General features: G+C 50.9%; 108 protein-coding genes and 27 tRNA genes (2 of these 135 only partly in view). 62 read left to right on the top strand and 73 right to left on the bottom strand.

Translation table 11 applies throughout. The features are described from left to right. Together QU595_RS14005 and QU595_RS14000 are read left to right on the top strand one after the other, a co-directional pair. A protein-coding gene (locus tag QU595_RS14005) for a hypothetical protein (protein ID WP_315922928.1) crosses the window boundary here: on the top strand, window positions 1-624 show its 3' portion. Its footprint begins 21 nt before the window's first position; only the last 624 of its 645 coding nucleotides appear in the window; its start codon lies beyond the left edge, outside the window; its stop codon occupies window positions 622-624. 160 nt (window positions 625-784) lie between these two features. After that, on the top strand, window positions 785-2,038 hold the full coding sequence (locus tag QU595_RS14000) for a transposase (protein WP_315922926.1): 1,254 nt from the start codon (window positions 785-787) through the stop codon (window positions 2,036-2,038). Between the two features lie 11 nt (window positions 2,039-2,049). Here the strand turns inward: QU595_RS14000 and QU595_RS13995 are convergent, their stop codons facing one another. Next, window positions 2,050-2,688 (bottom strand): hypothetical protein, encoded by a 639-nt coding sequence (locus tag QU595_RS13995; protein ID WP_315922924.1) that lies wholly within the window; start codon window positions 2,686-2,688, stop codon window positions 2,050-2,052. Window positions 2,689-2,748: 60 nt separating this feature from the next. Beyond that, the gene (locus QU595_RS13990; protein ID WP_315922922.1) at window positions 2,749-3,210 is read right to left on the bottom strand and encodes a hypothetical protein; all 462 of its coding nucleotides are present in this window, start codon (window positions 3,208-3,210) and stop codon (window positions 2,749-2,751) included. Between the two features lie 67 nt (window positions 3,211-3,277). Here QU595_RS13990 and QU595_RS13985 point away from each other — a divergent pair, with 67 nt between their 5' ends. After that, complete coding sequence (locus QU595_RS13985) at window positions 3,278-4,756, top strand: DNA (cytosine-5-)-methyltransferase (protein ID WP_315922920.1); 1,479 nt, start codon at window positions 3,278-3,280, stop codon at window positions 4,754-4,756. A gap of 38 nt (window positions 4,757-4,794) precedes the next feature. Here the strand turns inward: QU595_RS13985 and trxA are convergent, their stop codons facing one another. The 8 genes from trxA to QU595_RS13945 form a co-directional block, all read right to left on the bottom strand. After that, on the bottom strand, window positions 4,795-5,100 hold the full coding sequence (trxA, locus tag QU595_RS13980) for a thioredoxin (RefSeq protein ID WP_315922918.1): 306 nt from the start codon (window positions 5,098-5,100) through the stop codon (window positions 4,795-4,797). 77 nt (window positions 5,101-5,177) lie between these two features. Continuing rightward, window positions 5,178-6,878, bottom strand: a complete 1,701-nt coding sequence (locus QU595_RS13975) for a pentapeptide repeat-containing protein (RefSeq protein ID WP_315922916.1) — start codon at window positions 6,876-6,878, stop codon at window positions 5,178-5,180. A 51-nt stretch (window positions 6,879-6,929) separates the two neighbouring features. Continuing rightward, window positions 6,930-7,571, bottom strand: coding sequence for a GIY-YIG nuclease family protein (locus tag QU595_RS13970; RefSeq protein ID WP_315922914.1), 642 nt, complete (start codon window positions 7,569-7,571; stop codon window positions 6,930-6,932). A gap of 98 nt (window positions 7,572-7,669) precedes the next feature. Then, window positions 7,670-8,692 carry a class 1b ribonucleoside-diphosphate reductase subunit beta gene (gene nrdF / locus QU595_RS13965; RefSeq protein ID WP_315922912.1) on the bottom strand — a complete coding sequence of 341 codons (1,023 nt, stop codon included), beginning with the start codon at window positions 8,690-8,692 and terminating at the stop codon, window positions 7,670-7,672. A gap of 19 nt (window positions 8,693-8,711) precedes the next feature. Then, window positions 8,712-10,835, bottom strand: coding sequence for a class 1b ribonucleoside-diphosphate reductase subunit alpha (gene nrdE / locus QU595_RS13960; RefSeq protein ID WP_315922910.1), 2,124 nt, complete (start codon window positions 10,833-10,835; stop codon window positions 8,712-8,714). Between the two features lie 15 nt (window positions 10,836-10,850). Beyond that, window positions 10,851-11,246 carry a class Ib ribonucleoside-diphosphate reductase assembly flavoprotein NrdI gene (gene nrdI / locus QU595_RS13955; protein WP_315922908.1) on the bottom strand — a complete coding sequence of 132 codons (396 nt, stop codon included), beginning with the start codon at window positions 11,244-11,246 and terminating at the stop codon, window positions 10,851-10,853. Window positions 11,247-11,257: 11 nt separating this feature from the next. Then, window positions 11,258-11,482: a glutaredoxin-like protein NrdH gene (gene nrdH / locus QU595_RS13950; RefSeq protein WP_315922906.1), complete on the bottom strand. Its 225-nt coding sequence runs from the start codon at window positions 11,480-11,482 to the stop codon at window positions 11,258-11,260. A gap of 458 nt (window positions 11,483-11,940) precedes the next feature. Further along, window positions 11,941-13,386, bottom strand: coding sequence for an RtcB family protein (locus tag QU595_RS13945; protein WP_315922904.1), 1,446 nt, complete (start codon window positions 13,384-13,386; stop codon window positions 11,941-11,943). A gap of 145 nt (window positions 13,387-13,531) precedes the next feature. On the opposite strand from QU595_RS13945, the gene QU595_RS13940 reads away from it, so the two are divergent. Then, window positions 13,532-14,683, top strand: coding sequence for an ADP-ribosylglycohydrolase family protein (locus tag QU595_RS13940; protein WP_315922902.1), 1,152 nt, complete (start codon window positions 13,532-13,534; stop codon window positions 14,681-14,683). Window positions 14,684-14,912: 229 nt separating this feature from the next. On the opposite strand, the gene QU595_RS13935 is transcribed toward QU595_RS13940, so the two are convergent. From QU595_RS13935 to QU595_RS13910, 6 genes are all read right to left on the bottom strand, one after another. Next, complete coding sequence (locus QU595_RS13935; protein ID WP_315922900.1) at window positions 14,913-15,698, bottom strand: hypothetical protein; 786 nt, start codon at window positions 15,696-15,698, stop codon at window positions 14,913-14,915. 193 nt (window positions 15,699-15,891) lie between these two features. Continuing rightward, a tRNA-Arg gene (locus tag QU595_RS13930) sits at window positions 15,892-15,966 on the bottom strand. A 30-nt stretch (window positions 15,967-15,996) separates the two neighbouring features. Next, window positions 15,997-16,070 (bottom strand) — tRNA-Cys (locus tag QU595_RS13925). Between the two features lie 158 nt (window positions 16,071-16,228). Continuing rightward, window positions 16,229-16,304, bottom strand: a tRNA-Thr gene (locus QU595_RS13920). A gap of 119 nt (window positions 16,305-16,423) precedes the next feature. After that, a tRNA-Thr gene (locus QU595_RS13915) sits at window positions 16,424-16,498 on the bottom strand. A gap of 192 nt (window positions 16,499-16,690) precedes the next feature. Beyond that, a tRNA-Trp gene (locus QU595_RS13910) sits at window positions 16,691-16,765 on the bottom strand. Between the two features lie 350 nt (window positions 16,766-17,115). On the opposite strand from QU595_RS13910, the gene gyrB reads away from it, so the two are divergent. From gyrB to QU595_RS13885, 5 genes are all read left to right on the top strand, one after another. Next, entirely contained in the window at window positions 17,116-19,587 is a 2,472-nt protein-coding gene (gyrB, locus tag QU595_RS13905; protein ID WP_315922898.1) for a DNA topoisomerase (ATP-hydrolyzing) subunit B, read from the top strand. Window positions 19,588-19,745: 158 nt separating this feature from the next. Then, on the top strand, window positions 19,746-20,093 hold the full coding sequence (locus QU595_RS13900; protein ID WP_315922896.1) for a hypothetical protein: 348 nt from the start codon (window positions 19,746-19,748) through the stop codon (window positions 20,091-20,093). A gap of 189 nt (window positions 20,094-20,282) precedes the next feature. Then, window positions 20,283-20,936, top strand: a complete 654-nt coding sequence (locus QU595_RS13895) for a hypothetical protein (protein ID WP_315922894.1) — start codon at window positions 20,283-20,285, stop codon at window positions 20,934-20,936. A gap of 43 nt (window positions 20,937-20,979) precedes the next feature. Then, a complete protein-coding gene (gyrA, locus tag QU595_RS13890) occupies window positions 20,980-23,727 on the top strand; it encodes a DNA gyrase subunit A (protein WP_315922892.1) in 2,748 nt (915 codons plus the stop codon). Window positions 23,728-23,809: 82 nt separating this feature from the next. Then, window positions 23,810-25,207 (top strand): hypothetical protein, encoded by a 1,398-nt coding sequence (locus QU595_RS13885; protein WP_315922890.1) that lies wholly within the window; start codon window positions 23,810-23,812, stop codon window positions 25,205-25,207. A 169-nt stretch (window positions 25,208-25,376) separates the two neighbouring features. Here the strand turns inward: QU595_RS13885 and QU595_RS13880 are convergent, their stop codons facing one another. From QU595_RS13880 to QU595_RS13870, 3 genes are read right to left on the bottom strand one after another with little or no spacing between them, the layout of a single operon-like run. Next, window positions 25,377-25,979: a hypothetical protein gene (locus QU595_RS13880; protein WP_315922888.1), complete on the bottom strand. Its 603-nt coding sequence runs from the start codon at window positions 25,977-25,979 to the stop codon at window positions 25,377-25,379. Then, window positions 25,976-27,415, bottom strand: coding sequence for an extensin family protein (locus QU595_RS13875; protein ID WP_315922886.1), 1,440 nt, complete (start codon window positions 27,413-27,415; stop codon window positions 25,976-25,978). Before QU595_RS13875 ends, QU595_RS13880 begins: the two co-directional genes overlap by 4 nt. Window positions 27,416-27,426: 11 nt before the next feature. Continuing rightward, entirely contained in the window at window positions 27,427-27,840 is a 414-nt protein-coding gene (locus tag QU595_RS13870) for a hypothetical protein (protein ID WP_315922884.1), read from the bottom strand. 246 nt (window positions 27,841-28,086) lie between these two features. Between QU595_RS13870 and QU595_RS13865 the strand changes: the two genes are divergently transcribed. Then, window positions 28,087-28,794: a hypothetical protein gene (locus QU595_RS13865; RefSeq protein ID WP_315922882.1), complete on the top strand. Its 708-nt coding sequence runs from the start codon at window positions 28,087-28,089 to the stop codon at window positions 28,792-28,794. Here the strand turns inward: QU595_RS13865 and QU595_RS13860 are convergent. The 4 genes from QU595_RS13860 to QU595_RS13845 are packed head-to-tail and all read right to left on the bottom strand — an operon-like array spanning window position 28,772 to window position 31,730. After that, the gene (locus tag QU595_RS13860) at window positions 28,772-29,473 is read right to left on the bottom strand and encodes an endonuclease/exonuclease/phosphatase family protein (RefSeq protein ID WP_315922880.1); all 702 of its coding nucleotides are present in this window, start codon (window positions 29,471-29,473) and stop codon (window positions 28,772-28,774) included. The genes QU595_RS13865 and QU595_RS13860 overlap by 23 nt on opposite strands. Continuing rightward, entirely contained in the window at window positions 29,470-30,489 is a 1,020-nt protein-coding gene (locus tag QU595_RS13855) for a transglycosylase SLT domain-containing protein (RefSeq protein WP_315922878.1), read from the bottom strand. The genes QU595_RS13860 and QU595_RS13855 overlap by 4 nt, the downstream gene beginning before the upstream one ends. A gap of 3 nt (window positions 30,490-30,492) precedes the next feature. Continuing rightward, window positions 30,493-30,774, bottom strand: a complete 282-nt coding sequence (locus QU595_RS13850; protein ID WP_315922876.1) for a hypothetical protein — start codon at window positions 30,772-30,774, stop codon at window positions 30,493-30,495. Then, entirely contained in the window at window positions 30,756-31,730 is a 975-nt protein-coding gene (locus QU595_RS13845; protein WP_315922874.1) for a hypothetical protein, read from the bottom strand. The genes QU595_RS13850 and QU595_RS13845 overlap by 19 nt, the downstream gene beginning before the upstream one ends. A gap of 550 nt (window positions 31,731-32,280) precedes the next feature. Here QU595_RS13845 and QU595_RS13840 point away from each other — a divergent pair. Both QU595_RS13840 and QU595_RS13835 read left to right on the top strand, forming a co-directional pair. Next, window positions 32,281-32,586, top strand: a complete 306-nt coding sequence (locus QU595_RS13840) for a DUF1476 domain-containing protein (protein ID WP_315922873.1) — start codon at window positions 32,281-32,283, stop codon at window positions 32,584-32,586. Between the two features lie 59 nt (window positions 32,587-32,645). Next, on the top strand, window positions 32,646-33,008 hold the full coding sequence (locus tag QU595_RS13835; protein WP_315922871.1) for a hypothetical protein: 363 nt from the start codon (window positions 32,646-32,648) through the stop codon (window positions 33,006-33,008). A 183-nt stretch (window positions 33,009-33,191) separates the two neighbouring features. Here QU595_RS13835 and QU595_RS13830 read toward each other — a convergent pair whose 3' ends face one another. Both QU595_RS13830 and QU595_RS13825 read right to left on the bottom strand, forming a co-directional pair. Continuing rightward, window positions 33,192-33,626: a hypothetical protein gene (locus QU595_RS13830; protein WP_315922869.1), complete on the bottom strand. Its 435-nt coding sequence runs from the start codon at window positions 33,624-33,626 to the stop codon at window positions 33,192-33,194. 67 nt (window positions 33,627-33,693) lie between these two features. Then, on the bottom strand, window positions 33,694-34,863 hold the full coding sequence (locus QU595_RS13825; RefSeq protein WP_315922867.1) for an SdrD B-like domain-containing protein: 1,170 nt from the start codon (window positions 34,861-34,863) through the stop codon (window positions 33,694-33,696). Window positions 34,864-35,015: 152 nt separating this feature from the next. Between QU595_RS13825 and QU595_RS13820 the strand changes: the two genes are divergently transcribed. Together QU595_RS13820 and QU595_RS13815 are read left to right on the top strand one after the other, a co-directional pair. Next, entirely contained in the window at window positions 35,016-36,077 is a 1,062-nt protein-coding gene (locus tag QU595_RS13820) for a site-specific integrase (RefSeq protein WP_315922865.1), read from the top strand. Between the two features lie 30 nt (window positions 36,078-36,107). Continuing rightward, the gene (locus tag QU595_RS13815; RefSeq protein ID WP_315922863.1) at window positions 36,108-36,488 is read left to right on the top strand and encodes a hypothetical protein; all 381 of its coding nucleotides are present in this window, start codon (window positions 36,108-36,110) and stop codon (window positions 36,486-36,488) included. Here the strand turns inward: QU595_RS13815 and QU595_RS13810 are convergent. The 5 genes from QU595_RS13810 to QU595_RS13790 all read right to left on the bottom strand — a co-directional run bounded on the left by QU595_RS13810 (window position 36,478) and on the right by QU595_RS13790 (window position 41,751). Then, the gene (locus QU595_RS13810; protein ID WP_315922861.1) at window positions 36,478-37,353 is read right to left on the bottom strand and encodes a hypothetical protein; all 876 of its coding nucleotides are present in this window, start codon (window positions 37,351-37,353) and stop codon (window positions 36,478-36,480) included. The genes QU595_RS13815 and QU595_RS13810 overlap by 11 nt on opposite strands. 72 nt (window positions 37,354-37,425) lie before the next feature. Next, entirely contained in the window at window positions 37,426-37,989 is a 564-nt protein-coding gene (locus tag QU595_RS13805; RefSeq protein ID WP_315922859.1) for a hypothetical protein, read from the bottom strand. A 445-nt stretch (window positions 37,990-38,434) separates the two neighbouring features. Further along, window positions 38,435-38,794 carry a hypothetical protein gene (locus tag QU595_RS13800; protein ID WP_315922857.1) on the bottom strand — a complete coding sequence of 120 codons (360 nt, stop codon included), beginning with the start codon at window positions 38,792-38,794 and terminating at the stop codon, window positions 38,435-38,437. A gap of 21 nt (window positions 38,795-38,815) precedes the next feature. Next, a complete protein-coding gene (locus QU595_RS13795) occupies window positions 38,816-39,460 on the bottom strand; it encodes a hypothetical protein (RefSeq protein ID WP_315922855.1) in 645 nt (214 codons plus the stop codon). A gap of 2 nt (window positions 39,461-39,462) precedes the next feature. Continuing rightward, entirely contained in the window at window positions 39,463-41,751 is a 2,289-nt protein-coding gene (locus tag QU595_RS13790; protein ID WP_315922852.1) for an ATP-binding protein, read from the bottom strand. A gap of 164 nt (window positions 41,752-41,915) precedes the next feature. Here QU595_RS13790 and QU595_RS13785 point away from each other — a divergent pair, with 164 nt between their 5' ends. Continuing rightward, entirely contained in the window at window positions 41,916-42,524 is a 609-nt protein-coding gene (locus tag QU595_RS13785; protein WP_315922850.1) for a hypothetical protein, read from the top strand. Between the two features lie 39 nt (window positions 42,525-42,563). Here QU595_RS13785 and trpS read toward each other — a convergent pair whose 3' ends face one another. From trpS to rpsU, 5 genes are all read right to left on the bottom strand, one after another. Next, window positions 42,564-43,571, bottom strand: coding sequence for a tryptophan--tRNA ligase (gene trpS / locus QU595_RS13780; protein ID WP_315922848.1), 1,008 nt, complete (start codon window positions 43,569-43,571; stop codon window positions 42,564-42,566). Between the two features lie 241 nt (window positions 43,572-43,812). Then, the gene (locus QU595_RS13775; RefSeq protein ID WP_315922846.1) at window positions 43,813-44,277 is read right to left on the bottom strand and encodes a MarR family transcriptional regulator; all 465 of its coding nucleotides are present in this window, start codon (window positions 44,275-44,277) and stop codon (window positions 43,813-43,815) included. A 394-nt stretch (window positions 44,278-44,671) separates the two neighbouring features. Then, window positions 44,672-45,316 (bottom strand): hypothetical protein, encoded by a 645-nt coding sequence (locus QU595_RS13770; protein ID WP_315922844.1) that lies wholly within the window; start codon window positions 45,314-45,316, stop codon window positions 44,672-44,674. Further along, the gene (locus tag QU595_RS13765; RefSeq protein WP_315922842.1) at window positions 45,309-45,560 is read right to left on the bottom strand and encodes a hypothetical protein; all 252 of its coding nucleotides are present in this window, start codon (window positions 45,558-45,560) and stop codon (window positions 45,309-45,311) included. The genes QU595_RS13770 and QU595_RS13765 overlap by 8 nt, the downstream gene beginning before the upstream one ends. Before the next feature lie 14 nt (window positions 45,561-45,574). Next, the gene (gene rpsU / locus QU595_RS13760) at window positions 45,575-45,781 is read right to left on the bottom strand and encodes a 30S ribosomal protein S21 (RefSeq protein ID WP_315923275.1); all 207 of its coding nucleotides are present in this window, start codon (window positions 45,779-45,781) and stop codon (window positions 45,575-45,577) included. Window positions 45,782-46,005: 224 nt separating this feature from the next. Here rpsU and QU595_RS13755 point away from each other — a divergent pair, with 224 nt between their 5' ends. Together QU595_RS13755 and QU595_RS13750 are read left to right on the top strand one after the other, a co-directional pair. Further along, entirely contained in the window at window positions 46,006-47,166 is a 1,161-nt protein-coding gene (locus QU595_RS13755) for a DNA cytosine methyltransferase (RefSeq protein WP_315922840.1), read from the top strand. A gap of 8 nt (window positions 47,167-47,174) precedes the next feature. After that, window positions 47,175-48,290 (top strand): DNA cytosine methyltransferase, encoded by a 1,116-nt coding sequence (locus tag QU595_RS13750; protein WP_315922838.1) that lies wholly within the window; start codon window positions 47,175-47,177, stop codon window positions 48,288-48,290. 1 nt (window position 48,291) lies between these two features. On the opposite strand, the gene QU595_RS13745 is transcribed toward QU595_RS13750, so the two are convergent. The 3 genes from QU595_RS13745 to QU595_RS13735 form a co-directional block, all read right to left on the bottom strand. Then, window positions 48,292-48,825 carry a hypothetical protein gene (locus tag QU595_RS13745; protein ID WP_315922836.1) on the bottom strand — a complete coding sequence of 178 codons (534 nt, stop codon included), beginning with the start codon at window positions 48,823-48,825 and terminating at the stop codon, window positions 48,292-48,294. Between the two features lie 66 nt (window positions 48,826-48,891). Then, entirely contained in the window at window positions 48,892-49,500 is a 609-nt protein-coding gene (locus QU595_RS13740; protein WP_315922834.1) for an outer membrane lipoprotein carrier protein LolA, read from the bottom strand. After that, on the bottom strand, window positions 49,500-50,102 hold the full coding sequence (locus QU595_RS13735) for a YcbK family protein (protein ID WP_315922832.1): 603 nt from the start codon (window positions 50,100-50,102) through the stop codon (window positions 49,500-49,502). Before QU595_RS13735 ends, QU595_RS13740 begins: the two co-directional genes overlap by 1 nt. An 87-nt stretch (window positions 50,103-50,189) precedes the next feature. Between QU595_RS13735 and QU595_RS13730 the strand changes: the two genes are divergently transcribed. From QU595_RS13730 to QU595_RS30210, 4 genes are all read left to right on the top strand, one after another. Then, on the top strand, window positions 50,190-50,771 hold the full coding sequence (locus tag QU595_RS13730) for a hypothetical protein (RefSeq protein WP_315922830.1): 582 nt from the start codon (window positions 50,190-50,192) through the stop codon (window positions 50,769-50,771). Continuing rightward, window positions 50,764-51,801: an alpha/beta hydrolase family protein gene (locus QU595_RS13725; protein ID WP_315922828.1), complete on the top strand. Its 1,038-nt coding sequence runs from the start codon at window positions 50,764-50,766 to the stop codon at window positions 51,799-51,801. Before QU595_RS13730 ends, QU595_RS13725 begins: the two co-directional genes overlap by 8 nt. Before the next feature lie 65 nt (window positions 51,802-51,866). Further along, window positions 51,867-52,472, top strand: a complete 606-nt coding sequence (locus QU595_RS13720; RefSeq protein WP_315922826.1) for a hypothetical protein — start codon at window positions 51,867-51,869, stop codon at window positions 52,470-52,472. 174 nt (window positions 52,473-52,646) lie between these two features. Continuing rightward, complete coding sequence (locus QU595_RS30210) at window positions 52,647-52,922, top strand: helix-turn-helix transcriptional regulator (protein WP_410000502.1); 276 nt, start codon at window positions 52,647-52,649, stop codon at window positions 52,920-52,922. A 27-nt stretch (window positions 52,923-52,949) separates the two neighbouring features. Here QU595_RS30210 and QU595_RS13715 read toward each other — a convergent pair. The 10 genes from QU595_RS13715 to QU595_RS13670 all read right to left on the bottom strand — a co-directional run bounded on the left by QU595_RS13715 (window position 52,950) and on the right by QU595_RS13670 (window position 54,803). After that, window positions 52,950-53,024, bottom strand: a tRNA-Gln gene (locus QU595_RS13715). Between the two features lie 36 nt (window positions 53,025-53,060). Beyond that, complete coding sequence (locus QU595_RS13710) at window positions 53,061-53,297, bottom strand: hypothetical protein (RefSeq protein ID WP_315922824.1); 237 nt, start codon at window positions 53,295-53,297, stop codon at window positions 53,061-53,063. Between the two features lie 22 nt (window positions 53,298-53,319). Beyond that, window positions 53,320-53,407: transfer RNA gene (locus QU595_RS13705), tRNA-Ser, on the bottom strand. 24 nt (window positions 53,408-53,431) lie between these two features. Further along, window positions 53,432-53,506 (bottom strand) — tRNA-Gln (locus QU595_RS13700). Window positions 53,507-53,523: 17 nt separating this feature from the next. Further along, a tRNA-Gln gene (locus QU595_RS13695) sits at window positions 53,524-53,597 on the bottom strand. Between the two features lie 6 nt (window positions 53,598-53,603). Continuing rightward, window positions 53,604-53,693 (bottom strand) — tRNA-Ser (locus tag QU595_RS13690). A gap of 35 nt (window positions 53,694-53,728) precedes the next feature. Continuing rightward, complete coding sequence (locus QU595_RS13685) at window positions 53,729-53,932, bottom strand: hypothetical protein (RefSeq protein WP_315922822.1); 204 nt, start codon at window positions 53,930-53,932, stop codon at window positions 53,729-53,731. 34 nt (window positions 53,933-53,966) lie between these two features. Beyond that, window positions 53,967-54,054: transfer RNA gene (locus QU595_RS13680), tRNA-Ser, on the bottom strand. Between the two features lie 41 nt (window positions 54,055-54,095). Continuing rightward, window positions 54,096-54,187 (bottom strand) — tRNA-Ser (locus tag QU595_RS13675). Between the two features lie 223 nt (window positions 54,188-54,410). After that, window positions 54,411-54,803: a hypothetical protein gene (locus QU595_RS13670; RefSeq protein ID WP_315922821.1), complete on the bottom strand. Its 393-nt coding sequence runs from the start codon at window positions 54,801-54,803 to the stop codon at window positions 54,411-54,413. Between the two features lie 112 nt (window positions 54,804-54,915). Between QU595_RS13670 and QU595_RS13665 the strand changes: the two genes are divergently transcribed. Continuing rightward, on the top strand, window positions 54,916-55,221 hold the full coding sequence (locus QU595_RS13665; protein ID WP_315922819.1) for a hypothetical protein: 306 nt from the start codon (window positions 54,916-54,918) through the stop codon (window positions 55,219-55,221). Here QU595_RS13665 and QU595_RS13660 read toward each other — a convergent pair. After that, window positions 55,210-56,235, bottom strand: a complete 1,026-nt coding sequence (locus QU595_RS13660) for a hypothetical protein (protein WP_315922816.1) — start codon at window positions 56,233-56,235, stop codon at window positions 55,210-55,212. The genes QU595_RS13665 and QU595_RS13660 overlap by 12 nt on opposite strands. Window positions 56,236-56,759: 524 nt before the next feature. Here QU595_RS13660 and QU595_RS13655 point away from each other — a divergent pair. The 12 genes from QU595_RS13655 to QU595_RS13600 all read left to right on the top strand — a co-directional run bounded on the left by QU595_RS13655 (window position 56,760) and on the right by QU595_RS13600 (window position 59,109). After that, window positions 56,760-56,843 (top strand) — tRNA-Tyr (locus QU595_RS13655). Window positions 56,844-56,849: 6 nt separating this feature from the next. Then, window positions 56,850-56,932, top strand: a tRNA-Leu gene (locus QU595_RS13650). An 88-nt stretch (window positions 56,933-57,020) separates the two neighbouring features. Then, window positions 57,021-57,097: transfer RNA gene (locus tag QU595_RS13645), tRNA-Pro, on the top strand. A gap of 31 nt (window positions 57,098-57,128) precedes the next feature. Beyond that, window positions 57,129-57,211, top strand: a tRNA-Leu gene (locus QU595_RS13640). Between the two features lie 221 nt (window positions 57,212-57,432). Continuing rightward, a tRNA-Pro gene (locus QU595_RS13635) sits at window positions 57,433-57,509 on the top strand. 221 nt (window positions 57,510-57,730) lie between these two features. Continuing rightward, a tRNA-Tyr gene (locus QU595_RS13630) sits at window positions 57,731-57,822 on the top strand. Between the two features lie 65 nt (window positions 57,823-57,887). Next, window positions 57,888-57,965, top strand: a tRNA-Pro gene (locus QU595_RS13625). Window positions 57,966-58,264: 299 nt separating this feature from the next. Further along, window positions 58,265-58,339 (top strand) — tRNA-His (locus QU595_RS13620). A gap of 39 nt (window positions 58,340-58,378) precedes the next feature. Then, window positions 58,379-58,462, top strand: a tRNA-Leu gene (locus QU595_RS13615). Between the two features lie 29 nt (window positions 58,463-58,491). Further along, a tRNA-Leu gene (locus tag QU595_RS13610) sits at window positions 58,492-58,575 on the top strand. Window positions 58,576-58,593: 18 nt separating this feature from the next. Then, a tRNA-Leu gene (locus tag QU595_RS13605) sits at window positions 58,594-58,687 on the top strand. A gap of 134 nt (window positions 58,688-58,821) precedes the next feature. Next, window positions 58,822-59,109 carry a hypothetical protein gene (locus QU595_RS13600; protein WP_315922814.1) on the top strand — a complete coding sequence of 96 codons (288 nt, stop codon included), beginning with the start codon at window positions 58,822-58,824 and terminating at the stop codon, window positions 59,107-59,109. 72 nt (window positions 59,110-59,181) lie between these two features. On the opposite strand, the gene QU595_RS13595 is transcribed toward QU595_RS13600, so the two are convergent. Beyond that, window positions 59,182-60,468, bottom strand: a complete 1,287-nt coding sequence (locus QU595_RS13595) for a sodium:proton antiporter (protein WP_315922811.1) — start codon at window positions 60,466-60,468, stop codon at window positions 59,182-59,184. A gap of 73 nt (window positions 60,469-60,541) precedes the next feature. After that, window positions 60,542-61,432 (bottom strand): hypothetical protein, encoded by an 891-nt coding sequence (locus QU595_RS13590; RefSeq protein WP_315922809.1) that lies wholly within the window; start codon window positions 61,430-61,432, stop codon window positions 60,542-60,544. Between the two features lie 66 nt (window positions 61,433-61,498). Here QU595_RS13590 and QU595_RS13585 point away from each other — a divergent pair, with 66 nt between their 5' ends. Beyond that, on the top strand, window positions 61,499-62,341 hold the full coding sequence (locus QU595_RS13585; protein WP_315922807.1) for a hypothetical protein: 843 nt from the start codon (window positions 61,499-61,501) through the stop codon (window positions 62,339-62,341). A gap of 25 nt (window positions 62,342-62,366) precedes the next feature. Here the strand turns inward: QU595_RS13585 and QU595_RS13580 are convergent, their stop codons facing one another. The 4 genes from QU595_RS13580 to QU595_RS13565 form a co-directional block, all read right to left on the bottom strand. Further along, a complete protein-coding gene (locus QU595_RS13580; RefSeq protein ID WP_315922805.1) occupies window positions 62,367-63,050 on the bottom strand; it encodes a hypothetical protein in 684 nt (227 codons plus the stop codon). Between the two features lie 11 nt (window positions 63,051-63,061). Next, on the bottom strand, window positions 63,062-65,332 hold the full coding sequence (locus QU595_RS13575; protein ID WP_315922803.1) for an ATP-dependent Clp protease ATP-binding subunit: 2,271 nt from the start codon (window positions 65,330-65,332) through the stop codon (window positions 63,062-63,064). A 71-nt stretch (window positions 65,333-65,403) separates the two neighbouring features. After that, window positions 65,404-65,703, bottom strand: a complete 300-nt coding sequence (locus tag QU595_RS13570) for a hypothetical protein (RefSeq protein WP_315922801.1) — start codon at window positions 65,701-65,703, stop codon at window positions 65,404-65,406. Further along, window positions 65,688-66,881 carry a hypothetical protein gene (locus QU595_RS13565; RefSeq protein ID WP_315922799.1) on the bottom strand — a complete coding sequence of 398 codons (1,194 nt, stop codon included), beginning with the start codon at window positions 66,879-66,881 and terminating at the stop codon, window positions 65,688-65,690. Before QU595_RS13565 ends, QU595_RS13570 begins: the two co-directional genes overlap by 16 nt. 33 nt (window positions 66,882-66,914) lie before the next feature. Between QU595_RS13565 and QU595_RS13560 the strand changes: the two genes are divergently transcribed. The 4 genes from QU595_RS13560 (at window position 66,915) to QU595_RS13545 (ending at window position 74,933) form a co-directional block, all read left to right on the top strand. Beyond that, entirely contained in the window at window positions 66,915-67,652 is a 738-nt protein-coding gene (locus QU595_RS13560; protein WP_315922797.1) for a hypothetical protein, read from the top strand. Further along, window positions 67,642-68,445 carry a hypothetical protein gene (locus tag QU595_RS13555; protein ID WP_315922795.1) on the top strand — a complete coding sequence of 268 codons (804 nt, stop codon included), beginning with the start codon at window positions 67,642-67,644 and terminating at the stop codon, window positions 68,443-68,445. The genes QU595_RS13560 and QU595_RS13555 overlap by 11 nt, the downstream gene beginning before the upstream one ends. A gap of 78 nt (window positions 68,446-68,523) precedes the next feature. Beyond that, window positions 68,524-73,170 (top strand): strawberry notch C-terminal domain-containing protein, encoded by a 4,647-nt coding sequence (locus QU595_RS13550; protein WP_315922793.1) that lies wholly within the window; start codon window positions 68,524-68,526, stop codon window positions 73,168-73,170. Beyond that, window positions 73,167-74,933, top strand: coding sequence for a PcfJ domain-containing protein (locus tag QU595_RS13545; RefSeq protein WP_315922791.1), 1,767 nt, complete (start codon window positions 73,167-73,169; stop codon window positions 74,931-74,933). The genes QU595_RS13550 and QU595_RS13545 overlap by 4 nt, the downstream gene beginning before the upstream one ends. Window positions 74,934-74,959: 26 nt before the next feature. On the opposite strand, the gene QU595_RS13540 is transcribed toward QU595_RS13545, so the two are convergent. Beyond that, on the bottom strand, window positions 74,960-75,736 hold the full coding sequence (locus tag QU595_RS13540; RefSeq protein ID WP_315922789.1) for a hypothetical protein: 777 nt from the start codon (window positions 75,734-75,736) through the stop codon (window positions 74,960-74,962). Continuing rightward, on the bottom strand, window positions 75,737-75,955 hold the full coding sequence (locus QU595_RS13535) for a TraR/DksA C4-type zinc finger protein (protein ID WP_315922787.1): 219 nt from the start codon (window positions 75,953-75,955) through the stop codon (window positions 75,737-75,739). It lies immediately after the preceding gene. Window positions 75,956-76,570: 615 nt separating this feature from the next. Here QU595_RS13535 and QU595_RS13530 point away from each other — a divergent pair. From QU595_RS13530 to QU595_RS13505, 6 genes are all read left to right on the top strand, one after another. After that, a complete protein-coding gene (locus QU595_RS13530) occupies window positions 76,571-77,185 on the top strand; it encodes a hypothetical protein (protein WP_315922785.1) in 615 nt (204 codons plus the stop codon). Between the two features lie 444 nt (window positions 77,186-77,629). Next, window positions 77,630-77,705 (top strand) — tRNA-Phe (locus QU595_RS13525). Between the two features lie 55 nt (window positions 77,706-77,760). Further along, window positions 77,761-77,838, top strand: a tRNA-Arg gene (locus QU595_RS13520). 54 nt (window positions 77,839-77,892) lie between these two features. Further along, window positions 77,893-77,968, top strand: a tRNA-Arg gene (locus QU595_RS13515). A gap of 8 nt (window positions 77,969-77,976) precedes the next feature. Beyond that, window positions 77,977-78,052 (top strand) — tRNA-Arg (locus tag QU595_RS13510). A gap of 974 nt (window positions 78,053-79,026) precedes the next feature. Further along, complete coding sequence (locus QU595_RS13505) at window positions 79,027-79,164, top strand: DUF1127 domain-containing protein (RefSeq protein WP_315922783.1); 138 nt, start codon at window positions 79,027-79,029, stop codon at window positions 79,162-79,164. A gap of 64 nt (window positions 79,165-79,228) precedes the next feature. Here QU595_RS13505 and QU595_RS13500 read toward each other — a convergent pair whose 3' ends face one another. Continuing rightward, on the bottom strand, window positions 79,229-79,375 hold the full coding sequence (locus QU595_RS13500; RefSeq protein WP_315922782.1) for a DUF1127 domain-containing protein: 147 nt from the start codon (window positions 79,373-79,375) through the stop codon (window positions 79,229-79,231). A gap of 538 nt (window positions 79,376-79,913) precedes the next feature. On the opposite strand from QU595_RS13500, the gene QU595_RS13495 reads away from it, so the two are divergent. After that, entirely contained in the window at window positions 79,914-80,594 is a 681-nt protein-coding gene (locus QU595_RS13495; protein WP_315922780.1) for a hypothetical protein, read from the top strand. A 66-nt stretch (window positions 80,595-80,660) separates the two neighbouring features. Beyond that, on the top strand, window positions 80,661-81,590 hold the full coding sequence (locus tag QU595_RS13490; protein WP_315922778.1) for a nucleotidyl transferase AbiEii/AbiGii toxin family protein: 930 nt from the start codon (window positions 80,661-80,663) through the stop codon (window positions 81,588-81,590). Here the strand turns inward: QU595_RS13490 and QU595_RS13485 are convergent. The 3 genes from QU595_RS13485 to QU595_RS13475 all read right to left on the bottom strand — a co-directional run bounded on the left by QU595_RS13485 (window position 81,573) and on the right by QU595_RS13475 (window position 86,919). Beyond that, complete coding sequence (locus QU595_RS13485) at window positions 81,573-82,721, bottom strand: hypothetical protein (protein ID WP_315922776.1); 1,149 nt, start codon at window positions 82,719-82,721, stop codon at window positions 81,573-81,575. The genes QU595_RS13490 and QU595_RS13485 overlap by 18 nt on opposite strands. Before the next feature lie 2,324 nt (window positions 82,722-85,045). Next, window positions 85,046-86,050, bottom strand: a complete 1,005-nt coding sequence (locus QU595_RS13480; protein WP_315922774.1) for a hypothetical protein — start codon at window positions 86,048-86,050, stop codon at window positions 85,046-85,048. A 14-nt stretch (window positions 86,051-86,064) separates the two neighbouring features. Continuing rightward, the gene (locus QU595_RS13475; RefSeq protein ID WP_315922772.1) at window positions 86,065-86,919 is read right to left on the bottom strand and encodes a hypothetical protein; all 855 of its coding nucleotides are present in this window, start codon (window positions 86,917-86,919) and stop codon (window positions 86,065-86,067) included. Window positions 86,920-87,199: 280 nt separating this feature from the next. Here QU595_RS13475 and QU595_RS13470 point away from each other — a divergent pair, with 280 nt between their 5' ends. Together QU595_RS13470 and QU595_RS13465 are read left to right on the top strand one after the other, a co-directional pair. Then, window positions 87,200-88,531: a hypothetical protein gene (locus QU595_RS13470; RefSeq protein ID WP_315922770.1), complete on the top strand. Its 1,332-nt coding sequence runs from the start codon at window positions 87,200-87,202 to the stop codon at window positions 88,529-88,531. 86 nt (window positions 88,532-88,617) lie between these two features. Then, window positions 88,618-89,202, top strand: coding sequence for a hypothetical protein (locus tag QU595_RS13465; protein ID WP_315922768.1), 585 nt, complete (start codon window positions 88,618-88,620; stop codon window positions 89,200-89,202). Here the strand turns inward: QU595_RS13465 and QU595_RS13460 are convergent. After that, window positions 89,193-89,930 (bottom strand): hypothetical protein, encoded by a 738-nt coding sequence (locus tag QU595_RS13460; RefSeq protein WP_315922766.1) that lies wholly within the window; start codon window positions 89,928-89,930, stop codon window positions 89,193-89,195. The genes QU595_RS13465 and QU595_RS13460 overlap by 10 nt on opposite strands. 87 nt (window positions 89,931-90,017) lie before the next feature. Between QU595_RS13460 and QU595_RS13455 the strand changes: the two genes are divergently transcribed. The 4 genes from QU595_RS13455 (at window position 90,018) to QU595_RS13440 (ending at window position 95,082) form a co-directional block, all read left to right on the top strand. Continuing rightward, window positions 90,018-90,593, top strand: a complete 576-nt coding sequence (locus QU595_RS13455) for a hypothetical protein (protein ID WP_315922764.1) — start codon at window positions 90,018-90,020, stop codon at window positions 90,591-90,593. A gap of 557 nt (window positions 90,594-91,150) precedes the next feature. Then, complete coding sequence (locus QU595_RS13450) at window positions 91,151-93,784, top strand: TraM recognition domain-containing protein (RefSeq protein WP_315922762.1); 2,634 nt, start codon at window positions 91,151-91,153, stop codon at window positions 93,782-93,784. A gap of 2 nt (window positions 93,785-93,786) precedes the next feature. Next, complete coding sequence (locus QU595_RS13445) at window positions 93,787-94,392, top strand: hypothetical protein (protein ID WP_315922760.1); 606 nt, start codon at window positions 93,787-93,789, stop codon at window positions 94,390-94,392. A 51-nt stretch (window positions 94,393-94,443) separates the two neighbouring features. Continuing rightward, entirely contained in the window at window positions 94,444-95,082 is a 639-nt protein-coding gene (locus QU595_RS13440) for a hypothetical protein (protein WP_315922758.1), read from the top strand. On the opposite strand, the gene QU595_RS13435 is transcribed toward QU595_RS13440, so the two are convergent. The 3 genes from QU595_RS13435 to QU595_RS13425 all read right to left on the bottom strand — a co-directional run bounded on the left by QU595_RS13435 (window position 95,070) and on the right by QU595_RS13425 (window position 96,926). Continuing rightward, window positions 95,070-95,669, bottom strand: a complete 600-nt coding sequence (locus QU595_RS13435; RefSeq protein ID WP_315922756.1) for a hypothetical protein — start codon at window positions 95,667-95,669, stop codon at window positions 95,070-95,072. The genes QU595_RS13440 and QU595_RS13435 overlap by 13 nt on opposite strands. 63 nt (window positions 95,670-95,732) lie before the next feature. Continuing rightward, window positions 95,733-96,242, bottom strand: a complete 510-nt coding sequence (locus QU595_RS13430; protein WP_315922754.1) for a macro domain-containing protein — start codon at window positions 96,240-96,242, stop codon at window positions 95,733-95,735. A gap of 6 nt (window positions 96,243-96,248) precedes the next feature. After that, complete coding sequence (locus QU595_RS13425) at window positions 96,249-96,926, bottom strand: hypothetical protein (protein WP_315922752.1); 678 nt, start codon at window positions 96,924-96,926, stop codon at window positions 96,249-96,251. A gap of 154 nt (window positions 96,927-97,080) precedes the next feature. Here QU595_RS13425 and QU595_RS13420 point away from each other — a divergent pair, with 154 nt between their 5' ends. Further along, a complete protein-coding gene (locus QU595_RS13420; RefSeq protein WP_315922750.1) occupies window positions 97,081-97,656 on the top strand; it encodes a hypothetical protein in 576 nt (191 codons plus the stop codon). Between the two features lie 6 nt (window positions 97,657-97,662). Here QU595_RS13420 and QU595_RS13415 read toward each other — a convergent pair whose 3' ends face one another. Continuing rightward, entirely contained in the window at window positions 97,663-98,241 is a 579-nt protein-coding gene (locus tag QU595_RS13415) for a hypothetical protein (RefSeq protein ID WP_315922748.1), read from the bottom strand. Between the two features lie 27 nt (window positions 98,242-98,268). After that, window positions 98,269-99,060 (bottom strand): hypothetical protein, encoded by a 792-nt coding sequence (locus tag QU595_RS13410; RefSeq protein ID WP_315922746.1) that lies wholly within the window; start codon window positions 99,058-99,060, stop codon window positions 98,269-98,271. A gap of 158 nt (window positions 99,061-99,218) precedes the next feature. Between QU595_RS13410 and QU595_RS13405 the strand changes: the two genes are divergently transcribed. Further along, entirely contained in the window at window positions 99,219-100,073 is an 855-nt protein-coding gene (locus QU595_RS13405) for a hypothetical protein (RefSeq protein WP_315922744.1), read from the top strand. Between the two features lie 53 nt (window positions 100,074-100,126). Here QU595_RS13405 and QU595_RS13400 read toward each other — a convergent pair whose 3' ends face one another. Next, a complete protein-coding gene (locus QU595_RS13400; protein WP_315922742.1) occupies window positions 100,127-104,407 on the bottom strand; it encodes a hypothetical protein in 4,281 nt (1,426 codons plus the stop codon). Window positions 104,408-104,541: 134 nt separating this feature from the next. Here QU595_RS13400 and QU595_RS13395 point away from each other — a divergent pair, with 134 nt between their 5' ends. The 3 genes from QU595_RS13395 (at window position 104,542) to QU595_RS13385 (ending at window position 106,569) form a co-directional block, all read left to right on the top strand. Beyond that, a complete protein-coding gene (locus QU595_RS13395) occupies window positions 104,542-105,135 on the top strand; it encodes a hypothetical protein (RefSeq protein WP_315922740.1) in 594 nt (197 codons plus the stop codon). Between the two features lie 662 nt (window positions 105,136-105,797). Continuing rightward, window positions 105,798-106,175, top strand: a complete 378-nt coding sequence (locus QU595_RS13390; protein WP_315922738.1) for a hypothetical protein — start codon at window positions 105,798-105,800, stop codon at window positions 106,173-106,175. Between the two features lie 31 nt (window positions 106,176-106,206). Further along, window positions 106,207-106,569 carry a hypothetical protein gene (locus tag QU595_RS13385; RefSeq protein WP_315922736.1) on the top strand — a complete coding sequence of 121 codons (363 nt, stop codon included), beginning with the start codon at window positions 106,207-106,209 and terminating at the stop codon, window positions 106,567-106,569. Window positions 106,570-106,609: 40 nt separating this feature from the next. Here the strand turns inward: QU595_RS13385 and recJ are convergent, their stop codons facing one another. The 3 genes from recJ to QU595_RS13370 are packed head-to-tail and all read right to left on the bottom strand — an operon-like array spanning window position 106,610 to window position 110,609. Next, window positions 106,610-108,361, bottom strand: coding sequence for a single-stranded-DNA-specific exonuclease RecJ (recJ, locus tag QU595_RS13380; protein WP_315922734.1), 1,752 nt, complete (start codon window positions 108,359-108,361; stop codon window positions 106,610-106,612). 36 nt (window positions 108,362-108,397) lie between these two features. Continuing rightward, window positions 108,398-108,760: a ProQ/FinO family protein gene (locus QU595_RS13375; protein ID WP_315922732.1), complete on the bottom strand. Its 363-nt coding sequence runs from the start codon at window positions 108,758-108,760 to the stop codon at window positions 108,398-108,400. A 1-nt stretch (window position 108,761) separates the two neighbouring features. Further along, on the bottom strand, window positions 108,762-110,609 hold the full coding sequence (locus QU595_RS13370; protein ID WP_315922730.1) for an ATP-dependent helicase: 1,848 nt from the start codon (window positions 110,607-110,609) through the stop codon (window positions 108,762-108,764). A gap of 185 nt (window positions 110,610-110,794) precedes the next feature. Here QU595_RS13370 and QU595_RS13365 point away from each other — a divergent pair, with 185 nt between their 5' ends. Together QU595_RS13365 and QU595_RS13360 are read left to right on the top strand one after the other, a co-directional pair. Further along, a complete protein-coding gene (locus QU595_RS13365; protein WP_315922728.1) occupies window positions 110,795-111,595 on the top strand; it encodes an ADP-ribosylglycohydrolase family protein in 801 nt (266 codons plus the stop codon). Between the two features lie 120 nt (window positions 111,596-111,715). Continuing rightward, window positions 111,716-112,447 (top strand): hypothetical protein, encoded by a 732-nt coding sequence (locus tag QU595_RS13360; RefSeq protein WP_315922726.1) that lies wholly within the window; start codon window positions 111,716-111,718, stop codon window positions 112,445-112,447. Here the strand turns inward: QU595_RS13360 and QU595_RS13355 are convergent. Then, complete coding sequence (locus QU595_RS13355; RefSeq protein WP_315922723.1) at window positions 112,444-112,851, bottom strand: hypothetical protein; 408 nt, start codon at window positions 112,849-112,851, stop codon at window positions 112,444-112,446. The two genes, QU595_RS13360 and QU595_RS13355, sit on opposite strands and share 4 nt — an antisense overlap. Window positions 112,852-112,961: 110 nt before the next feature. Here QU595_RS13355 and QU595_RS13350 point away from each other — a divergent pair, with 110 nt between their 5' ends. Continuing rightward, a complete protein-coding gene (locus tag QU595_RS13350; protein ID WP_315922722.1) occupies window positions 112,962-113,672 on the top strand; it encodes a hypothetical protein in 711 nt (236 codons plus the stop codon). 5 nt (window positions 113,673-113,677) lie between these two features. After that, the gene (locus QU595_RS13345) at window positions 113,678-114,253 is read left to right on the top strand and encodes a hypothetical protein (RefSeq protein WP_315922720.1); all 576 of its coding nucleotides are present in this window, start codon (window positions 113,678-113,680) and stop codon (window positions 114,251-114,253) included. Here the strand turns inward: QU595_RS13345 and scpB are convergent. After that, on the bottom strand, window positions 114,240-114,671 hold the 3' portion of the coding sequence (gene scpB, locus QU595_RS13340; protein WP_315922718.1) for an SMC-Scp complex subunit ScpB. The gene runs 150 nt beyond the window's last position; only the last 432 of its 582 coding nucleotides appear in the window; the start codon falls outside the window, past its right edge — the gene reads right to left on this strand; its stop codon occupies window positions 114,240-114,242. The genes QU595_RS13345 and scpB overlap by 14 nt on opposite strands.

Raw genomic sequence — 114,671 nt, 5'->3', positions numbered from 1 at the left:
CTCCTTCTATGTCCATTTTTGTTCCCTTCTGTTTCGGCAGCGGCCGCATGCGATCCAATTGCACCTAGGATCAAGGTGGATCAGCTATATCGCGGCTACCAGATTGATCGGTCGGTCGACGGTAGGAATCTTGAGCGAATTGGCAATAAATCCGTTGGCTCGAACAAAGAAATGATGGGGCTGACTGTGAGCGGCCTCAGCTACTCGATGCAGTTATCAACATCTGTTGCCCAATCTGGAGGCCGTTTTTGCGGCTCTGTCAGCGACATTAATGTTCAATTTGGAGCTAAAGACCCTATCAAGGTTTATATAGCTTCCGGTGTCGCTCAAGGCTCCTGTGACGACCGTGTTACGGTCAAGCATGAGCTGCAGCATGTTTCATTCATTGAGCACGCCATCGTTACTGGAAGCTCTCGCATAAAGTCGGCTGTATCGAATTCATTGGCAGGTAAGACTTTTGTCGGGTCTAGCCAGAATGATGTCGTTGCCCAGGCAAAGCAAATGATTGCTGGCGTTATTGACCGTGAATTGGATAAGGTCGCATCGGAAATGAATGCAAGGCATGCTTCAATTGACACCGATGAGGCCTACTCGAAGACTTCTGCTATTTGTCGAGGCAGATAGGCCTTTCAGAGGGAAGACCGTGGATAGCAAAGTGCCGCTCGCGGCCTCCTTTAAATTAAGCGGCTATATGACATCTGAGGTTGACGTGACATTTTAAATCTATTGACAGAACTGACCAATGAGTTCAGCTCTAAATTAGAACAACCAGAGAACATTGGCATTGGCATTAATCCAGAAAGCATACAGACTGAAGCTGCATCCGACTTTAGAACAGGCGGATGCATTTTCTCGTTTTGCTGGATCATGCCGATGGTTGTGGAATTACCTGCTCGACCTGCAGCAGAAGAAATATGCGGCAGAAAAGAAATTCATTTTCCGCGCTGAGATGCAGGAATTGTTGCCTGGACTTAAACGGGAATATCCGTGGTTGGCTGAAGCACCATCCAATTCATTGCAACGGGTCTGCAGGAATCTCGATCAGGCCTTGAAGAAATGTTTCAAGGAAGGCGCGGGGTTCCCGCGCTTCAAGAAACGTGGCGTTTCGCGAGAAGCGTTTTATGTCGTAAATCAAGGTTTGCGTATCGAGAATAATCGCGTCTTTTTGCCGAAACTGAAGCAGGGCGTTAAGTTCCGTGCAGGACGCCTGCCTGAAGGCCGCATTTTATCCGCGACTGTATCGCAACGAGCTGGAACATGGTGGTGTGTCGTTCAGTGCGAAATGGAACAAGATGTTGACCCAATAGACGCATCATCTGTCTCGGCCGATGCAGTCATCGGCGTTGATGTTGGGCTTAAATCGCTGATGGTCTGTTCGGATGGCGTTGTTGTCGCCAATCCACGCAAGTTAAGCGAGGCACAGAAGCGCCTGCGCCGTGCGCAACGCATCCTGGCGCGGCGGAAGAAGGGCAGCGCCAACAGACGCCGCCAAGCAGCACGTGTGGCGGCTATCCACGCCAAGGTAGCCGATTATCGCGCTGATGCGCTGCATCAGGCGACAACGGCGCTTGTGCGCCGGGCCAGTGTCGTCGTGACAGAAGATCTCAACATCAAGGGCATGGTACGAAACAAGCGCCTTGCCCGCTCCATCTCCGATGCGGGATGGGGTGAAGCTATTCGCCAGATCAGCTACAAGGCTGAATGGGCGGGCAAACAACACCTCAAGGTCGGACGGTTTGAACCATCGACCCAGAAATGTTCATCCTGCGGAAACATCAGAAGCGGAGAAGACCGTCTCCGCCTTCACGAGCGCACCTATCGGTGCGGCTCGTGTGGAAATGTCGCGGATCGCGACTTTAACGCAGCGCTTAATCTGCGCAATTATGGATTAAACTACGTAGGGCAGGCTATGCCCGAACGGACAGGATTTATTCCTGTCAACGCCTGTGGAGCTTTCTCTGCTGGGCCGGATGCAATTGCATCCGGCAGGTACGGAGCATTGAATCAGGACCCTGCATCAACCTCAGATGTCGGATAGCCAATTAAGCATTAGAAGGATGGCTTCGACGTCTGATCGTTCACTTTAGCTTCCAGTTCAGCGAGCTTTTCTGCCGCACCCTCGGACTTTTCCATTGAACTCGGATCATTGACGGTTGAATGGTATTCCGGTCCTGAAAGGCTGTAGTGGTCAGGAAGTGTGTTTATCAGAGCTTCTCGCGCCGTTGTATATGGGCCTAGGTCCTCTGATGGGTCTCCGTCCTTCTTGATCATGTATCCGTCGTCGGTCCAGTATAGACCGTCTCCTGCTGAGTTGCGCAATCCTTCGTTTTCGGAGGCATCCTCGCGCGTGGCGGCCACTGCATGAGGCTCTTTGTTTTCTACGGCCTCTAGGAACTCGCGCCAGCCTTCATTGATGCGTCCCAGAATGTGCTGCACGATTTGAGGTTCAAGGTCGCCAAGGGCTAGATCCACTTCCTGACCATCTTCCACTTTTTCTGCCAAACCGCTGACGTCTATTCCTTCGCCGGATTGCGAAACGCCTACAGGGCTAGATGGGTAGCTGGACAAAGCGAAATAATCGCCATCGCTGAAAACGACCGTATAGCGGTCAGCGGAAGCTCCGCCGTTGTCTGTGATACGGAAAAGGTACTCGCCCAAGTCCTCTGGTTTTTCAAAGAGCTTTGTCATCTCATACTCCAGTGTTCATCGAAATAAGGATGAGCATCTGGATAGCAATTGACAACCAGCTTATCCCGAAGCCTGATCGATCATCAAATGGATGCCCTGCTCTATCAGGCGCTCGATATTGATGCCCATCTCGCTCTTGAATCGAGCCACTCTTTCGACATCGCGTTTCTCAAACCAGCCAGCCAGTCTGATTTTGCCATTCCGTGAGTTTGCAAGGCTTGCGGATTCACTTGCTTTAGCGACAGATCTTTTCCGATTGATGATCCGGACTCTCGAAACTTTCAGTAAGGGCGGTCGTCCATGAGCAGCCGCAGCAGAGTTTACAGCCTCTGCGATGAATTCTTGAAGGGTAATGTTTTTGTGCTTTCTCAGGCGATGGGCATCCGCCGCCAACTCTTCCTCAAGATAGGCAACAATTTGCTTCTTATTTATTCGGCTTGGCGGCCGTGTCATTGGAGCTAGCATCGATATGTCCTTTTTTATAAGAATAATTTGCCACATAAAAATCGTCAAATGCGGCATATTTATTCGAAAAATGATGGACAAATATGCGGATTAATGACCTCCTAGATCTAATTACGGAGGCATTATGCGTTTTTCTGATTTTTACGCGGGTGGTGGCGGTTGGTCGCTTGGTTTGGCTCTTGCGGGTATGCAGCAGGTTATGTCTGCTGAAATTTGGCCCGTAGCCAATCGGACGAGAGAGTGGAATTTCGGGACCTCAGAAACTGAAATTGATATTCGAAAGATGGACCCTACATCCGTGCCTGACTGCGATTTGATCGTAGGAAGCCCGCCCTGCACACAGTTTTCCTATGCCAATAAGGGTGGCAACGGGGATCTTCATGACGGTATGCAGGATGTTCGTTCGTTCCTTCGTGTTATTCGGGAAAAGAAGCCTCGATACTGGGTCATGGAGAACGTTCCTCGGCTTGCAGACATCCTCCGGTCTGAACTGAGAGAGGACGGCTCTCTTGCCGAATTCGCGGACTTGTTTGCGTCAATCGATGTCTTTGACATGTCGGATTGGGGTGTTCCACAGCGCCGCCGTCGATGCATCGCGGGGCGCTACCCTCGTGAAGCTCTTCTCGCGCTGCGCGGCCGTCGTGCTCCGACGCTAGCAGAGATCGTTGAAGGCTGCGCCAGTGGCGTAGATCCAGTCTGGGGCTATTTGTGCTCCAACGTTACGGACAACGATCCAGGCGCGTCACTCACATGGGAGGAGGAGCGCATTAATAGGGAGAAGAAGCAAAACCATCCTATCTACAACGATATGGCTTTCCCTGACGTTCCAGATGCTACCGCACGCACCGTCACGGCAACCTGCACCAAAGTCTCTCGCGAGAGCATTGTCGTTCCAGATGGCAAAGGCGGATATCGTCTACTGACGGCGAGAGAGATGGCCGCCGCGCAGTCTTTCCCATTGAGTTACCAATTTCCAGCAAAGAGCCAGACGGATCGCGTGAAGATGGCTGGAAATGCGATTCCGCCACTCTTCACCTACCTGGTTGGCTTGGCGGTCAAAGGTGAAGCCATCCCTGACACTCTACCCTCCTTTTCCCCTGTCGGCGGTGCCGTCGCATTTGCGGCTCAGACGCGCGCTCGCGGCAACAGCAAGAAGGCTGATCGCTCCTTCCGAGCTGCTGTCTCCAAATTGCGGTTCAAGAGCGGGATGTCGTTTGAGGTGAACAATGCCAACGGGCGTTGGAAGATGGTCTTCAATCTCGGCGGACAAGGTCGGGTGGAGACGCTGTCACCTGCAGATATCTCTGGAATTGTCGGGACGCTGTCGGATGACGTTCTAAAAGCCATTCCGGAAATCAATGCAAATGACGTTCAGGACGCGTGGGTTAATTCCACGCGAGCGGAGCATCATCCGTTCATGATCGTTGATATGATCGAAGGTCTCATTCCTGCGGTTGAGCTTGATTGGGGCGCAGCAGATAAGCTCCTCGAACGCGCCTATGCGATTGCTGGCAGTGATGTGCCTAACAAGGCGTCACATAATCAGGAGTTGATTACTATAGGACTGGTTTTGGCTGATGCGTTCAACCGCAAAATCGGGTGAACAAAAGCGCTGGGAATGACCTCGGCGCTTCGAATGTCCTATGGTCTAGATTCAATCCAGTTCCGTAAGGAATTTACGCTTTGGGTGCCGACTTTGACGTCGATTATGTCTCCGTCCTTAGCCAGTAATAATGTAGGAATGGATTTAATACCGAACCGGACAGCAAGCTCTGGATTTTGGTCGATATCGACCTTGATGACTTCGGCCGTGGCTTCGCTATCAATTTGCTGGAGTGCGGGTTCCATCTGTTTGCATGGCCCGCACCAATCGGCGTAAAAATCTATTATGGCCACGTCGGCATTTGCGATAGCCTCATCAAAGGCAGCGACATCGACTTTCTTCATGGTAACTCCAGTCAACCAGACATAAGTTGCGTATTATTGCTCCAGAGACTGGTTGAATGCAATATGTTCTACATTGATTACATGCGCATTACGGTCGGGGAATTATCTTCTAACTCTTCTTCGCATGGATTGTTGTCGTTATCATTTACCTCATCAAAGGATTCGTCATCATCTTTCCTGCGGGCGGATTCGGCAACCTGCGTCAAATCGATGTGCTTCGGTTTTGGATAAATTGCTTCATCTTGTGGGGTCAGGATTACAGGGCCATAAGGATTGCTCAGCCGTCCGTCCGATCTCCTTAAAACTACGGCCGATCCATCCCTACCAGCTCTGACTGTGTGCGTTTCAGAGTTGAAGTCGAATTCCGGAACATCGTTATCGAGAATAATCATGCGCATGAAGAAATCCATGGCCTTGTTTCTCTCGGCCTCGCTGCATGCCAAGCGTGGATTGACATCTCCAGTTAGTCTTTCGCCATTTTTGTCCCATTTGACGTACGCTTCACCGTGTTCTGAATGAGACCAAAATGCTTCGGTAGTTCCATCCGTATTGAGGACGAAAATCTTTGGTCCGTTATCATCTTTGTCTTCGACGCGCGTGATGACAATTTTTCTGTCTGGCGGGGCACGATTTACCATAGCATCGCACATCTTTGCCAAGGCCTCAGCCATAGACTTTCGGTCGCATATCATCACCTCAAGCTCGCCTTGTATCGTCGCTTTGATTTTGTTGAAGATGGTGTCTTCCGCATTCTTCATGTAGCTGGCTATCAGCTTGCTAGTTGAGCGGCTTGCTATCACAGCTACTAAGCTTTCGAGGTTCTTTCCGCGATTATATGCTTCTGCAAATGCCTTTCTGATTTGCAAGTTGCACTTGGCATGAATTCCAGAATAGGTGTCTTTAAGGAAGTCTTCCAGTTTGGATTTCAACAGCATACTCGCGCCGACTACGAGTGCGCCACCACCAATCTTTGACATTAGTGAGCTTCCAGCCCATCCGACCGCTGTCGCTGCCATCGACAGGCCTGTAGCTCCTCCAGATGTGGCAGCATCCAGTGCGATGCCGCCGAGAATAGTGGCTGCGGCCCAGATTTGATAAGTTGATGCTTTGCCCCAAAACCTATCGTTTTTGAACTGGGCATTGCCTTCGCCGATCTCTGTGTCCCTGAAGAAATTGCCGTATACGGTCGCACGCAAGGTGCGATCAGGCAGGTGTTTCCCCGCAATCGACATTGTTGGCGTCATATCAGCCCTAGAGAAATTATTTGAGATGATGCTGCTTTCGACCCAATCGACGTTATGAAGGACGGACGAAAAGAAATCTGTTTTACGCACGGTAGCGCCTACGAATGAGGCGGACGACATGGTGGAACCATTAAATTCAACGTATTCCACACTGGCCCCGTCCCACTTAGAGGATGTTAGGGTTGCATGATGAAACGTAGTTGGCTGGTTGCCACGTTTCTCATATTTCCCGAGTTTGGCTTCGGTGAAATCAGCCTGGACAGCCGAAATACCAGAGGCATATACGCCTCGCATGCTGGCTCCGCGAAAGACACATTTGTCCGCGATGCTACCTCTGAGGTCGGCATAATCAAGGTTTGCTCCAGCGAAATCAATTCCAGACAAATCCGTGCGTGAGAGGTCGAAGCCAGACAGATTTGCATTGGCAAAGGAAGCACCCTTTTTGATTAGCGTGCGGACAAATATCTTTCTCGTAGGCGTCTTACCCTGATAAAGAATATTGCCATCGTTGTCGTAAATGATCTGCGTTTTCACGGCTTCCCTCCAAATTCGTTTTTACATTACCCTGCACATCTGCAAGGGACATCAGATGCGCGAGCCGATGAAAATCATCCTTTGATATTCATTTTGCAGAGATTGCCGCGTAAATTTTGAGGCGTCGATTTGTCCTGTTACTGGTGGGTATAGAGCCAGCAAGAGAAATGCGGTAGCTGAGTACCTTCCAAAAATTGACGGCAAGGTGAGGAACTCCCATAGAGTTCGCGGGGTTCCCGTTGCCATAGCCCAAGTGCACATGATGGCTCCGACGATTGATAATGCTGGGCTAAACATCGCAGTCCAGGTGAATATCGCGAAACTGGCTATCGATTGGGCGATGTGTACTGACTTTTTCACTTTTCGCTGTCGACCGGAATAGACTCGGCTGTGTGTTCTTTTGGCAGCTTGTGTTGCTACTCTGGTCGCATCTTTGACCGACACCTCAAAGAATTCTCGGCGCTGGTTAATACGTCGGGAAGATAGATGCTCGTGAATGATCCGTTCGGTCAGAGATGGGTTTTTTGTTTCAACAACAGTTTCCAGCTTAAATGGCATGGCTACACCAGTGGCAGAATTCAGCTCTTTCAGGCGCGCTTCTGGTGTGCGTACGGTTTTTCCGATCTTGACGATCCCAGGCATCGTTGGATTTGAAAGGATATAAACATATCCCTCTTTCTTAGGGGACTTCATGGTCCAACTCAGATTGTGCTTATATCGAAATTATTCTCCAATAAATGTATGAGGACAATTTAAAAGAAAATGGCCCCGAAATTCGAGGCCATTTGATATTAGGCGGATGCCTTGCTCTGATGCCTTGGCATGCAGCGTGGGTCTTCAGGGAAGTCCCAATCTTCATCCAATGTGGCAACTGCCTTGCCGATGACATAGGACGAACCTGAGCCGGAGAAGAAGTCATGGTTTTCGTCTGAGTTTGGCGACAAAGATGCCATGATGGCCGGATTCACACGACAAGCTTCTGGCGGCATCAGCGCGTCATATCCGAGGTTCATCATTGCCTTGTTGGCATTGTAGTTCAGGAATACCTTGACCTCTTCGGTCAAGCCAACTCCGTCATAGAGGTCTTCCGTGTACTTGATCTCGTTATCATAAAGCTCAAGTAGCAGGTCCATGGCAAAATCCTGAAGATCCTGCTTTTCGATTTCGGAAAGGTTCTCAATGCCCTTCTGGTACTTGTAGCCGATATAATAGCCATGAATTGCTTCGTCACGAATGATGAGGCGGATCAAGTCGGCCGTATTCGTAAGCTTGCCACGGCTGGACCAGTAGATCGGGAGATAGAAGCCCGAATAGAAGAGGAAGCTCTCCAGGAACACGCTCGCGATCTTGCGCTTATGCGGGCATTCGCCGTCGTAGTTCGCCAGGATGATAGCAGCCTTCTTTTGCAGGTATTCGTTTTCTTCGGACCAGCGATAGGCGTCATCGACGTCAGGCGTCTGACAGAGAGTCGAGAAGATTGAGGAGTACGAGCGAGCGTGGACAGCTTCCATAAACGAGATGTTGGACAGAACAGCCTCTTCATGAGGCGTCTGGGCATCTGGAATAAGGCTGGTTGCACCAACGGCGTTCTGGATGGTGTCGAGCAGCGTCAGACCCGTGAAAACACGGATCGTCAGCTTCTTTTCCTCTGGTCGCAGGGTGGACCATGCCTGAATGTCATTCGACAGCGGCACCTTTTCTGGCAGCCAGAAGTTCGACGTTAGACGGTTCCAGATATCGAGATCCTTGTCGTCTTCGATGCGGTTCCAGTTGATCGCCTTCACGCGGCTCAAAAGCTTGGTTTCTTCAGTCATTTAATTTCCTTTCGAACTCTTAGAGGGCGCAAGAGACGCAGCCTTCAATCTGCGTGCCTTCCAACGCGGCTTGGCGCATGCGGATGTAGTAAATGGTTTTGATGCCCTTCTTCCACGCGTAGATCTGAGCGCGATTGATGTCGCGGGTCGTGGCGGTGTCACGGAAGAACAGTGTCAGAGACAAGCCCTGGTCGACATGCTGCGTTGCGGCAGCATAGGTGTCTATGATCTTTTCCGGCCCAATCTCATAGGCATCCTCGTAGTATTCGAGGTTGTCATCGGAGATGTATGGAGCTGGGTAATAGACGCGGCCGATCTTACCTTCCTTGCGAATTTCGATCTTTGAGACAATCGGATGGATCGAAGAGGTCGAATGGTTGATGTAGGAGATCGAACCAGTCGGCGGCACAGCCTGAAGGTTTTGGTTGTAAATGCCGTGCTCCATGATGAGCTTCTTCAGCGCAAGCCAATCTTCCTGCGTTGGAATGGCGATGCCAGCCTTTTCGAAGAGACCCTTGACCTTCTCCGTTGCCGGAACCCAAGCCTTCTCGGTGTACTTATCGAAATATTCGCCAGTGGCGTATTTCGATTTCTCGAAGCCCTTGAAGGTTACGCCGCGTTCGCGGGCGATGGCATTTGAAGCCCTCAGGGCGTGATAGGTCACCGTGTAGAAGTACATGTTCGTGAAATCGACGCCTTCTTCAGAGCCGTAGAAGATGCGTTCACGAGCGAGATAGCCGTGCAGGTTCATCTGGCCAAGACCGATGGCATGGCTCTCGTTGTTGCCGCGTTCGACGGTTGGGACTGAAGAAATGTCGCTCATGTCCGAAACGGCAGTCAGGGCACGAATGGACGTCTCGATGGTCTGACCGAAATCAGGGGAGTCCATTGTCGTGGCGATGTTGAGCGAGCCGAGGTTGCAGGAAATGTCCTTGCCGAGCTTGGAATAGGAGAGATCGCTGTTGAATTCGCTGGCTTCACTGACCTGCAGGATTTCCGAGCATAGATTGCTCATCGATACCTTGCCGTGGATCGGGTTGGCTGCGTTCACATGATCTTCGAACATGATGTACGGATAGCCGGATTCAAACTGAATCTCGGCAATAGCCTGGAACAGCTTACGAGCGTTGATCTTCGACTTCTTGATGTTCGGATTATTGACCATCTCATAATATTTATCGGTGACCGAAATATCGGAGAATGGCATCCCGTAAATGCGTTCTACATCATACGGAGAGAAGAGGTACATGTCCTCATCGCGGGACGCGAGGTGGAACGTGATGTCAGGAATAATCACGCCAATCGAAAGCGTCTTGATGCGGATTTTTTCGTCAGCATTCTCGCGCTTGGTATCGAGCAGCTTCATGATGTCCGGATGGTGGACATTCAGATAAACCGCACCAGCGCCCTGACGTGATCCGAGCTGGTTTGCGTAAGAGAAGGCATCTTCCAGAAGCTTCATGACAGGGACGATGCCAGAGGATTGCCCTTCGATCTGCTTGATCGGGGCCATGTGCTCACGCAGGTTCGTTAGGTTTAGAGCAACGCCGCCACCGCGCTTTGAGAGCTGCAGAGCGGAATTCACGGCGCGGCCGATAGCTTCCATGTTGTCTTCAACACGAAGCAGGAAGCACGAGACCAGTTCGCCGCGCTGCTTCTTGCCAGCATTCGCAAAAGTCGGCGTAGCAGGCTGATAACGACGGGTGATGATTTCCTGAACGAGGTTCTTGGCCAGCTTTTCATCGCCGCGAGCGAGTGCCAGAGCGTTCATTGCAACGCGATCTTCAAAGCGTTCAAGGAAGCGCTTGCCGTCGAAAGTCTTCAATGCATAAGAGGTGAAGAATTTATACGCGCCAACGAAATTCGTAAAACGATATTTAAAAGAATATGCGTAATCAAAAAGCTCATGGACGAACTCGTCCGAGTACAACTCGAAGACTTCCTTTTCGTAGTATCCGTTGTCAACGAGATAGGCTAGCTTTTCCGTGAGATTGTGGAAGAAGACAGTGTTCCTATTCACATTCTCAAGGAAATATTGACGGACAGCCTGCTTATCTTTATCGAGCTGAAGTTTGCCGTTCTCATCAAAGAGATTCAGCATCGCATTCAGGCCAAAATAATCGATTTCATTTTCACTAGCCATTACATTCTCCTAAACTTAACGCTTCCAGAAGCTTTCGAGGCCGTTCTGGACATTGGCCACATCCTCAGTCGTGCCCATCAATTCAAAACGATAAAGGAACGGGACACCATAATCCCTCTTAATCACGTTTCCTGCAATTGCATATTGAGCACCGAAATTCGTATTTCCCGCAGCAATTACGCCACGTATATTCCTGCGATTCTCTTCATGGTCCAGAAAATTCAAAACCTGTTGTGGGACGGCCCCTTTACCTGCGGTATCGCAGTATGTGGGGACGACCAGCACAAAAGGTTTTTCAGCGATCAGGAATTCTTTCGCATTGATCGGTATGCGGGAATTTTCGATACCGAGCTTCTGAATAAAGCGATGGGTATATTCGGATTTCGTTGAAAAATAAACGAGCATACTCATCGCGTAGCCCCTTAAGCGGCCAGCGAGCTGATCATGTCAGGGCGGAAACCAGCCCAATGGGTTTCACCAGCGATGACGACTGGAGCCTGGCGGTAGCCGAGACCAGTTACCAGTGCATAGGCGTCCTGGTCCTTCGAAACGTCGATGACAGCATATTCAACGCCCTTCTTGTCGAGAGCGCGGGTGGTTGCGGAGCACTGAGGGCAGGCTGGCTTGCTATAAACGGTAATTTGCATTTCATTCTTCCTTCTATCTGGTCTTAGTTTTTTTACCCTGAGGCGCTCGCAGACAAAGGCTTTGCAAACAAGGGTTTGCACCCAAGTTTTTCATGCCCCATGTCTTTGGGAAATTTATGATCTCGGAAAGATCACGTATTCTCTATATCTTGTTGAGAATATACGGGGTGATTCCGAAAGGAAAGTCATTATTGGACGCAAAATTTGTTGCCCACAATGAATTATTCCTACATAAATTCCTTCGACAATTTATCCTTTCTCTGCGAAGGCCTCACATACTATCTATGGTATACCTGCCGACGCATGTCACAAAGGAAAGTGTCCGCAAGCGTGGAAAGCTACATTGGTGGACTCGCTCGATATAAATCAGGCTTTGTGTATATTTTTGGCTCGATTTTTTCTCGATGCGAATCCGAAAACCCAATGATTTCAAGGTTGAGAAAGGGTGCGTCAAGTTGTCATCCTTTGACGGTGATGACTGGACGCACTTTGGCAACCTTGTTGACCATTCCAGTGTCTTCCATTGGAGCGACAACATTTTCAATTGGCCGATAAGCATCAGGAGATTCTTCCTTCAATCGGCCGACGATTTCACGAACGATATCCGATCTGCAGCGCACCTCAGGAGCATTGAGATCGATGGGTGTAATCACCCGGAGGTCAGCAGGATGATTGGCCTCGGCTCGTGCTTCTTGGCGCGATAGGCGTCGTCCCGCTCCATGAGCTGCAGACTGTAGCGTCTCCTCATTGCCAAGTCCTCTGAGCAGCCATGTTCCGTCTCCCATGGAGCCTGGCAGGATGACGGGTTCCCCGAGCCACTCGTAAGGCGAACCATGCTGGAAGCCTTGACCTCGTGCTGGGCAGGACCCCTTACGATGCATGTAAGTGTTGCCATCCGACCAGATGACGTTGTGGGGAGCGTCATAGACCAATTTTGCGTCCACCTGCTTCCCCAGTGACTTCTCGACGGCATGGATGGTCGCAAGGCCGATCAGAAAGCGGTTTGTAAAAGCGATGTTGACAGCGTTCGCTTGGCCGTTGAGGAAGCGCTGTAGTTCGCCTGCATGGTGCTCTGCAGAAAGAATGCGATGGTCGCCGTGTCTAGCCAGCCCTCGCATTCTCTCCTTCGTCGTGGAGCCAACGTATTGGCCAAAATCCAGAGAACCAGAATGAACGACCATGACAACGGCACCAGCTTTTACGCCAGCAGTCATGGCGAACGTGCTGTCTGCGATCTTGTCGATGACACCGAGTTCGACGAAGTGATTTCCTCCACCGATTGAGCCTAGGATGGCATCGTAACGGTAGCCGTCAGTGAGGTTCCCGTAGTCGAGAAACCCACTATCAATGCCTGAGGACGGGAAGAAGCCATCATCACAGGTCCTGCTGACGTCATTCCATGCGGACGTTAGCTCTAGGTTGTCCAGAAGCCCCTTGGCGTCCACAGCCAGCGCTTCCAGCAGCCCTGGGATGCCTTCCCTGAGGATTGCGTGGCGCTGTCTTCCAGAGAGCGCAATGTTTCTACCGCCTTGGAAATGGACATGACGTAAATGGCCGTCCAGAGCGCTAGCGGCCAGATCGTCCTCGGTGACGTCGTTAAGTACGACCATTCGCATGCCGCATCCAATGTCATTGCCGATGACATGTGGCATCGCAGCGCCTTCAATGGACATGGCTACGCCGACTGGAACTGGCTTGCCAGCGTGAAAGTCCGGTGTGGTCACGATCCTTTTGACTGCCGCTGCGGCTTGTTCAAACGCATCATGCGTCGGAATGGCGTTCGACAGATCATCAAGCGCCAGCCTCTTGTGCCGTTCAGGCTCGTTATACGAGGTGATAGTGTGAACGTCGTAACCGGAAACACGGGCGCGACTATTCGCAGGCAAAATGCCAGTGATTTTCATGATAGTTCTCCAGAATTGATGGGTTCAGCAGCCGCAGCAATACGGAGACCTCATTTCTTTCTCATATTTTTTCAGTTAGTTCAATGAGCAATTTGATCCCTCTGGGATAATCTGTAAAATTGAATGCACTAATCGGAGGCATCACGTGATTGAAAAACTGAAATCAATCTTCTTGTCCAAGAAAAAAGACAGCATTGAAGTTGCTCCGAACGATGAGACCTCACTGCCTCCTCCTCTTTCATTGACCGACCGTATCTACGGCTGCCTTTATGCGGGGGCGGTTGGTGATGCGCTGGGTTATGCTATAGAGTTTGATTCCATTTCTACCATTCGGGAAAAATTTGGACCGAGTGGTGTTTCCATGCGTGCGATCTCACTCGTATTCCCAACTTGGGAGCGTTGTCTGGTTAGTGACGACACGCAAATGACCATGTTTACTGCGGAGGGTCTTTTGATGGCCCATCAACGATGGGGAGATCGCCTCACAGCAGAGCGCTCATTGAATTGTATTCGTGACGCCTATCTTGATTGGTATATAACCCAGCAATCTAACCCTTCGCAGGTGCCTGTTGGGCAGTTAGGGCATTCCCATTTGATGAGGGCCAACAGAGCACCTGGAATGACCTGCCTGTCGGCCTGCAAGGCTGGTGCTATTGGCACCATTGAGCGCCCGCTAAACGACTCCATGGGGTGCGGAGGCGTCATGCGGGTTGCCCCCATAGGTTTCCTGAATCTTTCAGATCCTTCACACTGCTTCATGCTCGGAGCTAAGGCGGCCGCTATGACTCATGGGCACCCAATGGGGTATATTCCTGCTGGGTCGCTAAGTTGGCTGATAAACAGGCTCGTTCAAGGTGAAAGCCTGAAGGCAGCTGTCTTTGGCCTTGAGGAACACCTTAGGGGCGTAGAAAACGCTGGCCTGATGAGAACGCTCATTCTTTCGGCAATGAAGATCGCCCCGATCTGCGACATTGCTCCTGAACACGTTGAGGTGCTTGGTGGCGGGTGGGTAGGACATGAATGTCTTGCCATCGCTATTTTGGCCGCCCTTGCAGACGTGCCCTTGGAGCGAAAGTTCGAGATTGCCGTCAACCATTCGGGAGATAGCGACTCGACTGCAGCGGTGCTTGGCAACCTGATCGGTGCAGAAGTTGGCCATCGTGCGCTGCTGGAGGTTCCTGCATACAAATCGATGGTCTCGAAAATGGACGTCGCGCCGCTTTTGGAGCCATTGGTCAAAGATTTTTCCGACTGGATAGAAGGGACTTCACCCGCAGGAATCACTGCGGATAAATGACGAGGTCATCAGGGCGGCTTTGCTTCGTCAGTTTGCAAAGAAGCATGAAAATTCGGACACGTGATCGTGAACGAGCTTAAGGTGTCCAGAGGCTCCGCACCCATCGATCTTGATGCACTCCATGATCGCGTCAATGGTTTCGAGATAAAGAGCTATCACGACACGCTTGCTCGCCTCGTCTGCAGCCATGGCGCTTCAATTCCCTGAAACTTCTTAAGTTTCTGACGTTTCAAAACTTGAAGCCTAGCTCAGACGTCAAAATAGGCTCCAGCTTTTCAACATATTCTTCTCCAAGCATTTCTTTCATCCGCCCAAAATGCTCATCGGATGTGAAAATCACAGTTGGACGATAAGCCGATTTTACGTCGATCACCAAAGTTTCAAACCACAGTTTGGGCGACGGCTTGGAAGCCTCATCAACAGGAAAATCTGCTATCCACATGTCGAATTGTTTTTTGTCGATCCATTCTCCATTGAAAAGACACTCGGTGTTTTTGATAACAGACACCGCTTCGGAAAGTCCGATTTCACATGCGGCCTTCAGGGGATCAACTTCATTATCGGCTGTAAGCGTTGTAATGCGTAGAATAGCTGGTTTGGTGATTATGCAATCTTTGTGACGTGGAGCCACGTAGGCGTTCCTATCGACATAAAGTCCGCCCATTCTGTTGGTGGCGTGTGCCTTAATGTTGATCAAACTGTCATTCAGTTTGCAAATGTGAACGGACACTGGCTCTCTAATGCTCTTCGTGGCCTTGCAGCGCTTCTGAACTTCAAATGTGGCACTAACGAGAGGCTTCATAAGTTCGGTGGCACGCTCTTGAAATCCGTCGAGGTGATATCCTCTATGTTCGTCATCCTGTGGCAACGCAGTCGGTTCATCACGGCCTATGAAATTGTACGCATTGTCGACCTCAGGAAACTCTTCCAAGAGCTGCATCATCACAGGTGCGTAGAGGCGGATATGCTCATCCAGCAATTCGACAATATTGATGTTTTGATTCTTTGAGGCCATGTGTCCGCTCCTTTTTCAAAAGGACAACGGAGTTGCCGCCGATAAATAGAGTGAGGTAACCGATTACCTCACTCTAAATGGTTTAGACTCTTCCGGCGTCCAGGTCATTTCCGGCTTCGCTTCATCGAAATGTCGCCGCCGACCGAGTGTTTTGATGGTTGGGCAACCGAAAGAATAAGTCAAATCGAAAAGATGGCGACCACGGCAGGGTTCGAACCTGCGACCTTGAGCTTAGAAGGCTCCTGCTCTTCCACTGAGCTACGTGGCCAAAGTGCATGGGATGCACTAGAGATATATTTGGAGGCCTGACCGAGAATCGAACTCGGGTAAGCGGATTTGCAGTCCGCCGCGTAACCACTCCGCCACCAGGCCGTACTGGCATTGCTGCCAGTTTTATTTCTACTGGCGGGGAAAGGCTTTTAATCCTTTAACGACCGCACGCCAGATTTTGGTGGACTGAAGGAGAATTGAACTCCTGCCAGGCAGGATCTCTGCCCCTGTTATCCTTTACAACAGTCTCAGCCCAAAAATGGAGCCGTTGACAGGGGTCGAACCTGCGACATCCTGATTACAAATCAGGCGCTCTACCAACTGAGCTACAACGGCACATGACGTCTCACGACGTTATAATTTCGCGGGGCAGTTGATTATCCGGCTCAACCGCCCGAAAAGCCATGGCGCAACTAATTAGGGTTGCGCGGAATCCGCATTTTATAGCGGACCTCTGGTGCCGAATGAGGGACTCGAACCCCCGGCCATCGCTTTACGAAAGCGCCGCTCGACCACTGAGCTAATTCGGCATTATTACTGTATTAATCCAAGTCAAAGTCAACAGTGAGAGGTTCTCCATTCTGTATTCTCTGACCAATTTCTTCTAGTGCAAGCCTCTTTTGCTCCTGCATTTTATTCCACGCATCCTGAAGAATACTGCTATCGGTTTCTCCTTCAAGCATCAACTCCAAAAGTCTATTTACCATCATCTTATCTTTCGGTGGCAGGGGTGGAGGGACTCGAACCCCCGATGGCGGTTTTGGAGACCGCTGCCTTAACCACTTGGCTACACCCCTAAACTGAATTCCAGACAAAATAAAAGCCCCGAATTTTCATTCGAGGCTTCTTTGGTTGCGGTAACTGCGCTCAACGAGTCAACAGACGTCTCCGCCTCCAGGGAAGCCCCTGTAGGTTCTCCAACATGTCCATGTCGTTCTCGTGTTGCGCATTGTACTCTCTCAAAGTTGAATGGACGGGCATCCGCCCAATCGCTTGTCCCCTTTATGAATGGTCGGCTAGCACTTGTCAAACGATATTTTTTCGATTTCATTTAAATAAATCGCTGCCGCATTTTTTCTGCAATATTGTTGACGCCTCGTATTATTGTCGTCACAATATCTGGGATATTTAAAGAGAAGGAATAAAAATGTCGGATATTGACGCAATTCAGGCTGATCAGATCGACCCACAGCTTGTAGCTGATAATGGTGAATATGGTGCCGATCAGATCAAGGTCCTGAAGGGTCTAGATGCAGTTCGCAAGCGCCCAGGTATGTATATCGGTGATACGGGTGATGGTTCGGGTTTGCATCACATGATCTGGGAAGTCGTCGATAACGGTATCGACGAGGCTCTAGCTGGGCATGCAACTCTCGTCACTGTCGCACTGAATGCCGATGGCTCGGTTACGGTCACGGACGATGGTCGCGGTATTCCGGTCGAAATGCATAAAGAAGAAAATATGCCGACCGTTGAACTCGTCATGACCAATCTGCACGCTGGCGGTAAATTCGATCAGAATTCCTATAAGGTCTCCGGTGGCCTTCACGGCGTTGGCGTTTCGGTCGTTAATGCTCTTTCGACGCGTATGGAAGTTGTTGTCTATCGTGACGACAAGGAACACGTCATCGTTTTCGAACATGGCGTGACGGTTGAACCGCTGCGCGTCGTTGGCGATGCACCAGGCAAGCTAGGCACCAAGGTTACCTTTACTCCGTCTCCGGAAACCTTCGATTCCGTCGAGTTCGACATTTCTCGTATCGAGCGCCGTCTGCGCGAGCTGGCATTCCTGAATTCAGGTCTTCGCATCCATCTCTTTGATAATCGTGAAGCTGGTAAGGAGCCAATCGAACTCTTCTACGAAGGTGGTGTGTCGGCATTCGTTTCCCACCTTGATCGACATCGTGAATCTATGCTGTCGCGTCCAATCGTTTGCCGTGGTGAGCGTGAAGTGCCCGTTGGTGGACGTAATGTTACCGTCACCGTCGACGTGGCCCTGCAGTGGAACGCAGGCTATATCGAAAATGTGTTCGGTTTTACCAACAACATCCCGCAGAAGGATGGCGGTACACATATTCAGGGGTTCCGCTCTGCTCTGACCCGTAGCGTTCAGTCGTATGCTGAAGCCAATCTTTCGCAGAAGAAGAAGACGGAACTGTCCGGCGATGACATCCGTGAAGGCTTGACGGCCGTTGTGTCGGTCAAGGTTCCCGATCCGAAATTCTCGTCTCAGACCAAGGAAAAGCTGGTTTCGAGCGAAGTGACCTCCGCTGTCCAGTCGGTTGTTTCTGATGTCTTGTCCACGTGGTTCGATGAAAACCCAGCCGAAGCCAAGGGCATCATTGAAAAGGCTGCGACGGCTGCAGTTGCCCGTGAAGCTGCTCGTCGCGCTCGCGAACAGACCAGAAAGAGCACGCTTAGTGTTGCTTCCCTTCCTGGTAAGCTTGCTGACTGTCAGGAAAAAGATCCTGCGAAGTCAGAAATCTTCATCGTCGAAGGGGACTCGGCAGGTGGCACGGCCAAGACTGGTCGCGATAAAAAGACTCAGGCTATCCTTCCTCTTCGCGGCAAGGTCTTGAACGTCGAGCGCGTTCGTCTTGATCGTATTATGCAATCTGAACAGATCGGCACGCTCATCACCGCGCTCGGTTGCGGGCTTGGTACTGAACACTTCAAGCCTGAAAAAGTGCGTTACCACAAGATCGTCATCATGACCGACGCTGACGTCGACGGCGAACACATTAGAACTCTCTTACTGACGTTCTTCTATCGCTACATGCGTGACCTTCTCGACCTCGGTTACATCTATGTCGCACAGCCTCCGCTGTTCATGGTCACGAAGGGCAAGAAGTCGATCTACCTTGCAGATAAGGCCGCGTTGGATAAGCACATCCTGTCGTCTGGTCTGGAAGGCGCTAAGCTCGTTCTTGCTGACGGCAAGGAGATCGACGGCGAAGCTCTCGTGAAGCTGGCTCTTTCTTCCGCTGACGAGGCTGCTCAAATTGCATCGTTGGAAAACTTCACCGGAAATACCGATGTCGCCAACGCGCTTGCAGTTTGCGGTTTCCTTGATCCCGCTGCCTATGAGGAAGAGGATGATCGCGCGAATATCAGTGGCTGGCTTGCGCAGGTTCTCGAAGCGAACACAGAGCGTACTCGCTGGGCTGGTGAAGCTACGGAAACGGGCATCAAGATCAGCCGGACACAGCGCGGCGTGACCAACTATTTCACGATCAACAGCTCTATCACTGAAACGTCAGTCGGCACCGCTCTTCACCGTCGCCGCGACAAGCTGGTGAGTGTCTATGGTCCTGGTGCAACCCTGATCGACGGCAGTGGCAAAGAAACGCGTATTCTTGGCCCTGCAGACCTCTACAAGAAGGCCGAAGCTCTTGGTCAGAAGGACATTAAGATTCAGCGTTATAAGGGCCTTGGTGAAATGAACGCAGAACAGCTGTGGGATACGACCTTGAACCCTGAAAATCGCGTTCTATTGCGAGTCACTGTTGAGGACGCAGCTCGGGCGGACGAAATCGTCTCAACGTTGATGGGCGATGACGTCGCTGAGCGCAAGGCCTTTGTAGTGTCCAATTCAGAGCTGGCTGAAATCGACACGTAATCTCGAATATCGAGTTTTATGAAAATGGCCTCTCGATGAAAACCGAGGGGCCATTTTACTGAATAACATCCATTTTCCTGACATTTTGTTATAGGCCTGCTTGCCAGATGTGGAAAATCCTTCATCATCAATATGTGCAATAAAATAAGGATAAATCCATGTCTGATAACGCTATCCATAACGTCGAGCATGAAGACGTCGGAGTCGCTGCGGAAATTGTCGTTCCGGTGGAAGCTGATGACTCGGAAATTCAGGTTCGATTTGAGGTCGGGGGAACGAAGCTTGATCTATCTCAGGTCAATCGGGTAGCCCGCCGCCTCCTTGAAGGCCAGGCCAAGAAGTATCGGGCCAAGTATGCGGATATGGTGGGACCGAATAACGAGCGGCCGACCATTGTAGTTCGATCTCCCCGAATGATGGATAAGAAGGTCGAGATCGTTCTGGAATACCCCGAGAGCATGAAGGGCGCTGTTAAGAACCACGACAAGGCGACTCGTATCGCCTGATAAACTTTGCGCATAGCCTCTGTAGCGCCCTCAGGGGCTATGCAGCCCTCTTATTTGCGTCTGGGGTTCATCTCGTTTTAGATGCGCGCCCATTGCGCTGACTCATATTTTTCTAAATCCAACCGCCTCTCTAATTATTTTTCTTTTAAATAACGTTTATTTCCTTCAACATTGTTGACACAAATAGACGTGACAAATACAATTTATGCAGATTTTTGTCGCCTTTTTATGGGGATTTTTATGAGTCGAGAAAAAATGATCCGTGATCATGATAAACAGATCAGCCTGAAGGAAGACTTCTCTGGCTCGATTGTTTGCAAGAAACTCTTGGTGCCGCTTGGCATTAAATTCGATGGCCATGTCATTGCTGAGGAAATCTACGTAAAGGGCCAATTCGACGGCTACGCGCAGGCAACGACGTTCTATGCGGATGAATCGGCCGTTTTGGACGGTGTAATCATTGCTGACAAGGTGAACAATAAGTCCCTGAGTCAGAACGCCCGCATCAACACCCGACTGTTCAAGATGGTTGACCCTCTTTTCTCGACGGAAGCTCAGATTGAGGCACTCGTTGAAGCCGCTGTTCAGGCGGCTCTGGCTGAGGCATCTGTTGTAACGTCCCCAGAATTGGGAATTGAAGAAACCGATTTTCCAGAATTCGGCGCAGAACAGCATGAGGTTGTAGAATCTGTGAATTCTGCAGCTGAAAGGTTGCGGGCTGAGCGCGTTCAGTTTGTTGAGCAGACGCCAGTCAAGCCTGCTGTCGACCTTGAGGTAGAACGAGTTGCGATCTCTGCCCCCGCATCTGCGGATCGCTCTGGCCCCATGCCTTCTCTCTTTTAACTGAGAGAAGGTGCCAGACACGAATTAAATAGAAGGAATGGATATGGAAATCGAACAAAATAACGAAAAGACTGGCATTCTCGATGTGACTATCGAGAACATGATGAATAGTTCTTATCTGAACTATGCAATGAGCGTTATCGTGAGTCGTGCAGTTCCTGACGTTCGTGATGGTATGAAGCCAGTCCATCGCCGTATCGTTCATGCCATGAACGAAGGGGGTTACCATGCAAGTCGGGCGTATAATAAGTCCGCAAAGATCGTCGGTGATGTCATGGGTAATTACCACCCGCATGGCGATGCTGCAATTTATGAGACGATGGTCAGACTGGCGCAGCCTTGGTCGCAACGTCATCCGTTGATCGACGGTCAGGGCAACTTTGGTTCTCGTGACGGCGATGGCGCGGCGGCAATGCGTTATACGGAGTCGCGTATGACGCGCTTGGCCCATTATGCCGTTGCCGACATTGATAAGGATACGGTCGATTGGCAGCCGAACTACGATGGCCGCCAGCAGGAGCCGAAGGTCCTCCCCGTCCGTTTTCCTAACCTTCTAGTCAACGGTCAGCAGGGCATTGCTGTTGCCATGGCGACGAATATTCCGCCACACAACCTCGGCGAGACGCTCGACGCCTGTCTGATGGTTCTCGACAATCCAAATGCCACACTTGACGAAGTCATGACTGTGCTTCCTGGACCTGACTTCCCAACGGCTGGCACCATTCAGGGTACTGGTGGCATCCGTGAAGCCTATCGCACGGGTCGAGGTTCCATCCGCATCGCGGGCAAGGCAGAGATCGTTGAACTGAAGAATGGCAAGACGCAGATCATCGTGACTGAACTGCCGTATGGCTATAGTTCGAAGGCCTTCCAGGAGCGTGTCGCCGAGTTGGCTAATAAGAAAGAGATCGAAGGTATCACCGAAATTCGTGACGAAGCCGACCGAGTTTCTCCGCTTCGGGTTGCCATCGATCTTCGCCGCGACGTCGATCCGAATATCATTCTGAACACGCTCAAGAAGAAGACGAGCCTCGTATCGTCGTTCGCTTACAACGCAACTGTTCTAAATAGCCGTGGCAAACCGCTTGAAATGCCGCTTCTCGATATTCTGAACGAATTTGTCGCATTCCGCCGTGTCGTAGTTCGACGCCGCACTGAATTCGAACTTAATCAGGCTCGTGATGCTCTTCACAAGCAACTCGGATTGTACGCGGCCGTTTCGAAGATTGATGAGATCGTGAACACGATTAAGACGTCTCCAGACGTCGAAACTGCTCGTGCACGGTTGATGGCAATGGAATTCCCGACTTCTGGTGATTTCGCTCAGCTGCTCCTTGAAGCTGATCCCGATAATCCGGTCGGTGAAGTTTTCACGCTGTCTGTTATCCAAGCTGATACTATTCTCGAAATGCGTCTGTCGCGTTTGACGGGTATTGCGCGTGATGAAGTTGCGACGAAGGTCCGTGAACTTTCGCAACAAATTCAGGGTTTTATTCTGATCCTTAACGACATTTCCGTAATGAACGACGTAATTCGCAATGAGTTCGAGGAAGTTCGTGCGAAATTCTCATCGGAGCGTATTACTGCAATCAGCCCGTATGATGCTGAAGACATCGACGATGAAGACCTCATCGAGCGCCGTGACATTGTCATCACGATCAGCAGGTCTGGCTATGTGAAGGCGACTGAGCTTTCGGCTTATCGCGAGCAGAAGCGTGGTGGCAAGGGCCGCAACGGTATGGAAACGAAGGACGACGACTTTGTTCAGTCGACCATCATTTGCACGACCAAGACCCCACTTGTTTTCTTCACTAGCCGTGGCATCGCCCATTCTTTGAAGGCTTACAAGCTGCCTGAAGGGGCACCGTCCTCGAAGGGCCGCCCTCTGGTCAACTTCGTGCCGCTCCGTGAAGGCGAAACTATTTCGGCTGTTATCGCGATGCCGGAAGAGGAAGCGGCGTTGGAAAACAAGAGCCTTGTGTTCGTCACTGACTTTGGCTCGATCCGTCGTAATGATGCGAAGGCGTTCTGGGGTATCAACAAGGCTGGCAAGATTGCCATCAAGCTAGAGGATGAGCATGGCAACCCTGAAGGCCGTCTGGTTGAAGTTCTGCTTTGCTCGAACGAAGATGACGTGATCGTTGTTACTCGCGACAAGGAATGCGTTCGCTTCCCAGTTGATGACGTTCGTGAAGTCAAGAGCCGTAATGGTACGGGTGTGAAGGCCATCACGCTGGCAAACGGAAACGAAGTCATTGCAGCATCCGTCCTGAAGCATGTCCCAGCTTCGGCCGACGAGCGGAAGGCATATCTTGCGGGCGGCCGTACGACGGTCGATCTTCAGGAGACTGGTGAAAGCTATACGGTCGATCTGTCTGATGAACGCATGGCTGAAATGCGGGCAAACGAAGAGTTCCTGCTCACGATCTCGGCAAAGGGTTTCGGTAAGCGCTCGTCTGCTTACGGGTACCGCACGACCGCTCGTGGTGCCAAGGGCTTCGCCGCTGCGAACGTTAGCGCCGCAACTGGTCCGCTCGTTGCATGTTTCCCTGTGGTTGATGACGATGGTCTCGTCATGATTACAGACGGCGGCCAGGCAATTCGTACCCGCGTCAAGGATGTCCGCAAGACGGGACGTGCGACACGTGGCGTCAAGATGTTCCATCTACCTGAAGGTCAGCGCATCGTGAGTGTTGCCAAGGTCGGCGCGGATGACATCGACGACTCCGAAGTGGTGACACCACTCGCTGATGCTGACATCGAAATCGATGCCTCAGAAAATGCGGAATAAATAATGTTTTTGGGTGACGAATGCGAATTTGTCACCCAAAATAGTTGTCAGAATAATTCGAAAAATTCAGGAGCAATTAAAGATGACCGATCTTCGAAATCTGATTATTGGTAAGGGTAGTGAAGCCGCTCTTGCTGTTGATAAGGCAAAGGCTGGTGTCGAAGAAGCCAGGGCTGGCATCGAAGAGGCAAAGCAGCGCCTTGAAGAGGCAAAATCGCATCTTTCCGATATGAATGCTGCGTTTGATGCTGTTCTGGTTGAGATGGAAGAAGCAGGCCTCTCCAAGGCTAAGGCTCGTAAGGCCATCGAAGAGATCAATCAGACCCTTTTTGCGATTGGCGCGATTGCTGGCGAAGACACCGTGACGGCGACCGCACCAGCAGCCGAGAAACCTGTCCGCCGCAAGCGCAAGGAGAAGTCCGAAGAAGCGTCTGAAACCGAGGAGCTGTCTGGCGAAACGAAGCCGGAAACGCCTGTTACTGTTGAGCCTGCAGTCGTTGAAGAGGCTCTTGGTGATGCGGCTACGGAGACGGTAGCTGAAGTTGCGCCTGCCGCCGTGGAGGTTGTTGTCCCATCTGAACCAGAAGCTGGTGAAGCGGAAGTGCAGGATCAGACTTCTGTTGCTGGAAATGACGCTGACATCTCCGAGATCGTGGATCTCATTGACGAGGCGACCGCAGATTTTGACGTGGCCCGTGTTGAGGCTGTTAAGGCCATTTTGAATGACGCGCTCTCTATTGCTTCGAGCGTAGCAGCCAAGGAAGGTGCACATCTAGACCTCGAATATTTCCGCGCATTTTTGTCGGATATCGCTCGCGATCCAGAGCAGGATGCATTCAACGCGAGCGTCTATGACGCGTTCGGTAATGTGATCACGGCTGTTGAAGACCAGGCCGCCGAAATTAAGTTCGTTCTTCCAGCTGAGGAAGTTCTGATTGAAGAGGCAGTTGTGGCTGTCGTTGAGGAAGCCGCTCCTGAAGTCTCTGGCAATGAAGATGTTGTGGACCCAATCGAAGAGCCAGTTGCCGTAGTGGCTACCATCAAGTCCGCTGAAGCACCTGCAGCCGAAGAGATCTTCATTGAGGAAGCTGCAGAAAACCCTTCTGAGGAAGAGGCTATCGTTGAGGATGTCGTTGACGACCTCGACCAATATACTGGCAATGACGACGAAATGGTCGATGATTATGAGGAATATCAGAGCGACGATTACGTTGGCATTTCTGATGATGAAACATTCCCGATCAGCGGCGAGGAAGAAGTCACCTCTGCTGATGTGTCGGTTGTCGACAATATCGACGATATGAACTTCCTGGAGGATGCTCCGGCCGCCGAGACTCCGGCTGTTGCGGCAGAAGAAGCACCTAAGGGTGAGGCAACGGTCATTGAACCTGTTAAGGTTGAAGAAGAGCCGAAAAAGGAAGCGGCCGAGGCACCAAAACCTCGTAAGCCTTTTGCCCCTCCGCCGTTCCTGAAGAGGTAATCTTCAATTGCATGCGAAAGCCCTCGGCGAGGTAATCTCCGAGGGCTTTTTGTTGAGCATTTTAGTTGGTGAGCCGCTGCCAATTACTGCGTAAACAACACTCACATAATTAAAAAGCCTGCCACAATCATTATGGCAGGTCTTTTATCGTAATGAGGTTCTGGTTCTGCTATTTATTTGAGCCGTACTCGACGAATTTCTCTCCGTCCCAAGTGAAGATTTTGCTTTTTCCCGATGCCTCGGCAATCGCTGCTACGAGTGTCACGTCCTCCACTTTCCCATCCTTAAATGCGATGTCATAAGCATGAAATTCGAGCTGTTTGAACCATTGTTGTCCAATCAAGCTGTAAATCTGGAATAGACAACCATCTGGACTGCAATCACCTGGCATTCTGGAGGCGACTATTAGGTCATAGAAGCCGCGTTTAGTGATATAGGCTTGAGCGATTTCAATGCCAAAACCGAGAGGATTCGGCTTTCCATTCCTCTGTTCGTAATCGGGTGCAGCTAATTCTTCGTAGACTTTATCTACCAGTGAGCCGCTATTGATCCAGTTCGGTAGCTTATATCCTCGTTCAAGAAATTTGTCGGTGTGGGTTTCGATCTCGGGATCGTCCTCAATTTGGCCAACGACGTTGGTCGCATCGGCGGCGTCTTTGATGACTATCTCACCTTCGGCATCAGGTAACTTCAGCACCACGGATTCCGCGAAAGCATACGAGCTAACGAACGAAAATACCGAAGCAAGCAACAACTTTTTCAGCGCGGTCAATTGCAACTCCTGTATTTGCCCCACTCGACATGGAAGTGCGCATACGTGCCCGCATATTCGCTCCAGAGCGGCGAGAGGACTTGACGGAAAGTGGCACAAGCCATTTGCCTCGCCTGTACGACGATTGCGCCTTCTGGAGTGGCTGGCTTATGGATCATACCAAAGCTGATGCGACGTCCTCCGACGATGAGGCCTGGGATGTCGACTGCTCGGCCGTAGCCGTGTTCTGACATGTTCTTCTTAACCCCATTCTTGGTGCGCATCTGGCGGCAGCTTAGGGACTGCACGTCCGAATAGCCCGTGACCCCAAGACCCTTCAGTTTTTGGCCCCACTGTTCCAGTGCAACAGCCATGTCACAGGTCATAGTCACCCACTTACCGAATGGAACCGCAGCACCGTTAACCGATACGGCGTTCTCGACGACACAGCTTTGGCCGCCAGTGCTGTAGTTATACTGACCAAGAACGCGCGGCTGAACACCCATGCCCTTAAGTTTTTCAACACAAGCTGGGTCAGACATCGGGCCGTCAGGATTCTGCTGGCCGTCTTGGTCAGCAACGAACTCACCACCAAATGAGCAGGCAAGAACGAATGACCAACTGCCCGTGCCAGGTCCGAAAGAAAGGTTTTCGCACTGTTCCTTGTTAGGGCCTTTCTCTGCCTTTTCCGCCATGCTTTCTGCGTCCGAGCACTCAGAGCGCGTCATGAGATATGGCTTGTAGGTGTTGCAGAAGCTTTGCAAACCTGCAGGCATTTTTTCGCATGAGATCGCTTCGATCATCGGCATCACGACCTCGCAGGTTTTTTTGTTCATGTCCTTTGAGATGGTTTCGCAACCTGATCCTGCGCACATGTACTTTCCAGCGCAGGTGTTATTTCCGTCGATGGTGTTGTATCGAAGACGATGGCCGCTTGGTGAAACCTGACCCGCTTTGCCGCAGAAACCGCCAGATTTGAGATATTCGCTGGCACCGCCAGGGCCGACAAGGTGAGCGCCCATGAGCATTCCCGACTGCGTCAGCGGCTTGCCGCAGCTGAGATTTGAGCCGAGAAACGAATTTGAACCAGACATTCTCTGGCCCAGCAAGCTCTTCCAGGATTCTTGGGCTTTTTCTTGGACAGCTGGACTGTTTTTGAAGTCAGCTTTCGAATAGATGCCATCCTTGCCTGTCCAGCTTCCATTTTTCATGTAGCCAAGATCGGTCAAAGCTGACTTGCCCATCTGATATTTACCAAGGTAGCCATATCGGTTTTCAGCTTGGTATCCGCCTGCTCCTTTTGATTCGAAGCCAGCCAAAATATCATTGAAGTCGCACTTATTTTCAGACACCACCTCTCCGCCGCCTGGAGTGCCGCCAGCGGTATTGGCTGTCGCTGGATAGAGTGAGCTGGCGGATATTAACATGGCCAGCGCGCTGACAAAGGCTATTCTCATCCCCTAGCTCCTTATTTTAGATCAAGAGGGATAATTGCATCGCAAGCCATCAAAGCTTCGTGGTCATCGGAAAGCTCATGATATTCATAGGCGTCGCACGCCATGCCCTCGCTAATTACCAGTCCCTCTTGCATAATTTTGATCGGGCATTCGATCCCGCCACAGTGCATCGATGAAAAGAGCTGACTGACGACAAGGTCCTTCTTCCCTGGCACCTTCACCTTGGCGATCATCGCCCACGGTTTTTCTTCTCCGAGAGGAGTGGCGTCATTGGATTCTGCTGCCCAGATTTGTTGAGCCTCAGGACTGGTAAGAGGGAATTTTTCGTATTTGATCTCGACATCAGAAGCCATCGACTGCATTGGAATGACGGCAATTGCTGCGGCTATTGCGTGATACGCCAATAATTTTGTTTTAAAATTCATGATTTTCTCCTTCACGCGCAATTTGCCGCATTATTATTTCAATGATTCTACCTGCCTATGCTCAAGTCAAGGTAATTTGGGGTTGAACCATTGGCTCATCGTGAATAATATATGTGAGAATAATGCCACACGGGATTGAAAATGCGTAGCATGAAATTCATTCAGTCATGTCTAGCGACTGCCGCGTTGGTGGCTGTGGCAGGCTGTTCGTCTGCGACACAGAAGGCTACTTCGGCATCGTCACACGTGAAGACGTTTAGCGGTATCTACAAGGCCCCGAAATCCGTTGCCGTTCAGAACGATATCAAGGGAATTCTGGTTGCGGGCGGCCTCAACACTCGTAATCCATCTGCTCCAACACAAACTACCAAGGTTGCGGAGATTATGAACTCCACCAAGCCAAGTCAGGCTGTTACTCAATTGGTGGCAAAACTTGAAGGTTCGTCTGTGGGGCCGAGAGGTCTTGTGCCATCTTCGAATGTCGGTGGAAATCGAGTGACTCCTGCTGCGGAACCCACAACCCTCATTGCCAGCATTCAGCAACATCAGCGTTCGCCGCAACCGAAATCAAAAACCTTGGATCGCGAGAAGCGAACAGTTCAGCCTTCGCAGCCCGCCGATCCTGTGATGCTGGCCTTGAGTACGGTGGCCCCTACCCCAACTGCGCGCCCGCGTGAAATCACTGAAGAAAAATTTGATGTGACGCCAGTCGCTATCGCTTCAGAGGCTCAAGCTCCGTCGAGGATTTATACCGCTCAGACGGATGAGCTGACCACGCGTTATCCAGATATCGGTGTAGAAGTCGCATATGCAGCGCCTGCTGCAAGTCCAAAACCGAAGGCAGCTCCAAAGCGCGCACGTCCGGTTCGGGCAGTGCCGTCTCCTGTTGTTGAGGCTCCAGGGCCTGTTATCCAGCAGGCTAGTGTTCAGTTTACGAAACCTCGTCGATTCTAATTTCGGTGAGCAATGGCAGGTGATCTGAGGCGGTGACGTTTCTGATCACCTGTTGGTCTTCAATATGCGCCCCTCGGCCCGCAAGAGTTCTGTCTAAAGCGAAAATCGGCTTTTTTGCAGGGAACGTTTTGAGCTTAATAGCTTGGCTTCCCAAAACATTTTCGAGAACTGAAAACTCCATACTTTTTCCCCACCAATCATTTGAATCACCTGCAACTATCGTTGGGATTGGTGCTTTCATTGCAATGACTGATGCGATTGCACCTACCTGTCTTCGCCTGTTGATGCCGAGAAGTCCGAGGTGCATGCCGACAGCATCAAAAGATAGTCCATCCTTTTCCAGTTCCCAGATTACAGCGCCGCGAGGCTCTAAAGATGGCAGGGAAATGTTGGTTTGCTTTAGACAAACGATGCCAGGTTTCACCAAAAGCAGATTTCCACGCCACCCGATAGAACGGTTAGGGCAGGCTTCCGATAATATGGCTCGCATTCCAGAAAGCTGTTCCAGGTCATTTATGGGCAAAGTCGCTCGTTTGCGACCAACCTTTCGGTCGACCTCCTGAAGGATTGCGATATCTGGTGATATTTCCTTGATCGTTGAAAGAATGCGGGTTGAACACCGTTTTTGGTCACTTCCAACACATTTGTGGATGTTCCAGCTCAGTGCCCTAACAATCATTTTCCCCTGCTCTCCAAGGCTAAATAGGTGACGTAGGAGCCAATCACCTTCTGGACGTAATCGCGTGTTTCACGGAATGGAATGCTTTCAGCCCAATCAACAGGATCTACCGATCCTCCTCTTGGGTCTCCGAAACGTCCAAGCCATTCATCGGGCCTGGCAGGACCTGCATTGTAGGCTGCAGCGGCAAGCATTGCGTTGTTGTATTTCGACATCTGGTCAGCAAGATACCTAGAGCCGACGACGATGTTGTAGTCGGCATTGTTTCTCATCATATTTGTGTCGATATTTACGCCAGCATTTTTGCCAACCCCACGGGCCGTCCCGTCGAGAACCTGCATCATACCTCTGGCTGCCTTGTTGCTGAGAGCGTTTTGGTTGAAGCGAGATTCCTCTCGGATAATCGCGTGAACAAATTCTTTTCTCACGCGGGTGTCATACCAATATAGCTGCCTTATGGGGTATGACGACGCTAGATGCTTAACTTGGTCGTATCCAATTTTATAGCCGATTTCGGAGGCAGATAGCTGTCCGTAGAAGGTGTTTGGATAAGCTACAGATGCTTTGAACAGGCGCTTTGCTTCTTCCGACCTTCCATTCTGCTTAAGTGCGCGTCCAAGCCAATATCCAGCCTTTGCCTTTGCGGCCGCATTCTTCTCCGCTCCTTTAATAGTGACCGTTGACATGGCCATTTTTGAGAAGTGAGTAGTAGCGACGTCTGGGCGGTTCAGTTTCCTCAAGGCGATCCATCCAGCCACGAATTCTTTATCGAATAGGTTCTCACCTGACGCCCTAGTACCTACGACGACAGAATATGCCTGCTGTGCCCTGCCCTGCTCTGCGAGTTTCATCGCGGAATCGCGAACGGTGTACCAGTTCTGGGCCGTTGCAATTGAAGCCGATAAGAAAAGAAAAATGGCTGTCAAAGACAGGCTGATAAACCTTGGCAGCATTGGTATTAGCGCTCTTTTCGTGTGTGAATAATCAATATTGTGCGGATATATGTCCGTTTTCAAGTTTTAAGCGTTTTCGGCGTCTTCAATGGACCGGGTAATGATCCCAGTGGCAATTTGAATGCATATAAATGAAACAGCACTCGAAATGGCATCCGAAGGGAATGTTGCAAAGGGAACCTCAGGCGAATTTGCGTTGAAAACTTGAATCCCACTTTCGAAATCTACGATATAATCCCTGACGATTACGCAGTTCTCTTCTTCGACGATATCGAGATTAATGTTCACCGCCTGAAGGCCAATGGACGTCAGTTGCATGAATTTCTTGATTACAGCACTCTGCGACATGTGAATTTCCTATTTCTTGCTCCTGCATCGACTTCAATGACATTGGTTTCGAGAAGTCGGTCCAGCACCACCTTGGCCCCGCGAGGGGTGATGTCGAGACGGCTAGCAAACAGCTTTGCTGTAAAGGTTGGGAATTCGAACACAAAATTGATCGCTGGTTCGATGCTCGATGAAGTTCTCGTTGGCGGGCATAGAGCTAATAAGGCCGCGCGCTCTGCGTGTACGTCCTTGAGCTTCTGTCGCTCCTTAGCGAACCCGGCTCTCAAGGCGCTGGTCAGCTCACTGCTCCAATGATGACTGATCTGAGCTGCATCTCGGAAACGGTCGAGATTGGATTTCACTTCATCGGAGAGGCCATAGGTTGGCCAGCGACACTGGAAGCCCTTGGCTATCACCCACGATGCGATCAGAAGCGCCATTCTTCTCGATGTACCTAGGAAGCGTCCAGAAGCCCAAACCGTTCGGATGGTTTCCACTGCAGTCCATGGGTCACAGCTTTCGTTGAGGACCTTTATCTGCTCCACGATCCACATCGAGTCTTCCTCGATGCTCCACTGGATGTCTGGGCGCATCAGGCGTCCGGTCGACGCATCTGCCGTTGAGAAGAGTTCGACCACGTCAGAAGTTGTTGGACCTTCCTCTGGCCATGCTTCAACCAGGCGGAGGGCAGCGTAGATATCTGCAGCCACGCGAGAACCTCGCTCGACGTTTGTGATCTCCGGATCGCCAATCACTCGACAGAGGGATTCCATTCGAGCGATTGCGCCATCAACAGCCGCAATCGCCATCGCTTCTCGGCGTCTGGCTCCAGGGGCGTAAATCAAATCGCTGGACTGTAAGTGGCGTTGAGCTTCATCAAGACGTGTGATCGCCATCGCAGCTTCAATGAAACCACGTCGATCATCCGCAGGGATCAGGTCTTTGTCTAATTCTTCCATCTGAAAATTGTGATTCAAATGCGTATCCACGTCCAGTCAGTTGTCTGAAAGACATTCAGTTTGATCACTCATTCAATAAATCGACCTCACTGTTGGTTGGCGCTCGATTTGTAAACAAAACAAACAAGAGCATAGGGGCGGTAATGAAGTTAAATGTCCTTAACTACACAAGTGTCATATGAATTGAATAATCAGGCAACCTGTATATTGACGTCGCTGCCGTATAGCACCATATCCGTGATACGCAGCACCCCTTTTCTAGCTTCCGATAACCTTCCTTATCGGTAGTTGGTAAGTTATTATGGTTACTATGGTTTTCGGCCCGAAAATTGCTCGAAATCGCAGTGAAGCAGCACCGAATTCGACGTCGCATTTAATGATTGGCATCATAGGGTTTTGAACTTAATTCCAGTTAAGTTCATCGATTCAATGTTTCCCCACAATTTTCAAGGGCTTGTCCATAATTTGTATAAATGAATCGGTTGTCACCGCAGATTGCACGAATTATCATTTAAATGTGCCTGCAACTTCCTTGTTTGCACGACGTCAAATTAACGATGAGGGACCAATGAGCGGTTTGGACGAACGACGTAATTCTTTTGAAAACAAATTTGCCCACGACGAGGGCCTGCGTTTCCGTATCACGGCACGCCGTAACAAGTTGCTGGGTCTGTGGGCGGCTGAGAAGCTGGGTAAGTCAGGTGAAGCCGCTTCCGCGTATGCTGGCGAAGTGGTTGCTGCTGACGTCGAAGCTCCAGGCGGAGCAGGCGTTCTTCGCAAGGTTGTCGCCGATCTCGGCGTCTCGGAGGCCGATGTGCGTGCTCAGATGGAAAATCTGCTGAAAGTGGCAGAAGCGCAAGTCACTTCGGAATAAGAAAAGGGGCCGCGAGGCCCCGAACTTTAACTAATTCGCAGTCTTTGGAGTCAATGTCGATGAATAATAAAGACGTTCGAAAAATCACTTATGTGCCTGCAAATGAAGAAGTTTATATTTTATGGGTCGGAGAGGAAAACCGTGCCGCATTTGCCAAAGTGATTGCTTCAGATAATTTGAATGATCTTAGTATCCATGTTCCTCATGATCGAGTTGTCTCGTGGCGAATTGAGGAGATTCTTCCAGATGAACTGGATCATGCGGGTACCCTTTACGCAACTCCGGTTAGTGTTAGCGGAACTCCAGAAGCGGACTATCTAATATATTGGAAGGCTTCTGGATATTTCGAGGTGCCTCAATGGTCATCAGGATTTGGTATGTCTTTTCTTAAATCATATTTAGAGCGGGTTACTTCGGAATAAGAAAAGGGGCCGCGAGGCCCTTTCAATTTGTCACGTTCGGAAAGCTGGCTTCGTGAGCGTTAAGGCCTCAGGCCCTGACCTGCGGTGATTGCCTCTCTGAGGCGGACTGAGACCTCCTCGCCGGGGAAGACCTGAAGCTCGGCCGATGTGTCTATGTGGGTGAAACAGCTTCGCGTTTAATAATCAGATACTGAACGGTCTGCTAATCTCAACACCAAGGTCTTCAAGCGTTTTTCCGATGAAGGCCTTGCCCTCGTGCTTCTGGTAGGAGCTGAAGTTGTAGTTCGTGAACGGCAACCGAACACCTGCTTCCTGCAGCTCTTTGCAGAATGCGAAGTCGCACGCTTCTCCGTAAAGGCGCTTATCAGGCATGATGGTCGCCAGAGGAAGCGAGTTGTCGCTCACCTGGTTGATGACCTCATTGTGAAAATTGTAGACGACGAGATGAATCTGCCAGCCGTCCTGATAGACGTGGTGGGTGTTGCGATCTGAGGTGTAGCCGTAGAGCAGCGTCTTCGAGTCATCGCTGATAGCTTCAACGAACGCTGGGCCACCGCCAGACGGCTTGGTTGGGTCCTGTGCTGCGATTTTCAGTACACTGAATTCATCTGGAGACATATCGACATCCTCGGCTTTGTTTCACTATTGAGGCCGAGGATGAATGGGACAAGCGGGCGGCTTGTTGTCAGGGAAGCCTGAATTGCAGGTCGTCCGCAATCCCCTGCCAGTAGTGCTGCGTGGAAAACTCAAGCTTCGTAATGCCTCGGTAATCGGCCATGAAGTGGACGGGGCCGAAACGGGATAGTTCGACCACATCATGGTAGACCAGCTGATCGCCGCGATAGGCTTTGACGTCGAAGCCTTCACCTTCAGCGCTGTCGAAGGAAACCGAGAAATAGCCGCCGACGAAGTCGAATGGCTCAGTTCGCGAGATGGATGCTGGGTGCCCAGAGCTAATGTAGGCGACATAATCTCCTGAGACGGCACCGTTCTTGTAGCCTGCGCCTTTGTAGAAGTGCTTGTGCGTGATGACCCAGTTATTCCAATCTAGGTGTGCGTAGCCGTTTGGAATCTTGAGCACCCCTTCATCGCGGATCATGTCGTCGAAGGTGACTATTGTAATCGGATCGCTTGGGGTCGTCGCCTCGGTTCCGAATGTCTTCGCCAACTGGACGGGTGTGTCTGCGACGTCGGCGGTGATCATTCGATCTTTGGACTTGATCGTCCAATTTCCCTTCGTGACGGGTAGTTCAAATCGTCCGCCAGCATCGATCTTCGCCATTTGTTTGCTGCCATCTGGTGATGTCGTTTCTACCGATAGGTCGTCGATGGCAGTGGCTCGACCAACAAGGGTGAGTTTACGCTTGAACCCCGATATTCTCGGCACATGATTGGCAATCAGACCACCAATCGAGCCTTCTAAAGGAGCCACTTCCACGGTTTGCATCAGCGTGTCGGTGGTCAGGTCGAACTGATCAGGAACGAGAACACGCAACGAGTATCGGCCGGGTTTGCTGATGGTTTCATTCATGCCCTCAAAGCTCGACCCGTAAAAATTCACATAGCCGTCAACGTTGGTTTTCTTCACCTCAATTAGGTTCCCACTCTCATCGAGCAGCGCTACTGGGATGTCAGCCAGTGGCTTGTCTCCTAACTCGTAGACGCCGTTGCCATTCATGTCCTGATAGGCAAAGGACGAAAGTCCGAATTTGCCAGCTTCTGGCACTCCCCAATCTCTTTTCCCGTTGTATTGCTTGGAAAGGGCATCGAAATCTATGCGATCCTCGGCCCCAGCTTGGGTGGCAATAGTGAGTGCGACTACAGCGCCAATGAATGTGCTTAGTAATATTTTCAAGGCAATTTTCTCCAGTTCAGATTTCTCATTATTGAGCTTGATGGACGACGTGGCAATAAATCGTCCTTCAGTTTAAATTCCTTCGGCGTTTTGGCCCTTGCTAAAACTGAATTTATAATTGCCCTCACAATTATTTATTCGGACATCTTCGCATGGCCAATTATGGTTCAACAGGGAAAGAAATTACGACGGCGCATCCTGATCAGTCGCGCTCGTTGGGTTTCGTGTTGGATCAGGGTACGCGCGAGCGTCTGCGTCGCGTTATAGATGACGGCACTCCGCCAAACACGCGCCGAGCTTATGAATCGGATCTTCGATATTTTTGGTCGTGGTGCTCGGCCATCGGTTGGACCGATGAACCTATCTATCCGGTGCCGCCTGAGGTCGTCGCACGTTTCGTTGTCGACCACCTGGAAGGGTTGGACGAGGACGTCGATCAGGATTTGATTGATCGTGGCGTCAAGACGAAGCCTGGCAAGCATGCGATGAATACGATTGATCGCCGTGTGTCCGCTCTGTCTGCGCTGCACAAGACGAAAGGCCTGCCTAGCCCGATTATGGACCCGATTGTCTCTCAAGTTCTGTCTAAGGCCCGAAAGGCAGCAGCTCGGCGCGGAGAGCGGCCGAACAAAAAGAAGGCTGTCATCAAAAAGACGCTCGATCTGATGCTGGAGACTTGTGAAGCAGGAAGCATGCTGGATTTGCGTGACGCCGCATTGCTGCTCTTTGGGTGGTCAAGCGGTGGACGCCGTCGTTCCGAGATCGTTGGAGCAGAGATGCTTAACCTCGAAGAAGTCGGCGACTCCTACATCTATCATCTCGGGATCACCAAGACAGAGCAGGAAGGCGATGGCGGTACCGTGCCGATTACGGGCCGAGCTGCTGAGGCTCTTCGTGCTTGGCTGAAGGCGGCCAATATCACTAAAGGGCCGATCTTCCGGTCTGTGAGCCGCTATGGCTACGTTTCAAAGAAGCCTTTGTCGGATCGCGCAGTAGCTCTGATCGTGAAAGCTCGTATTAAGGCGGCCGATCTCAATCCGGAAATTTACGCTGGCCATAGTCTGCGCTCAGGGTTCTTGACTGAAGTAGGCCTTCAGGGAAAGAGCTTGCTCGAAGCTATGGCATTGTCACGACATAAAACGGTTCAGGTCGCAGCTGGCTACCATCAATCGGGCGCAGCGCTTCACAACGAAACGGCGTCGCTTGCTGGGTAGGTAGCAATGGGGGGAACAATGGGGGGAACAATGAAAATTTGCGTGCCTTTTGATCGTCGCACTGGTGAGGTCTACCTCAATGCCATCGGCTCCAACGAGGATGAGGCTATGAAGCCGTTTGTGGACGGTTGCTTCGAAAGCATTCGGATCGATGATTTGGATTTTATCGGTTGCGTCGAAGCGGAACTCATCACTGGATGCGATATCCATGATGGCCTGTTCCCCGTATCACTTCCTTTCTCAAAGGCGACAGGAAAGCCTGAGTTGAGTGCCATCGGCTCAAACGCAGACGAGGCAAGAGTGAACCTCGGCTATGTCGGTCTCGATGAAGAGGACTACCTCTTTGAAGCGGCAGGAATTCGAATGCCGCTACTGCAAATCGAGCACCTGCACTCGCCTATCAAGGCCTGAAGCTAGACGTCATAATTTCGCGCATGATCTCTGTTGAGGCTTCTTCCGATTGCATGAACTGGTTTCGGGTAACTGGGTGCGTGCTTGGAAACACCAATCCTCGTTCATTGCGCTTCTTCACGAACTCGACAAACTCTTCTTGCTCGTATTGAGAGACAAGGCCGTGTCGCTGCAGTTCTTTTTCGAGCTTATGATATTCGTCCCATTCGTCAGTTGATATCGAGTCTGCGAGTTTGAGATCACGAAAGCGATCCATCTTTTCATTGATGCCGAGAGCCATCTCTGACATCAGGCCGACAGGTTCATCACCAAAGCCCCATGTGCATCGGCGGAGTAATGCGCTTATTGCGTTCCCGCGCATGTGTTCTTTAAAACCAGCTGTTCCCCAGTCAGGTTTCACTTCAATGCCTATTCGCCCTTCGATGACCTGAACCAATCCATTGGATTGGAATTGGAAGACATTGTCTTCATCGATCTCATCGTCAGGGGAGAATGCCGTCAGTCCAACAAAAGCCATAACTACCAGACCAGGTTGTGACGGTTCAACGTTCGTACGACGGAAGAATCTCTGAAGTGAGCCGCGAGTGGCTGGCACATTCCAGATGGATTGCCTTACCAGATCTCCAATGCCGTACGCTTGATAGTTCTCGCTATGGCCCCAACTGTCGACGACTTCCAAGGGCAGCGAAGCAGTAGCAATCAATTCTGGATTGGCCGAATTCCTTTCGAAGCCCGTTAAAGAGATGATTTTCTTTTCATCTGGCAACTCGGCATCCAAAGGAAACTCTGCGAACCCAGCGGTGATGACCGTTTTGAATCCGTTCTGAATATGTCCTGTATCGCGATAAACAAGCTGGGTTTTCATTTCACTATTCCGCTACCGTTGGTGTTAGCATGAATGTGTTGAATGCAAGACGCCAGCGAATGCGCATGCGGATTATGATTTTGATCGCCCCGAAAGAGCTATTAGCATCGCCAGATATTTTTCATGTCTACCGTAGTACAGGTTGATCATCGCATCGAAAAATTCGATGACGGCATCGTGCGAAGTCAGGATTTTCTTAGGAATATGGTATGTCCATTCTCCATTGTAATCGAACTCAATCCTTGCTCCACAGGCCTTATTCAATAAAAGGCGTGCGAGAACTGTGCGAGTTTTGTCGACGCAGCACGCATGGCCCTCAAATTTCGTGAAGAGCTGTTCCAAGTGATGATACACGAAATCGTATTGCTTGATTAGGAAGGAAATATCAGAATTTTCTCGCGCTTCGCCGAAAACATGCTCCACAATTCCTTCGATGAGGTCTTCGGATTTCCTGACGATTTTCTCATGGAATTCCTCAAAGCGATTTTTTTCGAGGTCCTCTATCGATGCCGCAATATAGGAGTTTTCGATAATAATCGAAATCAACTTAGCACGATTCTGCCAACCCTCAGTTGTAATCCGTTCAATAAGTTCTGATAACACTGCCTTGAGGCTGTTGTGGTTGGTATCAGTCATTTTGACATCCTTCTAGCTTATAGAAGGTTCTGATTATTTTCCTCGACCGTCAACGTGAATTTATTGACATTTCTCCGTAACTTCGGCTAAATGCAGCGCATGAACCATCCATTTCGCACGATTTTCACTGACCCAGATTTTCGTCGCTCTCCGAAAACAGACGTTTATTGCTGTGTCTGCCAGAAGGACATCAAGGGGAAGCCAAGGTTTTATGCTCGTTGGGTTGACGGATGTTGTTTTGTGCATCCTGAAGATGAGCACTTGATCCCAGAGAATTATCCTGAGGACTACGGAACACTTCCGGTAGGCTCCGATTGCGCGAAGAGGATCGGATTGGAGTGGGTAAAGAAGGCTTCTGACCTGCCTTAATGGATCGAATCTGTAGCTTGTTTCGGGACCCTGAGCATACGATTGACATTGGGAAGGGGCCTCGTAAAACTGCTCCTTAGGGCTTCATACTCAGGGCCTCTTCGTAAAATCCGTCTGTGATAGCAAAATATTCTGGAAAGCTTCTGCTGCCCTTTCGCATGTGAAGCGTCACCTCTTTTCCGACAGGGAAATTTGCGGCATCCTGCGCTCGCATATGTTGCGAAATCCAGAATCCTGTTCCGTTTGGTTCCGTTGAAAATTCTACAAGCACGAGCCTGTCACCATCGTTCTGCACGGCAGCTGCATACGCGATGGTTCGTCCATCCAGATCGACATCACTTTCAATGTGGTTTTTGCAAACGAACATATGAGAGCGCGAGATATCTTCACCTTCATGAAGTTCAGGACTGTCGTCTGATAAATAAAGCTTAGCCATCATTATTCCTTTTCTTGTTTTTCACATTACGAATGAAGGCGATTCATCTTTTTGCCAATGCTGTCCCGTCGAAAGTAACTTCCGTATTTCATAGGCATCGTCATCGTCAGAAAATGAATTAACCATCACAGGGGCGTCCGTTTTCATGCGAATTTCCGCTTCTTGATCGCCTGTCATGTAGTCCATTCGGGCAAGTATGGTCCCACGCCAATCTACGTCATTTCGATTAACTGTGACTTCCAATCTAATTTCGTTGGGCTTTTCCTGATCAAGCCAGAAGCCGCCGTCCACGTATGGATCATCACTAAAGTAAATGCCCGTGGTGACTTCTCCTGTTTTCAGGTCGTCGATCCAATCATCATCGACACGCATAACACGATAAAGTTTTAGCTGCTCGCCTTTCGGCAGATTTTCGATGACTTCGGCATATCGTTTCTCAAGCCATTGCCAAATGACCGCACGCATTTCTGGATCGTCGCCAGCTTCAATCACATCAACATTCTTCAGGTGATCTGGGCAGGCTGGAAGCCATGCTGCCCCGTCTTGGATATCGGCAATCAGCTCGCCAATATCCGATCCATGACCAGGAACGAAGTTTCCGTTTTCCATTCCTTGGTTGAACCATTCTTCGGTAATGAGTTCGTCAAATGTCGGGATACTGGACATGTTTATCTTCCGTATCCGAACTGTACTTCGTTCGCGTCGTCGGGGGCATAGTCGTAGCCTTGGACGTGATCCTGCAGACGCTCGGTGTCGACTTGATACGTGCCGTCCTCGTTGTAGGTAATCGCTTCCCCTGCTGCTTCTGGATCGTTCGCCGTAGCGAGAGCCATCAGGCGTTCCGCTGGTCGCGGACCTGGCTCCTTGTCCATTGGCTGGACGACTGCTCTGCCGCTTTCGTAAGCAGAGAGAACCGCCTTCACTGACTCCTTCATGCGCTTGTTGGCTTCGCTGAAGTCGTAGTTGATCATCAGGTCGGTCAGAACGCCCGCATAAGACTCATTGTGGTAGTGTTCCAGAACGTGGGCGACTTCATGCATGGCAAGTGCCTGCAAGTGCTGACGATCCTTGGCATCCGTCACTGAGTAACGAAGAACACCGTCTTCCTTGATCGGATTGAGAAGGAACTTGTACTCGCTGTCTTTCAGAGAGCACATGGCCTCAATCGATACGGATCTGGATCTGTCGCCTTGGAAGGTTTCTTCTGGCACCGAATATACCCACCCAGTCGTCCATCGAAAGTCGCTCGTCGACGGTCTGGCTCTCATTAGGGTCTCAACAGCTACCGAGCATGCAGCAGTCCAAGAAGATAGCAGAGCGCGAGGCACTCGGCCCTTTCCAGTTGCAATATCCCATTTCCTCGGATCGTTTCGACGAATGGCTGCGCGCGTCTTCTCGTTGGTGGACACAACAGAGATGAAAACGTCATTCATGTCCTTCAGGCGCTGTTCGTTCTCGGCCTTGGACTGTTCAAGCGCTTTTTCATTGCGGTTGCCAAGCGTCTGGATGACCCATTCCTTGAGCGGAGCGGAAGCGTACTTCAGGAAGATGTCGGCCTTGGCATCGCCTTCATATATTCTGTCCTGAACGGAGTTTATGAACTGTTCGACGTCGTTCTTTAGCGGGAAATCATAAGACCACCGCATCTTTGAAACGATGCTCTCGCCCCAATGAGTTTTCTTGACCAGTTCCTCAATTGCATCCTGCGAGATCCCTCGTTCCTTAAGGTCTTCAAGAGTGTTCACCGAGGATGATTTTACGCGTGTCGATATTTCCACTGCTGCGTGTTCTTCCTCGAACGACAGATTATCAGAGGTGATGTTGGACAGGCTTGGCAGGGTAGCAATCAGCATCCCCTTATCGCCCTTGATCTTGTAGTTGTCCTTACTAACCTTATCTGCCAGAGCCGACGTGTTGTCGATGTTCAGCTCGGTGATGAACTTATGGAGGGCATCGCTGAAGCCTTCCTTCATGCCATCTCGATTGGAGGTGAGTGCTAGACGCGAGAGCTTAGGGTTGATCTCGATGATCACCTGGACCTCTGGGTCAAGCGAAACAGTGTACATTGACGCGCCGTCGACGCGGATAATCGCCTTTCCCTTGTGGATGGCCTTATCGCTTTCGCTGATGTGGACGGTGGCGAATTCCGTCATTTGACCGTCGACTTCGGTTGCGAGTGTGCGCTTGGTTTGCCCACGACGAGCCTGAATCTTGTTCTCGGTCTCGTAGTATTCTTCCGGCGTCTTACCATTGATGGTGACGTTAGGCTTGATCTGGCTTTCAGACAGATATGTCCTGAGCCGCTCATTCATCGTTTCCGTCGTCGGTTTGTTTCTGTAATTGCCAGTGGATTGGTCCAGGTCGACCTCAACACGACAACCGTTGAAGCCGCCGAGCGCCTTTGCCTCTTGCACCATCCGTAGATCCCGACGAAGGCCAGCACGGCTTACTTCATGATTGATCCGGCTTTCGTCGTCGTCTCCAGCTGGCTCAGGCAGTTCGTCGAGTGCTTTCAGGAGTTCGGCTTCCGCCTCGTCGAGGCTGAAGTTCACATAGTCTGGGCCATTGCCCATAACGAATCGATCTTTGGTAAGGATCGAATAACGGTCTTGGGAGAAGCAGGTCATCAGTCGAGCGCGGCCGTAGCCACCAACGCTTGAACCATCATTTTTCGTGGTCTGACCAATAGCGAAGTAGACCTTGTTGAGGACCTCCTCAGTCATTCCGCAACCGTCGTCAGTGAACACGACGCGCGTTATTTGCTTGTTGGCATCGCCGATCTTATCGAACTCGCCTCGGCCTTTTTCCGCGCTTATCTCGATGCTTATGTTCTTGGAACCCGCGTCCACCGAGTTTTGGAAGAACTCTCTCCAGAACGAAAGCGTCCACAGGGAATAGAAGGAGTCGCGTTCCTTGACGAAGAACTCTTTGGGCGTCGTGACGCGGCTGATTTCCATGCTCGTCTCCATGCCGAGATAGGCACATGATGTGGCTCGGCCTGTCAAGTTGTGATCGTTCCCCATTTTGTGCCCGAAGGATGAAACCGACAAATGCGTCGGCTTGTGAGATGCGAGGCACAAATCATAATTAGGATTTAAAGGTGTACAGGAAAGCGATCTGAATGACTAAGACAGTAGAAAAGATGCCTAGCCTTGGCTTCCCTCTTTTTGAGACGTCGCTTGTTACGGGCAGTGAGATAGATGCTCTGAAGCTCGGGATTGGAAAATCATATGATGATGTTTGCGATCCACTTGCTTGGATCAATGACGCCAGAGATTTCGATTATAAGCTAGTATCTGTAAAAGACGGCTGGAGCAGTTTGCCTACAGGCTTCGTATCTTTCGATATGTTTCCACGTAAGGAGCTGGTTGGAGACGAATGGGTAGCCAAACTTGGTTATAATATTCATGCGGTTTTCGTGAATCCTGAATTCAGAGGCAAAGGACAGGGGAGAGCACTTCGCAGAATGATGTCGGACCTCATTGAGACGAACGTTCAGTCCGTTCAGAAGCGCGGTTTTGCTGACAAGGTCGAGATTTTTATCGAGGCAGAATGCGTTACCGCAGACGGCGCTGCCTTCGTTCATTCTCTCGTTTCGGATTGTGAGAAAATGATCGATAAGATGTCTGAGCGTCGCTCTGCTAATGATACCTTCAGAATTGAATTCAAAGATTGTGTTGACTACGGCGATTATGAAAATGGAGCAGGATTTAGCTCCCCTGCTCCATGAATTTTTTAAAGGCTCCATATGTCGGAGCCTTTCTTGTTTTCAGATCGAGAACACGCCGAGTGCGTCTTTGACCTCGGCAAGTGTTTGTACCGCTGCTTCGCGTGCCACCTTCGATCCCTGACGGATGATGTCTTTGTAGTCGACATCATTAGCCGCCCGCTGGTCACGAATAGGCATCATGACCCGTTCAAGGGATGAGATCAGTTCTTTCTTGATTGTGACATCGCCCAAGCCGCCTCCACGATACCGTCTCTTCAGGTCTTCAACCTTCTCCTGGTCGTTTTCGAAGGCGTCCAAGTACGAAAACACGACATTACCTTCGACCTGTCCGGGGTCACTGACGCGGATGTGGTTGGGGTCGGTGTACATCGCCATGACCTTGTCCTTCACCTCTTTCTGGCTGTCCGACAGGAATATGGCGTTGCCAAGAGACTTGCTCGCCTTCGCTTTGCCGTCGATTCCTGGAAGGCGTGTGACCTTGGACAGGAGGCTTTTTGGCGTTGGTAGGATTTCCCTTCCGCCTGCGCGGTTGATCTTCCTGGCGACTTCCTGAGCCAATTCGATCATTGGGAGCTGGTCATCGCCGACCGGAACACAAGTGGCCTTGAACGCGGTGATGTCAGCCGCTTGCGATACTGGGTAACACAAGAAGCCTGACGGAATATCACGCTCGAATTCCCGCATCTTGAGTTCATCGCGGATGGTCGGGTTTCTCTCCAGGCGGGACACCGTGATGAAGTTCATATAGAGCATCGTCAACTCTGCGAGTTCAGGCACGGCCGACTGCAGGAAGATTGTTGTCCTGCTGGGATCGAGACCGATTGCGAGATAGTCCGAGACCACCTGCGGAATGGCGTTTCTGATCTTCGCGGTATTGTCTGCATTGTCGGTGTACGCCTGCATGTCGGCAATCATAACGAAGCATCGATATCCTTCATCCTGAAGACGAAGGCGTTGCTGCAGAGAGCCTGCGTAGTGGCCGAGATGAAGAGGTCCAGTCGGACGGTCGCCAGTGAGTACGATTGGGGCGTTGTTGATGGTAGACATTGGATGATCCTTTCCTGATGGTTGAGGACCGCCCACAATGTCGGAGTTCGAATAGAAGCCCTTCCCTGCGGAACGGTCCCATTCGTCTACGTGTTTGAAAATTAAACATGGATACGTTGTGGGCCGCTCAGTTGACTGAGCGCCACCAATTCTTCGACGCAGGATTTCCTGCTGTGATTTCCAATAATTTGCACATAAAGCCACTTATGCCCTTTGAAGCGGGCAATTGCAAGTCTGAAGTTCAGTCGATCAGAGTTTCGCCCGATTTTCTTATTTCTTCGGCGATGGTTATTCCATCTTCCGTGAGGGAATATGTTGTGGTTGATTTGCGCCCCAGTCCTTCAGGTGCATTAGGAAGCCGTTGCCTGATACGGTGAATTATCCCGCTGCTGTAGAGTGCTGAAAGATGCGGATTAATCGTTCCCTCTTTTAATCCGGTGGTTTCAGCTATTTCACGTACTGTCATTGGGTGACCGCGAGAGACGAGCGCTAACAGCAATCTGCGTTGTGCCTTTGGACGAGTGGTCGATCTTGGCCCTGCCATATCTGGCCGAGGAGATCCTTTGCGCGAAGGGCCAGAGACAAACTCGAACCCATGCTTCTTAGCCATCGTTTCCAGCGTTGCGACAGCAGCAGTGATCGCGCTTATCTCACTCATCGAGAGCGTCTCGAAATCGATACGTCCTTTGAAATAGATCGACGCCATAGCCCGTACTCCTTTGCGGGCATGGCTAGGCTTCGCAATTCCCTATGTCAATAGGCAACAGGGCTTAAGCTATTGATTCTGTTGGACTCTTAGACTCTGCAGGTGGATTTCTACCGCATTCCGAGAGAGAATGCTGCGTCAGAGTGATCTGGCTTTGACGACTCCCAGGAGCGCCTGAATGCTTTCCGTCCCTCTTCTTCATGATCGCGGCAAACTGCAGCTTGCTTGCGAGTAGCGCCATTCACGGCAGGAGCGATTTCAACGATGCGTTCAACGCCGTCTTGGCGGCAACAAGGACACCTCATTCGGCCGTGCTTTTTGAGGAAACCTTCGCCTATGGGAGTGAACGGCACGTCGTCTGGGTCTGAAATTGATGAAATGCCAGGCAGTGTACTCATTTTCTGCTCCTATCATTGCTTATCGAGGATAGGGGCATTTCTTGCTTTGGACAAATCTCTCCCGTTCGGGAATTCAGTAGGCCTGTGGCGCACGCACGCCAAAGAATGACGTCGATGGTGGCAATTCTATATCCAGTCTCGGCAGCGAGTGTCGCGCACATATCATGAACGGAAGTGTTCTCTCTGTCAGCTAGTCGCTGGAGATGGACATCAGGCTTGGCGCAGTCGACTCCGTAGTTTTTGGCCAGGTGGTATTTCGTGATTTTGCCGATCCACGGCATGGTTTCGATATATGAGAGCTTGTCATCAGCATTATTAAATTCCTCGAAAAACCGCTGCCTTTCGCTCCAGATGGTCTCCATGGCGGAAGCTTTGCCTTTGTGACCGAATACCTCGTGAATGGAACGTCCTGATTTGATAGCGGCGAGAACTCGCCCTTCGATTTGCCTCGCAATCGTGGCCTTCATTCCGGAATTACATATGATCCATATGGCTTCGACAGCAAAGTCTTCGGCATTGGATGGAGGAGTTATCGTTTCTGACCACGCAATGTCGTCTGATGCGATCTGACCAAGTTCGCCAATCAGGAACGATATGGTTTCTGGTAGGATTAAACGGTTATTTTTCGCTGCTTCAGTCAATTTGAAGCCTGATCTCGGTCGAAGATTTCACCGACACTCCATCCATCATGACGAACATCGCGAATGTGCATTTGAGGGCTTGAGTGTAAACAGCTGGCATCAACTCACCTAAATGGAAGTGCTCACCGTCATACACCAAAAAAATATGGCCGCCCTGTATCAAGGCGGCCTGAGGTATTCGTGGTCCTGCGTCGCAAACAACTGTAAGGCGTCCACCTTCTGTTACTACGACATCACAAGCCACGACAATTCTCCTGCTTAGCGACGACGGTCAGCTTCAGCTTGCCTGCGACGCTCGCGTTGATAACGGCGAGTGGCTTCGTTCTTTTCGCGGCGACGCTTTTCCGATGGAGATTCATAAAACTCGCGCTGGCGCATCTCACGGAAAATGCCTTCTGCCTGCAGCTTTCGCTTGAGAACTCGAAGGGCCTTATCAACCTGATTATCGCGAACCTTAACTTCCACTTGCTGTACCTTCTTTGTTAAATGGATTTTGCATAATATGTTTAATTCGGCCATCGGCGCAATAGATACGCTTCTCGATAATTCCATATATCTCTTGATTTAGGCAGTTTCGATAATTCGTATCAATTTAAAATCACAGACGCAGGTGCAAATTGGTTGACAATTTCAGGTGATTAAAACAGGATAAATTTAGCTTCATTACCTAATTTTGACAACGATTTGGTATGGCAGATATCGAATTGGCAGGGATTATGACTTCTTTAGATGGTCAGCAGGCTGACAGCATAAATGTTGAAATTCGTCGCCGCGACGTTGTGCGCTCGTTGGTGACTTGGCTTTGCGTGTCGGGACATCCAAAAACGTCCATTCCGAAGATAAAGTCGGTTTTTTCTGACGCCTTGAATAAGGTGGATATGGCTGACGACCTTTCACCTTCCGCCTTGATTGAAAATGCTGAGCTTGTCGCCCTAATTAATGCGGACACTGATCGCGTCACATATGCACAACGTCTTCTCTCTGTGTTACGGATGATGAAAGAAGATTCGTTGGAGCTAGGGGTGGCCGACCAGGTCTTTTCCTTCACAGAAATTAATCCAGGACTTGGTGCACTTGGCTTAGCGTCGATGAATATCGGCGGCGTTCCGCACGGCTCCTGTTTGGTTGCTCCTATGGCGCGACCCACTTTCAGTGAAAATCGCGGTAGCGATAGTCTTTTGGAAACGGATGTCAGTGTTGATTTGACGCTGGTCAATCTGCCCTTTTCGGCTTTCGTAGGTATTGGACAGGTCGATCCCGCAGTCACGAAGATCATTGAAGCCGCAGCAGGCCGTCGAAAGCGAACAGCTTGTACTTTGTTCCGTATCGATTGGACAATTGGTCAGCGAATGGGAATAAACCCAGACGCATATTGCAAGGTCATCGCCCGTCATTTCCGTAATCACGAAGTCCAGTCGATGGTTATTGACGTGGAATGGTTTGTGCCCATGGAAGGCCACGAGTTGTTTATCGCGGTCGCACCGTCATTCAACACTGTGGTTCGTCCGGTTGGTACGGATATTGTTCCCCGGTTGGCCTCTTCTTTCATAGACCGCGCAGCAAATAATGGACCTGTGCTCTCATATGTGTCGGAGGGCGCACGCAAGTTCCCTCGACAGCATGCTGGTCGCATCGATTGCGACTATTGGCACGATCCGTCTGCAGCGGTTGTCAAAACCGACATCGGCCATCGAATGCTGACGGTAGGTGAGGTCAAGAATCTGTTGGGGATAGACTCCGATTTCAAGGTTCCCACCCACGAGGAGACCACTTACCATCTTCTTGGGGAGTCTGTTGTCGTGCCTGTCGCAGAGCGCGCAATCCGTGGCGTTCTTCGTGCTCTGAAATAGGTGTGGCAATGCATTCGATTATTAGTTTCTTCACTGGCGCTGGATTTCTCGACCTCGGCTTTGAGCATGCGGGTTTCCGCGTAGATATGGTCAACGAGTACGCTCCGGAGTTTCTGGACGGCTATATGCATTCTAGAGAGCTTCTTGGCTCCCCTCGCCCGCGTTATGGCCATCATCTCGGTAGTATCGAAGAATTCAATTCCGGCGCTCACCTGGCCATCTTGAAGGCTGTTGTCGACGATATCCGCCGCTCTGGACGAAAAGTTGGCTTCGTTGGTGGACCGCCCTGCCCCGATTTCTCGATTGGCGGGAAAAACGCTGGTTCTGAAGGCGACCATGGTCGATTGACGTCCATCTACTTTGGTCTGATCAGCCAAATTAAGCCGGATTTCTTTGTATTCGAGAATGTCGAAGGGTTGTGGCGAACCAAGGTCCATCGTCAGTTCTACGATGAGCAGAAGGCTATTGTCGGTCATGCAGGATTTACCCTGCATGACCGACTGACCAGTGCTGTAGCATATGGCGTCGGCCAGGACCGCAAGCGTATCTTTCTGGTCGGGGTTCTTGATGGCTGCCAAGACTTGAAGTTCCCGTTCGAATCCACGATGACGCATTCTGAAGACGTTCTCGCTTTGGAGTGGCCGACCGTAAAGAGCTTCGCTCAAGGTGATGAACTTGACTTCCCTGAGGGGCTTGGCCTTCCGCGCGAGCTGACTGTGCAGCATTGGTTTGACCAGAATGACGTCGAAAACCACCCGAATGGCGGAATGTGGTTCAATCCGCAGTCGGATAAATTTCACACGGTTCCCGAAGGGGATGTGAAGAAGAAGTCCTTCAAGCGCCTTCACCGTTGGCGCTACAGCCCCACGGCCGCATATGGGAATAACGAGGTTCACCTTCATCCATACGAACCGCGTCGTATCTCCGTATCGGAAGCTTTGGCGATCCAGTCACTTCCGGCTGAGTATCAGCTCCCAGAGGATATGCCGCTCACCGCATGCTTCAAAACCATAGGGAACGGTGTCCCCTATCTTGCAGCGCTTGGTCTCGCAAAAAGCCTGGAAATGCACTTGGTTGCAGAAAAGGAAGCGAATAGCGGCTCGATGCTGATGGCGGCGGAATGAGCTAGGTGCTCCTCTTCTTTCTGAAGGAAGCCAGGCTCACCAGATTGTCCGCTTTGGCGATGCTGAGTTTCACATCTGGCCCCGGTATCTGCTTGGCTATCTGAGCAAGTTCTCCCATCCAGAAGAGGACATCGCTTTGGGAGCTGTTGACGCTAATTGTTGCTTGTATGGCTGACATGGCACGCTGGAATGCGGACGCCTTACGCAGATGGTCTAGCGCTCCTGCAAATGCAACCTGTGGGTCTGCGTAGAGCGCGTCATTAAGCGCGTAGCGTCTGATTTCGAGATCAAGGGACATTGCCCGAACGATCTCCCACGTATTGGGATCAACGCCAGTTTGCTGCCAGGCATCAAGCTTCTTGCTTCTGGAGATAGCTTTTCCTGCCCAGGCAAATGATATGGCGAGATCGAGGCTATTTACGCTTAAATCGTCTGCAATTTGTTTTGTTATTGCGAGACGTCGAAATTCAAGCGCGGCCTCACAGGGATGACCGTCTTCCGCTAATCCGAAACTGGCAACAATTGACTGGCGCATGTAATTCTCAATCAGCTTGAAACTACATGTTCCCCGTCAATTCCAGATCGAAGCAAGCGCCGGTGATTAATTTCGTTCGCGGATTTCTTTGTATGGTATTCTAAATACGTGCTTCGGCAAAGGCGTGTTGACCTTCAGGTTATGAACGACAACGGTCGTTTCCCGTCGAGCTTCATCCAAGAGGGTCCACTGGCGCAGCTCGTTCGTATTCTTGTCAAAAAATATCTCTATGGTCGAATTGCCGAATGTCTTTTGATCAGCAAGCATTACGGCGATGAGGCCGTCCTTTTCGACCACATATTTGATGATCCCCTTGGTCAGGTCGATCCTATCGCCAAGGAGCAAGTTTAGTGGTGTTCGCGAAAGCGGATAAAGGTCCCATGTTTTGAGTCGCCTGTTTTCTACGGCCACGGTCTTCCCGTCCGCAAGGATGTTGAGACCACCTTTGCGATAATCGAAGCGAGCCATGCCTGGGCGAAGGATTGCAAATGTCCCTTCTGATGGGTTTCCTTTGTAGTCGAATTGCACGAACTCGCCTGACATTGAGCGTATTTTCGTGAATTTATCTATTACGTCGCCAACGTTAACCTCGTCAGCAAAGGACACAGATGCGGTCATTCCTGTGACTGCGGCCGCAGTCAACAAGGCGAGAATGCTTCGGCGACTGAATGTCATTAGATCGGCCTACCCCATTGGCGAATTCGGCCAGTGTCCATATGTGTGAAAGTGCTATATACACCAAGGCCGCCAATATTTAGCGATTTGACATAACGAGAAACAACGGGAACTGGGACGCCTGGGATTGAAAAATCGACAGCTTTTGCATAGAGATGCTGGCTGTTCACAGCAGGAGATTCTGCTGTTGCTCGTCCACCGTTTCTGGCTATGGAGTTCCCTCTAAGCATTCTGTTTGTTGCGTCACTTCTAAAGCCAGAATTGATAGCAATCGGAGACGATACGTTGAATTTGCGCTGAATGACGTACAAAGCTGCGTAAAGTTTGCGATCACAATTAACGACTTGTTTCTGACGCCAGTCCCGCATCATCCAGTCGCAAACGAGGAGACCTGATTTATTCCACTGAGAACCGGAAAACAGTTCAACAGAATAGGTTTCTCCCGTATGCGGATTAAAGAGACGCAGTGGCACCATCGGTTCAGCAAGGGCTGAATCCGGCAGCATTAGAGATGAAAGCGGACATAGAGCAGCCGTCGCACCAAGCGTGGCGGCAATTTTCATAAAAGAACGCTTACTCAGGTCTATTTCTTCGTGTTTCAAGACGTCGAATTCCCTAGAAGTGGTTGCAGTGTTTTAATCAAGGTAGCATGATGTATGAGAAAAGAAACGGTTTCAAGGACACCGACGATGCAAAATAGCATTTTTGAGGTTGAACATCCTTATATCCCTCCAGCAAATTTCCGTTCCCGCTTGGGAGAGATTGTCTGGAATACGTTTGCCTCTGATGAATTGGCTGGATGGAAAAATGGCGAAATAGTGCGCCCATTGCCAAGCGATAGCCAAGCTCCGTTGTTGTTTGACTTTCCTTCAACCAATCAATCTTTCTCACCTGGCGATTGGGTCATTTCACTTATATCGGCAATTGACCAAGCTTTGCCGGACGTTGACGTTTTGCTCGATTGTCTTGAGATCGACAGCCTCACCATACGACCCTACGCTCCTGCATTTCGCCTGCCTTCTTCCCCATCCACCGAAGCCGCTGCTCATTGTTTGATCGTTGCCCGCATTCTGATCGCATGCCGTGAAGAGCTGATACCTCCCGCCTTTATGACAACGGAATATACGCTCGGCTGTTTGGAGACCGTGAGCCAGCTCGCGATAATGTTGGGAGGCGAGGAAGCTTTCCTTCACGCGATGTCAGTGATCCAGGAAGGTGGAACGTATCATGTGACAAAGATCGACACCGCCGAGGAGCACGTGGATGCGTAATTTGACCAGACGCCTTTTCCTGCTTGGTTCAGCTGCATTGCTATTACCAGCTGTGGCGGTTGCTCAGGATGCAGACAATTCGCCTCTCATCATTCGGGAAGACATTCCAGGCGTCGATCCGCGCTATGCGAGTTATGCTACTCAAGGGCCATACGTATTTTCAGCGTCGCCGACCACCGTGAAAGGTCGCGGCTTTGACTATATGGTCTTCTTCCCCAGAAATCACAAAAGCCCTCGCCTCATTGTTTTCAGTCATGGAGCCGTTGCCGAGCCGCTTGCCTACCGCGATCTCCTTTGGCATTGGGCAAGTCATGGCTTTGTCGTGGTTGCGCCACTTCATCGAGATTCAATCATCGAAAACGGTCCTTCGCTGCGAAAGACGTCTGTCGACAGCGTTTCGGATTGGGCGATCTCTGCCTTGCTTGAAGATCCCGTCGCTTGGCAGGAGCGCGCTGAAGCCTGCGTTAGTGTGCTGGACGACCTGCGGCTGATCAAAGAGGCTGTCGGGCAGGAAATCAACGTGGAGCGACCGATCATCGTTGGACATGGATACGGTGCCTACGTTGCGCAGATGCTCCTTGGGGCCTCGGTCAAGGACGGTGAAAGCAAGCGTAGGACTTTCGCTGATCCACGCTTCTTCGCGGGCATCATGATGTCTCCACAGGGGCCTGGTGTCATGGGATTGGACGAGTCGTCCTGGGCCAACATTAGCGCGCCAAGCCTCTATCTGCTCGCCGAAAACGAGATCGATTTCACTGGGCAACCCTATCAAGAGAAGGCAAAGTCCTACCGACTTGCAAAGCCTGGATATAAGCACGTTGGCCTACTGAAAAATGGCAGTGCTAACACTTTTTCTGGACAGGGTGCCCGATCAAACGCAACGGAGAAGAAGCTCTTCGAGGTTCTGAAGGCAATTTCGACAGCTTTTCTCCTCGCCTATGGTGATTATGAAAAGCAGGCGTTTCAGGACATGACAACCGACTTCTTCGAACGGATGTCACTTGGGGCAATCGACGAAGGCCGCAGGTAATTCGCGTCAACTTATTTGACATAAATAAATCATTCGATCATCATCAAAATTGAAAGGATTATGTGATGATCGATCCGTTTAAAATCACCAATTATCAGCGTACGACTGAAGAGCTTGAGGAATTCTGGCTATTTTGTCTGGCCGTCGCTGGCAAAAGGGCAACGATGATTGCCGCGAAAATTGATGAATTTCTGAGCGGCCGTATTAATGGCGAATCACCATTCGAATATGTTGATCGTTTGGCCAATTCCGGTGAACTGCTTGGTCGATTGAAAGAAGTTCGAATGGGGAAGTATGCCCTCTTGGAAGCGGCTTTCGCTAACTCAGCTGAAGTCGGTCGTCTCGATCTTAGAGGGGTTTCTCCACAGGAATTGGAAGAGCTACCAGGCGTAGGACCGAAGACGTCGCGCTTTTTCATCATGCATTCTCGCGAGAACGCCCACATCGCGGTCATCGACACTCATGTTACAAAGTACCTCAAAGAACGCGGCTACGACGTGCCTAACGGCGTTCCTACGGGTAAGGTATATGCGAGACTGGAGCAGATCATGATTGCCGAGACAAAGGCGTCTGGAATGTCTCCTGCGGACTTCGATCTTGCGATCTGGTCGCACTACGCTTCAAACGGTGAGAAGCCTCTACCAACAGTGCCTATGACACTTGCAGCCTGACATTCTCGGGCTGATGCTGCTGATTCGGGGCAAAGCTGTTTGGCGATGCGGGCGCATATGAAAAAAGTGCCATCAACTAGCACTTTTGTGCGAGTGATTAGCACGAAAATACCTGCGATTGGCATTTTCGCAGTTTTATATGACGTCTGTTTCGTTTGAGCCTACAAAGCGACGATGAATACGCCGCCGCCGCCCTTACTGCGCCTCGCTAGGATTGGTCTGAACCTCAGTCAGGCAGAACTTGCTATCGCGGCACGCGTCAGCCCCAAGACAATATCGAAATTGGAAACGAACGTCGGTATACGTCTTGAAACAAAGCTACGCATTAAGAAGGCGCTGGAGAAACGTGGCGTCCAATTCATCGAGCTGGATGAGAGTGGGGGATTTGGCTTAAGATTTCCCAGAGACTGGGCAGTTCCAAACGCTTACTCACCCGTCAATTCCAAGTGATATAAGTTTTGTAATCATGGCTAAAATTGGATGCCGAGGTGGGGGTCGAACCCACGTCCTGTAGCTTCAAAGGCTCAGATCCTACCATTAGACGACTCGGCATTATCAAAAGTCGTCTAATGAGAGAAAGACGACTGCCTACGCGACTTGTTGTTGTCGCGCAGCAGTGATCGTTTCATTGTGCTTTCGGATGTAGCGCATGAGCATCATGCCTTTCTCCTCGGACGAGAAAGTCGCGTCACCCATATCCGAGAAAGGCACTGGGAATTCAAATCCAAGAGCAGTTCGATACCAGAGATTGCCTGCTCGCGCGCAAACGAGTGTGCACGGTCCTGCGGTGACGTGTTCTTTGATGTTGATCGACTCATTGCTCATGGATTTTTCCTTATTTAATAATTGGCGGAGCCGGGGAGGTTCGAACTCCCGAGACCTTGCGGTCTGCTCGCTTTCCAAGCGAGTGCATTCAACCACTCTGCCACGGCTCCAATTTAACGAATTAACTACGAAAATGGCTGGGGCGGGAGGATTCGAACCTCCGCATGTCGGTACCAAAAACCGATGCCTTACCGCTTGGCGACGCCCCAATTTATTTCGTAATTCCTGGCTGGGCATCCTGGACTCGAACCAGGACCAACGGATTCAGAGTCCGCCGTTCTACCATTAAACTAATCCCCAACGTGCTGGCGGAAAGAGGGAGATTTGAACTCCCGAAGCCTTGCGGCTTGCTCGCTTTCGAGGCGAGTGCAATCAACCGGACTCTGCCATCTTTCCAATTCTTTGGCCCATTTATTAGGCCGAAACTCCTATTATTGCAGTGCCTTATTCACTGCGATTTCGACTGCTTGACGCTCTGCAGTTCCATTAAGCTGCTTCATCGTCTGGCCAACGAACCATCCCCTCAGATTGGATCGTTCTCTGGCCTGTTGAGCCTTATCAACATGGGCTTCCACAAGGGCCATGACAGCTGCGTCTACGGCATCAACCGGAGCATTTATTTCGTGTACTGTCATGGCCCTTCTCCCATAAACAAATAAGCCAAAATTGTGGCGGAGCTGGTAGGATTCGAACCTACGGCGGGGTTAGCCGCATCAGTTTTCAAGACTGCCACCTTAAGCCACTCGGTCACAGCTCCGTATTTGTTTGAATTCCCTGCGGACAGGAAATTCGAATTCGTGGCGGAAACAGGGAGATTCGAACTCCCGAGGGTATTTTACCTCCCTGACGGTTTAGCAAACCGCTGCTTTAAGCCTCTCAGCCATGTTTCCGCATACAAAAAACCCGCCTTTTGGGCGGGTTCTGAAACCTTTTGATCTGATATAGAGGTCAGATTTTCTGGTCAGTCACCGCGCACAGCACCGCGTTCGAGCTTGATGAACTCGACTGGCTGGATTGCTGTTGGGACGACTGAGCGAACATTTCTAAACTCCTTGATCTTCTCTAGATATGAATGATCGATGAAAATATGTCAACGGCTATTTTTTAATTTTTTCACATTCCCATTTTTGGGGTGTCGACGCCATCATTTTCCTCGCCATCGGGAGCACCGTCGTTAGGACTGAGGGACGCATACAGAATTGCGTTCTTTACGCACTCGACGTCTTCCCATGTGAGGTTTCCACCGATTGAAGGGCCGTCGCCAATCTCAAGAACAGGAAACTTTGCCTTCACGTCGTCAGGCATCTGCATCGTGTAAGGATCAACGGTTGTTCCATGCGGGCCGTCGATCTTAACCTCTACGGTTTCGTACTCCTCAAGCGTGTCCAGCCTCTTTTTGGGGCTGCACTGATAGCCTGCTTTGTCGGCCTGGATAGAAAGGCTCCAGCCATGGTCCCAGATCATTGGCGGGAATAGGCGTCCGTTCTCTAATGTCCTTGAGGTCATTGTTTTTCTCCAGTTCGTGCCCTCAAGGTTATGAGGATTGAATGAATGCGACAACGCGCTGTTCGCTTGCATAGGGAGTCGTTACAGTGTGAGGACTTGAAGGAGCATCAGGATGAGTGACGAACGAACCGAGTTGGCGAAAGAGATCCGAGCTTTTATCGATAATCATGCGAAGTTGTCGCCGAGCTTCGACCCTCAATTCGATGACCCCGAGGATCGTTTCACTGGCCCTGACTCTGCGCTCCTATCGGCCGCTGCAGATGCGCTGGAGGCGGACGCGGACTATAACTACGTTCATTCCGATTGGGGTTCTGGTTGTTACAAGCCCTACGCAGATGCAAAAGCCCAGGCGTGGCACGACGATCTCGTCAGACGTGCCAACGTCCTTCGTCCATCAGCGACACCATCATTGCGCTAGCTTGTTGGCTGTCTCTAAAACGTAAGAGGCGGCGGTGTTGAAGTCCTTGAAGGTCTTAAAGGCATAGTAGTCCTTCGGAGGCACCCCAAGGCGCGGTGATGAAGTGCCGCCACTTTGCGGGCCATATAGCCAAAGCCACAGGTTGGCGTCTGTGATTGTGCCCTGCGGGTTCGTGCGCATGCCACCACCGTTTCCCCCTGCTTCTGCAGCGCAGTTTTGTCCTTCTGGAATGCGTGAATCGCGCGCAATCCGTTCGATATCAATCGAGCTACTCTGTTTCACTATTGGATAGCAGCCGTACTCGCTCCTGAGCCTGTCCGCTGTTTCCGTCTTCCAGAGATCCATCAGAATTCGTTCCCCAGTGCCAGCGGCCCAGTACCCAGATGCCTTACCTGTCATCGCCGCAATCTGGCGAGCAGATGATCGTACCCTTCCTGGTAGAAACTTGTAGTCCCCTCCCATCAACGAAAGCCCTAGTGTCGCAAATGCGACTGCTCGGTTTTCTTCCTGGTCGGACAGAGCTGTGTCGAGGCAGTGCGCCGCATGATACAGCATCAGCCAACTTGCCGTTTCCGCACTCGATGGCAGATCGTAGATAGTCGGATACGGCGAACCATATGCATTGGCGATGAAATTGGGATCGATGTTCGCAATGGGCGGCAGGAGTGCGCATACCCTACGTGTCCCCTTCCCATCGAAGTTGTACTCGATTATATGAGACATCCCCATCAGTTCCGTATTGGACGTCATGAAGCGAACGTCCTCACTGCACCAATTCTGTTTTGTTTTATCACATAGAATTGCTGCGGTTCTGGCCCAGAATTCAGCCGGGTCATCACGCCGTTCGAGAATAGCAATCTGAACACCAGTGACGCTCTCCAGTGCGGTGATAAGCGCCATGGCTGCGGTAGGTAAATCTATTGCCATCGAAAAACTCCAATATTTTGTTTCATGATAGTGCCTGCGGTTGCTGGAAACCAACCATTTTATTGCCGACCCCTTTTTGCCATCCAACGGCCATCCGCCTCAGAGATGGATCATCGGCATCGGACATCCTCGGAATAAAAAAATCAGAAATTGCAAAAAATCATATTGACAGTTTCGCCGACGTCATTCATCTATAGGCAACACGACGAATTCCAGTCGCCAACTTTGAGGATAGAACGATGAACGCTCCGGCACAGACAGTACAGGGAAAGGTTGCGGCAGTTTCTGCTCGCGTCGCCCTGACGCGTGCCGTTTCCGCTCTGCCTCATCTCCCCCATTTGTTACCGCTCCCGTATCTGGGTTGCGGTCAGCGGGCTGTATTGGCGAAAGAAGGATTTTAACGCTTAAGTAAATCCTTCGATCAGACCAAGAAGAACCCTCGCTGGCCGACCGCTAACGAGGGTTCTTCTTTTTTTGCGTGTTTTTCCCCGAAAGGGGGTTCTGCTCCCGCAGAATGATCTTTGAAATTGTGAGCGAGAACAGAGCAAGCTGGCTTTGAATACCGTGGCCGTCACCGCGTTATTCTATGGAGAGCTGGTTTGCGAAGAATTGGAGGGTTGCCTGAGAGGCCGAAAGGGGCGGACTGTAAATCCGTTGAGAAATCCACACTGGTTCAAATCCAGTACCCTTCACCAATTAATGCGGCAGTGGCGGAATGGTAGACGCGGTGGATTCAAAATCCATTGTTTCTGACGTGGAGGTTCGAGTCCTCTCTGCCGTACCAAATTATGTAAGGGGGTCAGATAATGGAGTTTTTAAATTCGATCTGACCCCCTTGAAGAGGAAAAGGAAATATGATTTTTTGAATAAAACGGAGCATAGCGCAGTCTGGTAGCGCACCTGATTTGGGATCAGGGGGTCGCAGGTTCGAGTCCTGCTGCTCCGACCATCATTTTTCCTTTTTCCCTTCGGGAAAATATGCGGATGTGGCGAAATTGGTAGACGCATCAGATTTAGGTTCTGACGGGCAACCGTGGAGGTTCGATTCCTCTCATCCGCACCACAGCTTCAAAGGCTATACTGGGCAAATTCTAGAATAATCCCAGAAAGCCTGCGGAATGGCGGCTGGCCAGCTGCTGTTTCGGTGGCGCTTTTAGGAACAGGCGGCGGATCGTGGACGAGCCTGAAGACCCCTCTCCCGTGGAGAGACAGCGACTGATGATCCTTGACGTCGTTGTGAGCGCCTAAAGTTTCTGACCATCTATTGGTCATATCTAGTTTGTCTTGAATGTAGCGCAGTCTGGGAGCGCGCCTGGAGGGATTCCAGGAGGTCGCAGGTTCAAATCCTGTCGTTCAAGCCAATGGGGATGTCCGCCTGAGGTCGGCATGGGCACCGGGAAACGGAATCCGGCTCTGGTAAAACAGGGACGTGACAAATCTCGATTGGGGTCTTTGCGGATGCACCGAAACAGCCAGAGAGGGCCGAGTAGGGAAGCGCGTTTCAAACCAATTGGGAGCCTTTGGTAATGCGAAGGTCATCACGGTCTGCGCAGGTTCAAATCCTGTCATCTCCACCATTTATGGGGGACGCCAATAAGGATGGGCGGTCCTGTCACCCGGCTGTAAACCGGGTCCCTATGCGGCAAGCAGTTCAACTCTAGCCGTCCCCCACCAAGTTAAACTAACGGGCCGAGATCTGCTGCCTTGAGTGGCGCTGCTCGGCCCGTGCATGAGGAATTCGGAGTGTAGCGCAGCCTGGTTAGCGCACCTGCCTTGGGAGCAGGGGGCCGCTGGTTCGAATCCAGCCACTCCGACCACTTAAATGGCAGGACCCTGGCGTATCCTAGGTAACATTCGTCGGAGTCGGCGTACTGATCAAAGATCACGGATTGATCGTCCGCTGAGATCAAGTGCCTGTCCTGCCACCAAGTTTTAAGGGCCTCAGGGTCCTTAACAAAATTCGCTAAGTATGTCGGAAGTTGTAGACGACGTTGAGGTCAAGCCAATCACGGATGAGTATTCATCCCCCCGGTGCATGGCAAAAACCAATGGCAGATACGAACCAGACCGATTCTGCGTTAAGGGTTCGAGTCCCTTTACTTAGCGATGCCTGTTTGCCGTTGTAGCTCAATGGTTAGAGCGCTGGATTGTGGCTCCAGAGACGATGGTTCGACTCCATCCTTCGGTTCCAATACTCATGACTTCGCTGTCATTTGATTAGCGGAACTGTGCGGCTGTGGTGGAATGGTAGACACGCAGCGTTGAGGTCGCTGTGGGGCAACCCATGGAAGTTCGACTCTTCTCAGCCGCACCAATCTTCTTACTTACCGCCGAATAAAGAATGTGGACGTGGCGGAATAGGTAGACGCAGTGAACTTAAAATTCACCGCTTCGTGCGTGCGGGTTCGATCCCCGCCGTCCACACCAAGTCAAATGAAAGAATATGCGGCCGTGGTGGAATTGGAAGACACGCTGGGTTCAGGTCCCAGTGGGGAGCTTGCTACTCTCCGTGCAGGTTCAAGTCCTGCCGCCCGCACCAATATATATCTGTTCTTGCTCACGATTTCATGACTACTTTGGTTATGTCACCCGTTTCCCTCATTTTTGTGCCTTCTTTGTTGTTTGCTGGCTTTGATCTCATCATCGGCTCAAAGCACGAGCAAGGAACGATCCATGACAGAAGACCGCAAATCTCTCTATGAACGTCTAGTCGAGGCAGGTTGCCAAACCGACAGCCATGAGAGTGATCTGTACGTTCGAGAGACAGAAACAGCCAAACAGATTATTCGTGATTTCGAATCCGAAGGCGGCATCAGCAACAAGGAAAACTTCCGAAGTGAGCGCGATGGCCAAAGATGGATTGAGCTTCCTTTTGCTTTTAAGCCATTCTGGGATGCCAGAAGTCGCGCAGCCCCTGCTACCGAGGTTGAGGAAGACGAGACACTTGGCCCTCGAATGTGATGATCACAACAGGAACGAAAAAAGCCGCCTGAGGTAACTCGGCGGCTTTTTTGTTGAGGTAGATTGCGCAGCCTATTTGGCCAGTCTTTTCACCAGTGGAGCAATGGTCAGGCCCTGCACGATGATCGAGAAGACAACGACGACGTAGGTTACCGTCAGGATCGTACTCTTGTACTCATTCTCGGGCAGAGACAGCGCCAGCGCCACCGAAATGCCCCCGCGAACACCGCCCCAAGTCATGATCCGGACAGCGCCGTTGGAGAACTTCTGGCCAGCGGCCCGCAGAAAGGTCACCGGGGTTGCGACGGAGATGTAGCGAGCTGCGAGAACGAGCGGAATGCAAAGCAGCGATACGACGATGTGGCTTTGATCAAAGCGTAGTACGAGGACTTCGAGACCAATCAAAAGGAAGAGAACCGAGTTCAGAACTTCATCGACCATGGTCCAGAACGGAAACAGGTGGCTCTTGGTCTCTTCGGACATCGCATTGTTCGCGCCCCAGTTGCCCATGATCAGGCCAGGAATGACCACGGCAATCGGGCCGGAGAAGTGGAGCTTTACGGCGAGGCCGTAGGTGCCAAGAACGACCGCGAGGGTGATCAGGGTCTCAAGAGCGGCGTCATCGACCTTCTTGATAAGCCAGAGTGCCGCCACGCCAATGGCGAGACCAAGGGCGATTGCCCCGAAAACTTCAACGCTGAACACCTTGATGACTTCGAGGTAGTTCATCGCACCAGATGTGTCGACGAGCTGATGATTGGCAGTCGGCATGATGCCAGACGTCGCCAAAGCTACGGTCAGGAGCACGGTGAACGCTACAACGCCAACGCCGTCATTAAACAAGCTCTCGCCCGCGATCTTGGCTTCCAGGCTTTCAGGTACCTTGACGGTCTTGAGGACAGAAAGAACGGCAACAGGATCTGTTGGCGAGATCAACGCGCCGAACACAAGTGCCCACCAGATCGGAATGGCGAATCCAGCGATATTGGAAAGCGCCCAAAGACCCACGCCCACGACGACCGTCGAAACCAGAACGCCAAAAGATGCCATCAGAAGGATCGGCATCCGCTGACTCTTCAAGGACTTGACGTCGACATGCAATGCGGCAGCAAAAAGCAGGAACGCAAGCATGCCATTCATCACAGTGTCGAAGAAATCGATACTCGAAATCAGATGATTAAGGTCGTCTGTCAGCGTAAAGCCTGGGATGAAAAATGATGCCGTGAGAAGGCAAAGTGAGCCGAATAGGCCCATGATTAGCAGGCCAATGGCGTGTGGCAGGCCCAAGAAAACGTGGTTGATCCAGCCGAGCACGGCCGAAAGCACCACGAGCATTGCAGCAATTTCAATAATTGTCATCGTTTTTCCCTTCGAATGGGAAATTACTAAAATTCCACCAGAAAAATGTCAATGAATTATCGCTATGCAGCGATTATTTTTGGCTGAACATTCTCTTCGAAATCACCGCTCGGACTGCCTCGGCAAAGGCGCTTTCGGGGTTCTCTTTCTTAGAGCTAAGCACCATTTCCGTCCATTTTGAGACCGTCACCATATCCTCAACGCGCATAGGCAAATCTTGTAATTCGAATTTATTGACGAATTCGACCCATTTTCGGGACTGCGGCCCCAGATACGCCAAGGGGATACGTCTGCCTTCATGATAAATTCTCAAGGAAGGAGCAAGTCCGTTCTTCTTTTCCTGTGAGGCTTCCTGTTCTTTTTCAATGGTGCGCTCGATATCGTCTGCGATTTTTACAGCTGCGCCCATATCCATCCGATTTAATTCAAGAATCTTTTTCGCGACGGCAACGCATTCATTGGTGAACCCCTTTGCAATCGTAGCTTCTGCAGGGGATAGTTCGCGAAAATTCTTACCGAATAATTCTTCCGAATTGTTTTCATTCCAGACTTGATCTCTCTTCCAGCTGAGGATGCTTTGACATGTAGGGATATCAGACCATTTCCAGAGTGGTTTATACGCCTGTTGGACGGCTCGATTAAGATCGTTGATTGGCAACACGACTTTGCCAGCAGCGTTCAGTTGGTTGACCCACCTGTTCGGGGAGACCTTTGGCGTATTAGAAGATCCTTTCGGCAATCCGTCGCAAGCAAAGATGTTCTTGCTCAGATTTACAAGATCATCGCGGCTCCATGTGATGGCTGGTTTCCCCATTACATTTGGGGAGAATGTCCTGAGTTGGTTCAAGATATAATCAGGGTCAGACGAAGCCAGTTGAGCGCAAATATCTCTTTGCGGCTCAGCGTTCGATGGACTCGATGACATTAGCATTGCCGCGAGTATTAATTTGGCTTTTGCTCTCACCTGGATCATCCTAGTTTTGTTAGATTGTTATTGAATTGCGCTATCGGCGCAATATTTGGAGGTCAAATGCGCGATCAAGCTCTTAAAGTGGTGGATGCTGTCCGCGCGATGCAGCTAGTCCATCGCCATGGCAAAACCATATCAGAACTCGACATAACATCGTTGGCGCTCGCGCTCGACGGCGTTCGCAAGGCGATTGAAGAGTTTGACGCCAACACTGGTTACACGGCAGGTGAATTCAACATGAAGCATCGACCGGAATTCGCCGTTCCCTTGCAGATGGCCGACGACGGTTATGTCGAGGAAATCAGAGAGCAAAGTCCTACATTGGAAATGAAGCTTGAGATCCAGGCGGAGATAGAACATGAAGTCGAGCAAGAGCTTGAAGAAAAGCATGTTGAAGACATTAAAAAATCCAAAGATATAGATTCCCCTGAGCCAGAACTCGTTCTTCCTAAACCTGTTCTTGCAGCAGCCGTGCTTTCCCAGATGACAGCAAGGCCTGGCATGAAGTCCAACGGGCGAAGGAAAAAACTGGTCCAAGTTGGGAACGGCGTTTTTTATGACGGCAATCAATACGTTAATGAGCTACGGCTATCTGTGAATGCTATCAATGACAAGCTGACTTACGCAGTTAAAAAGATTGGCTGGAACCCTCGTCTGCGGCGGATGGCTGAAGCGTTGAGAAAGGCGCAGGAGAACTTTGCGGTCGAAATGAAGGGGGGTCGTGGTTATGTCTTGATTCCGGCCGACAAGTGGGGCGCTCTTTCGGTAGCCATCGCAGAAAGTGCACTGAACCAAGATTTGACGGTCGCGTTGCCCCAGCCAAAGCCAAGAATGGCCCGTGAACTGGAGCTGGAGAAAGAGCGTAAGAATGCTCCAAGGCCGCCTGCTCATATGTTTAAATGAGATCCTTAGGTCGGTTTGTCACTCGCTAAAAGAAGGCGATGCATCCCTGTCCCTTTTCGGAGGCCTCGGTGCAAACTTTGTCTGCTAATGCGTCGGGTACCTGCATGATCGACATGACGGTTATGTCGTCAACTGTATCGAATGTGGGCGTCATTTTTCTAAGAGTGGGGCCATGTTTTTGCATGACCTTCCAATGAGCAAGAATGTCGCCCATTTTCATGTTTTTATAGATGCCTAGCGTCAGATTTACAAAGCCATCGCTCTGCTTCGCTGGGTTCGTCCCATGTGGTTCAGATTCTGTTGTTCCGTTGCCGAGAATGTCCATTGCATCCTTCTCGCCTGGGAACATGCGAGCTATGTCGTCTGGATAACGTTCGCCAGTCTGTCCTCCAGAAATGGCAGCCAAAGCAGCTACCAGGCCATCATCTGAGCCAGCATCCCTATCAAATCCATAGTCGCTGACGGTTGATTGAGTGTTTTGAGGGCCGCTATTTGCCAAAAAAATGCACATGGCATACGGAAACGCATCCATGATTTTCTTGCGCTGCTCAAAAGATGCGGTAACAGGCAGGTCTTCTCGATAGACAATTCTGCCGTTAACGGTACAGGAGGCCCTGACGCTGTTTTTTGCGCCAGTGATTTCTGCAAGTGCAGCCGATCCGCTGAGAGCGGCTACACTGACGAATACGGCAAGAATGATCTTCCTCACCATGATCTCCGTTAAGCTATAAGTTCCACCGTGGGCTTTTCGTTTTCCACGGTCACCTTTAGATGCTGACCACGTCGGGGCAATGCGTCTAGTATGGGGTCTTCAACCAGCTTTTTGAATGCTCGCTCGACGGCCTTGGCGGTGCCGCTATCATCCTTGGCAATGGAAGCCAGGGTTTCATTGATGTTGCCTGCTATGGTTACCTGCACATCCCGTTTCTTGAGACGTCCGACCAGTTCAGTGACATGTTTCTCGGCAACTGTTACGAGCGCAACTTCCGGCATCGGTTTGAACTCGACTGCTACATCCACGGCATCGAGGAGCATGGGCGGCAGGCTCTCTGGACGTTCATCGGTTTCTTCGATCTGAGAGCTTCCAAATCCGATGGTCTTTCGCTGGTTTTCATAAGAAACAGACATGACCACTGTGGTGCCTGTGAATGAAACCACGTTGCCCATGGAATCGGTAATGACCCCATTCTCGATGGCCTGCAGGATGATGCTGGCGACATTCGGGTGAGCAAGGTCCATGCGATCCAAAAAGATCACGCTCGACGGATTGCGGCGTACAGCCTCTGACAACTGACCGCCCTCACCGTAGCCGACGTATCCAGGGGGAGCACCGATCAGACGCGACGTGGAGTGCGATTCCACGAACTCCGACATATCTATGCGGATCATCTTTGTATTCAGGATGCTCGCAATCTGTCGGGCGGCGTGACGCTTGCCTGAAGCGTCTGGACCATAGAGAAGGATTGAGGCCTTGGCGCGATCTTCACGAGCAAGACCGGAATTCGCCCGAGCGAGAGCCTTTGCGATCTTATTGCAGGCTTCGTCCTGCCCGAGGATTCGCTTCTTCAAATCGTCAAGGACGGTCGAGGCAAAAGTTTCGTTCGATGTGATCTTGATACCCGACATGCGCTGGACGACTTTGAAAAAATCAGCTTCTTCGACAGTCTTGCGTCCAGCTGCGGCCGCAGAAGCTCCAGCTTCGTCGATGACGTCGATGGCCTTGTCCGGTAGCTGCTTGTCGACGATGAATGACTTCGAGAGTTCAACGGCGAGTCGGGCTGAAGCATCGCAGTAGGCTAGATTGTGGAACTTGGCGTAGGTGGGGATTACCTTGTCGATGATTTTGATGGCCTGATCCACGTCCGGCTCTGTAATTGCAATCGGCTGAAAACGGCGAGCCATTGCGGGGTTTCGACCGAAATATTTCAGATACTCGCCATGGGTCGTAGCGCCTATCACACGGATACGCCCACTCGACAGCGCAGGCTTCAGAAGCTCTGCTGCGTCGGATGCACCAAGTGTGCCTCCGACGAGGGCATGAATTTCGTCAACGAACAGGATAAGGTTTGGATTGGCTTCCAGCGTCTCCACGAGGTTGGCGATCCTCTGCTCGAAGTCACCACGCTGACGCGTTCCAGCGATAAAGCGGGCAATATCAAGCGCTACGATCTCTGTGTTCTTCAGCTGACCTGGAACCTTGTCTTCAACAATCCGGACGGCCAGTGCTTCAACGACTGCGGTCTTACCCACGCCTGGCTCGCCAAGCAGGATCGGGTTGTTCTTCTTACGGCGCGTGATGACCTCAGTCATACGGTCGACTTCCTGATCTCTACCGAAGACAGGGTCAATCTTTTTCAGGAAGGCCTGGTTGGTGAGATTGGTGCAGAATTCCACGTCCTTGAACACGCGGTTATTCACGGTAGTGTGGTTGGAAGAGGGGTTCGCCCCGACATTTTGTGAAGGAATAAGCATGCCTTCGTGCCGCGTTTCGGATTGTGCATTTTCAGGCAAACCAGTCGGTTCGAAAACGAAGTTCGCGCGGGAGCAATTTCTGATCGTTTCAACGTCCTGTGCAAGGCACAGTTCAATTGCAGAAATAGCATAATATTCTCGGGCAGGTGTTGGAGGAACGTTCCAAATCTCGTTCAACAAATCGAGATTGGTGACCTCCTGCTGTGGCTTTCTAAGAAAAGCCTGAGAAATTGCCTTAAACAGAATAGACGACAATGAAATGCCGTCTCGACCGACTTCTTCAGGGTAATTACGGCTATCCAGGTGTTTTTCAATATAGAACCGAAGCATGTTGCAATCGATACCCTTATCGACCATAGCCTTGACGACCGACTTGTCGTCGAGCAGCGCATTTAATGCGAATACAAGATCGATATGAGCCGCGCCACGGTGTTCAACTTCGGCTTTAGCCCGCTCAAACGCGCTCTTTAGCTCTGGAGTGAACTGGGAAGCACCTTTAGAGACCTCTGCTTTTTCCATTAAAAATACCCTTTTATTGTCTGCATAAAAGGGTATTTATTCATTGTTAATTCGTCAACATTTTTCTACAATTATTCGTCGCTAATTGCCATATCTTTTGCAGGGCCATCCGACTTGGAATTAAGGCCAAAATCCGCAAGTTTCTTGCCTGCTTCCGGCGCGTCCGAGGCTGCTAGAGCAGCGCGTTCTCTGGCACGGGTTTCAACGATTTGCTTGAATCCCTCGTGACCAAATTCCTGGACTATCTGCAATAGGCTTTGTCCAGGACGACCGCTGGTTATGTCCTCGCGACCAAGCTCGTGAACCTCCTTGGGGTCCATGAGACCAGCAAAGGATTCATCGATTATATGGTTATTTAATGCTTTTCCCATTCTTTTAATTCCTTTTCTCGCATGGAGGTATTGGCGATTTGTTTAAAGCGACTGATGGCCGAGCCAAACCCGTCTTGAAGACTGATATCTGTGACAATGGCCATGTGCTTTGCACGAAGCAAGCGCTCATCGAAGTTTTTTTCGATCTCGACAAGAATTACTTGGTTGGTGGTCTTTAATACGTCGAGGCTGGAACGTTTCACGTTATCGACAAATCCGTACTGAACGCCGTTCTGTGAAAAAGCAACGTGCTTATCGCTCACCTGAACGAAGACTCGGCTATCGGGATCGAGACCAACATAGGGTACGGCCACAAAGATTTTATTATCCGAGGCCACAATGATGTCAGCGTGGTCTATCTCAGAAGCTCGTACAGGCTTTCGCTCTTTTGCCTCAATCTTCTCTTGAATGTCTTTGGCCACTGATGGCTTTCGAGCGGCGGCGACATCTTGTCGAATTTTTTTAGCGCCTGACATCCTGTTTCGCGTCGATTTCAGGAAGCTATTCTTGTTGACCTCTTGCTCAATCGAACGGAGCACCATTTCTCTGAGCTTCTGGCCCGAATAGCGATTCATAAGCCCTGTTGGGTCAGATTCTTTGAACGCTTCGACCGCAACAGAAATTCGTTGCTCATTTGACGGCAAATAACGCCAAATTGCACCCCATCCGATGTCCGGCAATGGTTTGTCTACCAAGAGAAATTGAAGGTCCCCACCGAGTTTTCGTGAGTTGGCCTTTGACCAATACTTCTCACGCACTTTCCAAGCTTGTTCAGGGATTCCACCAGGCTCAGCATCGGCAGCCCACCCCCATTTGACAACTGCTTTGTTAGCTTCCCATGCCTTCAGGTATTCGTCATTCCCATGAGCAAACGTGGCAAGGACTGCATCATGGACCAGATGAAACTTAATGGAGCAATTGAGGTCTGGTGCGATGATCCCTGTCGCGCTGCGACCAAGAGATTTTCGAACATCCGAGCAGGCAACGGCAAAAACGTCGTCAGGCAAATCAGTGATGCCCATTCTGTCGCGATCCAGGTATTCAACTGCTTTATGGGCGACCAAGGTCCCGTATAGCTTGCCGAGATGGCGCAACGACGTGGTTCGATAGTCGTCAAGCCAAGCTGACAACTCGATTATGTTGTTGAGTTTCAATCGATAGCCCTTGGCTGACGTCATTGCGAAAATTCACTCCTTAATACCAGTTAAGCCTTGGAGCGGGAAATATGGCAAGCGACGATTGCGCTTAAGGCATTTGATCTGCAGAATAATTCTATTGTCATTGGAAAATCAGGCATGCAGCGGGTTTCTTCACCTTCTATTTTTTCTTCACACTTAGATATTGCAAAGGAATTAATTGCCGGTGCAGTCGACGAAGACGACATTGAGGCAGTGCTTGAAACACTTGGAGAGTTTGATGGTGGTGCGACATCACCTGAAAAATTGATTGCCGCCAGAGCCGTCTCAGGAATGAAATTGTTGGCCGTTCCAGCCACGGAATGCGGAGGAGTTGACCTATCTGCCTTCTCCTCAGTCCTTGTGACTCAAGGCAAAGACACCGCACTCTCCTGCTTGGCAGTGTTCAATCTGGCAGAGCAGATGGAGGACATCAAAGATGAAATCTGGTCGGCACTCGATACAGGCCACGTTTGGGGGTGCGAAATCTCTGGTGAGGTTGAAAAACGGCTTCAGACAGCTAAAGAGCGTCCGAGTTTGGCAGGTCATCTCTATAGGTCCGCAACCGATCATTTCGTTTCGGATATCCTGAAGCTGCTTGACGAGGTTCCAGGCGTTTTCCCCATCGGGCCTTACGGCCGTGTCTGGTTTGCCAATCTTGCGAGCGATGCATTGGGCGACGCAATTTCATGGATCGCGGAGTCTCGTCTGACGCAGTTTGTCAGCTTGCTGGTCATTCAGGCAGGAGAAAGGATCTCAGACAATGACAATTGAAAATCGTGTGGCTGTGGTTGTTGGACCTGAGCAAATGAGGGCCTTCACAGGTGTGGAAGGCCTTCATGGAGCCTGTCTCATTAGTGAAGGCGTCGGGCAGTGTTTCATCTTCATGACGAAAGAGGAGTTGATGACCGCCGTCGCCGACTATGACGTGTGCCCAAGTGGGTACACCAGTAAGGTGGCACTCCTAGACGCGGATGCAGAGCTGGAGGCTGTTGCTCAGATTGCCGATTTTGCCATGACTCAATCTGCCCAGCTCGCGGCTGTTAGAAAGGCTGGCGAACAGGCTATCGGCTATGTCGACTTCGGGCCTCGCTATTACCGAGGTGTTCTCGCTCGGCTGACCACCTTCGGGCTGGATATGATGATTGGTGTCAAATTGGCCGAGAGTCTTGGATTGCAAGAAGGCGATAAGGTCAATTTGACTGTGTCACCCTGCTCGAATTTTTTTGCAATTGAGAGGTCCGACGCTGGCCCCGAGTTGACCCGGCCAATGAATGAGCCTGAGCATTACGTGCTAGACCGTGTTTTCTCCAATGTTCCCCTATTCGTCGAATTGAGTGACACGGACTGGAACACGGTGCCATATCATTTACTTGATGATCGGATTTTGATCTCCAGCGATTTTAAGCCTGCCACTGTTCACGACAAAAGCAAAAAAGAGGCTTCCATTGAATTTTCCAGGGACAGGAAATTTGAAGCAGCTAGATCCGGCAAACAATTCCCAATTGTAATTGGCCTGGCAACCTTAGGTGTTGTCGCCCTTATTATCAGTGTCGCCCTTTTTTAAGGGCGTAAATTTTGTGAGTTGCCACCATTTTTAATAGCTTGATTAAAGACGTATTTCTTGAACTTAGAGTGAAGATCGATGGCGAAGTGGCTTGATTTATCTGAATATGGGATGAAACTGCACCTTGCAGTTATGCCGACTGCACAAGTTTTACTGTTGGACAAAGTTCCTGATCAGCATATTGATGCCGTTCGCCGCCTTGGCTTTCAAAAACGACCAACAGGAAATAGTTGGATCAAGCCTAATGCAACGCAGCTCAACCCGCGTGAATTTCAGCGTGAGTTTCCGAAGCTGAAAATCCGTGAGCACGAACAGGGAGAGTACGTCCTCCGTATCGAGCCGCCTAAGCCATCTGCGGAGACTGATGCTTCGTCAGCTCTGATCAGTGCATCAGATATCAAGAAGGCTGTCCTCCTAGGCTACAATAGACAGGGTCAGAAGATCGTTGAAGAAAATGGCGAGCGCGTTTTTGTCGACTCCAGAGGTCGTCAGATCAAAGAGAAGGGCATGGCCGCAAGTAGCCCAGGCATGTTCCTGCGTGCCGTTGACGAAACCTCTTTCACCATGTGTGCCGAAGGCTTTGTTGAGACCGCTGTAAAGACGCATGGCACTGATCAGACGATCAGCATCGACACCTACATGAAGACAATTGGTGTCGAGCCTTCGCGTAAGAATGAATTCGTTACTGCAGTAAAAGAAGCAGCCCTTCGTTTCGTCGGACGCAAAGGCATCAAAACCCTTCGCGAACGCTTCTCGGTTTCTCTAGATATCGCTCGTGCTTTTGAAAAATACGATCTCGGCAAAGACTGTAATTTTGATCAGATCGTAATTGGACGCCGCCTCCTCGGCATGGATCGAGATCTTCTTGGTCATTCCATTTATTTATCAGGTGGTCGCTCCGATCTGTTCGATCAGTTTAAACCGAAAGCTGTTCGCGCTGCTGAAAAAGCGGATGAAGCCGACTTCGTTCTATCTTTTGCAGACAGCAAGGAAACGGCGCTCGCCGACCTGCGGGGGCGAAAGACGGGGTCGATGACTGTCAGCTTCGTTCCTGTTGCAGATGTGAACGCTGCGTCACTGGTTTTGGCAGAGTTGGCGAAGAACGGTCCAGTTGAAGCAGCGGCATTGGTCGATCTCGGTCAGTCGAGCAAGTCGCTGGTGGTGACATCGTCCATTGGTGATCCCGCTGAAGTTCCAGCTATCGTCGAAATCAATGACGAAGCTGCGTTTTGGTCGTGGGCATCAGTTACGGTCTCGGAGCGCGCCCGCGCGATGGAAAGCGTTCGCTCGGGCCTTTCTACTGGAGCGGAGCTTACGGCCGCTACAATGGCTCAGAATTCCCATCAGGTGCCGTATAAGTCGGCTTCCAAAACGAATGAACCAATCACGATGGTGCCGAAGGAGCTGGACGAGGCGACACGTTCTGCCCTGAGCCGCTTGGTCGAGAATTTTGAAGACGTCGACAAGCGTGTTTCTATTGAGTGCGGCATTCCGCTGGATGAATTGGGCGAGAGGCTTTCTCCGGAACAGATCGATGGTGTTGGTCTGGCAATCCACGCGGAAGAGCGCGGTCGTGCATTCCTGTTCGCGGATAATACTGGCGTCGGTAAAGGGCGTGCCCTTATGGCGCTGGTCAAGCGTGCGGCTCTGCAGGGACGCAAGGTTCTCGTGCTTACTGAAAAGGCAATGAACCTCTCCGACCTGATGCGTGATCTCAAACACATCAACGCACTTGGGGATGTCAAGCCAGTGGTCATGAACCAGGACGCTTCGCTGATCGATGAATCCACTGGTAAGGCGTTCGAACTCGGGGATCGTTCCATTCTTGAAAAGGCAATCGCTGACAAGACCTGGCCGGACGACATCCCTGTCGTCTTTGCTACCTACAGCCAGTTCAATCAGTCGCCAGAAGATTCTGCGCGTGCTGCGTGGCTCCGAGAAGTCATTGATGCCGAGACGCTTGTTGTGGGCGATGAAATTCACGTTGCGGCAAGCGGTAACTCGAACACTTCCGAAAACATTGCGCATGCAATCGAGGCATCCGGCCCTCCAGTTCTTTCGTCAGCCACATTCGCTGGAGACGCTCGGGCGATGGCATTCTTTGAACGGCTGTTCCCGTACGGGATGAGCGGCTCTGAAATTGCTGCGATGATGCGCAAAGGCGGTGAGCAGTTCATGGAAGTTGTCTCTTCTATGCTGGTGACCGATGGCGTCATGATCCGTCGTGAGAAGGATATGTCCAAGCTGGAGATCAGCCAGCATCTCGATAGCGAACGCGTTGAGAGAAATCGCAATCACATGGACGCTTTGGCCGCTGTCATTGGAGAGATGGCTGTCCTGTCTGGTGAGATGGACCGTGTCGTCAACGCTAGAAACAATACTGATGGCAACCTTTTGAAGGGTATTCAGCTTAAGCGCATGGGCTTCGGCTCTCCGCTTTACACGATGACACGGCTCTTCTCGGCCGCGCTTCTTGCTGAATTTGCCGCTGAACGGGCCGTAACCGCCCTGCAGAATGGCGAAAAGCCTATCGTCCTCGTCGAAAACACCATTCAAGGCATTCTCAAGGATGCAGAGCTTGATGGAGGTGACGCTCCTGACTTCAAGGACGTCATGAGACGCATCCTCGGCCAGCTAACCAAGATGTCGTACACTGATGACGAAGGGGATCTGAACCGTGTTGATGCTGCAGAAGGCAATGAGGCCGTGCAGGCTACGCTTTCCCACATCAACGCTATGATCGATCAGCTTCCTGATTTGCCAGCATCGGCGATTGACGTCGTTAAGGGTAAAATTCGTGATGCAGGGTTCTCCTGTGGGGAGATCACGGGACGAGTGCTTGAAGTGGTCGACGGAAAGGTTGTCTCGCGCAAGGAGCGCAACGTCACCAAGACCAAAAACTCCTTCAACGCTGGCGAACTCGACGCTCTCGTCATCAACTCAGCTGGTAGCACGGGCATCGACCTGCACGCCTCGCGCCGTTTCAAGGATCAGCGCCGTCGCGTGATGATCGAGTTGCAAGGGCCTGCATATGTCCTGAAGCAGATTCAGGCCTATGGTCGTGTCAGCCGTTACGATGAGGTTGTCCCATCTCGTGTTGAAGTTCTCTCCAGCGGACTTCCTGTTGAAGTGCGTCTTGCAGCTATGAGAAACCAGAAACTGCGCCGTCTCTCGGCAAACGTGACATCAAATCGTGACAGCATCTTCCTGACGAAGAACATCCCAGACTTGATCAACTCGGTCGGCGATCAGGTTGTCTCCAAATATGCGGAAATGCGACCAGATCTCGTAAAGAAGCTATGTCTCTCATATGTCGACGAAGAAGGCGCTGTGAATGTTCCTGGTACTGACGAAGATGTCGAAAGTGAAAGCCGTCAGGACAATGACCGTTCGGCGAACGAGTTCATGTCTCGCCTCGCGTTGTTGCCAACTGATTATCAGGAAAAGGTTCTGTCTGAGCTAACAGCCGAATACGAGCTGCATATCGCAGAACTTGAGGCTCGCGGCGAAAACCCGCTTCGTCCGAAGGAACTCGAAGGCATGGTTCACATTCGTGATGCACGTCTCTTTGAGGGCAATGAGAACTCTGCCGCAGTTACGGCTTTCGATGGCCCGATGCACATTCGTGATGTCGTTATCGAACGAGTTGCAGAATCCATTCGTTCAGAAGCGCTGATGGAAGCTGTTGAGGCTGGTACCGAGGTTTACGGTGAAGTCGAGAAGGCTGCTGACAACATTACAGAAAGCCCGGAAGTCTATCTCGAAATCTACATGCCAAAGAACATCAGAACTGTTCAGGAGGCACTGGAGAAAAACAACCCGAAGCTTATGCAGATCAAGAGCGATATGGAAATTACGGCGGCTGCATTGCGTGCGTTGATCCCAGGTCGTGAGGTTGAGCTTGCTCATGGCCTCGATGCGGAAAAGGTAAAGGCTATCGTGACTGCTGTATATGCGCCGCCGTCTGGCTATCATCACCTCCGTAGCCAGTACACAGTTTCGCTCGCCATTCCAGGTCAGACACGCATCACCTCTGTTCGTCTGAGCACGCTTTTGCAGGATATGCAGGTCGCTACTTTCGAAAAGGACGGCAGCGTTAAATTCAATGTATCTGACGGTCTGACGGGTTCGGATTATGACAAGGTGCTAGAGAGGTTCGAAGGCGCATCAGCAAAGAAACTGACGCCTGCTCGTATTCTCTCGACCAACATTTTCCGTGCCGTCCGTTTGGCGACCAAGTACAATCTCGGTCAGATGATTTCGTACGTGGACTCGGAAGGTAATCGCCATCGCGGTGTTTTGGTAAAAAAGAACTTTGAATCCCATCTCGAAAAACTGGCGGTTCGCCTTGACGGTGTTGAACAGGCTCTCAACGCGCTTGTTGATAAGCGTGCTGAGGTCACCAATTCGGCCACTTCGTCAAAGAATGCGCTGAAAATCTCTCCATTTGGGCGTGATACGTGGAACCTTACCATCCCAGCTCCGCGCAATAGCCGTGCAGGCCGTAAATGGCCATCTGAAGCATTTAAGGAGCTTTTTGAAAGCGGCGAATTGACAAGCAACACTCATTCATCTGTAACAATTACCAGTGTTGACGATCTGCGTGATGCGTTGGAAGTGTTGAATAATGCCGGAATTAACACCTTCTATGTCGATAGCAAATACCGCCGTGACTTTGTTGATGAAAACGAACATCAGGCTAAAGCCCTGGAGATGTGCGCATGAGTATTTTGGAAAAACTCGGGGTTAAATTAACCCCTATTTCCTCACCTACGGGGGAAGGGTATGCCCTTTCCTATCGTGACGATGTCAAATTGTCTGTTTGCATAATCGTTGGGAATGACGAGGGCGCTCTGACATATTCTTCGGCGACAAGTTTCAAACAGTTCCACATCGAAGACGCCATGCGTCTCCTTATGGAAAACCCGACAGATAGTCGTGCACATGCACCGTGGGCGTTCGCAATGGTTGGCGGTGATCGTGTCGATGATCTTATGGATCAATTGAACCTGCCGTTTGAATTTCGTGAAGAGGCAAGAAGTGAGCTTGCTGATTTGATTTCTAACGAAAAAAGTCGCGTGAAAAACTTCGATCACAAAGGCCTCGATGCTATTGCAAAAAGCTATCAGCAAACTAAAGCAGCTTACGAATTCTATTCTGGCGATAATGATCGTGCCCTTATTCGTCGTCAGGCTGCGGCGAGCTATCCGATCCTAGCAGACCTTTTATCCTCAAATTTGACTGCAAAAATGGCGGTGGACCGTAAGAAGCCAATTGCTGATACCGTTATCAATTTGCTCTCAAAAATCGTCGACGCTTCAATTACGAAGCCAGTTCTCAAGCGCCTTTCGACAGCCGACACCATTCCGAACGGTGTGAAGCTTTCGTCAGTGGTTCGTTTGATGTCGCTGGTTCCGCCAGATTGGATACCGACATCGGGCCAGGACTGGCGCTCGTTTTGTCAGGTCGCTGGAGGTCTATTTGAAGATTTGGCGGCTAGCGATCATTCTGTAGGACCGATGGTCAAATCAGCACAGGGCAAATGGACAGACTTTTGTCAGCGCGTAGTCAAGAAGGCGGGTGTAGAGCAGGCCAATATTGAGGAAGATTTCCGTCTCGTAATGTGGAATACGGCCGACATGCTTGAGGACTTCAAGAATTTTATAGTCCTCCCTCTGTCCGCCCATGGCGGTGACAGTGACGAGGTCATGGTCACTCCAGAGATGGGTATTGCCTCCCGTGAAGCGGCATTCGAGATGCTCATCGCGGGCAAATCGCTGACCGACATCGCCGATCAACAGCGCCGCTTCCACCTTGGCCGCAATGGCATCTTGAGTGGCACGGCGCAGATTGAGGCCGAGAACCGACAAGAGCTGAGACGTTCGATAGAGGCCAACACTTGGCCTGGTTTGACTGAGCCTGTTCAGGCTCCCAACGGCCTGTGGCTTGTTCCCCTTCGCAGTACGATTGAATTGCAACAGGAAGGGGCGGCAATGAAACACTGCGTCGGTGGTTACACCCGTGTCGCAGAAACGTGCCAATCGTTTATCGTGTCGGTTCGTTCGTTGGATGAAAATGGGGCCATAGAACGCCGCCATTCGACAATCGAATTCGACTCCCTAAATCCTTCAAACGACGTGCTGCATGTTAAGCAGAACATGGCTCATGGGAATACAGCCGCAAGTCCTAAGGCAAAAGACGCCACCGCCTGGTACATGTCGGCAATCCTCTCGGGACAGGTAAAGCTCAACCGAAAGCTGATCAGCGCCTTCCTCGACGATATTCCGATCCCTGATGATGGTATTGAGAGGCTCTGTGGCTATGACTGGAAGGACCGCGACACCCTGAATCTAGCTGTCATGCCGTGGTTCCCGTTCGTGAACAAGAAGTATCAAGAAATGAACCTCGATGGTCTGATGGATTGCGAAGAGATCGCGCCAATTTCGGGGATGATTTCCCCTGATCCTGTGGCCTATCGATTCCGATAAGCGAAAGCCCGCTCAATGCGGGCTTTTCATCTATACCAAACTGGAGAAGATCCCTTCCAATTCGGGATCGAGAAGTAATTTTTCCGCTTCCTCGCATTATCAAAACACTCGCGAATGCGACCCTTCTTAGGAGAGGGTGATAGTGCCTGGTGAGTGACATTTTCGGCGCGCGTACCCGACAGACCGCCTTTGGTTTGTTCGAGTAGCATAATTGTCAGCAGGAACGGGATTTCCGCAGTAGCGTCTCGATAGCTCCGCTCTTTTGCAAATGGATCGCTCCCTGTCAGAATGTCGATTTCATCATTGAAGCCAGGCGGCATCGTAACTTCGATGCAGTTCATGATCCGGCTCAAACTCGCTTCTGCCGTTGAATTTCTACGCGATCTCGCAATTTTGGAGACTTGCGACATCGTTTCGGTATCAAACAATGCCACAGCAAATGCATGTCGAGCATCGACACCGTCCGTGGACCATCCAGTGACAGCTAGCATGAGGTTCTCGTCGAAGTCATGAGGAGCGACAAGGCAACCAGTTTTCACATGCTCATTACCTCCATGACCGGATCGTGTTTCAAGGCCCCACTCGTACCAAACAGGTAATTTGGGGCGCTGGATGAAATTAAGACCACGCTCGATAGCATGTGGATCGTTGTTTAGAAGATGTCTGATCTCAATCGCCGACTGCGTGTCGATGACATTTTTCTTCGCGTCCTTTAGAAGACCAGCAATCTGCATGTGCTCGTCGGACCCGAAATTTTTCATGCTGCTCTTATAGAGCATGTCGGCAAGTAAATTATCAGACAATTAATACCTCTTGACGCGACGCGGACGCTCGTCGAGTTCCTGGCAAGTTACGCAACGGATACAATTTGGCATTGCATGGCGGCGTTCTTCAGGAATTTCGTCACCGCATTCGATGCAGTAAATGTCTTCAGGTTCAAATTTCAATTCCTTTTTAATGCTTAGAAGGCTCTTCTGTACGCGGGCCAACTCGATGTCACTTGCGCGATCTGCATCATCCATTCTTACTTCTCCGAATTCCTATCAAAAACATTTGGGTTCCATTTGTTGGATGGGCTGGAAATTAGGTCGTAATTAAAGGAAGGTCAAACGGAAAATCCATAATTAAGCGCAACAAGCCCAAATTGTCGCAGACAAAAGGCGGCGTTTCTTGTTTATCAACGCATTAACCGAGGAATTTCAGTAAATTATCTTGTGAGAATTCCGATAATTAGGGGTATCCCCTGAAATTGACGCCGACGCTCCTTGCCTTCAGAATTTGGGAAGTGTGTTTTTATAGGTGATCTATGCGTGCAACTTTTATCGCAGTTTTGTTGTCAGCTTTGGCTCTCGGCGGCTGTAGTTTTTCAACTCCGAAGCAAAATCATCTTGGTCTCGTAGCCGCACCTCAAGGGGTGGTCGTAGATAGCAAGAGCGCTTCCAATCCTGCTCCAATTGCGTCGACTACCAGACATTCGTGGAAGAGAACTGGCCTACAAAAGCAAGCCGAGTCGAAGAGCATCGAGCGCGACGCGCCCTACTCATCGTTGAAGTAATGGATGTTTCACCACCCTGAAAGATGATTTATGCATCAATTGCCTTCAAGGTGGATGCATAACCTCATCGGATATAAGTTGAATGAGCAAGCTATCTACTGATTTCATTTTGGCATCGCCATCGCGGTTCAATTGGTCTTATGTGGGCGATCTGGATAAAATCATTGTCTATCCAGAACCGTCCGACGACGATCTCTTTGATGCTAACTATTCTCCCGACCACCTTGTCGCCACTGGCTGGGTGGTTCCAGAGGATGAGGAGGAGGCCTATCGCTTCGCCGTCGCATCTTTCAGGGGGACGGCTAGTCACGATGAGTGGAAGCAGCAGTTTCATCCCCAGATGACTGTGTTCTGGCCGTGCACGCCGACAATCGACCCTCAGGCAGCCGCGAATGCCATGTACGCGGCCGGATTGAATTGTGTCTTGATTTCAGGTCAGGTCGACGACATCGCAAATGTATCTGGGTTCGCATTGACTGCTGGAGGATCAGACCTGTCGGATCATCTGGCAGCTGCATATATCTGTAGCGGACAGACACCGCCGGTGGTTGTCACCCAGCGCGCACTTGCTCTTAACAGGCCCAAGGTAATGGAGCAGGAGCTGAAGGAAGCTGCTGAGAGCATTGGCCAATATCTTAATTCCACGATCACTCGCTTAAACGAAACCCTGGAGGACAGCAGGGGGCTGCGACCATAATTCTTGACTGTTGTCGGGACTTGTATATAAGCTGGTCTATCTAAAAGGGAAAAACATGTCAGTTGGTTTGATCATTCGTCGGCGATTTAGCGTTATTGGACATCCGGTCGGATGGCTTCCAACGCGCTTGCGCATGACATGATCTAAGACTGATCACTGTCAAAGCAAAGGCTGGGGCTTCTACCGGAAGGTACGAAGCCCCAGCCTTTTTTATTGTTTTGAAACTGGAGAAAGCGATGCGACGACGACGGCGAAAGAAGGCTCGATTTAGGAGCAAAATGTTTGATTTTTAGCCTTGGGAAGGTACTTTCCGAGAAGCCCTTTTGCATACCTGTTTTATGGCTAAGCGTTTGAAAAACTTGTCTTTTTCTGAATTTTTGTTGTTGACTTAGGTTTTTGTGTCTGGCATAGTCAAATCATCGAAAGAGCGAGAGCACTTTCTAAGCCATTGTAGCTCAGTTGGTAGAGCGTCGGTCTGAAGAGCCGAAAGTCGCGAGTTCGATCCTCGCTGATGGCACCACAGTTTAATAGTTTCGATTATTTGGCGCTGGTGCAGCAGCCTTTTAATTGAGATTGCGTTTGTAGCTCAGCTGGATCAGAGCGTCGGTCTACGAAACCGAAGGTCACAGGTTCGAATCCTGTTAAACGCGCCACTTCTTTATTATGACGATCTGGACCGACGTCATAATAGCAATAGATGCAAATTCGCGCACGTGGTCCAAGGGATGTGGCATCGGTCTACGAAGCCGATTTATGCAGGTTCGAATCCTGCCGTGCGCTCCACCTTAAATGCGGCCGTAGCTCAGTGGATAGAGCACCTCGCTCCGAACGAGGAGGTCGGGAGTTCGATCCTCCCCGGTCGCGCCATTTTCAGTTCCGTCTTGATTTTTGGGTTCGCGACAACAAGAAGCATATTTAATGAGCTACGGGTCACCACACGTCCGCAAGGAGTGCAACAGGGTGGCCCTTTTTTTCGAGCTGTTTGGTCAAGGGCAGTTATTCGCTCACGGGAACCCTGAAATGACAAAGGCGCAGCCCTGAGAGCTACGCCTCGTTGTATTCTGTTTAGACTCTCAAGGTGCCACGGTGATTGCCGTAGGCTCGCGTCAACAATGTTCCACCACCAAGCGAGTAATCCAATTATGAAATCTCTATGCCTAATTGTGCAAGGCTTTAGTTTGCAAGCCTTGCAATGTACCTTGTCTGTTGCCTGGTATTCCTTGAAATGGGAAAGAGCTATGAAGCGGTATAATTTGGTAATCTTAAGAATCAAATCATTACTCTCACCGAAAGATGGAAAGATCACTCGTCAGTCAGCACTTTGAACGCAGTATGCAGTGCGTTGAAATCGGCCATATTCCGAACAGCTGACTTGGACGTAGATTTGCAGCCACGGCTGGGTAGATAGAGTTCATAATCGTATTTTGGTGTCGATCAATTGACACGTTCTACGCCGGGAGCGATCTTATAGAGGTCGGCGGTATCCATTCCGCAAGTGTCTGCCTCATGCGTTGCGTCTTGTGGGGCAGATCTGGCTGTGGCCAGTCAAGCTCTGACGAAGCTTTTCGTTACCAAAAATTGCATCTAAGGGTGACCAAGGGAGTGGCTTTGCTACTCCCTTTATAAATTCGGCATCTGGTTGTTTTCCAGAAAGCTACGCGGTCTTGGCAAGTCCAAGTTTCGTGTTTAAAAATCAGCCACATTCTACATAGTTTTTGCTATGCTTAATAATTATGCGAGCCATTCCTCCCATGCATAGCTACTGTGCGTTTTATTACCTAGCAAATATTTAATCCTCAACCCATTTATTATTCAGAGAATTATTCATGTGAGGAAACGAAATGAACATTCGTAAAAAAGTAGAGCAGTACCTTAATCATCGCCGTGCTGTTTATCAGCTCAGTCAATTGGACGACTATCTTCTTGCTGATATCGGCATCTCTCGTTCGCAGATCGATAACGCGGTTGGCGGTCGCTAAAAGCATTCTCTTCAAATGCAAACGCCCTGAACTCGATGTCAGGGCGTTTTTCTTTGGCGCAGCATCAGCGAACGGCCGCCTGCTTGGCAATGTAAGGGATATCAGCGCGTGAAATGCCGAGATCGATCAACTCGCGGTTGGAAAGTGAGTTCAGTTCGTTCACGGTGTCACGATATCGACGCCAGTTGTTGTATGCTCTCATAATTTTCATTTGGATTATCCTTCTGTTTACAAATAAATAGATAATCAATGAATTGCTTTAATTAAATGGATGTTTGCGCATGGCTGCTCTGTGCGTAGGGCCTGGGTCATTTTTGCGGCCAGCTTCGGCGAACTGCCTATTGATTGCTCGGCTTGCGCAACATAAATGCCGCCTTTCCATGACAGAACGCATCTTGTCATGGAAAGGGTGGAGGTCTTTGGGTTGTGGAGTAATTACGAGGAACCTCATATCGAGTTTTAAATCGAAAATCAATCGGCGCTACGAATATAAATCAAAAATAATTCTAGATGTGGATATGGGCCTGCCGTTCATTTTGTCCATCGGGGTTTTTCAGGGGAGTGCCTTGCAACAACAAGCATTAGCCTTGTCCTTAGATCGACGGCGGCAAACTGAACTGTGAACTGGATGCATTAGGCTGAGAATTGCTCCCTTTTCATGACAAGATGGCAATCTGTCATTCAAAAGGTGTCATGTTCTTGCTTCTTTCCATGACAGACTATATGCTTGTCATAGAAAGGGAGCAGAAATGACCACTCGCGCAACCGCCTTGGAATTGTTGAAGGCTGCTGATGGCCCTATGACGATGGCCGATCTCAAAAAGCATGGGGTCACTAAGACCATCATGCGTTCTCTTATCAGGGCGAATGAGGTCGAGAACCCAGCTTGGGGTGTCTATCGTCTGACATCGTTCGAAACGAATGTTCATTCAGACTGGGCGCTCGTTGCTAAGAAGTACCCGAGGTCGGTTATCTGTCTTCTGTCGGCCGCTTCATTCCACAACATGACGCAAGAGCTTCCAGGGAAGCTGTCGGTCGCAGTGCCGAGAGAAATGGGGGGAAGCCCTTCAATGGGTGCTAACCAGTGGATGCTTGAGATCGACACGTTGATGTGGCGAAACCCAGAAATGTTTGAGATTGGTGTCGATGACCACGTGATCGACGGCGTCAATGTCAAAATCACATCTCCAGAGAGAACCCTTGTCGATCTTTTCAGGTACAGCACGTTTAATCCAAGCATGCGCACGGATCAGGTACGAATCACGGATGAGATGTTCTTGGAGTCGTTGAACCGAACGAATTCAGAGAACATGGAGCACTTTTCATTCGACACGGTCGCTGCGATTGCTCGAACTTTTAAATGTTACGAGGCGATCCGCCCATATACGAAGACCGTTCGTTATGTGCGCTCAGAGGTTCCTTCCTTCTAAATCTCCGGTCACTTCCGTCTTGTTCATTTCAACGCCGTCTCTCACCTTGGATTCAGGAGAGAAGACATGGCTGAGACTAAGAACATCGGAGCGAGCGTTTATGACAAGCTGAAGGCCCAGGCTAAGGCGTCTGGTCTTGATATGCAGTCGCTTGTTCGTCTGTACGCCCAGCAGCGACTTCTCTATCGAATTTCCGTTTGTGACGCCGCCTCGAATTTTTGCCTCAAGGGAGGTCTGATGCTGGCCGCCTATAACAACGGCGATGTCCTGCGTCCCACTGAGGACATAGACTTTAACGGTTTCGGAGAAGGCGGCATCGAAGAGATCGAGAAGACGATCCGTATGGCTATTTCGACGCCTGTTCCGGATGACGGTGTTACCTTCGATCTCGATACCATGAAGACGCTCAAGGATCGCGAGGGCATCATTCCTGGTGGCAAGGTGGTTTTGACGGGCAAGGTACACACTGCCCGTATTCAAATCCGCGTGGACGTTGGTTTTCAGAACGTCATAACGCCCGACGCCGTGCCAATGGAGATTCCAACGTTATTGCCGGACGTCGTCCCCTGCCCTGTTATTGCTGGCTACCCACTTGAGACGATTGTCTCTGAGAAGCTTCATGCGATAGCTCAGTTCGGCAGCGATAACACCCGACACAAGGATTACTATGACATCTGGCGCATCCAGAACTCATACGAGATAGAAGGCAGTGTCTTGGCGCGAGCTATCGCAAATACGTTCGAGCACCAAGGCCGCGCCATCGATCCGAACATGCCAGGTTTGTCAGATGAGTTCGGTCGTGAGAACGAGCGTGCATGGCGCGCATTCTTGCGTAAGACGAACCTCAAGGACGACATAGCCCTTGTTGCTGTCATCGCAGAGATGCGCGAGTTTCTAGTCCCCGCGATGTCCGAGGACACCGCGACGGATGCACGATGGGTGCCGTCAGAAGGTTGGGACGGTCTAAAGGACGAGCGTCTACCTAGTTTTGGTTAATACGACCACGTTGTCCTTGTAGGACTTGGCAAGGTCACCAGCTTCGGTTGCCGTGAGAGGGTGGAACTTGGCTACTTGGTTCGGTTCCACGCGCCGCTTCACTTCGCTTTCGATGAACGACCTCCGCCCCTTGGCGCTGATGCGGTCGACCATGAACTTCGACGAGAGCTTCGCGGTGAAGGTAATGTCTTCCTTCTTTTTCCCAGCGTAGACTTCCTGCTTCTCGATGCTGTCGATGATGCCGAATTTGTGGAGGGAGTCGAATGCCTTTTCGACTTCCATCAACGAAGCACGCCAGCGTACCCTGATGTGGCCGAAAGACCTTGCGATCTCGGCCGCCGACAGTTGGATCGTATGACTGTCATCCGTCCTGTCAGCCAGTACCAAGGAAATGTACTTGAAGATCCACCGAGGCAGGGACCCCTTCACCTGCATCATCCAGTCGTAGTTGATCTGCTCGAAAGCGAGCGACTTGATCGCCTGAACGAGTAGCGGGTTGAGCTGAACAGACGCCGTGCTTTCGGGATCGCTTGCATCCGAGAACTTCAAAACAGGGTAGGCAGCGGCCGACAGAACTGGCTTCGGCTTGCGGCTACCCTCCTCGACGATCTTTGTGATCTCGATGTTGCTCTTGTTCAGGATGATGAGCGCCTCCTTGACCTCCTGCTTGCTGAAGGTATGGCCATGGCGCATGAGTTCCCGATGGATGGCATAGATCGAGAACGGTATCTCAATTTGGTCCTGATGAACCTTCATGCAATCCGCCGCCATCCTGCGGATGACGTCTTCAACAAGCTGTTCGCGCTCGCCAGGTAGCTCGTCTCGTTCACTGCCATCCTGCTGGATCACGCGTGCAGGGCTGACAGTCACGCGATATGGCTCGCCATTGAAGGTGAAATCCTTCTTGATGGCGACCAAGTACGCCGTGTCGTCCGGCCGCTCAACGCGGCTAATGAAACGCGGGGCAAGGTCGTACAGTGCCGTGCAATTGGTCTGGTTCTGTTCGAGCAAGGAGAATAGCGATGTCTGGAGATATTCAGTCACTTCGCGCTTCTCTTTCTTGGCTTTTGCATCAGAAAGAATTTTGACGTTGTTCTTGAGCGTCAATTCACTCGCAATTTGATTTCCCATAAATTGTTCTCCGTATGAGGAGCGCTGATAAATAGATCCGAAGGGGCTTTCAAGTAGAATCTACAAGCGCTCCTAATACCTACCTATGCGCCTCTTAAACCTACCCACTAGGACATACGAAATACGCTCATGGTCGTCGAAGTGCCTCTTAAACCTACCTGGTTGGCGAGACCTTCGATTTCAGAGACGTAAGCCGATTCTTTCGGAATCCGAAATCGAGAAAGAGGTAAGTAGGCTTGTTGCACAGGAAATCGGGCCGGAAACGCCAAGTGCCTCCTAAACCTCCCTATCGGTGGAGCCTAGCGAGGCCAAGTGCCTCTTAAACCTACCCCTCGCGCACCCACAGACGGGCAGCTTGGCGGCCAGCGAATGCGAATCATGTGCTCGCTAAACCTCCCTGCTCAGCTTGGTTTTCCAGGTTGAAGCGAAGCGCCTCCTATACCTACCCAGGCTCGGCACTAGGTCTTCGGCGTTCTCAAGTGCCTCTTATTCCTCCCCATCGAGCGCTCCGGGTCCCAAGCGCGGAACAGGTTGCCTTGGAGTTTGCACTGTCGCCATCAGTTCGGTGATGGTGGGCCGTCAGGGCATGGAGAAGCCAAGTGCCCCTTAAACCTCCCTGTCACCGACAGAGGCAGCCGAGGTCCCGACAAGTGCCTCTTAGACCTCCCCACGGATGCGCTCGGACTGCTCATAAAATGTGCATGTGCCTCTTAGACCTCCCGGCTCCGGCCCGTGAGGGACGGGGTAAGAGGCCAAATGCCTCTTATACCTACCTTCTGATCGGGCACTTCGGGACCCTGCTACACGACCCGCCTCTTAAACCTCCCTAAAATGCGGGCAGGTCAGTAGCGCAGAGAAATGGTGATGGGAGTATCTCTGGAGAGCGAGGCGGGCGTCTATGCTGGGTAGGTGGTCTGCCAACCGCTCCTTAAACCTACCTACAAGACCTAAGATTGCCTGCAACCGCGAACTTTAGGTGCCTCTTAAACCTCCCTATCGAGGTTCAAAAAAGTGCAATCTGCCTCATAAACCTACCCCTGTGCACGCAATACCTCCCGATGACTCCTGCGACAAGAATCGGGTAACCCTTTGTGACAATGGCACCATTGTACACAGGAGGTGGTGATTTGAGAGATTTCTGAGGCTGGAAGCAAAGAAGCCCGACGTGTTGGCGCACATCAGGCTTCTCATAATTGGGTTGGGTTTTGACCACCACAAGCAGGTTCGAAACTAGCCCACACATCGTTGGAGAGCAAGCACTTTCGGTCGCTCCGGAAGCACGAATTTTTGTGCCTTGAGACACCAATTGCTTGCCACGGGCGGAGCGCTTTTGCGTCTCCGAAGGGTGGAGCTATGTCCGCAACGTTACCAGCGGAGCTAGAGCCATATATCATTGCTGGTTCCCCTGCAGAAAGCCTTCATGCAGCTACAGCTGCGGCGGAACGGGGCGAATTCGGTTATGAGATTGTGGCCAAATTGGCGGCCGTCATTGCGCGAGGCGATGAACCTCGTTTCGCAAAGACGAAGCCGATTCCTCTGCATGTCCTCGAATACATTCGTCAGCGCCAGGACCAGATGCCTCCGATGCAGGCGATCTGGGTCGGTTGCCGCGATGGCCTGTGGTCAGTCGAAGTCGCAGAGGCGTTCTGCGAAAACCAAGTCGCACTGAGCGAGGCCAAGAAGCGGCCTGCTCCACGTGGCGTCTATCTCACTCGGAACCGTCGCAAGAAGCGCATCCTGCCAAGGACTGACGGCATGTTCGTGCCGAAGATGTCGCTCGACGCGCTTTTGGACGGCTTTGTCCGCGATGGGGCAAAAACCTGCCTCGCGTTGTTGCTGTCAAAGGCAGGTAAGGCAAAGTCCTTGATTACATACACGTGCTCGATTGCGACGCAGTTGGGACGAACCACACGCACGATCCGCAACTATTTCATCGAGCTTGAGCAGGCGGGGCTGATCCGCCGCAGACCTGGCAAGGCTCCTAACACCGTTGAGATCAGCTTTGCAGACGCCTGCAGGCCGGAGCCATACAAAGAGCCATTGGACGTCAAAGCGTTCAAGTTAGCTCGCCGCGCGACAAACCCCGTCCTTCGTCAGCTGGCTGATGCGCTGACCGTAATGTCGTGGAAGGCGCATGAGGCAGAACTGTGCCTAGAAGGGGGGCGGAAAGAAATTTCCGCCTTTAACCCAGATTCTATTCTGAATCGGAGAGGTGACACCCCAAAGGTCGTCCGCAACGGGGTAACGACCCACTCTGCATTGACGACTTCGCGTCCGAAAGCGTTCTTCAGGCGACTGTCTGTTCCAGTTGAAAGGTCGCAGGCTCAGGAAAGGGCTAGTTCGGATAGTTTTTCGTCAAGGAGAGATACCTCGCCCATCGAAAGTTCGCGTCCTGCATTGAGGGAAGCTACGAGGAGTGCCGAACTTTCAGCCACCCCGAGAAACGCGTTTACGGCTGGGCCACCTGAGTTGGTAGCCTTCAGGTCTTGATGCAGCATGAGGGCGCTTATGATCTTTTCGGGCGAATCTTCTTGCTCCTTCAGCCTCATTGCGGCGGAAAGGATGTGATCGGGTACGTCACCGTAAAGGCTGAAAACTACTCTCTGGTAGAGATCCACGAGCCGATCATTCGCGAAAGCGGCCTGGTCGAAGCTGGTTCCGAAAAAGTCACCTTCAGCAATTTCGCCTTTGGTCGGGAAGCGGGTCACGTTTAGTTCGCGAGCCAGCGTGTCCGCGAATTCTTCAGCTTGCTCTCGTTGGTCGGCCGCGAAGAACGCGGTGTTCTGTTTGTGCCGTGGGGTTCCGAGGAATGGCTGGACGATCAGACCTGCATCGCGCCCCTTCGCTTCCGTCACGACCCATGTCGGCTCTGGAGTTGTACGAAAAACTTCTCCCTTGAAGAGCATCAGGTTTTCAGTTGCCTTCGACAGCTCCGACATCAGTGCCTGTACGTCATCCGCCTTGAACGCAGATATCGGCTGAGGGTTTGGATAGTCAGCACTCATGAGAGGTATCGACTTATCGAGCATCTTCGTCAGACCTGCATCGCTGCAATTCTGGAGAATTTCTGCCGTGTCTGTGTAGAAGCGGTCGTTCTCGACCCTCCTCCAGTAGGAGTTCTCGAAGTCCTTGATGTCGACGATCTTTGGGATGTTTCGATTGGGACCTCTATGGAGGATCGTCACCCGCGCATAATCCAGAACAGAGTTTTCCTCGATTGGGTCAAGTTCACGGATCGTGACGTCGACGGAAAGGAAACCGAAGGCGTGCTTTCGAGCGTGCTTCGCGAGCGGGAGTGTAGCCCGAAGGCTAATGGTTTTTTCCGTCATAGCGGTCCCTGTCCTTACATCTTCATCGTGTTGGTGGTTTCGAGCTTTTCCTTCAGCACGGGACCTGTGCCTTTGGTCCAAGAGACCAGATCTTCAACGGTGAACCAGCCGTAGTTTGCGGTATTCGAACTGGGGTTGAGCCAAAACATCACTGGGTGTTCCGTTGCCTTCTTCTCATCATCGAATGCCCAGCGTGGAGACAAAGCAAAATAGCCGAATTCGCCACGGCCTTTGACAGTATCAAAAATCTCATAGATGCCAGTTGCCTTTGCAGCTTCCATCAAGCGCTTGTGGGCAAGATGAGCATTGAGAACGTCATCCTTCACGGCTTGTGGTACCAATGAAGGGATCGACAGGTTGAGGCCACCGCCGCCGAAGGGATTTGCTCTGCCGCCCATATGTGCTGAGAAATCGCCTGCAAGTAGTGCAGCGTGCAGTTGTTTGATGAACGCGCGGGATTCATCAGAGAAACCTGCGACCTCGAATCCTCCGCTGTCGAAGGCTCCGTTCATCTTGGTGTCAGATCGTGTGTCGCTTTTCCCGCTAGGCTTTTCGTCAGGATAGCCGAAACGGAGCCTCGCAACGGTGCCCTTCACTTTACTGGCCCGATGGGTCTCGGTATTCCATTCGTAGTAGGTCTCGATTTTTGACGATGCTACGGTCAGGCGACGCACGCGATCCTTGGTGTAGTCGTCTGCCGCCATGGTGTAGCGGCCAATGCCGTCCTGTTCATCGACAGGAGCTTCCAGGAGCATATGGATGCGCTCGATGCCCCATTCGTGTTCGGCGCAATGGTCGGCCTCAAGATGGACCGCATATGGGTTGCCATTTTCGTCCTTGATCAGCCTTACGCTCTGTGCTCGCCGCATATTACCCTCGTCTTTCTGGTTTGAAATTAGTGTAGCTATCAATTCTGCAAATTACCACGATTTCTAAGTCAGGAATTTCGTCAATAATTTTGCAAATAAACCCTTGCCAATGTGGGAACAAATCTACACCATCATAATTGTAGTGCTGGACAATGGACGTTGTTGGCGCTTCACCGATGGCATGGCCCTGGCAATTATTCAGTTGCCAGGGCCTCTTCCTTTCAGCTTGTTGCTTACAAGGTGCCTCCCTATCGTGATTTCATGGATAGGAGTCCTGGTCGTGGAACTTATATTTGAATTGCCAGAAAATAAGGTCGTTGGCGTGCAAGGGCGTGTCAATAAGGCGGCGTTGCGCGCTCGCAAGAGCGGTTTGCCTGTTCCTACCATGAATGTGGATCAGGTGATTGAGCGTGAGCATTACGTTCACGACGCCCTGGCTCGGATCAACGGGAATTCATCCCAGACTCGACGCGTAGTCTCTCGAATGGCAGTTGTCAGATTGGCAAACTTTTCGCCTGACGTGGGAGATTTTTCTTTCGTTGGCTCTCGATATTACAAGCGAAATAAAGAAGGTGCTATTGTCACTTCGAATTTCGGTTGTATTCCAGTTGAAATTGGCTGTCGAGACAAGCTGTGCTGTGACCATTGCGGATATAGTCGTAACCGCTCGATTTCGTGGGTCTTACAGAACAACAAAGACAATAAGCACTTTGAAGTCGGTTCGAGTTGCGTGGAGGCATTTACCGGATATCGTCTCGGGAACGCCTTTCACGAAGGACTGCAGGAAGTCGGCAAGATTTTGCACTCGATCAAACAGTTCGCTGATGAGAATCCTGAAGCCGATCCAATGGCTTTTGATGAGGACGTGCGCCTTGTCCTCGCGGTTGCAATCCGGCACGTCAGCGATCATGGGTTCGTCAGCTCCAGCCAGGCCAAGCTGGATTTCATCGACGCTTCGTGGCGTCATGTCATGACGGATCTCGTAAAATATCGTCGAGATGACCTCGGTGATGACGAGATTTTGGTTACAGAGGCAGATTTTCTCGCGGCCGACGATCTCGTCCAGCATTTCGTCAACAATTCCGACCGAGATTTCAATCGTAATGTCGTGGCGTCGACAATGAAGAAATATGCCAGCATGCATGATGTAGCCATGCTTACCGCTGCCGCCAACTCTTACGTGGAAAAGCTGAAGCGTGACCAAAAAGCCGCCAATGTTCGTTCTCTGGTTGAACGGTCACTGCCAGTACGCGACGTCGGTGAACGTTTTGAGTTCGTCGGCAAGGTGTTCAGTGTCAAAGAGTTTGCGGGGAACTATGGCATGGTCAGCTACATCACCCTGATAGATGCCGATAACAACCTCCTGAGCTGGAAGGCGAGCGGCACTTCAAAACTTGATCAAGGGGAAGCTTATGTCCTTCGTGGCACCGTTAAAAAACATCGCTTGTGTGAGCGGGGATATTTTGAAGGTATTCCTGAAACGGTGATCACGCGCGTGGCAGTAGAGCGAAAGCTTGGGCCTGCGTCGTTCATACCAGCAAACGATGTGTCCACATTGTCGGCGGATGACGAGGACGCGCTCGAAAGCCTGCTCGGCACGATGAATTTTTGAGGAATGCGTTTGATCCTTGCAAGACGAAGAATGATTTTATTCTTAGAACCCCGCCTAGGTGGCGGAAGCGAGAATTGGAGATGATGATGGCCGGAGACAATGCGAAAGCATTTTTTGCATATCAGAGGGAAATCAACACAGTGATGCAGCAGCGTTTTGGTGTTACATACTCTGACGTCAAAAGCGACCTGCATGATGACAACCAGCTGATTAAGACATCGTTTGACAATGGTGTTGCGGCCCCTGATCTCGCGCAGGACATCGGTTATCAGTCTGGATTTAAGTCGGTAGACGAAAAGGGAGTTGACTACGCGGCCGGATACAACCGCATGAAGGCGGCGCTCTTGCAATTCGCATCCGAAGACAACCAATTTCGACGGGGCAATGAAGGGACGCTGTTCCTGCCTTATGATGGAGGCGTTGCCACTCTGTATCCGGTTCATAAGGATGACAGCAACCGTTGGGCGTTCCGCGCAGAATTGCGTGATGGTGCAACACTGACGCCGTCAATGCTCGAAATCGTCAACGAAGGTGTCGTTCGCGAGAGTTTTGATGGTTGGGATATAGAAGCTTCGACGGACTGGGTTCAGCGCAATGTCGTTGCAGTTGCATTCGACGCATCTTCTCAGTCTGATGAAGAAGAGCTTGCTTCTCCTGGGTTCTACCGGTAAGAAATACCTGCGGATCGCAAGACCGTCTCAATATCTCTCCCGTCTGTAACTCTGACGATTACAGACGGGCTATTTGCATCTAGCGTTCCCATCACCTCTACGCCTGGAACCTTGTATAATCTTTCTAGCGATGACTGATCGAAGGACTCCAATCGATATTCGGTCCAGCCATCATTGAAACGCTGGCCTGTGATCTCAACCTTGTCTTGGGCGACAGCGATCTCGTTTGGCTCCGAGTACCCGCTGAAGATTTCATCGATCACCCCGAGGGCGGACTCCCGTGTAGCACCAGATGAGCTGACAAATCTCCAGGCAGCGCCTTCTCCTGACACCCATCCTGCGACTGCCACTTGCTGTGATGCGTCTTTAACGGCAACTGCGATAGCGGGTGCCTTGTACTTTCCAGCGAGCTTGTTCAGCGCGTTGACATCCATGTTCTCAAGGTGCCACCCGAGAACCATCCGTTTGTCGTCTGCATCGCCAGTGATGGCTACCGTCTTCGTCCCAGAAGGGGTTTGGCGCGGGACGATCCATTGTTTGAGCCAATCGTCATCCTTGTCCCAAAGAACGATGTCTCCGGCTTCGGATCTCCGAGCTGGGATAACCAGAACCCATGATTTCTTTGAAAGCGAAATGTAGGATGCCTCATCCGGCCACGACCCCTGTGGAGCAGCGTGAGCAGTCGACAGCGACATCAAGAGACCTAGCAACGCGAAGGTACAGCGCATTTTCACTCCAATTTTGATCTGAGACTTCTCAGAAGATATTCTTTGCTAAATAATTACTCAATAACACTAATGCCGGAAGGGCCGAAAATGAACATCGATAAACAATTTTCGCTGATTACACGACGAGGATTTGTAGCAGGGCTAGGCGCATTGATGTTCATGACGAAGGCATTTGCTCGTGTCGGATGGTCCGCATCGCCTGAATTATTAAAAGCATTCCAGGCCATGCCTCATGTCCAGGATGGGCACGCAGCGAATGTGGTCTATGTTCTCACAACGCCATGGTGTCCACAATCTCCTGAACTTTACGAAGCGAGCAGAAGTGTGATTGAGAGCGGCAGAGTGACTTTTGCATGGATACCATTTTCTGGAGGACAGCCTGAAGGTAGTAATGCGGTGGAGAAGATTATGGCTGACCCGCGTTCTTCTCCTATTTCTGAGATGTTTCAGCCCATAAAGATGGGGGCAACGAAAGGGGAAACGCCTTTAGCCGACAGACAAGATCACCTTGTAGCGACGACACTGGCTTCATTAATTATCAGGGACACTGGGATGGGGATAAAAACGCCTACGCTTGTATATTCAATTGGCTCGCAAATCAGGATTATTCCTGGTGCTATTGATCGTGGCGATATTGAAACTGTTGCTGATTTTGCGACTTAGAAAATGCTGATTGCGAACGCCGTTTAAAAAAAAGTGACTTTGCGGAGCAAATTCATTTGGTGGCGTTCGCAATTTAAGGCGAATTAAATCGGTATTATTCGAGTCCGAAACATTGGGACTGCATGGAGCCGATAGCGCGACCAGGAGGGCATTGAGTGACTTTACCCTCGTTTGCCAGATAGCTTGCAATGAGTTCTTGGTCAGTAGGATGTCCTGGTTTCAGTTTGTATTTCTTGCGTCGACGACGCTGAGCCATTCCGTTGGGGTGGGAAGATCGAGAATTAAGGCCCTGCATGCTTACTCCAGTACGGTTAGATGTTGATTTAATGGTTGAGGCGCTTAAGGCGCATGAAGGCTTTAATATCCCTTTTAATTTCGTAAATCAAGCGATTTTCCTTTGAAATTCGCATTAATCTCCCATGAGAGATGAGGATTTTTGGTAATTAAATAAATGCTTGAAGGATTCCAATTGATTAGTCAGAATCTTTGGAAAGGCTGTTGCCGGTGGATGAGTGGCTTTAAAATCCGTCCATAGGCAGTTTTATGAAAGGGATTCAATGTCCCAGAAACAAATGCGTGGCCCTGAGGGCAGACAAGAAATTAGGGCTATAGATCTCGCTAGAGACGCTCGGCCACTAAGTAAGAAAATTGTCGACTGGCTGAAAGTCCCTCAAAATTTGGCGACCTTTCTGCTATTCTTTGCCGCGCTCGCATTTATCATCCCGGCGGTTGCGGATTTCTGTCTGATTTTTGCATGTTTATTTACGTGGTTTGGTTTGAAGCAAGAGGAAACCTCGCCGCTAAAATTGCCTATTCAGTCAAAAATGATGGATGCGAATGAGCGGCATCCTGCCACGTCCAAGCCTTCGATAGCACAGGGCATCTTTTTCTTGGGTAATGAACTAAAAACGGCAAAAGAGGTTTGGCTTACCAACTCTGACTGTCGTCAGCACTTTCTTGTTTTGGGTACCACTGGTGCTGGTAAGACCGAAGCGCTACTCGGCTTCGCAGCTAACGCCGTCGCTTGGGGTTCCGGTTTTCTCTTTTGTGACGGTAAGGGTGACGTTGCTCTCTTCTCGAAGGTTTATGCTTTGTGTCGTCGTTTCGGCCGGGAAGACGACCTCCTCGTTCTCAACTACATGACGGGCAACCAGGACATCGGCGGCGGTGGCGGAAAACTCATGTCTAACACCCTGAACCCGTTCGCCACTGGTTCTTCGGACACGCTTACTCAGATGGTTGTCGGCCTTATGGATGATGCTGGCGGCGACGGTGCGATGTGGAAAGGTCGCGCTGCAGCCATGTTTACGGGTGTCATGCGTGCTCTCACCTGGCTGCGTGACAATAACTATATCGATCTCAACGTTTCGGAAATTCGCGACCATCTCCAGCTGAAGCGCATTATCGACTTGGCGGATAAAGACAAGTACCAAGAGATGCCGCCTTCTATCCGAAAAAGCATTCGGTCGTATATGACCTCACTTCCTGGCTTTCAGGAAGACAAAGGATACAAGCAGTCTCAGACGACACTCGACCAGCACGGCTATCTGGAAATGCAGTTCACCAAGATTCTTGGTTCTCTTGCTGACGTTTATGGACACATCTTCCATACGCCGTATGGTGAGATCGATATGGCTGACGTTGTGCTGAATCGCCGTATCCTTGTTATTATGCTTCCTGCCCTCGAAAAATCACGAGACGAAATTGCTAACCTCGGCAAGATCGTCGTGGCCACGTTGAAGGGCATGATGGGTGGTACCCTCGGTTCTGAAATTGAAGGCACTTGGGACTCGGTCGTTGTTAACCGCCCAACCAACTCGCCTAGCCCGTTCATCGTGGTTCTCGACGAAGTGGGTTATTACATGGTCGACGGCATGGATCTCATGGCTGCACAGGCTCGTTCGCTTGGTTTCTCGCTGATCTTCGCGGGTCAGGACATCAACGCTATGAAGAGCTTGAACGAAAAGGTTTTTGGTTCGGTGCGCGGTAACACCAACACCAAGATCATCATGAGAACTGAAGACGAGGACACTGCAGAACTTGGTGTCAAAGCTGCAGGCAAAATGTGGCTAGCCCGCATGAAAAACTTTGATGGCAAGCCTGGAGAAGTTGGCGGTCGCTCTTATCGGGATGACATGAAGGCTGGTGCCGAAGAAGTTGATCGCATTAATCCGCTCGACCTGAAAGATCAGGACGAAGGTGAAATGCACATCATTCATAAGGGCTGGGTTGTCCGAGCAAAATCGTTCTACGCGAATCCAGAAGGCGCAGTTAACAAAAACAATTTGAAGCTGAGAGCGAACTATTTCATCACGGTGGCAAAACCTGATCGTGAAGAGATCGAAAAACAGCAAAAAATGCCTGAAATTATCGCAAAAATGGCTGATCCAGAATTTGCGAAGCAGGTCAAAATCATGGCTGCCAATGCGATGCAAAATATCGCAACGGATACTGACATTGGCATTATCGCGCATTCGCTGAAGGAAATTGAATCCTCCAAGCGTGCCCCGGCTCACCGTGCAGATATCACCTGTATCGCTTATGCAAAGCTCAATGCCGAGAACCGCAAGACGTCACAGGCTTATGCGCGTGAGATTGGTGCGGCTACTGGGGCAGGGATGCCTGGTGAGCACAGTGTCCCACAGGACATCGAGAATATTCCGTTCGATGATGGCGCAAAAGTTCCTAGCGAAGGGCGACCAGGAACCGTTCGTCGCCCACGGCCAGAATCTATGCCCGAAGAATTTAGCCCTGAGCCGGAAGAACAGGGTCGACCGCCATTTGCTTCGCGCCCACGGCCGATTAATAGCGGTATGAAAAAGGATGTTCCTCATGGCACTGAGGTCGGGGGAGATATTCAGAAGATGACGGATAGAATGTCATCGAACCAAAATGTCCTAAAAACCTTGGCAGCTCTGAATTTTGATGAAAAAGTAGAGACTAGAGAGAGCGTTGATAGTTATATCGAAGAAGCTCTTTCATCGGACGATGGTGATGAGATTGAGGATGATTTCGATTTCACGAAGAGTGATATCGCGACTTCTGCAACTGCATCCGCCTCGGCCGTACATGTATTTAACGACGACGGAGATGACGGTAAGGACGACGACGGTGGTGACGGTTCTTGGGACCCGAACAGTGCGCCTGTAGAAGACTTCCTGACCTCCCTTCTGCAGGATGAGGACGATTAATAATGGCCACAGGTATTGGTGCCGCTATGGCTGGCGGCAAGAGGGGAACAGGGGCGGAACGACCTAGGCAGCACGCTGATTGGTATCCGACCCCTGACGAAGTCACAGAAGTGCTTATTCCTCATTTAAACCGGGTTCAGGGGCCAATATCCGAACCATGCTGCGGAGATGGTGCTTTAGCAAAAGTTTTGGAACGCCACGGCCACGAGGTTATCGGCACAGACTTGCATTATCGAGGCTATGGCGTCGGGCACGGGCCGGAATATGACATCATGAAGATGGAAAAACTCCCGGCTCCAAATGTAATTACAAATCCGCCCTTCAATATTGCTGGACCAATTATCAAGCACGTCCTTTCTTTGAAGCCCGATTATATGGCGATGCTGCTTAAAGCGTCGTTCTGGCATGCAAAATCGCGACATGCATTATTTGAACAGCATCCCCCTTCAAAGATAATTGCACTTACATGGCGTCCGGATTTCATGAATTTAAAGCGGCCAACCATGGAAGTAATTTGGTGCGTGTGGGATCGTGGACATAATGGTCATACAGAATATGTCTTGGCTAAAAGACCTCCTAAATCTCGTAGAAAATCTTCCGAATCCTAATATTTATTGGGTTTCCGGTTGACATGTCTGCATAGAAAAATCAGCATAAGAATGTCACTGGAAATCCACATTTTGCAAGGTTTTGAAATGGCTCATGAAAATGGGAAAATAGCCATTCTATTTAATGGCCCTCCGCGTGCTGGCAAAGACACTGCCGTAAATGCCCTCGTCGACACGATTGTTGAAGACTTCGAAATCATTAAATTCACAGGCCCTGTCAAAGACCTTACGCATCGCAATCATGGGTTTGAGTGTGCTCAAGATGCGTTTGAGATGACAAAGGACACCCCCTTGGGAGTGTTTAACGGGATGACTCCTCGTGAAGCTTATATCGCGACATCTACTAAACTAAAATCTGAGAAGGGTGAAGATGCTGTCGCGAAGCTGTTTGTGGAGGCTGTCCACAATTCGAGCGCGTCTGTTATCCTCAATCCAGACGTCGGGGATGACATGGAGGCACTGGCTGTCGCAAATTCACTTGGTAGGGAGAACGTGCTGGTTCTGCGGATTCACAAGGACGGTCATGATTTCTCGAATGACTGTCGGACTTGGGTGCAGTCTGACGAACTCACGATCATTGACATCGTGAATGAAGACGGCAAGCGTCGTGAGTTCGAGTCTGAAGTGGCAGCCCGTGTTCGAGGCTTCCTGGAACGCGTTCTTGAGAACCGTAGCGTCTACGCTGCTTGATGTGACTTGTCTTCGTGGCGATACATCAACCTGATATCGCCAACGGAGCTTCCTGATCTCTTGAGGGCTGCATAGGCAGCCGCCTCGCAGGCCAGCTGTAGCTCACCTTCGAGCCTGTCAGCGTAACGATGTGGGATGCGGATCTCCTTCTTCTGGCCGTCGTACATTTCCTTCATGAGCCATTTGTAGAGAGCACTGGTCGGTTTAGGCCAGGTGATCCATGCTTTCCCAATCTCGCCATATACGCCGATCTTGGTTCCCGTCTCGGGATCGTTGATGACGAATTGAATCTCTTGGTGAGATGCCAGCCACTTCTCCCCAGCCTCATTGGCGGCGTCAATCGCTTGCTTGTAGATTGACGACAGGAGCTTGTCCGCGAGATCAGTTAGTCCCTCGCGTTTTTCTTCTCGCTCCTTGATGGCTTCGCCGATTAGCTCATCTGCCTGATCGCGGGTGAGACCACGGTTGCGATGACTGATACCAGTTAGCTTCTGCAGGAGGAATTGCTGACGTTCTGTCGCAGCCAACATGCCAAAGTTACTGAGGCCGACGTTCCAATATTTGCCGCCTGATCCATATCTTGCCATGAAGCAAAAAACTCCGCATTTGAATGTGCGGAGTTTTAAATCACATCACTTGATATTTGTCAATTAACCGAAGGTAGGCAGGCGAGAAATATCATATTTACGGCCAGGAAGAACAAAGACCGTTGGATGGACGACAGTCAGTTGTTCAGCGATGATTTGACCCAGCTTATTCCAGTCTCCTCCTCCGAGATCGGCTCCAATCATGGGCATGGATACCTCGGAAAATCCTTCTTCGAAACTGGTTCCGGGGATGCCGTCTTCTGCGGCTTGATTGACATGCCTCATACAGGATTCGAAAGCTTCATAGCTAATGTGCTGCTTCCCGTCCCGTCCAAATGTCGGCTGCGTAAGGCAATTTCCGATCAGCACTCCACGTGCTTCAACCCAGAGCACTGTGCCAAGATACAGATTATTATTCTTGAAAGCTGAATAATAGGCGTTTGCCGCTTCGGGATACAGGTTCTTCAGGACCCCAGCGAAACCACTGCCGAAACCACCCTTCATGTTGCATCCATGAAGAATTACCTTCGGGTTCGATTTAAACAGGTCGCCTTCTATGTATTTCAGAGCCATTCAGTGCTAGTCCATAACGAGAATGATGCGATCTTGGTCGGTGCAACCGGAAACTTTATTCGCGGTGTCGGCAAGGTCAGAAGGTGTGACACTCTGACCGTTCAGCTTGAAGAACCTCGGGCCGAGTACCTTTACATCTTGCCCGTCTTCGATAAGCAAATCAATGATTTCTTTAAGGTTCATCGGACGAACCTTCTTGCCTGAGCGATTAGCTTCGGTGACGATTGCTGCAGCGGAACCAAAGACTCGATGCTGAGTAAAGGCTGGGTAGATTTCTCGCTTCTGCTGAGGCTGTACGCTTTTTATGGCTTTCTTGCGCGGCTTTCTCTTCTTAGGGTTATCCCCAGCAAGGTATTCGGCTGGAACTCTGATGAGGATGGTATCGTCGACGACTTCTGTCCCAACCGCTTGCTGGGAAAGCTTCACTTCCTTCAATCCTAGAGTGGTGGTTGCGGCCTCAAACGCATGCTTTTTGTCGTTCTTACCTTTTGCAGCGGGTATCTTTATGCGGCCGTTTTCGTCCGCATAAATGATAATGCCTTCTTCAGTAAAGCGAGCAGAAACGCGGTCACCTTCCTTGATCGAAATTTGCTGTGCCATTTCAAGTGAAATAGATATTCGACCATACCAACGGCTGCCGTCGCCACGAGCCGTAATAGCGATTGTTCCATGCGATGTTGGCATTATTACCCGCCAATTCAGAGTTATTAACACTAAGCTAGCCCTGTAAAAAACGTTTCCGCAAGTGGCCTCACCAAAATAATTTCAATTTACATCTGGAAATTTGACCTCTTCATAAATAGCAGTCATGATTTCGAGGTGAAAATGGGGTCGAAAAATGAAGAAAGAAATTCATGATTTGATTGAATGCGTCAGGGCGCTTGGCATCGAGCTGACGGGAAATCCTGCTCCGAAATGCATTCGAATTTCTGGCGACACCAGTGAGTTTGCGGACAAGCTGAAGCAGGTCCAAATTGCACTTGAAGCCGTGGATGCATCAGGTGCGGCGTCTGACGGGAAGGATGTTGATGGTCCAGAAGGTATCAATGATCCTGTCAAGCTTAGAGCAGCGATTGATGGGCTGCTTCGTTTCGTGCAAGTGAAAGGTGACTTCCTTGCCGAGGCTGACGCTATCGTGCGTGACGCTCTCAATCTTGACCAGCCTGAGAACACAAAATCGAAAGGTGGTCTGCCGTCGTTTACGCCTTCGCGAATGAAAAAGCGGCGTGGAACGTATAAGCCTCGCCTCAATGTTTTTCCTGAACGGCCTGGGGAAGCGAGTCTGAATGATCTAAAGAAAATCGTTCATGAGATTTCTGTTACCGAAAGTCTTCTTGGTTCGACCATTGCAAAACCAGTTCAGTCTGCGCTTCGATCCCAGGCGAAAGCTTTTGGCAGGCCGCCTGGGATGTAATTTCAGTCAATAGCTTCGCTTATAGAACTCGGCATCGATCAGCGGAGCCATTGTGATAACCGCAAACAACGTTGGGAAGCCAATTCCTGAAATCATGGAAGCTGCAGTTATTATCGATCCAATAACCGCATATGGAAGTTTCCAAGAAATTCCATATTTCTCGGTTTGGCTTCGTTGAACGATCCGAAAGCCTTCGTTCATATCGAGGTCGTCCTCGGCTTTTTCTCGCTTCAGAAACTCCGGTATTTTGTGAACTGCAGATGGCTCTAATGTTGGTTTGGACGGCAGAGCCGAAGTCGCACCTTCGGCTGCATTTTTAACGTCGAGGGTCTCTTCATTGAGAAGCTTCGTGAGTATCCCTTTCATATCCATCATGTCGTCAACGGGCGATGCCGATTTCGTTTCATGAGGGGGTAACGGGACTATTGCGTTGGCTGTCTTGAGTTCGGCCGTCGCGGCAGGTTTTGCGACGGGGATGGTGACAGACGTATTTCTCGCCTTCATAGCCATCGCTTCGCGAACGTCCTGTTCAGCCATTGCGAAGTCTTCTTCGGAGAAGAGAGGGGAGTTCAGACTGCGTGTCATTCTATTCTCCTCGTCTTCTCTGAAGGATTAGGCGGCCTCTGGCGATTGCAGTAACGGCTCCATGTTCTTCTGGGTCTGTTTGAGCCATTCCATCATTTTGCGCTTGTGGACGCGGGTCGTGACCATGTCGAAGCCAGCAGCCTTTGCGATCTTATCTGATTCATGGACGATCTGAACCATGTCGAGGTTCATCGCCTTGCCATGTTCGAAGAGGCGGCTGTCGCAGTAAGGAATGTCGACTATGGTCAGCTCGCCGCGCTGAGCCATTGCCTGAATTTCCTTGTAGCTTTCGCTGTTGGTATAGGGGTCAAAGCCGCTGTAACCCACCATCTCATTGAGAACGATGAAATAGTTGGCGCAAACACCAAGAGTGTTGCGGGCGTCCACGATTGCCGACAGTGCCGAGCGAAGGGCCTGCTCGTCGGGCGAAGCGCATGCAACGAACTGGATGTGGATGCCGTCTTCAACAGCGAGCTGGGTGATGTCGCAGTGGCGGACCCAAGCCAGAAGTGAGGACGTGACGTTAGCACCGAGATCGGTCAACGACGCGCCTTTGGTCCATTCGATGTAGGCTGGATTGAAGAAAGCTTCAGCCTGGTGTGGTCGACGGCTAATGTCCTCAAGGTCGGGTGTCGCTGAGAGCGAAACATTGATGCGATCCTTACCCAGAACGGACGACAGTTTGCGCTGATTGTCGACTTCGATGACCTGAAGCGGGAAGCCTCCCTTGTCGTAAATCAGGGTCATGATCTGCGCGATCATGGACTTGCCGACGCCGCCCTTGTCTGAGCCGATAATTGTGCTGATCTTTTTGGTCATTACTCGTTCCTTGGTGTTGGATATTTCCCTGAAATTGTGCACCACACATTTTCTCTGTCAATAAAAATGTGGACAGGAATCAGGAAAATCAAGAAAAAACGGATTATTGCGACAAATTCCCTTCCCGCTTACAATTTTTGTCGAAATAAGGAGTTTTCATGCCGACCGTAGACTTTGGTTCCGTCACATTATCCGTTGATGCTGACCGCATAGAGGTGTTTTTCCCATTCGAACATGGTGAGCTTAGAGGGACGTCCAAGCGATTTAAGGGTCAATTTAACGGGGACAGAAAATCCTGGGTGATTATTCCAAGCCTGACGAAGAACACCGAAGAGAGTGTTGTTGAGGCCTTCGAAAAGGAATTGTGGTCGCATGCCCCCAATGGCTGGCGAGAGGCGGTCGGGAAGTTCTCTGCTTTTGCATGCGTCTCAAAGAAATATGCGATCAAGTTTGGTGCTGGTGGTCTTCGGATCACACTTCCAGACGGTCATGTTGCGAACTGGACGCTGCATGAGATGATGAAGCGCAAGGGGCGGCAGCCGCGTGAGACGACCTGGAATATTCCAGCTCGTGACGCAAACGCCAAGATCGTGATGCCTCTGATCAAGCGCATGGCGGATGAAGATAAGGCTGTCTTTGAGAAAGCCACAGAACCCTACGTCGGTCGCACGACCAAGGGAACCCTGCACCTTCATCCGGAGGAAGCGGACCAACTCGGCCTTGTCGTTGGTAATATGGTCTTCGCTGAGTTCTCGTTCGTGAAGGCTGCTGATCCGACAATCGTCCCGATGCCCATCCACTGCTGGCCATTTCTCGTCACCGCACGCACCGATAAGCCAGGGCAAGGGTACGATGAGTTGGAATATGGCGTCGAAATCACATTGACATATCCAGAGACGGGCAAGGGGCATTCAGCCGTTCGTAAGATGATCGCGGCAAATGGTGAAGGATATCCGCGCCGTCTTGATGCGCCTGACGTCCTCGGCAAATGGCACTCAAGAAATCGTCGATGAATTCATAAAAAAGCTGGCTCCCGCCAGCTTTTTTATGTTTCAGGTATGGACGATCAATACGGAATAGAAATGTCCTCATTATCGAATACCATGATCTGGAACTCACCAGTGTCGTCGTTTGTCGACGCGCCAGCGCTCTCATAGGTATCCTCTGTTGCCACGCCAGTTTCAGCGTGAAGGATGGCAGCTTCAGCGCCCAGATCTTCCTTTTCGACCTTTGCCTTGCCCAGTGTTGACCATAGCTTTGAAATCGCCAAACGGGTTTCAGCTTCAATCAGGCTGATCCGGCTTTCCTTTGACCCTGTCTTGTCGTCCTCGTATGTCACTCCACTCGGCACCGAGACCGGAACCTGACGGGTGCGCAGATTGTTGGCCCGCAGATGCTCGATGGCCTCTGGTGGCGTCGACATGAGAATCGCAATCGCACTTTCGAGTGCATTTTGCTCTTCAATCACGCGACGAGCATCATGGGTCCCGAGTGCGTCTTCGATTTTATCGACCTTGCGACCCATGGCGAGAGTTTGTGGCAGCGGCGTCGACAATTGCTCCAGCGAAACCACGGAACTTTCCATGTGCTTCTCGATGGCGTTACGTAACGCCTCGTCGCGATCTTTTAGATCAGCCCTTACGAATGAATGCCCTGTTTCACCAGATTTCGTTTTCCAACGATAAGATACGATCCCCCAAGCTACGCGACGGTCGATTTCACCCGTTTTGTCATTCATGCCAAGCTGCTTCATGAAGTAGCAGACACGTTCTTGAGAAGCGAAGAGATCGTCACAGACATCCGCCGCAATACGAGAGTCCAGAATGCCATGCGAACGACGCATCGCTTCCCAAACTGAGCCTGTGTTTGCCTTGACCAGGTCTTCCATGTTGATCAGATCGTCGACGATCACTTCCTCAGGGATAACCGACGACAGGCTAAACCAGATGGGAGCCATACCTTCACGATACACCGGACGCAGACGACCGAGGAACTGCAGGAGTTCTTCCTCGCGGTACTGACGCTGGATCATGCGACCCCACTTGCCTGGAAACATCGGTACGGGCATGTTGATGTCGTGGCCGGAGCGCATCTTGATGCGTTGCGTGCCAGTTGGAATTCGCAATGGTTGGTTATCGCGGCCGAGGCCTGTGCCAAGGCTGTCGAATGGCTTTTCCGGCTCATCGTCATCGTAAGTCAATGCCGCAACCAGACCGTCAAGCGTACGAACTGGAAGCTCCATTCGGCCTACCGAGATCGCTGCAGAATGGTACTTTGCAAAGTCGAGACCGCGCATAGCGCCAAAGTGACACCAATCGACGTTGTGTGGCCCTTCCCAAGCCATGTTGACAGCACGTCGTACGAGGATCGATCCGCCAGCAACTGTGCGGCTCCATCCATATAGAGCTGATACTGCGCTGATTGCGCGGCGAATGTTCGTCAGAATTTTCGCTGACGCCTGCTTGTCTTGTGCAGATGCACTTGGTGGTGCGATTACCGAGGAGTTCGAATAGGTTCGATCTGCGATAGCAACCGTTCGCACGTTAAGTGCGGCGGGAATGTCATGAACTTCGACTTCTTTGCCGGACCAGATTTTGCTGATCATTTCAGGAGCGGCAGACGCGTCAAGGAGGAGCATTGGGCGGTTTACCCAGTTTGGGGTGTCGCGCCACGAGATGCGGATTTTTGGATGTGGTTCACCATTGGGGCGAACATCTTCCACGTACTGGATACGATAGTCTCGGTCGCCCTTGGTTTTGCGTTTGAAATTCGGACTCAGTCGCTCGTTTTGGTATTCTTCGAGGCGCATGAGATAGCGTTCCTCGACAATTTTCCAGAAGCGATGCTCTTCACGAACCTGTACGCCAGTTGGCTGGGAGCAGAGAACGCGCAGGTCCTCCATATCGATGTCTGGCGTAATGTCACCGTCGCGTTGCAGGGACGCGCCACAGGTACGCAGAGCTGCCTTGATCCAGCTATGAACCTCGTCAGTTTCAAGCTTGCGTCCGTTGAGCGGCTCCATCTGTGCCTTGAGAAGCTCTTCAGCTGGGTCCTTATTGGTCAACAGGGCACGGTTTACGATACCAGCTGCACGTAGACGAAGCGGGTTGAACGATGTCGGGTCTTCGCCAGCTTCCTTTTCCTTCTTCGTGAGCTTTGGAGGCTTACGAGGCGAGGTGAAGATGTCGAGGTCAAATTCAGTCGTGTGCAGGAAGAGGTGATGAATGCGTTCGTCGGCCACTACGGCGCGGACGTGCTTCAGCTCGTCAGGAATGTTTAGAGCCAAGAACGCGTGCGGCAAGAAAACGACGTGAGAGTTCTGAATCTGCTCCTTCTGTGTGATGGCAGGGCATCCTTCGTAGAAGGGGCAAAACTTGGTATCCATGATCGTTTTGCCGTTATCATCCTTCTCCTTGGTTGGGATATCAGCCTTGCATAGGCGTGACGTACCCATGCCTGCAGCCATCGCGATTTCCATCTTCTCTTTCATCTGGCAACCAGCGCGCAGCTTGCCCTGATAGAGCATGGTTGTCAGGCCTGCATCTTTGGCATCCCGACGAAGTTCATCGATCTTGCCCGCTAGTGCATCTGCGTGGATCAATCCCATAGATTCTGCCTGAGCACGCAAGTCTTCATCACTCAGAGTGGGATCGAGGTTCAGCACCTGAGAACGGTGGCGGAGTTCTTCGATGTTGTCGTAGGTGGGCAGGAGGAACAGCACGGGGCAACGGCCTTGGTGTTCGATCTCACCGTCTGAGCCATAGATCGTATATTCTTCCTTGGTGCGCGGGTCTTCTGCGACGAACGAAATGCCGCGCGACGTCTTACCAGCACCCGTAGGAGCCTTGAGGATGTGGATGCGTGATTCGCGACGATCCATGTCGTAGACTTCATCCCAGAAACTGTTGAACGCCTTTAAGAGGCCGTCCTGAACGCTTTTTGCGATCCGTGTACGGTCTTCTTCGATTTTGCGCTCTTCGAAAGCTTCTTGGCTGTGGCCGAGCACTTCAATTCGCATTGGACGCCTTTGGTTAGGCGCGTTTGGATTGAAATTTGGAGATGTCGGATCGACGAAAGGTGGCAGAAAATCGAGAGAGTCACCTTCAGGATTGCGAGGCTGCGCAGGCACATAGTCACGAGCGGTAGACGCAATGATATAATCGCCCTGGCTGTCGCGAGCTGGAACGAACGGCTTGATTTGGCCAGCCTTCATCTTCTCGGCAGTACGATTTACCTTGGACTTGGCTTCGCGAATAAGGTTGTTGCCTTTCCAGCGGCCTGAGCATTCTGCAGTGTCGATGAATTGTTGAACGACAATCTTGACGAGAGTTTCTCTGCCCTGAGGTGTTGTCGATGTTCCTGGGTTTGCCGTCACGATACGAAAAGCGAGGCGTGTCAGATAGGCTTCACGACCGTCAACAACCTTGCCGTTTTCATCTTCAGTCCAGTCCTTGGCACCCGCAGCGGCACGGATCTTTGGGACGTTGATCTGGGCATCTTCATCCCATTCCCATGTCGCCATGGGTCCGTCAAACGAAGCAGACTTCGAAAATTGACGCAGGCTGTCGACGGCATCGAAAAAATCGTTGATTTGCTGCGAAGTCACGAGCGGTGCGTCTTCAGGTCCGAAGAACTGAGGATTTGCGTCGAGCCATTGGAAGTAGCGACCAGTTTTGTGGTGCTTGCCATAAAACGTCATTGGCTTGCCGTCAGAAATGACTTCGAGGCCTTGATCGACATTGTCTGGATTTTCAGGTGTGTCGAATGGCACGAATTTTGGCGAGCGGTTTGGAATCTCGTCATCTGGGTCATGGCGATAGACCAGAGCGATCTTGGGCCAGTTACCAATACGACGGAATGGCGTGTAGCCGAACATCTTGTCCGCCAGCTCCTGAACCTGACGGCTCAGTTCTGGCTCCACAATATCGACGTCGAGTACGAGGGAGTAGCCACTACCAGCCCCGAGAACGACAGCCACGTTGAGGCTTGGACACTGCGCGGTCCACTTATCGAGTGCAGCATCGGTCGGGAGCTGGGTCGCCAGTTTGTGATCTTCCGACCACTTGATCATTCGACCGTCAACGGTGCCAGGGCGACGATTGCCGTCGATCTCCTGAGGGAAAATGGACCAGCCCGCTTTGACCATGTCGCGAGCGACCGCGCCAAAGATCGATTCATTGGGTCGATACATGTGCTCGACCGCTGTCTCGAATTCCTTGTCAGCGTCAGAAGGGAGGGCCGCTAACAGCTCCTCCGGAATTTCGTCCTCGTCAAACACGGGGATGTCGTCGAGATTTTCATCATCAAACTCATCATCAAAACCCATGTCATATTTGTCGTTATTCAAGAAGTTCTCTCCGAATTTACCCTTGGATAAATGCCCATTTAGTGCTTGTTTGTCAATATTTTTCCCGTAATAATTATTGTGTTTTTCGGGGATTAATCGATAATGCCTGATAGTGAAGCTTTATGGAAGATTGAATGTCGGAGACTGCAGGTTCAATTTGGGACGATGAGTCGTGGGATGTCGAATGCCCGCCGTCTATCCCTTTGAATCTATGGGAAATGGTTCCCGAGGAATATCGCCGAGAATTTATTATCGAAGCAGCTTTCGCTCTGCGTCGGGGGATACATCCTATCGATACATTTGAGGAAATGCTTGAGGAAAAAGGCATTCAAAAACAGGTCGTTGAGGCTCCTGCTACGCCCAATTTCGACGATGATGAACCAGTTAGGCCGACAGGTCGGATGAGTTTTGGGAAGGCAAAGCCGACCGCAACTGCGCCGATGGAAAAGCCGAATGAGAACCCATCTTCAAGACAAAATGGCAACGCCATGCCCCAGCAAAATAGCGCGGCAGCTAAATTGTGGCCTGGCAAACCTGCAACGAATAGTTTGGCTTCACGTCCGACAAATGCGATGTCAGGCACAAATCCAAGTTTGGGTAGACCAAGTGTAAATTCTATAAAACAACCAGCTTCGAGACAGAATAATTTCGACCGCCCTGCCCCAACCGGATTGGCATTGAAGAAAAAACAACAAATAATTGTGGATGATATTGGTGATACGTTCTGAAGGAGAATTTCGTGAATTTCAGAATGCCTTTTGTTATCTCAATAGTTGCTCTCGTAGCTGGATGCTCGGTCGGCATGGATGTTCCTGTCCCTCCAGCTAACGTCGGCCCCTCGGTTCAAGCTCCAAATGCTGGATGGGAACCATATCAGATGCCCCCAAAGGACGAACCAGAAGTGCGTCAGCCGAAGGGCTGGAGGGGAGACTCGGCATGGAGATATCCGCCCGCACCTGGTTCGCAGGATGACGAGCTGACGGTAAAGCCTGTCCCCGATATGGAGCGCAGCTCTCTTCCAGATGTTCAAGCTGACAGCGGAGCCAACGAGTTCGCAAACGTCGCCTCAGAGAAGTCGCTTTGGGTGGATCGGCATGTGCCTGCGACCATGCGAGAAAGCTTTGATCGTGCTGCCACCGAGGCTGCATATCGCGGTTCCTCCACGGTCGTAGACGAGGAAACAGGCAATCAATTTGCCATGAGCCGAGTTTGGCAGGCTGGCAAATGCTCGGGGATTGACGTCAGTTTGCTGTCCCCAGGAGGAAAACTCCCAGTGATTTCAAGGGGAAGCACAGAAGTTTGCTCCTAGCAGGCAGCTTGTCAGTTTGTGTGTTTCACAAAGGGATGAGTTGATAGTCTGTGAAAATGATAGGTTGAGAGGAACCGGAATATGAAGACTGATGGCCCATACGTGATCGAGCATGGAGATGTCTGGTTCCGCGAAGGGCCTCGAACGGCTCTCAGCACGGGTCTGCGACACGTATGTGATGGCAGCGGCGAACTGGCTATCGCTTACGCGGGTGACGTCATGCTGCACATGGGCAGTGCCAGATCGGTCGACGCGTGGTTCAAGAAGAAGGGCGCGCAGTACATGCTGATTGAGGATAGCGACCCCGTGGAAATTGTTCGCTTTCCTGTCTGCGATGAAACCGTCGCTGAGATGAACCGGATGACGGCGAACCCCAATAGAGTTTCAATTCTACTCGATACACTGACCAAAATTGGTGAAGCGAGGCCGGACTTGCTGAATCGTCCTCCTTCGTTCTAATTAAAAGAGAGGTTCCCTCGCGAGGACGTATATGCGTTACCGTAGGTTTGATGATTTTGTAGCGAGCGATTTCTTCCTTCGCTCTGAATGGGTCAAAGAATACGGCGTACGAATTTATGTGCGCAAGCCAATGGTAGCGCTCCATTCAGCGGATTTCGAAATTGCGAATGTAGAAGCTGACAAACCAGGCAAGGGTGGTTTCACGAAATTCTTGGACGAGTATGAGCAAAAGTTCAAATTCTTACATGAGAATGTAATGAATGAACGCCTTTTGGACTATCTTCTCAGGCGCGGATATCGCCAAGTTGGAAAGACGGATGGGCTTGGTTTTCCGACGCTAATTCATGCGACATGCTGGCATTATACAGACGGGGAAAAGTTATCGTCTTTTTGAAATTGCCCTAGAGATGAATTCGTCTCTAGGGCGTTGGTGTTTAGGCTGCGTCCCGGTCAACAGCGTCAAACGAAGGGCCAATGATGGCGTCCTCGACAATGACTGTGGCGCGACGTTTGCCGCCAAAGCTGTCGATGCGGGCAGTGCCGTAGATGTCGACATAGCGGCCTTCACAGGCAGACAATGCATCACCGAGTGGCGTGCCGATGGCGTTCCACATCATGGCCTCCGTTTCGCTCCCACCTTCTGAGATGAAGAGCTTCACATGGAGTTCTTTCATGATGCGGACTGACTTCACCAGACCATTGAGAATGGCCACGCGCGGTTTCGGATTTTTCATGCCGAATGGTTCAAGCGTTTCGAGTGCCTCGACCAGTGCAGGGTTGAGCGCGCCTGCCTTGAAGGCAAGGTCGATTTCAGTTGCAGGATGCTGGAATCCAATAGCGCGTTCGCACAGGAACTTACGCAACTCATCGATGCGCTCTGGCAGTACCGTCAGGCCTGCGGCCGCTGCGTGACCGCCGCCCTTGAGCAGGATGCCAGCTTCACGAGCTGCAATGACCGCCCCACCGATGTCGAACCCGTCAACTGCGCGGCATGATGCCGAACCGCCCGCGCCGATAATGACAGATGGCTTGTCCAGCGCGTCCTTGACCTTGGAAGCGACCAGACCAACCACGCCAGGATGCCAATCTGGATTGTAAAGGACGATCACACCATCATCCGCACGCTGCCTGCCCATTTCGATGGCATCCTGCATTGCAGCCTTCTGGATGTCCTGTCGTTCCTTGTTGGTCTCGACCAGCGCCTGTGCGATCTGCTCGACTTCGGCTTCATCGTCTGACCAGAGCAGGTATGTTCCCTGGCGGGTGTCACCGATGCGGCCAGCTGCGTTGATGCATGGGCCAAACACAAAGCCGCAGGTCGTAGCAGTATAACCTGCGTCGCCGTTGGCGATGTTGAGAGCACGAATTCCTGGAATGCGTTCCATCAGTGGAAGGCCGACAGCGACATATGCGCGATTGAGACCGACCAGAGGAACAAGGTCCGCGACAGTGCCGAGGGCAACGATTCCAAGCCATTGCATTAGATTGATCTCAGGGCGCTCGGTTGTGAAATATCCGCGATTACGCATCTCGCGCTGAACGCCAACGAGAAACAGAAACGCCAGGCCTGCGGTGCAGAGATAGTCGAATTTGCGATCTTCATCACGACGCTTTGGATTGACGAGGATGCCGGGAGGATCACGATCATCAGGCTCGTGGTGGTCGAGAATAACAATCTCAAGACCGAGTTCAGCAGCGACTCCGAGCGGGCCGTGCGCCGTGGTGCCGCTGTCGAGGCAAAGGAGATATTCGATGGCTTCTTCCGTGTGAACTCGGCGGATTGCATCTGCATTCGGGCCGTAGCCTTCGGCCAGTCGGTCTGGGATGTAGTATAGGACCTTGGAGTAGCCCATGCTGGTTAGCCAGCGAAGCACGAGTGAAGTCGAGGTTGCGCCATCGACGTCGTAGTCGCCATAGATCATGATTTTCTTGTCAGCCTGAACGGCATCACAGAAGCTTTCGACAGCCTCTTTCATCGACTTCAGATGATAGGGGTCAGGCATTTCCCTGCGGATGGCCGGAGAGAAAAAACGTTCAGGATCGAAACCACGAGCCAGAGCAACGCTCGTAGCAATAGGATGGACGCCTTCAATCGCAGTGCTCTCAACGAGTTTCTTGATAGCCCATGTACGGCCTTTTACGGATTTTTCTGCGCAAAATTGTGCGTTGTCGCGATCAATAAGCATATTTACTCCAATCTAAAATGTTGACGGCTTTTTAAATTATCGTCCAGCTGAAGTCAAATTATTAAGCTTTTTATTTTTGCGGGAGACAATTATTTCTGCTGCTGTTGACGCATGGGTTTTGCTTATTTCCGAGCATATTTCCCCGCTTAGTGTAATGCGCGGTCGCATTTTAGCGACGCTTTGGAGATAGGCAGTCGAGCGCGTCCAGATAGAGAGAAAAATACGGAGATTGTTGGCGGTCGAATTTAGCGATCCGTCAGCCAAAATATCCTTCACGATGCCCACCTTCAACGGCGGCCGCTTCCCTTTCGCAGGAAAAGCTACTGGGTATTTTTCTATCAGCTCACGACGCATTTCCTTGTAAATACGGAATCGCTTCGAAGTTTTCATTTTTTTCATATTAACGCTCTTCAGGCGGGATCAGGCTTTTGCCACCACGCCTTCTGTAAACCTTCGGCATGGCGGTGTTCTGGTTTGGTTGTTCCGCCCTCTGTGCAGAAGCGGTTGAGGTTTGCTGTTGTTGAGGTTCAGGCGGTTGCTCTCCACCCGCCCACACGACGGCTCCTGTCGGTGCTTTCGAGATTTCGGAGAGATATGGAGACGGTGACTGGCTCTTTCCAAATCGGAATTTGGAGAAGGTTATGTCCACGGCTCCCTTGGAGCGCGTGAGTGCGACGTAAAATAGTCTGCGCTCTTCCTCGGGATCGTCAGATCGATGGTGAGGCATCAAGGAAGCTTCAGCGCCAGCTATAACGACATGACGCCATTCAAGGCCTTTGGAGGAATGGACCGTGGTGATCGATATGCCTTCGCCTTCCGATGTGGAACTCTTGGCAGCCATTTCGTTGATGTGACCGATGAATGCTGTGGCGGTATGGAATGTCGCTGCGATACCTGCGGCCGCCTCACAAGCATCTGACCACAAGGCGGCTCGTTCTCCAGTTACGCCCTGAGGTGGTTGGTCTCCGACTAATCGACCGACAGCACTGGCAGCCTCCTTCGGGGACGAGCCTTTCATCGTGTTCACGAGGTCTAGAACGCCCTTGAAGCGGGTCGCATTGCGACCCGGCTGTCCTTGTTCGATAGCATTGAGCACGTCTGCGATTGCTGTGACTTCCGGCAATTCCCAGAAGCTCTGAGTCCCAGATAGAGAAAATGGGATTTGCCGCGCTTCAAAAGCCTGCTGGATGGCAGGTGTAACGGAGGATGTCCGGATCAGTACGGCGATGTCTCGTGGCTTCGCGCCCTGCTTCAGATAGCGCTCAATGGATGAGGCAACCCATTCAGCCTCGTCCCTTTCCGTGCGGAATGGACGAATGCGAACGACAAAGTTCTTGTTATGCTGGCGAGATGGTTTCAGCACCTTGCGAACGCGGTTGACGTTATTGGCGATGCTGACATTGGCGGCCGCAATAATTGCTGGATCGCATCGATAATTGACTACGAGCGTGTAGGTCTTTGCGTCCTTGAAGAACTGGGAAAAGTGGACGGTGTAACGAACGTTGCCGCCGCGCCATCCATAAAGTGCCTGATCGTCATCGGCGACCGCCCAGATCGTCGTCCCTGCAGCTGCAAGTGCCTGAAGAAACTCGACCTGAGATCTGTTGACGTCTTGGAATTCGTCGACCAGCGCATGCGTAATGCGAGTTCGAATGAAGTCTATAACCTCTGGCGAGGTGCGCATTACCTCTAGAGAACGGGTGACCAGGTCGGAGAAATCCAGATCACCCCTTCTGGCCAATTCGTCTTCATAGGTTTGATAGTGCTCGGCCGCGAGGCTCAGAACCGAATTGCCCTTGCGGATCGCTTCTGCCATCGCATCCTCGGGCGAAGCAAGGGAATCCTTCCATCTGCCGATGATGTCGGTAAGGTCTCCATCGTCCGCATCCCAGACGATGCCTGCCTTGGCGATCAGTTCCTTCTGCGCGCCTGGATCGAGGACCTTGAAGTTCTTTTTCAGCTTGGCCGCTTCATTGAAACGGCGCAAAAGTCGAAGGCAAATACCGTGAAAGGTGCCGATCCAGGCGGACGAGGGAGCGTTTTTGCCCAATCGAGCCTTCAGCTCTTCGGCGGCCTTGTTAGTGAAAGTCGATACCAGAATATGTTCGCTGGCAATACCACGAGAACGGAGGAAGGAGTGTCGGGCGACAAGCGTGCTGGTTTTGCCCGTGCCAGGTCCTGCCAAGACGATGGCATGACCTGAATTGTGGGACGCAGCCGCACGTTGTTCCTGATTTAGTCCCGACACATATTTACTCCGGTAAATGCCCGATAATTAATATGCTGTGGGCATAAAGAGAAAGTGTCAACTGATTTTGCCTAAGTGCTTAATTCCCGAGCGTAGGCCTTAAAACTGGAAGCAAATCAAAAAAGTGTATTGCTATTTCGCAGGATTTTTGGCATTTATCGCCGCGAGTTAGAAAAGAGGTGTTCATGCTTGGAGCTATCTGTGGTGACGTGATTGGTCGCCCATATGAATTTGAATATCCAATCCGCACGAAGGAATTCGATCTGTTCCGTGACGGATCACGTTTCTCCGATGATACGGTGCTGACCGCCGCGATTGCACATGCTGCGATGACGGGAACGAGCTATGAGGATGCACTCGTTGAATTTGGTCTGCGTCACATCGAGGACGGTTTCGGCAAAGGCTTCAAGGCCTGGCTTCTTGATCCACAACGCACCCAGGGCGATTCATTTGGCAACGGTTCTGCTATGCGCGTGAGTGCTATTGGCTGGCTCGCTGGCAGCGTCGAGGAAGCAATTAAGATGGCAACCGAAAGTGCCATGCCGTCTCACTCGCATCCCGAGGGCATCAAGGGCGCTGTTGCCGTGGCTGTGGCCGTACGTCTGGCGGTCGAAGGGCGTCACGGCGAGATCAAGCAGGTGGTCACTGATCTCACGGGCTACGATCTTGATCGCACGGTCGACGGCATTCGCTGGAACTATCCACGTTTCAAAACCACGTGCCCTGACAGCGTGCCAGAAGCTATCATCTGCGCATTGGAAGCGACGTCGTTCGAAGATGCGGTTCGCAACGCGGTCTCGCTTGGCAACGATGCTGACACGCAAGCTGCCATCGCAGGCGCTATCGTGGAACCGAAGTTCGGCATTCCTGATGACATCGTGCACCGTTGTACAGAAAAGCTGTCGCAAGACATCCGTGATGTGCTGGGCAGGTTTCTTGCCCGCACAAAACCTGTTCGGGAAGCTGTTAAACTGCAGATGTCCTGAAATTAATTTAAGACGGAAAAGTGGGCGGAAAAATTAATTCCGTCCACTTTTTTCTTGAACGTTTATTATTCTGATGACACCCTCATTAAAAGGCATATTCGCATTTATGAAGGGCAGAAAATGTTCTCCAACGTTGATGAATCGATTAAGGCTCTATCGGAGAGCTTTCATAATTATCGTACCATAATGACGGCTCAGAGTGGCCGCATGCATGATCGCCTGATGGAGTTGCGAGTTGAGCGTGTGGCGCTTAGCGCAGAAGACGTCCAATCAGAAATTGACGTCCTGAACTTTGAAGACGATTTTCTTGTTTCGTTCGCACGTCAGTCCAACGACATTCAGGACATGCTCCACGAGGCGCTCCGTGCTTATGAAGAATCCCTGTCCGAACGAATTCCAGCAAGCCGTCCAGTTGTTCAGCAAGATCAAGATGGTTGGTTTGGTCGACTGATCGGACGGCAGAAGCAAGTGGTTCAAAATGAGCCTCAATTAAACGATGCAGATTATGAGGAGTTCAAGGCTCTTGTAGACCAGCGCCTTGGCATTGTTGCATCGTTGATTCATGAACTTGAAACGATGAAAACAGCAGGGGCAGCCTCCTTGTTAAAATGGATTTTCCATTTCAAGGAGCGTGTCGTCGACTTGAGCAAGCAAGGTCATGAGAAAAACTTGGTTGAAATCTCCCTCTACGAGAGCCTGGTTTCTGTCCTTTCTCATCATGCTTCGAAATATGCGGAGCATCCTTTCAAGCTTGCCAACCTGGAAGTGCCTGACCTCAAAACTTCTGATCAGCTTGAAGAAGAGATTGGCGCTGCGCTCTCGGAATCGCTGCATGAGGCGTTCGCGCTCTAGGCGTTTTCTTTTGCCGCCTCTTTCAGGAAAGTCTTAGCCCATGCTTCGAATGTTTCACCATGGGCAACGCTTTCCATTCCCTGACGGATGTGGTCGGGGAGGTTGATTTTCTCCCTGCCCTGCAGATTTCGAATTGCTCCTGAAATGGCCTGCCAGACGTAAGCGTCGGCGGGCTTTTCCTGTTTTGAGGCCCATTGGTTCAGGATGATCGCTACTTCCTCGTGACGGAGGCGGCGGCCGTGAATGCGTAGCCTGGTTCGGTAGTAGTCGTGATGTAGCGAATACGGAAAACGCGCATGGCTGGCCCTGAACCCTAGATCTGGCAGGGAGGCCATCACCTGATGAATGATGTCTTCTACATAATCCAGTTCTTCAGCTGATATTTTAAGCCTGTTCTCGTCCATAATCTCACCCGTGTTTCCTCTATGTTGGCGGCACGGCCGAAACGAGGCAATCAAATTTTGTGAATTTCGAAGCTATTCAATAATCTGAGAGAAATAGAAGGAGCTTTGAAATGGCGAGAAATGAATGGGAAAAAGGCGAGTTTACAATACCATCAGCGGAATGGGCTGGCTTTAAAGCGAAAATTCGCGACGAGATGAATGAACTTCATACCCGCCAGTTGGAGATTGCCAAGCAGCTGTATGATCGTCTGGTCGTGCTCGCCAAAGGCCAGAAGAATTTCGACATCAATTATGCTGGCTTTGAGGAAATCGAAAAGCTGCGCCTGCCAGAGAATCCTTGGGCGGTAAAGCCCAATAGAAACCTATCCAGGCAAGACGAACTGACTGTCGTGTGGGCACTGAGCGAATATTGCCAAAAGACGAAGAAACGTCGTCTTGTTCGACCTACCCAGAAAATGTTTCCGAAGCTTGGTAATAATGTCACTGAGTTTTCGAATATCAACTGCTCCCTCACGTTCGACAATGCTACCAAAAAGGTTTACTGGGATGTCCCCGAGAATAATCACGCCTGCGATGATGCACGGGATACGGCACTAGGAAAAATTCTCTTCAAGGCTTTGGATGGCGTTAAATGGACCCGAGGTTCTGGTGGTCGCGTATGGGGCAGTGATGAATATCGCGATGATGCCAATCGCGAGTACGGATATGGCGACAATTCTTATGAGAAGGGAAGCTGGGGGCCGAAGGAGGATAAGTCTACTCCAAGCAAGGCGGCTCAGGCCACTCGTGCCTATAATATCTACAACACATTTGGGAAGTAGCTTCCATGTCCGATCTTGAAATAGCACAACCGTACACTGACGCCGTCAACAAGCGAAATGATTTGCAGAATGCGCAGGCGAAGTTAGTCCACGACAACCTCCTTGCCTATGATCGGTATTTTGATCTGGCGGTGACGCTTACACCAGAGAAGGCGCGGAAAGAATTACCCAAAGAAGCGGCTATCGTAGACAAGATCGAGGCAGGAGCTTTGGCGGTCAGTGAGGCGCTCAATGCTATTTGGGTCGCGAAGAATGCCTGTTTGATCGAGAAGATGAAGATTGTTTCCAAACAGCCCGTAGATTGCACTCGCGGTGAAGCGCAGCTCATGGTGGACGCTCTGCAGGAAGTGGGGCAGTTCCGGATCGAGCATCTGGATGGGATCGACAGCAAGTTCGATGTCGTTGTCGAGCATGGGCACGGATTTCAGGCGAAAGATAAGGACCGATTGATCAATCGCCTGATCGTAGTTTGGGCGAAAGGACATGGCATTCCGATTAAGGAGCTGAAGCCCAAGGTAGAAGAATGGGCGCGCGCTGCTCAGGCCGCATCCGAACAGCGCAACGACTTCACATTTCGCTAAACTCAGAGTCTGCGTCTGGCAGAGTCACGCCGAGATCCTTCTCTGCATTGAGAATGCCCGCAGCGCGCAGGTCGTTTATGTCGGGTAGTTCGTCGAAGCTCTTGAAGTCGAATTGCTGCAGGAACTTGTTGGTCGCGACGAACGTCAGTGGATTGCCTGGCGTTTGACGTCGCGGCCCCGGCCTGATCCATTCGGACCATAGAAGCAGATCAAGGATTGCTTTCGCCACTGTGACACCGCGAATGCGCTCAATTTCTGGGCGGGTGACGGGTTGAAAATAGGCGATGGTGACCAGCGTTTCGAGTGCCGCATTGGTGAGCTTTATCGGCTTGCGCAAAAACCTGCGACAGAGGTCAGAAAGCTCAGGCTTGGTTCTCAATGTCCATCCGCCTGCGACTTCGATGACCTGTAGCGAACG

It is taken from the genome of Mesorhizobium sp. SP-1A, assembly GCF_032460275.1.
Classification (GTDB): Bacteria; Pseudomonadota; Alphaproteobacteria; order Rhizobiales; family Rhizobiaceae; genus Mesorhizobium.
This window is presented reverse-complemented; position numbering and strand designations above follow the sequence as displayed.

Coding starts and splice junctions, on each gene's coding strand:
- QU595_RS13995 (WP_315922924.1), bottom strand. CDS start 2,688: ATGACAAAGCTCTTTGAAAAACCAGAGGACTTGGGCGAGTACCTTTTC.
- QU595_RS13990 (WP_315922922.1), bottom strand. CDS start 3,210: ATGCCGCATTTGACGATTTTTATGTGGCAAATTATTCTTATAAAAAAG.
- QU595_RS13985 (WP_315922920.1), top strand. CDS start 3,278: ATGCGTTTTTCTGATTTTTACGCGGGTGGTGGCGGTTGGTCGCTTGGT.
- trxA (WP_315922918.1), bottom strand. CDS start 5,100: ATGAAGAAAGTCGATGTCGCTGCCTTTGATGAGGCTATCGCAAATGCC.
- QU595_RS13970 (WP_315922914.1), bottom strand. CDS start 7,571: ATGAAGTCCCCTAAGAAAGAGGGATATGTTTATATCCTTTCAAATCCA.
- nrdF (WP_315922912.1), bottom strand. CDS start 8,692: ATGACTGAAGAAACCAAGCTTTTGAGCCGCGTGAAGGCGATCAACTGG.
- nrdE (WP_315922910.1), bottom strand. CDS start 10,835: ATGGCTAGTGAAAATGAAATCGATTATTTTGGCCTGAATGCGATGCTG.
- nrdI (WP_315922908.1), bottom strand. CDS start 11,246: ATGAGTATGCTCGTTTATTTTTCAACGAAATCCGAATATACCCATCGC.
- nrdH (WP_315922906.1), bottom strand. CDS start 11,482: ATGCAAATTACCGTTTATAGCAAGCCAGCCTGCCCTCAGTGCTCCGCA.
- QU595_RS13945 (WP_315922904.1), bottom strand. CDS start 13,386: ATGAAAATCACTGGCATTTTGCCTGCGAATAGTCGCGCCCGTGTTTCC.
- QU595_RS13935 (WP_315922900.1), bottom strand. CDS start 15,698: ATGGCCTCAAAGAATCAAAACATCAATATTGTCGAATTGCTGGATGAG.
- gyrB (WP_315922898.1), top strand. CDS start 17,116: ATGTCGGATATTGACGCAATTCAGGCTGATCAGATCGACCCACAGCTT.
- QU595_RS13900 (WP_315922896.1), top strand. CDS start 19,746: ATGTCTGATAACGCTATCCATAACGTCGAGCATGAAGACGTCGGAGTC.
- gyrA (WP_315922892.1), top strand. CDS start 20,980: ATGGAAATCGAACAAAATAACGAAAAGACTGGCATTCTCGATGTGACT.
- QU595_RS13885 (WP_315922890.1), top strand. CDS start 23,810: ATGACCGATCTTCGAAATCTGATTATTGGTAAGGGTAGTGAAGCCGCT.
- QU595_RS13875 (WP_315922886.1), bottom strand. CDS start 27,415: ATGAGAATAGCCTTTGTCAGCGCGCTGGCCATGTTAATATCCGCCAGC.
- QU595_RS13870 (WP_315922884.1), bottom strand. CDS start 27,840: ATGAATTTTAAAACAAAATTATTGGCGTATCACGCAATAGCCGCAGCA.
- QU595_RS13860 (WP_315922880.1), bottom strand. CDS start 29,473: ATGATTGTTAGGGCACTGAGCTGGAACATCCACAAATGTGTTGGAAGT.
- QU595_RS13850 (WP_315922876.1), bottom strand. CDS start 30,774: ATGTCGCAGAGTGCTGTAATCAAGAAATTCATGCAACTGACGTCCATT.
- QU595_RS13840 (WP_315922873.1), top strand. CDS start 32,281: ATGAGCGGTTTGGACGAACGACGTAATTCTTTTGAAAACAAATTTGCC.
- QU595_RS13835 (WP_315922871.1), top strand. CDS start 32,646: ATGAATAATAAAGACGTTCGAAAAATCACTTATGTGCCTGCAAATGAA.
- QU595_RS13830 (WP_315922869.1), bottom strand. CDS start 33,626: ATGTCTCCAGATGAATTCAGTGTACTGAAAATCGCAGCACAGGACCCA.
- QU595_RS13820 (WP_315922865.1), top strand. CDS start 35,016: ATGGCCAATTATGGTTCAACAGGGAAAGAAATTACGACGGCGCATCCT.
- QU595_RS13815 (WP_315922863.1), top strand. CDS start 36,108: ATGAAAATTTGCGTGCCTTTTGATCGTCGCACTGGTGAGGTCTACCTC.
- QU595_RS13810 (WP_315922861.1), bottom strand. CDS start 37,353: ATGAAAACCCAGCTTGTTTATCGCGATACAGGACATATTCAGAACGGA.
- QU595_RS13805 (WP_315922859.1), bottom strand. CDS start 37,989: ATGACTGATACCAACCACAACAGCCTCAAGGCAGTGTTATCAGAACTT.
- QU595_RS13800 (WP_315922857.1), bottom strand. CDS start 38,794: ATGGCTAAGCTTTATTTATCAGACGACAGTCCTGAACTTCATGAAGGT.
- QU595_RS13795 (WP_315922855.1), bottom strand. CDS start 39,460: ATGTCCAGTATCCCGACATTTGACGAACTCATTACCGAAGAATGGTTC.
- QU595_RS13790 (WP_315922852.1), bottom strand. CDS start 41,751: ATGGAAATCAGCCGCGTCACGACGCCCAAAGAGTTCTTCGTCAAGGAA.
- QU595_RS13785 (WP_315922850.1), top strand. CDS start 41,916: ATGACTAAGACAGTAGAAAAGATGCCTAGCCTTGGCTTCCCTCTTTTT.
- trpS (WP_315922848.1), bottom strand. CDS start 43,571: ATGTCTACCATCAACAACGCCCCAATCGTACTCACTGGCGACCGTCCG.
- QU595_RS13775 (WP_315922846.1), bottom strand. CDS start 44,277: ATGGCGTCGATCTATTTCAAAGGACGTATCGATTTCGAGACGCTCTCG.
- QU595_RS13755 (WP_315922840.1), top strand. CDS start 46,006: ATGGCAGATATCGAATTGGCAGGGATTATGACTTCTTTAGATGGTCAG.
- QU595_RS13750 (WP_315922838.1), top strand. CDS start 47,175: ATGCATTCGATTATTAGTTTCTTCACTGGCGCTGGATTTCTCGACCTC.
- QU595_RS13745 (WP_315922836.1), bottom strand. CDS start 48,825: ATGCGCCAGTCAATTGTTGCCAGTTTCGGATTAGCGGAAGACGGTCAT.
- QU595_RS13740 (WP_315922834.1), bottom strand. CDS start 49,500: ATGACATTCAGTCGCCGAAGCATTCTCGCCTTGTTGACTGCGGCCGCA.
- QU595_RS13730 (WP_315922830.1), top strand. CDS start 50,190: ATGCAAAATAGCATTTTTGAGGTTGAACATCCTTATATCCCTCCAGCA.
- QU595_RS13725 (WP_315922828.1), top strand. CDS start 50,764: ATGCGTAATTTGACCAGACGCCTTTTCCTGCTTGGTTCAGCTGCATTG.
- QU595_RS13720 (WP_315922826.1), top strand. CDS start 51,867: ATGATCGATCCGTTTAAAATCACCAATTATCAGCGTACGACTGAAGAG.
- QU595_RS30210 (WP_410000502.1), top strand. CDS start 52,647: ATGAATACGCCGCCGCCGCCCTTACTGCGCCTCGCTAGGATTGGTCTG.
- QU595_RS13710 (WP_315922824.1), bottom strand. CDS start 53,297: ATGAGCAATGAGTCGATCAACATCAAAGAACACGTCACCGCAGGACCG.
- QU595_RS13685 (WP_315922822.1), bottom strand. CDS start 53,932: ATGACAGTACACGAAATAAATGCTCCGGTTGATGCCGTAGACGCAGCT.
- QU595_RS13670 (WP_315922821.1), bottom strand. CDS start 54,803: ATGACCTCAAGGACATTAGAGAACGGACGCCTATTCCCGCCAATGATC.
- QU595_RS13665 (WP_315922819.1), top strand. CDS start 54,916: ATGAGTGACGAACGAACCGAGTTGGCGAAAGAGATCCGAGCTTTTATC.
- QU595_RS13600 (WP_315922814.1), top strand. CDS start 58,822: ATGACAGAAGACCGCAAATCTCTCTATGAACGTCTAGTCGAGGCAGGT.
- QU595_RS13595 (WP_315922811.1), bottom strand. CDS start 60,468: ATGACAATTATTGAAATTGCTGCAATGCTCGTGGTGCTTTCGGCCGTG.
- QU595_RS13585 (WP_315922807.1), top strand. CDS start 61,499: ATGCGCGATCAAGCTCTTAAAGTGGTGGATGCTGTCCGCGCGATGCAG.
- QU595_RS13575 (WP_315922803.1), bottom strand. CDS start 65,332: ATGGAAAAAGCAGAGGTCTCTAAAGGTGCTTCCCAGTTCACTCCAGAG.
- QU595_RS13570 (WP_315922801.1), bottom strand. CDS start 65,703: ATGGGAAAAGCATTAAATAACCATATAATCGATGAATCCTTTGCTGGT.
- QU595_RS13565 (WP_315922799.1), bottom strand. CDS start 66,881: ATGACGTCAGCCAAGGGCTATCGATTGAAACTCAACAACATAATCGAG.
- QU595_RS13555 (WP_315922795.1), top strand. CDS start 67,642: ATGACAATTGAAAATCGTGTGGCTGTGGTTGTTGGACCTGAGCAAATG.
- QU595_RS13550 (WP_315922793.1), top strand. CDS start 68,524: ATGGCGAAGTGGCTTGATTTATCTGAATATGGGATGAAACTGCACCTT.
- QU595_RS13545 (WP_315922791.1), top strand. CDS start 73,167: ATGAGTATTTTGGAAAAACTCGGGGTTAAATTAACCCCTATTTCCTCA.
- QU595_RS13535 (WP_315922787.1), bottom strand. CDS start 75,955: ATGGATGATGCAGATCGCGCAAGTGACATCGAGTTGGCCCGCGTACAG.
- QU595_RS13530 (WP_315922785.1), top strand. CDS start 76,571: ATGAGCAAGCTATCTACTGATTTCATTTTGGCATCGCCATCGCGGTTC.
- QU595_RS13505 (WP_315922783.1), top strand. CDS start 79,027: ATGAACATTCGTAAAAAAGTAGAGCAGTACCTTAATCATCGCCGTGCT.
- QU595_RS13500 (WP_315922782.1), bottom strand. CDS start 79,375: ATGAAAATTATGAGAGCATACAACAACTGGCGTCGATATCGTGACACC.
- QU595_RS13495 (WP_315922780.1), top strand. CDS start 79,914: ATGACCACTCGCGCAACCGCCTTGGAATTGTTGAAGGCTGCTGATGGC.
- QU595_RS13490 (WP_315922778.1), top strand. CDS start 80,661: ATGGCTGAGACTAAGAACATCGGAGCGAGCGTTTATGACAAGCTGAAG.
- QU595_RS13485 (WP_315922776.1), bottom strand. CDS start 82,721: ATGGGAAATCAAATTGCGAGTGAATTGACGCTCAAGAACAACGTCAAA.
- QU595_RS13480 (WP_315922774.1), bottom strand. CDS start 86,050: ATGACGGAAAAAACCATTAGCCTTCGGGCTACACTCCCGCTCGCGAAG.
- QU595_RS13475 (WP_315922772.1), bottom strand. CDS start 86,919: ATGCGGCGAGCACAGAGCGTAAGGCTGATCAAGGACGAAAATGGCAAC.
- QU595_RS13465 (WP_315922768.1), top strand. CDS start 88,618: ATGGCCGGAGACAATGCGAAAGCATTTTTTGCATATCAGAGGGAAATC.
- QU595_RS13460 (WP_315922766.1), bottom strand. CDS start 89,930: ATGCGCTGTACCTTCGCGTTGCTAGGTCTCTTGATGTCGCTGTCGACT.
- QU595_RS13455 (WP_315922764.1), top strand. CDS start 90,018: ATGAACATCGATAAACAATTTTCGCTGATTACACGACGAGGATTTGTA.
- QU595_RS13450 (WP_315922762.1), top strand. CDS start 91,151: ATGTCCCAGAAACAAATGCGTGGCCCTGAGGGCAGACAAGAAATTAGG.
- QU595_RS13445 (WP_315922760.1), top strand. CDS start 93,787: ATGGCCACAGGTATTGGTGCCGCTATGGCTGGCGGCAAGAGGGGAACA.
- QU595_RS13440 (WP_315922758.1), top strand. CDS start 94,444: ATGTCACTGGAAATCCACATTTTGCAAGGTTTTGAAATGGCTCATGAA.
- QU595_RS13435 (WP_315922756.1), bottom strand. CDS start 95,669: ATGGCAAGATATGGATCAGGCGGCAAATATTGGAACGTCGGCCTCAGT.
- QU595_RS13430 (WP_315922754.1), bottom strand. CDS start 96,242: ATGGCTCTGAAATACATAGAAGGCGACCTGTTTAAATCGAACCCGAAG.
- QU595_RS13425 (WP_315922752.1), bottom strand. CDS start 96,926: ATGCCAACATCGCATGGAACAATCGCTATTACGGCTCGTGGCGACGGC.
- QU595_RS13420 (WP_315922750.1), top strand. CDS start 97,081: ATGAAGAAAGAAATTCATGATTTGATTGAATGCGTCAGGGCGCTTGGC.
- QU595_RS13415 (WP_315922748.1), bottom strand. CDS start 98,241: ATGACACGCAGTCTGAACTCCCCTCTCTTCTCCGAAGAAGACTTCGCA.
- QU595_RS13410 (WP_315922746.1), bottom strand. CDS start 99,060: ATGACCAAAAAGATCAGCACAATTATCGGCTCAGACAAGGGCGGCGTC.
- QU595_RS13405 (WP_315922744.1), top strand. CDS start 99,219: ATGCCGACCGTAGACTTTGGTTCCGTCACATTATCCGTTGATGCTGAC.
- QU595_RS13395 (WP_315922740.1), top strand. CDS start 104,542: ATGTCGGAGACTGCAGGTTCAATTTGGGACGATGAGTCGTGGGATGTC.
- QU595_RS13390 (WP_315922738.1), top strand. CDS start 105,798: ATGAAGACTGATGGCCCATACGTGATCGAGCATGGAGATGTCTGGTTC.
- QU595_RS13385 (WP_315922736.1), top strand. CDS start 106,207: ATGCGTTACCGTAGGTTTGATGATTTTGTAGCGAGCGATTTCTTCCTT.
- recJ (WP_315922734.1), bottom strand. CDS start 108,361: ATGCTTATTGATCGCGACAACGCACAATTTTGCGCAGAAAAATCCGTA.
- QU595_RS13375 (WP_315922732.1), bottom strand. CDS start 108,760: ATGAAAAAAATGAAAACTTCGAAGCGATTCCGTATTTACAAGGAAATG.
- QU595_RS13365 (WP_315922728.1), top strand. CDS start 110,795: ATGCTTGGAGCTATCTGTGGTGACGTGATTGGTCGCCCATATGAATTT.
- QU595_RS13360 (WP_315922726.1), top strand. CDS start 111,716: ATGTTCTCCAACGTTGATGAATCGATTAAGGCTCTATCGGAGAGCTTT.
- QU595_RS13355 (WP_315922723.1), bottom strand. CDS start 112,851: ATGGACGAGAACAGGCTTAAAATATCAGCTGAAGAACTGGATTATGTA.
- QU595_RS13350 (WP_315922722.1), top strand. CDS start 112,962: ATGGCGAGAAATGAATGGGAAAAAGGCGAGTTTACAATACCATCAGCG.
- QU595_RS13345 (WP_315922720.1), top strand. CDS start 113,678: ATGTCCGATCTTGAAATAGCACAACCGTACACTGACGCCGTCAACAAG.